The organism is Citrobacter sp. Res13-Sevr-PEB04-36, from assembly GCF_015672735.1.
Classification (GTDB): Bacteria; Pseudomonadota; Gammaproteobacteria; order Enterobacterales; family Enterobacteriaceae; genus Citrobacter.
Window position 1 is genome coordinate 1 of record NZ_JADABY010000015.1, and the last position, 113,669, is coordinate 113,669.

116 protein-coding genes and 1 pseudogene (1 of these 117 running past the window's edge) are annotated in these 113,669 nt (G+C 50.5%); 45 read left to right on the top strand and 72 right to left on the bottom strand.

From position 1 onward, the window contains the following. Positions 1–147: 147 nt before the first annotated feature. The 3 genes from IMQ48_RS23180 (at position 148) to IMQ48_RS04765 (ending at position 1,566) form a co-directional block, all read left to right on the top strand. Positions 148–537 (top strand): hypothetical protein, encoded by a 390-nt coding sequence (locus tag IMQ48_RS23180; RefSeq protein WP_196208203.1) that lies wholly within the window; start codon positions 148–150, stop codon positions 535–537. Positions 538–869: 332 nt separating this feature from the next. Beyond that, on the top strand, positions 870–1,244 hold the full coding sequence (locus IMQ48_RS04760) for a hypothetical protein (protein ID WP_196208087.1): 375 nt from the start codon (positions 870–872) through the stop codon (positions 1,242–1,244). A gap of 82 nt (positions 1,245–1,326) precedes the next feature. Then, complete coding sequence (locus IMQ48_RS04765) at positions 1,327–1,566, top strand: hypothetical protein (protein WP_196208088.1); 240 nt, start codon at positions 1,327–1,329, stop codon at positions 1,564–1,566. 227 nt (positions 1,567–1,793) lie between these two features. On the opposite strand, the gene IMQ48_RS04770 is transcribed toward IMQ48_RS04765, so the two are convergent. The 3 genes from IMQ48_RS04770 to IMQ48_RS04780 form a co-directional block, all read right to left on the bottom strand. Next, positions 1,794–2,033 (bottom strand): DinI family protein, encoded by a 240-nt coding sequence (locus IMQ48_RS04770; protein ID WP_196208089.1) that lies wholly within the window; start codon positions 2,031–2,033, stop codon positions 1,794–1,796. A 447-nt stretch (positions 2,034–2,480) separates the two neighbouring features. After that, complete coding sequence (locus IMQ48_RS04775) at positions 2,481–3,011, bottom strand: DUF523 domain-containing protein (RefSeq protein WP_196208090.1); 531 nt, start codon at positions 3,009–3,011, stop codon at positions 2,481–2,483. A gap of 184 nt (positions 3,012–3,195) precedes the next feature. Further along, positions 3,196–3,504, bottom strand: a complete 309-nt coding sequence (locus IMQ48_RS04780; protein WP_196208091.1) for a monooxygenase — start codon at positions 3,502–3,504, stop codon at positions 3,196–3,198. 143 nt (positions 3,505–3,647) lie between these two features. On the opposite strand from IMQ48_RS04780, the gene IMQ48_RS04785 reads away from it, so the two are divergent. Beyond that, positions 3,648–4,346 (top strand): RluA family pseudouridine synthase, encoded by a 699-nt coding sequence (locus IMQ48_RS04785; protein WP_196208092.1) that lies wholly within the window; start codon positions 3,648–3,650, stop codon positions 4,344–4,346. 45 nt (positions 4,347–4,391) lie between these two features. Here IMQ48_RS04785 and mdtK read toward each other — a convergent pair whose 3' ends face one another. After that, entirely contained in the window at positions 4,392–5,765 is a 1,374-nt protein-coding gene (gene mdtK / locus IMQ48_RS04790; RefSeq protein ID WP_196208093.1) for a multidrug efflux MATE transporter MdtK, read from the bottom strand. Positions 5,766–5,982: 217 nt separating this feature from the next. Between mdtK and IMQ48_RS04795 the strand changes: the two genes are divergently transcribed. Then, the gene (locus IMQ48_RS04795) at positions 5,983–6,624 is read left to right on the top strand and encodes a riboflavin synthase subunit alpha (protein ID WP_196208094.1); all 642 of its coding nucleotides are present in this window, start codon (positions 5,983–5,985) and stop codon (positions 6,622–6,624) included. Between the two features lie 45 nt (positions 6,625–6,669). On the opposite strand, the gene cfa is transcribed toward IMQ48_RS04795, so the two are convergent. Then, positions 6,670–7,818, bottom strand: coding sequence for a cyclopropane fatty acyl phospholipid synthase (gene cfa, locus IMQ48_RS04800; RefSeq protein ID WP_196208095.1), 1,149 nt, complete (start codon positions 7,816–7,818; stop codon positions 6,670–6,672). Between the two features lie 282 nt (positions 7,819–8,100). Then, complete coding sequence (gene punC, locus IMQ48_RS04805; protein WP_196208198.1) at positions 8,101–9,309, bottom strand: purine nucleoside transporter PunC; 1,209 nt, start codon at positions 9,307–9,309, stop codon at positions 8,101–8,103. Between the two features lie 112 nt (positions 9,310–9,421). On the opposite strand from punC, the gene punR reads away from it, so the two are divergent. After that, entirely contained in the window at positions 9,422–10,333 is a 912-nt protein-coding gene (gene punR / locus IMQ48_RS04810; protein WP_196208096.1) for a DNA-binding transcriptional activator PunR, read from the top strand. Positions 10,334–10,350: 17 nt separating this feature from the next. Here the strand turns inward: punR and purR are convergent, their stop codons facing one another. After that, positions 10,351–11,376: an HTH-type transcriptional repressor PurR gene (gene purR / locus IMQ48_RS04815; protein WP_196208097.1), complete on the bottom strand. Its 1,026-nt coding sequence runs from the start codon at positions 11,374–11,376 to the stop codon at positions 10,351–10,353. A gap of 297 nt (positions 11,377–11,673) precedes the next feature. Between purR and cydH the strand changes: the two genes are divergently transcribed. Both cydH and IMQ48_RS04825 read left to right on the top strand, forming a co-directional pair. Beyond that, positions 11,674–11,763: a cytochrome bd-I accessory subunit CydH gene (gene cydH, locus IMQ48_RS04820; protein WP_072036634.1), complete on the top strand. Its 90-nt coding sequence runs from the start codon at positions 11,674–11,676 to the stop codon at positions 11,761–11,763. 179 nt (positions 11,764–11,942) lie between these two features. After that, the gene (locus IMQ48_RS04825; protein ID WP_196208098.1) at positions 11,943–13,112 is read left to right on the top strand and encodes an MFS transporter; all 1,170 of its coding nucleotides are present in this window, start codon (positions 11,943–11,945) and stop codon (positions 13,110–13,112) included. Between the two features lie 40 nt (positions 13,113–13,152). On the opposite strand, the gene sodB is transcribed toward IMQ48_RS04825, so the two are convergent. Together sodB and IMQ48_RS04835 are read right to left on the bottom strand one after the other, a co-directional pair. Continuing rightward, complete coding sequence (gene sodB, locus IMQ48_RS04830; protein WP_196208099.1) at positions 13,153–13,734, bottom strand: superoxide dismutase [Fe]; 582 nt, start codon at positions 13,732–13,734, stop codon at positions 13,153–13,155. Between the two features lie 127 nt (positions 13,735–13,861). Then, the gene (locus tag IMQ48_RS04835; RefSeq protein WP_196208100.1) at positions 13,862–14,692 is read right to left on the bottom strand and encodes a C40 family peptidase; all 831 of its coding nucleotides are present in this window, start codon (positions 14,690–14,692) and stop codon (positions 13,862–13,864) included. 332 nt (positions 14,693–15,024) lie between these two features. On the opposite strand from IMQ48_RS04835, the gene grxD reads away from it, so the two are divergent. Next, positions 15,025–15,372, top strand: a complete 348-nt coding sequence (gene grxD, locus IMQ48_RS04840) for a monothiol glutaredoxin 4 (RefSeq protein ID WP_006809007.1) — start codon at positions 15,025–15,027, stop codon at positions 15,370–15,372. Positions 15,373–15,443: 71 nt separating this feature from the next. Here the strand turns inward: grxD and rnt are convergent, their stop codons facing one another. The 4 genes from rnt to IMQ48_RS04860 form a co-directional block, all read right to left on the bottom strand. Beyond that, entirely contained in the window at positions 15,444–16,091 is a 648-nt protein-coding gene (gene rnt / locus IMQ48_RS04845; protein WP_196208101.1) for a ribonuclease T, read from the bottom strand. 94 nt (positions 16,092–16,185) lie between these two features. Next, positions 16,186–16,593, bottom strand: coding sequence for a lactoylglutathione lyase (gene gloA, locus IMQ48_RS04850; protein ID WP_096757156.1), 408 nt, complete (start codon positions 16,591–16,593; stop codon positions 16,186–16,188). A 97-nt stretch (positions 16,594–16,690) separates the two neighbouring features. Then, entirely contained in the window at positions 16,691–17,788 is a 1,098-nt protein-coding gene (locus tag IMQ48_RS04855; RefSeq protein ID WP_196208102.1) for an alkene reductase, read from the bottom strand. A 57-nt stretch (positions 17,789–17,845) separates the two neighbouring features. Further along, entirely contained in the window at positions 17,846–18,445 is a 600-nt protein-coding gene (locus IMQ48_RS04860; RefSeq protein WP_196208103.1) for a TetR/AcrR family transcriptional regulator, read from the bottom strand. Positions 18,446–18,546: 101 nt separating this feature from the next. Between IMQ48_RS04860 and IMQ48_RS04865 the strand changes: the two genes are divergently transcribed. From IMQ48_RS04865 to sodC, 3 genes are all read left to right on the top strand, one after another. Continuing rightward, positions 18,547–18,786 carry a DUF1289 domain-containing protein gene (locus IMQ48_RS04865; RefSeq protein WP_196208104.1) on the top strand — a complete coding sequence of 80 codons (240 nt, stop codon included), beginning with the start codon at positions 18,547–18,549 and terminating at the stop codon, positions 18,784–18,786. A gap of 49 nt (positions 18,787–18,835) precedes the next feature. After that, positions 18,836–19,732, top strand: coding sequence for an aldo/keto reductase family oxidoreductase (locus IMQ48_RS04870; RefSeq protein WP_196208105.1), 897 nt, complete (start codon positions 18,836–18,838; stop codon positions 19,730–19,732). An 80-nt stretch (positions 19,733–19,812) separates the two neighbouring features. Next, positions 19,813–20,334 carry a superoxide dismutase [Cu-Zn] SodC gene (gene sodC, locus IMQ48_RS04875; RefSeq protein ID WP_196208106.1) on the top strand — a complete coding sequence of 174 codons (522 nt, stop codon included), beginning with the start codon at positions 19,813–19,815 and terminating at the stop codon, positions 20,332–20,334. Here the strand turns inward: sodC and IMQ48_RS04880 are convergent. From IMQ48_RS04880 to IMQ48_RS04890, 3 genes and pseudogenes are all read right to left on the bottom strand, one after another. Next, a pseudogene (locus IMQ48_RS04880) lies at positions 20,310–22,350 on the bottom strand (FUSC family protein). The gene sodC and the pseudogene IMQ48_RS04880 sit on opposite strands and share 25 nt — an antisense overlap. Continuing rightward, positions 22,347–23,210 (bottom strand): HlyD family secretion protein, encoded by an 864-nt coding sequence (locus IMQ48_RS04885; RefSeq protein WP_196208108.1) that lies wholly within the window; start codon positions 23,208–23,210, stop codon positions 22,347–22,349. The pseudogene IMQ48_RS04880 and the gene IMQ48_RS04885 overlap by 4 nt, the downstream one beginning before the upstream one ends. 2 nt (positions 23,211–23,212) lie before the next feature. Then, entirely contained in the window at positions 23,213–23,449 is a 237-nt protein-coding gene (locus tag IMQ48_RS04890) for a DUF1656 domain-containing protein (protein WP_196208109.1), read from the bottom strand. Positions 23,450–23,642: 193 nt separating this feature from the next. Here IMQ48_RS04890 and slyA point away from each other — a divergent pair, with 193 nt between their 5' ends. Continuing rightward, positions 23,643–24,083, top strand: a complete 441-nt coding sequence (slyA, locus tag IMQ48_RS04895) for a transcriptional regulator SlyA (RefSeq protein ID WP_196208110.1) — start codon at positions 23,643–23,645, stop codon at positions 24,081–24,083. A 45-nt stretch (positions 24,084–24,128) separates the two neighbouring features. Here the strand turns inward: slyA and slyB are convergent, their stop codons facing one another. After that, the gene (gene slyB / locus IMQ48_RS04900; protein WP_196208111.1) at positions 24,129–24,596 is read right to left on the bottom strand and encodes an outer membrane lipoprotein SlyB; all 468 of its coding nucleotides are present in this window, start codon (positions 24,594–24,596) and stop codon (positions 24,129–24,131) included. 272 nt (positions 24,597–24,868) lie between these two features. Between slyB and anmK the strand changes: the two genes are divergently transcribed. The 5 genes from anmK to pdxY all read left to right on the top strand — a co-directional run bounded on the left by anmK (position 24,869) and on the right by pdxY (position 29,441). Further along, positions 24,869–25,990, top strand: a complete 1,122-nt coding sequence (gene anmK, locus IMQ48_RS04905) for an anhydro-N-acetylmuramic acid kinase (RefSeq protein ID WP_196208112.1) — start codon at positions 24,869–24,871, stop codon at positions 25,988–25,990. A 93-nt stretch (positions 25,991–26,083) separates the two neighbouring features. Next, a complete protein-coding gene (gene mliC / locus IMQ48_RS04910; protein WP_196208113.1) occupies positions 26,084–26,407 on the top strand; it encodes a C-type lysozyme inhibitor in 324 nt (107 codons plus the stop codon). Positions 26,408–26,467: 60 nt separating this feature from the next. Further along, complete coding sequence (gene pdxH / locus IMQ48_RS04915) at positions 26,468–27,124, top strand: pyridoxamine 5'-phosphate oxidase (protein WP_196208114.1); 657 nt, start codon at positions 26,468–26,470, stop codon at positions 27,122–27,124. Between the two features lie 126 nt (positions 27,125–27,250). Continuing rightward, positions 27,251–28,525, top strand: coding sequence for a tyrosine--tRNA ligase (gene tyrS / locus IMQ48_RS04920; protein ID WP_196208115.1), 1,275 nt, complete (start codon positions 27,251–27,253; stop codon positions 28,523–28,525). A 55-nt stretch (positions 28,526–28,580) separates the two neighbouring features. Continuing rightward, a complete protein-coding gene (pdxY, locus tag IMQ48_RS04925) occupies positions 28,581–29,441 on the top strand; it encodes a pyridoxal kinase PdxY (RefSeq protein WP_196208116.1) in 861 nt (286 codons plus the stop codon). 81 nt (positions 29,442–29,522) lie between these two features. On the opposite strand, the gene gstA is transcribed toward pdxY, so the two are convergent. From gstA to blr, 12 genes are all read right to left on the bottom strand, one after another. Further along, the gene (gene gstA / locus IMQ48_RS04930; protein ID WP_196208117.1) at positions 29,523–30,128 is read right to left on the bottom strand and encodes a glutathione transferase GstA; all 606 of its coding nucleotides are present in this window, start codon (positions 30,126–30,128) and stop codon (positions 29,523–29,525) included. Positions 30,129–30,232: 104 nt separating this feature from the next. Then, positions 30,233–31,738, bottom strand: a complete 1,506-nt coding sequence (gene dtpA / locus IMQ48_RS04935; protein WP_196208118.1) for a dipeptide/tripeptide permease DtpA — start codon at positions 31,736–31,738, stop codon at positions 30,233–30,235. Between the two features lie 614 nt (positions 31,739–32,352). Next, complete coding sequence (gene nth / locus IMQ48_RS04940) at positions 32,353–32,988, bottom strand: endonuclease III (protein ID WP_196208119.1); 636 nt, start codon at positions 32,986–32,988, stop codon at positions 32,353–32,355. Further along, a complete protein-coding gene (locus IMQ48_RS04945) occupies positions 32,985–33,680 on the bottom strand; it encodes an electron transport complex subunit E (protein WP_196208120.1) in 696 nt (231 codons plus the stop codon). The genes nth and IMQ48_RS04945 overlap by 4 nt, the downstream gene beginning before the upstream one ends. Before the next feature lie 3 nt (positions 33,681–33,683). Beyond that, positions 33,684–34,304, bottom strand: coding sequence for an electron transport complex subunit RsxG (gene rsxG / locus IMQ48_RS04950; protein ID WP_196208121.1), 621 nt, complete (start codon positions 34,302–34,304; stop codon positions 33,684–33,686). A gap of 9 nt (positions 34,305–34,313) precedes the next feature. After that, positions 34,314–35,366 carry an electron transport complex subunit RsxD gene (gene rsxD, locus IMQ48_RS04955; RefSeq protein ID WP_196208122.1) on the bottom strand — a complete coding sequence of 351 codons (1,053 nt, stop codon included), beginning with the start codon at positions 35,364–35,366 and terminating at the stop codon, positions 34,314–34,316. Beyond that, positions 35,367–37,301 carry an electron transport complex subunit RsxC gene (gene rsxC, locus IMQ48_RS04960; protein ID WP_196208123.1) on the bottom strand — a complete coding sequence of 645 codons (1,935 nt, stop codon included), beginning with the start codon at positions 37,299–37,301 and terminating at the stop codon, positions 35,367–35,369. After that, positions 37,294–37,872, bottom strand: coding sequence for an electron transport complex subunit RsxB (gene rsxB / locus IMQ48_RS04965; protein WP_196208124.1), 579 nt, complete (start codon positions 37,870–37,872; stop codon positions 37,294–37,296). Before rsxB ends, rsxC begins: the two co-directional genes overlap by 8 nt. Then, on the bottom strand, positions 37,872–38,453 hold the full coding sequence (gene rsxA / locus IMQ48_RS04970) for an electron transport complex subunit RsxA (protein ID WP_196208125.1): 582 nt from the start codon (positions 38,451–38,453) through the stop codon (positions 37,872–37,874). The genes rsxB and rsxA overlap by 1 nt, the downstream gene beginning before the upstream one ends. Before the next feature lie 76 nt (positions 38,454–38,529). Next, positions 38,530–38,970 (bottom strand): DUF2569 domain-containing protein, encoded by a 441-nt coding sequence (locus tag IMQ48_RS04975; RefSeq protein ID WP_196208126.1) that lies wholly within the window; start codon positions 38,968–38,970, stop codon positions 38,530–38,532. A gap of 93 nt (positions 38,971–39,063) precedes the next feature. Then, complete coding sequence (ydgT, locus tag IMQ48_RS04980; RefSeq protein ID WP_181619362.1) at positions 39,064–39,279, bottom strand: transcription modulator YdgT; 216 nt, start codon at positions 39,277–39,279, stop codon at positions 39,064–39,066. A 287-nt stretch (positions 39,280–39,566) separates the two neighbouring features. Continuing rightward, positions 39,567–39,692, bottom strand: a complete 126-nt coding sequence (gene blr, locus IMQ48_RS04985; RefSeq protein ID WP_135324875.1) for a division septum protein Blr — start codon at positions 39,690–39,692, stop codon at positions 39,567–39,569. Positions 39,693–39,933: 241 nt separating this feature from the next. Between blr and IMQ48_RS04990 the strand changes: the two genes are divergently transcribed. Then, positions 39,934–40,980, top strand: a complete 1,047-nt coding sequence (locus IMQ48_RS04990) for an oxidoreductase (protein ID WP_196208127.1) — start codon at positions 39,934–39,936, stop codon at positions 40,978–40,980. A 76-nt stretch (positions 40,981–41,056) separates the two neighbouring features. Here IMQ48_RS04990 and add read toward each other — a convergent pair whose 3' ends face one another. The 4 genes from add to malX form a co-directional block, all read right to left on the bottom strand. Further along, positions 41,057–42,058, bottom strand: a complete 1,002-nt coding sequence (gene add, locus IMQ48_RS04995) for an adenosine deaminase (protein WP_196208128.1) — start codon at positions 42,056–42,058, stop codon at positions 41,057–41,059. Between the two features lie 140 nt (positions 42,059–42,198). Beyond that, complete coding sequence (locus tag IMQ48_RS05000; protein ID WP_196208129.1) at positions 42,199–43,587, bottom strand: GGDEF domain-containing protein; 1,389 nt, start codon at positions 43,585–43,587, stop codon at positions 42,199–42,201. A gap of 136 nt (positions 43,588–43,723) precedes the next feature. Next, complete coding sequence (locus IMQ48_RS05005; protein WP_196208130.1) at positions 43,724–44,896, bottom strand: MalY/PatB family protein; 1,173 nt, start codon at positions 44,894–44,896, stop codon at positions 43,724–43,726. A 10-nt stretch (positions 44,897–44,906) separates the two neighbouring features. Then, positions 44,907–46,499: a maltose/glucose-specific PTS transporter subunit IIBC gene (malX, locus tag IMQ48_RS05010; protein WP_196208131.1), complete on the bottom strand. Its 1,593-nt coding sequence runs from the start codon at positions 46,497–46,499 to the stop codon at positions 44,907–44,909. A gap of 170 nt (positions 46,500–46,669) precedes the next feature. Here malX and IMQ48_RS05015 point away from each other — a divergent pair, with 170 nt between their 5' ends. Continuing rightward, positions 46,670–47,698 carry a Mal regulon transcriptional regulator MalI gene (locus IMQ48_RS05015; RefSeq protein ID WP_196208132.1) on the top strand — a complete coding sequence of 343 codons (1,029 nt, stop codon included), beginning with the start codon at positions 46,670–46,672 and terminating at the stop codon, positions 47,696–47,698. Positions 47,699–47,766: 68 nt separating this feature from the next. Here the strand turns inward: IMQ48_RS05015 and IMQ48_RS05020 are convergent, their stop codons facing one another. Then, positions 47,767–49,275, bottom strand: coding sequence for a YdgA family protein (locus tag IMQ48_RS05020; protein WP_196208199.1), 1,509 nt, complete (start codon positions 49,273–49,275; stop codon positions 47,767–47,769). Between the two features lie 107 nt (positions 49,276–49,382). Next, on the bottom strand, positions 49,383–50,558 hold the full coding sequence (gene manA / locus IMQ48_RS05025; RefSeq protein ID WP_196208133.1) for a mannose-6-phosphate isomerase: 1,176 nt from the start codon (positions 50,556–50,558) through the stop codon (positions 49,383–49,385). Positions 50,559–50,821: 263 nt separating this feature from the next. On the opposite strand from manA, the gene fumB reads away from it, so the two are divergent. Then, the gene (gene fumB, locus IMQ48_RS05030) at positions 50,822–52,468 is read left to right on the top strand and encodes a class I fumarate hydratase (protein WP_196208134.1); all 1,647 of its coding nucleotides are present in this window, start codon (positions 50,822–50,824) and stop codon (positions 52,466–52,468) included. Positions 52,469–52,610: 142 nt separating this feature from the next. Continuing rightward, complete coding sequence (fumC, locus tag IMQ48_RS05035) at positions 52,611–54,014, top strand: class II fumarate hydratase (RefSeq protein WP_196208135.1); 1,404 nt, start codon at positions 52,611–52,613, stop codon at positions 54,012–54,014. On the opposite strand, the gene tus is transcribed toward fumC, so the two are convergent. The 3 genes from tus to IMQ48_RS05050 all read right to left on the bottom strand — a co-directional run bounded on the left by tus (position 54,011) and on the right by IMQ48_RS05050 (position 56,969). Next, positions 54,011–54,940, bottom strand: a complete 930-nt coding sequence (gene tus / locus IMQ48_RS05040; RefSeq protein WP_196208136.1) for a DNA replication terminus site-binding protein — start codon at positions 54,938–54,940, stop codon at positions 54,011–54,013. The genes fumC and tus overlap by 4 nt on opposite strands. A 73-nt stretch (positions 54,941–55,013) precedes the next feature. Continuing rightward, entirely contained in the window at positions 55,014–56,315 is a 1,302-nt protein-coding gene (gene rstB, locus IMQ48_RS05045; protein WP_196208137.1) for a two-component system sensor histidine kinase RstB, read from the bottom strand. Positions 56,316–56,720: 405 nt separating this feature from the next. Continuing rightward, a complete protein-coding gene (locus tag IMQ48_RS05050; protein ID WP_196208138.1) occupies positions 56,721–56,969 on the bottom strand; it encodes a hypothetical protein in 249 nt (82 codons plus the stop codon). A gap of 418 nt (positions 56,970–57,387) precedes the next feature. Here IMQ48_RS05050 and IMQ48_RS05055 point away from each other — a divergent pair, with 418 nt between their 5' ends. Next, a complete protein-coding gene (locus tag IMQ48_RS05055) occupies positions 57,388–58,218 on the top strand; it encodes an aminoglycoside phosphotransferase family protein (protein WP_196208139.1) in 831 nt (276 codons plus the stop codon). Between the two features lie 128 nt (positions 58,219–58,346). Continuing rightward, entirely contained in the window at positions 58,347–59,375 is a 1,029-nt protein-coding gene (locus IMQ48_RS05060) for a HoxN/HupN/NixA family nickel/cobalt transporter (RefSeq protein ID WP_196208140.1), read from the top strand. 50 nt (positions 59,376–59,425) lie between these two features. On the opposite strand, the gene IMQ48_RS05065 is transcribed toward IMQ48_RS05060, so the two are convergent. Together IMQ48_RS05065 and rstA are read right to left on the bottom strand one after the other, a co-directional pair. After that, positions 59,426–60,775, bottom strand: coding sequence for an L-cystine transporter (locus tag IMQ48_RS05065; RefSeq protein ID WP_196208141.1), 1,350 nt, complete (start codon positions 60,773–60,775; stop codon positions 59,426–59,428). Between the two features lie 242 nt (positions 60,776–61,017). Continuing rightward, positions 61,018–61,761: a two-component system response regulator RstA gene (gene rstA / locus IMQ48_RS05070; protein WP_196208142.1), complete on the bottom strand. Its 744-nt coding sequence runs from the start codon at positions 61,759–61,761 to the stop codon at positions 61,018–61,020. Positions 61,762–61,878: 117 nt separating this feature from the next. On the opposite strand from rstA, the gene IMQ48_RS05075 reads away from it, so the two are divergent. Continuing rightward, on the top strand, positions 61,879–62,214 hold the full coding sequence (locus IMQ48_RS05075) for a GlpM family protein (protein ID WP_196208143.1): 336 nt from the start codon (positions 61,879–61,881) through the stop codon (positions 62,212–62,214). Here IMQ48_RS05075 and folM read toward each other — a convergent pair. From folM to ydgH, 3 genes are all read right to left on the bottom strand, one after another. Next, complete coding sequence (gene folM / locus IMQ48_RS05080) at positions 62,211–62,930, bottom strand: dihydromonapterin reductase (protein WP_196208144.1); 720 nt, start codon at positions 62,928–62,930, stop codon at positions 62,211–62,213. The genes IMQ48_RS05075 and folM overlap by 4 nt on opposite strands. A 37-nt stretch (positions 62,931–62,967) precedes the next feature. After that, complete coding sequence (locus IMQ48_RS05085; protein WP_196208145.1) at positions 62,968–64,350, bottom strand: amino acid permease; 1,383 nt, start codon at positions 64,348–64,350, stop codon at positions 62,968–62,970. A 186-nt stretch (positions 64,351–64,536) separates the two neighbouring features. Then, a complete protein-coding gene (gene ydgH / locus IMQ48_RS05090; protein WP_196208146.1) occupies positions 64,537–65,481 on the bottom strand; it encodes a DUF1471 family protein YdgH in 945 nt (314 codons plus the stop codon). Between the two features lie 525 nt (positions 65,482–66,006). Between ydgH and pntA the strand changes: the two genes are divergently transcribed. Together pntA and pntB are read left to right on the top strand one after the other, a co-directional pair. Continuing rightward, on the top strand, positions 66,007–67,536 hold the full coding sequence (gene pntA / locus IMQ48_RS05095) for a Re/Si-specific NAD(P)(+) transhydrogenase subunit alpha (protein ID WP_196208147.1): 1,530 nt from the start codon (positions 66,007–66,009) through the stop codon (positions 67,534–67,536). 10 nt (positions 67,537–67,546) lie between these two features. Then, the gene (gene pntB, locus IMQ48_RS05100) at positions 67,547–68,935 is read left to right on the top strand and encodes a Re/Si-specific NAD(P)(+) transhydrogenase subunit beta (RefSeq protein ID WP_196208148.1); all 1,389 of its coding nucleotides are present in this window, start codon (positions 67,547–67,549) and stop codon (positions 68,933–68,935) included. Between the two features lie 79 nt (positions 68,936–69,014). On the opposite strand, the gene IMQ48_RS05105 is transcribed toward pntB, so the two are convergent. After that, entirely contained in the window at positions 69,015–70,049 is a 1,035-nt protein-coding gene (locus IMQ48_RS05105; RefSeq protein WP_196208149.1) for an AI-2E family transporter, read from the bottom strand. A 413-nt stretch (positions 70,050–70,462) separates the two neighbouring features. On the opposite strand from IMQ48_RS05105, the gene mdtJ reads away from it, so the two are divergent. After that, positions 70,463–70,828: a multidrug/spermidine efflux SMR transporter subunit MdtJ gene (mdtJ, locus tag IMQ48_RS05110; RefSeq protein ID WP_196208200.1), complete on the top strand. Its 366-nt coding sequence runs from the start codon at positions 70,463–70,465 to the stop codon at positions 70,826–70,828. Beyond that, the gene (mdtI, locus tag IMQ48_RS05115) at positions 70,815–71,144 is read left to right on the top strand and encodes a multidrug/spermidine efflux SMR transporter subunit MdtI (RefSeq protein WP_040233868.1); all 330 of its coding nucleotides are present in this window, start codon (positions 70,815–70,817) and stop codon (positions 71,142–71,144) included. The genes mdtJ and mdtI overlap by 14 nt, the downstream gene beginning before the upstream one ends. Positions 71,145–71,178: 34 nt before the next feature. Here the strand turns inward: mdtI and IMQ48_RS05120 are convergent, their stop codons facing one another. Continuing rightward, positions 71,179–72,000 carry a serine protease gene (locus IMQ48_RS05120; RefSeq protein ID WP_196208150.1) on the bottom strand — a complete coding sequence of 274 codons (822 nt, stop codon included), beginning with the start codon at positions 71,998–72,000 and terminating at the stop codon, positions 71,179–71,181. Between the two features lie 115 nt (positions 72,001–72,115). On the opposite strand from IMQ48_RS05120, the gene IMQ48_RS05125 reads away from it, so the two are divergent. Further along, positions 72,116–72,286, top strand: a complete 171-nt coding sequence (locus IMQ48_RS05125) for a hypothetical protein (RefSeq protein WP_196208151.1) — start codon at positions 72,116–72,118, stop codon at positions 72,284–72,286. On the opposite strand, the gene asr is transcribed toward IMQ48_RS05125, so the two are convergent. After that, the gene (asr, locus tag IMQ48_RS05130; RefSeq protein ID WP_196208201.1) at positions 72,271–72,591 is read right to left on the bottom strand and encodes an acid resistance repetitive basic protein Asr; all 321 of its coding nucleotides are present in this window, start codon (positions 72,589–72,591) and stop codon (positions 72,271–72,273) included. The two genes, IMQ48_RS05125 and asr, sit on opposite strands and share 16 nt — an antisense overlap. A gap of 137 nt (positions 72,592–72,728) precedes the next feature. Further along, positions 72,729–74,216, bottom strand: a complete 1,488-nt coding sequence (locus IMQ48_RS05135) for a carboxypeptidase M32 (protein WP_196208152.1) — start codon at positions 74,214–74,216, stop codon at positions 72,729–72,731. Positions 74,217–74,394: 178 nt separating this feature from the next. Here IMQ48_RS05135 and IMQ48_RS05140 point away from each other — a divergent pair, with 178 nt between their 5' ends. Further along, the gene (locus IMQ48_RS05140; protein WP_196208153.1) at positions 74,395–75,084 is read left to right on the top strand and encodes a CPBP family intramembrane glutamic endopeptidase; all 690 of its coding nucleotides are present in this window, start codon (positions 74,395–74,397) and stop codon (positions 75,082–75,084) included. Between the two features lie 45 nt (positions 75,085–75,129). Here the strand turns inward: IMQ48_RS05140 and IMQ48_RS05145 are convergent, their stop codons facing one another. Further along, entirely contained in the window at positions 75,130–76,383 is a 1,254-nt protein-coding gene (locus tag IMQ48_RS05145; protein WP_196208154.1) for an MFS transporter, read from the bottom strand. Between the two features lie 107 nt (positions 76,384–76,490). On the opposite strand from IMQ48_RS05145, the gene IMQ48_RS05150 reads away from it, so the two are divergent. From IMQ48_RS05150 to bioD, 3 genes are all read left to right on the top strand, one after another. Next, positions 76,491–77,390, top strand: coding sequence for a LysR family transcriptional regulator (locus IMQ48_RS05150; protein WP_196208155.1), 900 nt, complete (start codon positions 76,491–76,493; stop codon positions 77,388–77,390). A 128-nt stretch (positions 77,391–77,518) separates the two neighbouring features. Then, positions 77,519–78,739: a sugar metabolism global transcriptional regulator Mlc gene (mlc, locus tag IMQ48_RS05155; RefSeq protein ID WP_196208156.1), complete on the top strand. Its 1,221-nt coding sequence runs from the start codon at positions 77,519–77,521 to the stop codon at positions 78,737–78,739. A gap of 125 nt (positions 78,740–78,864) precedes the next feature. Further along, on the top strand, positions 78,865–79,560 hold the full coding sequence (gene bioD, locus IMQ48_RS05160; protein WP_196208157.1) for a dethiobiotin synthase: 696 nt from the start codon (positions 78,865–78,867) through the stop codon (positions 79,558–79,560). On the opposite strand, the gene clcB is transcribed toward bioD, so the two are convergent. The 6 genes from clcB to IMQ48_RS05190 form a co-directional block, all read right to left on the bottom strand. After that, entirely contained in the window at positions 79,516–80,805 is a 1,290-nt protein-coding gene (gene clcB / locus IMQ48_RS05165; RefSeq protein ID WP_196208158.1) for a voltage-gated ClC-type chloride channel ClcB, read from the bottom strand. The genes bioD and clcB overlap by 45 nt on opposite strands. After that, complete coding sequence (dmsD, locus tag IMQ48_RS05170) at positions 80,805–81,419, bottom strand: Tat proofreading chaperone DmsD (protein WP_196208159.1); 615 nt, start codon at positions 81,417–81,419, stop codon at positions 80,805–80,807. The genes clcB and dmsD overlap by 1 nt, the downstream gene beginning before the upstream one ends. Before the next feature lie 42 nt (positions 81,420–81,461). Further along, the gene (locus IMQ48_RS05175; protein ID WP_196208160.1) at positions 81,462–82,316 is read right to left on the bottom strand and encodes a dimethyl sulfoxide reductase anchor subunit family protein; all 855 of its coding nucleotides are present in this window, start codon (positions 82,314–82,316) and stop codon (positions 81,462–81,464) included. Position 82,317: 1 nt separating this feature from the next. Continuing rightward, positions 82,318–82,935 (bottom strand): DMSO/selenate family reductase complex B subunit, encoded by a 618-nt coding sequence (locus IMQ48_RS05180; protein ID WP_196208161.1) that lies wholly within the window; start codon positions 82,933–82,935, stop codon positions 82,318–82,320. A 10-nt stretch (positions 82,936–82,945) separates the two neighbouring features. After that, positions 82,946–85,384, bottom strand: coding sequence for a selenate/tellurate reductase subunit YnfE (ynfE, locus tag IMQ48_RS05185; protein WP_196208162.1), 2,439 nt, complete (start codon positions 85,382–85,384; stop codon positions 82,946–82,948). Between the two features lie 148 nt (positions 85,385–85,532). Beyond that, positions 85,533–85,838: a DUF1161 domain-containing protein gene (locus IMQ48_RS05190; protein WP_196208202.1), complete on the bottom strand. Its 306-nt coding sequence runs from the start codon at positions 85,836–85,838 to the stop codon at positions 85,533–85,535. A gap of 106 nt (positions 85,839–85,944) precedes the next feature. Between IMQ48_RS05190 and IMQ48_RS05195 the strand changes: the two genes are divergently transcribed. Next, positions 85,945–86,655: a YnfC family lipoprotein gene (locus tag IMQ48_RS05195; RefSeq protein ID WP_370551828.1), complete on the top strand. Its 711-nt coding sequence runs from the start codon at positions 85,945–85,947 to the stop codon at positions 86,653–86,655. 5 nt (positions 86,656–86,660) lie between these two features. On the opposite strand, the gene speG is transcribed toward IMQ48_RS05195, so the two are convergent. Both speG and IMQ48_RS05205 read right to left on the bottom strand, forming a co-directional pair. Beyond that, entirely contained in the window at positions 86,661–87,221 is a 561-nt protein-coding gene (gene speG / locus IMQ48_RS05200) for a spermidine N1-acetyltransferase (RefSeq protein WP_196208164.1), read from the bottom strand. Positions 87,222–87,258: 37 nt separating this feature from the next. Beyond that, entirely contained in the window at positions 87,259–87,600 is a 342-nt protein-coding gene (locus tag IMQ48_RS05205) for a DUF1283 family protein (protein WP_196208165.1), read from the bottom strand. Between the two features lie 153 nt (positions 87,601–87,753). Between IMQ48_RS05205 and IMQ48_RS05210 the strand changes: the two genes are divergently transcribed. The 5 genes from IMQ48_RS05210 to IMQ48_RS05230 all read left to right on the top strand — a co-directional run bounded on the left by IMQ48_RS05210 (position 87,754) and on the right by IMQ48_RS05230 (position 93,503). After that, the gene (locus IMQ48_RS05210; RefSeq protein ID WP_196208166.1) at positions 87,754–88,080 is read left to right on the top strand and encodes a YnfA family protein; all 327 of its coding nucleotides are present in this window, start codon (positions 87,754–87,756) and stop codon (positions 88,078–88,080) included. 107 nt (positions 88,081–88,187) lie between these two features. Continuing rightward, positions 88,188–89,402 carry a starvation-sensing protein RspA gene (gene rspA / locus IMQ48_RS05215; protein ID WP_196208167.1) on the top strand — a complete coding sequence of 405 codons (1,215 nt, stop codon included), beginning with the start codon at positions 88,188–88,190 and terminating at the stop codon, positions 89,400–89,402. Between the two features lie 13 nt (positions 89,403–89,415). After that, positions 89,416–90,435 carry a Zn-dependent oxidoreductase gene (locus IMQ48_RS05220; RefSeq protein ID WP_196208168.1) on the top strand — a complete coding sequence of 340 codons (1,020 nt, stop codon included), beginning with the start codon at positions 89,416–89,418 and terminating at the stop codon, positions 90,433–90,435. Positions 90,436–90,488: 53 nt separating this feature from the next. Continuing rightward, positions 90,489–91,868, top strand: coding sequence for an MFS transporter (locus tag IMQ48_RS05225; RefSeq protein ID WP_196208169.1), 1,380 nt, complete (start codon positions 90,489–90,491; stop codon positions 91,866–91,868). A gap of 168 nt (positions 91,869–92,036) precedes the next feature. Beyond that, positions 92,037–93,503, top strand: coding sequence for a mannitol dehydrogenase family protein (locus IMQ48_RS05230; protein ID WP_196208170.1), 1,467 nt, complete (start codon positions 92,037–92,039; stop codon positions 93,501–93,503). Positions 93,504–93,580: 77 nt separating this feature from the next. Here IMQ48_RS05230 and IMQ48_RS05235 read toward each other — a convergent pair whose 3' ends face one another. From IMQ48_RS05235 to IMQ48_RS05255, 5 genes are all read right to left on the bottom strand, one after another. Continuing rightward, positions 93,581–94,816, bottom strand: coding sequence for a fimbrial protein (locus tag IMQ48_RS05235; RefSeq protein WP_196208171.1), 1,236 nt, complete (start codon positions 94,814–94,816; stop codon positions 93,581–93,583). After that, positions 94,813–96,015, bottom strand: a complete 1,203-nt coding sequence (locus tag IMQ48_RS05240) for a fimbrial protein (protein WP_196208172.1) — start codon at positions 96,013–96,015, stop codon at positions 94,813–94,815. Before IMQ48_RS05240 ends, IMQ48_RS05235 begins: the two co-directional genes overlap by 4 nt. A gap of 8 nt (positions 96,016–96,023) precedes the next feature. Beyond that, positions 96,024–98,540 (bottom strand): fimbria/pilus outer membrane usher protein, encoded by a 2,517-nt coding sequence (locus IMQ48_RS05245; RefSeq protein ID WP_196208173.1) that lies wholly within the window; start codon positions 98,538–98,540, stop codon positions 96,024–96,026. A gap of 78 nt (positions 98,541–98,618) precedes the next feature. Then, positions 98,619–99,341, bottom strand: coding sequence for a fimbria/pilus periplasmic chaperone (locus tag IMQ48_RS05250; protein ID WP_196208174.1), 723 nt, complete (start codon positions 99,339–99,341; stop codon positions 98,619–98,621). Between the two features lie 40 nt (positions 99,342–99,381). Next, entirely contained in the window at positions 99,382–99,912 is a 531-nt protein-coding gene (locus tag IMQ48_RS05255; RefSeq protein WP_196208175.1) for a fimbrial protein, read from the bottom strand. A gap of 400 nt (positions 99,913–100,312) precedes the next feature. Here IMQ48_RS05255 and IMQ48_RS05260 point away from each other — a divergent pair, with 400 nt between their 5' ends. Beyond that, positions 100,313–100,921: a helix-turn-helix domain-containing protein gene (locus IMQ48_RS05260; protein ID WP_196208176.1), complete on the top strand. Its 609-nt coding sequence runs from the start codon at positions 100,313–100,315 to the stop codon at positions 100,919–100,921. A gap of 48 nt (positions 100,922–100,969) precedes the next feature. On the opposite strand, the gene IMQ48_RS05265 is transcribed toward IMQ48_RS05260, so the two are convergent. The 5 genes from IMQ48_RS05265 to ydfG all read right to left on the bottom strand — a co-directional run bounded on the left by IMQ48_RS05265 (position 100,970) and on the right by ydfG (position 104,408). After that, positions 100,970–101,566, bottom strand: a complete 597-nt coding sequence (locus tag IMQ48_RS05265; RefSeq protein WP_196208177.1) for a helix-turn-helix domain-containing protein — start codon at positions 101,564–101,566, stop codon at positions 100,970–100,972. A gap of 15 nt (positions 101,567–101,581) precedes the next feature. Beyond that, the gene (locus IMQ48_RS05270) at positions 101,582–102,178 is read right to left on the bottom strand and encodes a hypothetical protein (protein ID WP_196208178.1); all 597 of its coding nucleotides are present in this window, start codon (positions 102,176–102,178) and stop codon (positions 101,582–101,584) included. A 315-nt stretch (positions 102,179–102,493) separates the two neighbouring features. Next, positions 102,494–102,697 (bottom strand): putative selenium delivery protein YdfZ, encoded by a 204-nt coding sequence (ydfZ, locus tag IMQ48_RS05275; RefSeq protein ID WP_096757090.1) that lies wholly within the window; start codon positions 102,695–102,697, stop codon positions 102,494–102,496. A 191-nt stretch (positions 102,698–102,888) separates the two neighbouring features. Continuing rightward, positions 102,889–103,575 carry a GntR family transcriptional regulator gene (locus IMQ48_RS05280; protein ID WP_196208179.1) on the bottom strand — a complete coding sequence of 229 codons (687 nt, stop codon included), beginning with the start codon at positions 103,573–103,575 and terminating at the stop codon, positions 102,889–102,891. Between the two features lie 86 nt (positions 103,576–103,661). Next, entirely contained in the window at positions 103,662–104,408 is a 747-nt protein-coding gene (ydfG, locus tag IMQ48_RS05285; protein ID WP_096757088.1) for a bifunctional NADP-dependent 3-hydroxy acid dehydrogenase/3-hydroxypropionate dehydrogenase YdfG, read from the bottom strand. Positions 104,409–104,479: 71 nt separating this feature from the next. Here ydfG and dcp point away from each other — a divergent pair, with 71 nt between their 5' ends. Together dcp and IMQ48_RS05295 are read left to right on the top strand one after the other, a co-directional pair. Beyond that, the gene (gene dcp / locus IMQ48_RS05290; RefSeq protein WP_196208180.1) at positions 104,480–106,525 is read left to right on the top strand and encodes a peptidyl-dipeptidase Dcp; all 2,046 of its coding nucleotides are present in this window, start codon (positions 104,480–104,482) and stop codon (positions 106,523–106,525) included. Between the two features lie 151 nt (positions 106,526–106,676). Further along, positions 106,677–107,597, top strand: coding sequence for a diguanylate cyclase (locus IMQ48_RS05295; RefSeq protein ID WP_196208181.1), 921 nt, complete (start codon positions 106,677–106,679; stop codon positions 107,595–107,597). Positions 107,598–107,881: 284 nt separating this feature from the next. Here IMQ48_RS05295 and mgtS read toward each other — a convergent pair whose 3' ends face one another. Further along, positions 107,882–107,977: a protein MgtS gene (mgtS, locus tag IMQ48_RS05300; RefSeq protein WP_181820289.1), complete on the bottom strand. Its 96-nt coding sequence runs from the start codon at positions 107,975–107,977 to the stop codon at positions 107,882–107,884. A gap of 228 nt (positions 107,978–108,205) precedes the next feature. Beyond that, positions 108,206–109,393 carry an efflux MFS transporter YdeE gene (ydeE, locus tag IMQ48_RS05305; protein WP_196208182.1) on the bottom strand — a complete coding sequence of 396 codons (1,188 nt, stop codon included), beginning with the start codon at positions 109,391–109,393 and terminating at the stop codon, positions 108,206–108,208. 197 nt (positions 109,394–109,590) lie between these two features. Between ydeE and eamA the strand changes: the two genes are divergently transcribed. Continuing rightward, the gene (gene eamA, locus IMQ48_RS05310; protein ID WP_196208183.1) at positions 109,591–110,490 is read left to right on the top strand and encodes an O-acetylserine/cysteine exporter; all 900 of its coding nucleotides are present in this window, start codon (positions 109,591–109,593) and stop codon (positions 110,488–110,490) included. 31 nt (positions 110,491–110,521) lie between these two features. On the opposite strand, the gene marB is transcribed toward eamA, so the two are convergent. Genes marB through marR form a run of 3 tightly spaced genes read right to left on the bottom strand, consistent with a single transcriptional unit; the run spans position 110,522 to position 111,607 of the window. After that, positions 110,522–110,740 carry a multiple antibiotic resistance protein MarB gene (gene marB, locus IMQ48_RS05315; protein WP_196208184.1) on the bottom strand — a complete coding sequence of 73 codons (219 nt, stop codon included), beginning with the start codon at positions 110,738–110,740 and terminating at the stop codon, positions 110,522–110,524. 30 nt (positions 110,741–110,770) lie between these two features. Continuing rightward, positions 110,771–111,154: an MDR efflux pump AcrAB transcriptional activator MarA gene (marA, locus tag IMQ48_RS05320; protein ID WP_138140554.1), complete on the bottom strand. Its 384-nt coding sequence runs from the start codon at positions 111,152–111,154 to the stop codon at positions 110,771–110,773. Positions 111,155–111,172: 18 nt separating this feature from the next. Further along, on the bottom strand, positions 111,173–111,607 hold the full coding sequence (gene marR / locus IMQ48_RS05325) for a multiple antibiotic resistance transcriptional regulator MarR (protein ID WP_196208185.1): 435 nt from the start codon (positions 111,605–111,607) through the stop codon (positions 111,173–111,175). Between the two features lie 256 nt (positions 111,608–111,863). On the opposite strand from marR, the gene IMQ48_RS05330 reads away from it, so the two are divergent. Continuing rightward, positions 111,864–112,529 carry a MarC family NAAT transporter gene (locus tag IMQ48_RS05330; RefSeq protein WP_196208186.1) on the top strand — a complete coding sequence of 222 codons (666 nt, stop codon included), beginning with the start codon at positions 111,864–111,866 and terminating at the stop codon, positions 112,527–112,529. 51 nt (positions 112,530–112,580) lie between these two features. Here the strand turns inward: IMQ48_RS05330 and IMQ48_RS05335 are convergent, their stop codons facing one another. Beyond that, positions 112,581–113,669, bottom strand: partial view of a sugar transporter gene (locus IMQ48_RS05335; RefSeq protein ID WP_196208187.1) — the 3' portion only. It continues 102 nt past the right edge of the window; only the last 1,089 of its 1,191 coding nucleotides appear in the window; its start codon lies beyond the right edge, outside the window; the stop codon is at positions 112,581–112,583.

The window sequence follows — 113,669 nt, forward strand, 5'->3', positions numbered from 1 at the left end:
AGTGCTACTTTTAACATTTATAAAACAAGTTGTAAGGTGTTTTCAGCCGTTGACTTGAATTTACCAGACGGTCATATTTCAAGACATGCAATATCACAACCGCCCATGGACGCGGTACAACGGATTTAACGATCTGGAAACCCAAGAATGAAAAAAGCACTCATCGCGGCCCTGACCTTAGCCGCAATTACCACCGCACCAGCGCACGCCATTAGCGCACAGTACCGCGCCCAATTGGAGCGGTCCGGCTGCAACGAGATGAACGCCGGCAAGTGGTGTGACATCCACAAAACAAAGGCAGAGAACGCCAAAAATGCCGTGAAGCAAACGCCTAATCCGGTAAAGGAATCCAACGTGCCGCAGTACGTTAGAGAAGCTGAGAATATTATCAACCTCAAAGGGATCGCCGCAGAAGAATATCTGATAGAGCGTGGTTGGCGTCAGCAGGCAGACGGTGACTGGAAAAAAGGCGCTCACCTAATGCGCGTCATTGAAAACAAAAAAGGATTTGTGGCCAACGCTCAGGTCATCAAATAATAAAGACTTCCCGCCGAAATTGTGGCAATCCATTATGGTGTAGGTGATTACGCAGGAACACTGAGGTGGTGTGTAAACCATTAATTCGGATGATTTTTCCGCTCATATTAATACAACAGGGGGGAGTGAGTTAACTCGTTCCTGACTAATTTATCACTAACTTTCTGTCTTTATGCAACTCGAATTATTTTGGTATATGGAGAATGTGGCTCAGGAGTATGAAGTTTATCGCTATGAGTAAAAAATAGCTTTTTAAAGCTGGGAATACGTAGCGGTATGATTGAGAACGCTGTAAATAAAACTATTAAAGATATACAAAAAGGGTAAATGTAATGAAAGTAAAATTAGTTATGGTGTTGCTTTGTTTGTCTGTGGTTGGTAATGCTAATGCTATTAGTGCCTCATACCGTAGCCAGCTTGAGAAATCAGGGTGCACACAAGTTACTGATAGTAACGGCACATGTGATATTCATAAAAGCAAACGCGAAAATATGAAACGTAAACATGTAGATTTAGTCCCCGCTGAACGCACTATAGATCAGGCTGTAGCTGGTAAAAAACTGAGTGATGTTGTTCCCCTGCTGGTCGCCAATGGCTGGAAACAGGATAATAACGCGCCTTTAGAGTTTGTCTCAACAGAAGGTGTACGCATGATTTTAGACGTCAAACAGTCTAATGATCAGGTAATGGGCGTAATTTTAAAATAATGAATAATCCTACTTTTATAATGTGGGTGGTAGTCTGTTTAGTTGGTTACATAATAACACTTAATTTTTATAGAGTTGAGTAATGAAAACTATTTTTAAAATTCTGATGGTTTCTGCGGTTTGTGGTTCCCTCTATGGCTGTATTGTACCTCCTGAAAATGATGATTATCAGGAGCCAGGTCGCCAACATCATAAGGACTACAATACAGATGCGGGAAATCATAACTATTATGTGACCCATGATGGAATTACCTTACCACCTTGTGATGAAATCCCTGATGCCTCTCAGGCGGATAATGGCAAGCGTTGCTGGTTTGAATAACAAACATTGCTCAACTGACAGGGCTTTCGTGTTAGCACGTTGACTCTTTGTGTTCAATAATTTAAGGGAGGCGCTACGTCTCCCTTTATCAACATTTCACTATCGGTAAGTCACAAAATTAGAATAATAGCTACGGATTGGTTTTGGCATTTTTGGGCGGCATGAAAGGATTTAGGCTTGCGCTCTCTGACACTCTGACTGAGGGTTCACTGCGGCCTTTCAGCTGCTTAATCTGAAACGAGCCACATATCGGCTTCTTCAAACATCTCTTCCAACATGCGATTCAGCTTTTCCCGATCGCTTTTGCTGGCATCGCTGTTCAAGCCGTTCGCCTGCATCGGCTTAACGTTAACCTCTGCGTCCGGGAAGATCCGGTGTACTCGTTTGGTCAATTCGGCCAGGATGATATCTCTGGCACCAGCCAGGCCCTCAACGTTTCGTTTATCGTAAACCAGTTCGACGAACATAAAAGCTCTCCATGACTACTGTTTTAATATACAGTATTTTTACCATAATTATTATTTCTGTCAAGGGTGTCGGATAGACGCTATGAGTGAAGCAGAGTCAAAATCGCATCAGGATGTTCTGCCTGTCGCACCCGCATACGGAAAGCATCAGAGTGTGATGAAAATTAAACCGGAGTCATATAGATAAATAAATTTATACCACTTGATATTTGGATTTTTTTATTTATCTTGCTAAATAAATGTGCGCTACTCAATTATATCAGGATGCGGTTGTGCTATTTAAAGTCGGGCCGCCTACATCCAGAGTTATATTCTTAAAGCACTTTTACGTTAATATATAAGTGGACAACTAATAATATACGTTGAGATAAATCGTCGGGCACAGCGTGCCTTACATATCATGAACGTTGTCTGTTTACTCAGGCACAGAGCAGGTAGAACGCAAGATCAACTGATCGCCTGTGAGCGGGAAGCGGAAGCTGACTCATGATCTTTTTCTTTAATCCAGGCAATAAGCTCTCCGAGCTGCGTATCTGAAAAAACTTTTATACCATGCTCAGAGAGTAGCGCTGCCGCAACTCCCATACCTGATTTACGCTGGCCGTTAAAAGAGCCGTTATAGATAAACTGAACACCACATGTTGGACTGCCGTCAGTTAACAACGCAGCTGTACAACCAGATTCCTGCGCCATACGCAATGACAGCCAGGCTGCAAGTCGATATTGTTCAGTAACATCCCGTCCCGTGTTCTCTAATATACTGGCCTGCCCATGCATAACATCTTTGCCGCAAGCAGAAATAATCTCTGCAGGTGGACGTGGTACAGGTAGCCCGGCAGCCAGTTCGGGGCAATGGATGACCAACCGTTGTTCTTGCTGCCAGCGAGCAAGCTGAGCAATGACCTCTGCTTTCTCACTTCCGTTATAGCGGACTTTAAAGCCCATCAGGCAAGCGCTTACGAGTATTTTATTGACCATCGTCTCTTGAAATTAATGTATTAGGGCATTCTGATTACAACACTTCGGCTGATGCATTAATCTGCTCGCCATAAGCAACACATAATGACAGAAGTTACTTCCGCTTCTGGTACGTGACCGTCCTTTACAGGGCTAAAAGCCGCTCTGTATTTTAGACCGACCACGCCAGTTTTAAGCAACAATGTTACTCAGCCATACCGTGATTAATGCGCGTTAACGGTTCGTTGACATTAAAAATTTTGAAATGCACGTTTTCCACACCCAGTGGTTTCAAACGTGCGGTATGCTTTTTGACATACGCCAGCGCGGTTTCTTCGTCCTGGAACAGGTAGATGCCACCAGCTTCCTGGGTTGCTTCGTTTTCTGTCCAGATTTTCCAGATAAAGCCAGGCTCCTGGTTAATGGACTCTGCCAGGTCGACAAGCTGGCGTGACATGTCTTCGCCAAACGGGCCCTGAAAATCAAAGTGCAGCTGCAATAGTGTATTCGACATAACTCCTCCATGGAGAACGCTGATGCGGGTAAGCTTGTATCTTATTTTTAATTTATCGCACAATAAACCATAAAATCTCGCTAATTCGCCAGTCGACTGAAAATTCGTTATGATCTGTCCCCGCATTTTATTCTGGCAGACTGATGTCTACTCTTTTTGATAGCTTTATTGCTCCACCGTGCCATGACGAGATAGAGATCCTCTATCAGGACGACCATCTACTCCTCATCAATAAGCCTGGCGGACTGCTGAGTTTGTCGGGAAAAAATCCGCAAAACTTTGATTCGGTGCATCACCGGCTGGTACAGGTTTACCCCGGTTGTACGCTGGTACATCGACTTGATTTTGGCACCTCCGGGTTAATGGTCATTGCCCGCAACAAGGCAATCAATGCCGCGTTGTGTCAGCAATTCAGCCAACGCGCCGTCACCAAGGTGTATAGCGCTTTGCTATGCGGGCACCTGGATAATGATGAAGGAGTGATAGATGCCGCTATTGCTAAAGATCCGGCGCTGTTCCCGCTGATGTCGATATGCGCGGTCAAGGGTAAGCCCGCGCGCTCCCGTTATCGGGTTGTCGAGCGCGTGAATCACCTGCTGGAAGATGGGGCGGTACTGCCGTTAACGCGAGTACAGCTTTTCCCTGAAACAGGTCGCACCCATCAATTACGTATTCACTGCCAGCTGTTGGGTCATTCTATCTGGGGTTGCGATCTTTATGGCGGTCGTCTGTTGCCGGGTACTGAGTTAACTCCGCGATTGATGCTGCACGCCAGCGAGCTACATTTTAAGCATCCTGTCAGCGGAGAGTGGGTCCACGCTCAAAATTCCAGCCCGTTCTGAACAAGGTGTTGAGAATAGCCGCCGGATGGCGGCTATTGCGGAGAGTTATCGTGCCGCGCGTTGTAAAATAATCGCGGACGGCTGGCGTTGCAGATAGCGCATGCGCAGCATCATCAGTACGGCAGCAGAAGTCAGGCCGATAATAAAGCCCATCCAGAAGCCTGCGGGCCCCATTCGATCGACCACCAGGTCGGTCAGTGCGAGAACGTATCCGCTCGGCAAACCCAGCACCCAGTATGCCGTCAGGGTGATAAAGAAAATAGAACGCGTATCTTTATAACCACGCAGGATCCCACTGCCAATAACCTGAATCGAGTCCGAAATTTGATACACGGCAGCCAACAACATGAGCTGGGCAGCCAGCGTCACAACTTCAGGGTTATTGTTATAGAGCAGGGCGATGTGCTCACGCAATGTCACGGTGAAGACCGCAGTCATCACCGCCATGCAAACCCCGACGCCTAGCCCGGTTCTTGCTGCGGTTTGTGCGTCAAGCGTTGACCCCTGGCCCAGACGATAACCGACACGAATTGTCACGGCGGCTGCCAGCGACATCGGCAGAACGAACATGAGCGAGCTAAAGTTCAGCGCGATTTGGTGTCCTGCCACGTCAACGATCCCCAATGGGGAGACCAGCAATGCCACCACAGCAAACAGCGTTACTTCAAAGAATAACGCCAACGCAATGGGTAAGCCTAGCTGGATCAAACGCTTCATTACCGCGGTATCTGGCTTCTGGAAACCGCGTACGTTGCGAATGTCACGCATTGAACGCGCATGTTTGACGTAGGAAAGCATGGCGATAAACATCACCCAGTAGACCGCAGCGGTGGCGACGCCGCAGCCTACGCCGCCGAGTTCCGGCATACCAAAATGCCCATAGATGAAAATGTAGTTAACCGGAATATTCACTAACAGGCCGAGAAACCCCATCACCATCGCCGGTTTGGTTTTGGCCAGACCTTCACATTGGTTACGGGCAACCTGGAAGAATAAATAGCCAGGCGCGCCCCACAACAGCGTGCGCAGGTAACCGACGGCTTTATCGGCCAGTGCCGGGTCGATGTTGTGCATGGCGCGGATAATGTATCCCGCGTTCCACAGCACTACCATGATCAGTACGGATACGCTGCCCGCCAGCCAGAACCCCTGGCGTATTTGATGAGCAATGCGATCGCGGCGACCAGAACCATTAAGTTGCGCAATAACCGGCGTTAGCGCCAGCAGGAGCCCATGACCAAATAAGATGGCCGGGAGCCAGATGGAGGTTCCGATAGCGACGGCTGCCATGTCCGTTGCACTGTATCCTCCCGCCATGACGGTATCGACGAACCCCATTGCGGTTTGGGCGATCTGCGCAAGAATCACCGGAATTGCCAGAGCTAATAACTGACGCGCTTCGATTACATACTTTTGCACGTTTACACCATTATATTGTTGTTATTTGAGAGACTAAAAAAGCCGCCTTAGAGGGCAGCAAGAAGAAAATGCAGGGGAAGTTGCAGTCTATTGTAGCGAGGAATACGTAATTCTCCAGTGAAAAAACAGGTGGGGGCGGTGCATTGCTGGCAACCGCAATTTTCACCTGCTATTGTGCACAGCAGAGATGTCTTAATTACGTTCAGGAGTTAGAGGTATGTTTACGGGTATTGTGCAGGGCACCGCGAAACTGGTGTCTATTGATGAGAAACCAAATTTTCGCACGCATGTAGTGGAATTACCTGAATACATGCTGGATGGGCTGGAGACGGGCGCATCGGTGGCACACAATGGTTGTTGTCTGACGGTGACCGATATTAACGGCACTCACATTAGCTTTGACCTGATGAAAGAGACGCTGCGTATCACCAATCTGGGCGATCTCAAGGTGGGAGACCAGGTTAACGTAGAACGTGCGGCAAAATTCAGCGATGAGATCGGCGGGCACTTAATGTCGGGTCATATTATGACCACCGCTGAGGTGTCAAAAATTCTGACTTCTGAAAATAACCGCCAGATCTGGTTTAAAGTTCAGGATGCATCATTGATGAAATACATCCTGTACAAAGGGTTTATCGGTATTGATGGTATTAGTCTGACGGTTGGTGAAGTAACGCCGACGCGCTTTTGTGTGCATTTGATCCCGGAAACGCTGGAACGGACTACGCTTGGCAAGAAAAAGCTGGGAGCCCGGGTTAATATCGAAATCGACCCGCAAACGCAGGCGGTTGTCGATACCGTTGAGCGCGTGCTGGCGGCAAGAGAGAGTGCAATCAGCAACGTCACCGGCGAAGTCTAAGTCGAGGTGTTTACAAGCCCCCGTTGAAGGCGGGGGCGAGAATGACTAACGAGGAACGCGCAGGCCGTGTTCTACACCGCGCGAGAAAACCACCTGCCAGAGTTGAATATCACGAGCGCGAAACGCACCAGCGCAGGCATTCAGGTAGTAGCTGAACATGCGCTTAAAACGCTCGGTGTAGTTATCAGCAATTTCAGGCCAGGTTGCCATGAAACGCTCATACCAGGCCATCAGCGTGGTGTCGTAATCGGCACCAAAGTTGTGCCAGTCTTCCATCACAAAATGTGCTTCACTGGCTTTTGCAATCTGGCGTACGGACGGCAAGCAGCCATTCGGGAAAATATACTTATTGATCCACGGGTCAACGCTAACATCGGTTTTTTTGGAACCGATACTGTGAAGTAAAAACAGACCGTCCTGCTTTAAATTGCGATCGACAACATCAAAATAGGTGTTGTAGTTTTTCGGTCCCACGTGCTCGAACATACCGACGGAGACGATCCGATCAAACCGATCGTTCAGGTCACGGTAATCCTGGAGCAAAATAGTGACGTCCAGCCCTTCACAGCGCGCTTGCGCCAGTTTCTGCTGCTCCGCAGAAATGGTCACGCCCACCACGCTAACACCGTACTGTGAGGCCATAAACTGGGACAAGCCTCCCCAGCCACAGCCAATGTCGAGTACACGCATCCCCGGTTTGAGCTGTAATTTTTCGGCAATCATGTTGAGCTTCGCCTGTTGGGCCGACTCCAGGGTTGTGGCGTCCTTCCAGTAGGCGCAGGAATATTGCATATAGGGGTCAAGCATGCGGGTGAAGAGATCGTTACCTAAATCGTAGTGTTCTTTTCCGACAACCCACGCGCGTTTTTTATTCTGTAAATTGAACAGGCGTGCGGTGGTGATACGCAGCGTATCTTTAAAATGGCGGGGGAGTTGGCTTTCAAGGTCGGCGCGTAAAACCTGGGTAAAAAACATGTCCAGCCGATCGCATTCCCACCAGCCATCCATATAACTTTCACCTAAACCCATCGACCCTTCCTGCAGGATGCGCTTGAAAAAATCAGGGTTCTTAACACGAATATCTGCCGGTGCAGAGCCATTAATGGTAATGCCTGCGCGACTCAATAACTCATTGGTGATTCGGTACCAGTCATTGTCCGGTACGTTGACGTCTTCTATACACGATGAACTCATAGCTTCTCCATCACTGGTCGGCGATCAGAACCTTAAAACAGCGTAGACGCAGTTTTGGGTTTGAGAGAAATCTCACGGAATTATCCCGTGAATCTATTTTTCCGACGTAGAACAGAGGAAGGGAGAAACCCAGCCAAAAATGACATCAGTGATAAACGGGAACATTTCGTTCCCGTTCACACATTAAAATTATCGTTTTTTTAACAACTGAGAATCAGTATAGGCCTCAATTTTAGGTGATTCAACAGAAAACTGTTAGCACGCTAATTAATCATTAAGGCGTTATGAATGTGATTCACCGTGCGTAATCGCAGACACATTATCTGCCAGAGTGTCGCTTTCTTTCTGTGACTGCATCTTGTAACCCAGCGCTGCCAGTAACACCGTTGACAGCATGACGCCGGTGGTGGTGAACAGCGGCGTGCTGATTAGCCACGACACCACCAGGCTTGCCAGGAAGCAGAGACCGAGTTGCAGCGTGTTCTGCAGTGCGGCTGCGCGTCCCGTTGCCTGTGGGAAGGGACGTAAAGCCTGAGCGACGACAATCGGGTAGATAGCACCGTTCGCTATCGCCATCACGCAGAATGGGATCAAAATTTCGGCCAGCGCAACATGGTGAATAAAACCGGTTGCCCAGGTGGCGATGACACTCACGGCATACAGGATGAGCAGCCATGGTAGCAATTGGCGACCCTCCCATTTTTGCAGGGCGGCACGACAGCCATATCCGCCTATCAAAAAGGCGATAGTTTGCGGCACATAGCTCAGGCCAATGACGGCCGGGCTATAGCCCATCTCACTCAGGATAAACGGCGAGCCGGTCAGCCACGCGAAAAAGCTCGCGGAACAGGCGGCATAAATCAGCACGTTGCCGCGGTAGGTTCTGGAACGCAATAGGGTGGCAAAGGTTAGCTTATCCTGGCTATCGTCGCGCGCTTTTGCCGTGGGTTTTAACCGCAGGGCTGGCAGCATCAGGATAAGGGTGATGGCAAACAGGGTGGCAAAGATAGCCTGCCAGGAAAAATGCATCAGGATCCAACTACCTAACAACGGCGCGAGTGCAGGGGATAACCCGACCAGCGGCATAATGGTGGCAAAGATGCGGTTAACTTTGTGTGAGGGATAATAATCAGCAACCAGCGCCTGCCAGATGACCGATGCCGCACAGACGCCCACAGCCTGAATAAAGCGCAGTACCAGCAAACCGGTGGCGTTTTCAACCCATAACATACCTAGACTGCCCAGCGCGAAGATGGAGAGGCCCAGCAGCAAAATGGGCTTACGACCATAATGGTCGGAGAGTGGCCCCCACAGAAGTTGCGCGACGGCAAAACCCGCTAAAAACAGACTAAGGCTGGCGCTGACGGCTGATGCAGGGGTTTGTAAATCGGATTGAATAGCCGCAAATGCTGGCAAATACATATCCGTTGCCAGAAAACCGAGCACGCTAAGACCAGCCAGCCAGACTAAAAACCCTTTTCCAGGTTGCATCATTATTTCTCTTTTTAAGCATTAGAACAGTGCCGCTGAGTGTAGTGAGTGTAATTCTTGCTGTGAAACACTAATATTTGCTTACTGATTTCAAATTTTTTGTAGGCAGACTATGTGGTCGGAATATTCCCTTGAGGTGGTTGATGCGGTTGCGCGAAACGGCAGCTTCAGCTCTGCCGCCCAGGAGTTGCACCGTGTGCCCTCGGCGGTGAGCTATACCGTGCGTCAACTTGAGGAGTGGCTGGCTGTGCCTCTTTTTGAACGTCGCCACCGGGATGTGGAATTAACTCCCGCCGGGGCATGGTTTTTAAAAGAAGGGCGGTCTGTTATCAAAAAAATGCAGATCACTCGCCAACAATGTCAGCAAATTGCCAACGGCTGGCGTGGGCAACTGGCGATTGCGGTCGATAATATTGTCAGACCTGAACGCACCCGGCAGATGATTGTGGATTTCTACCGTCATTTTGATGATGTGGAATTAATTGTTTTTCAGGAAGTGTTTAACGGCGTCTGGGATGCACTTTCGGACGGGCGCGTGGAACTGGCGATTGGTGCGACGCAGGCTATCCCGGTGGGGGGGCGCTACACGTTTCGCGATATGGGGATGTTAAGCTGGAACTGTGTAGTGGCGAGTCATCATCCACTGGCGTCGATGCCGGGGCCGCTCAGTGACGATACGTTGCGCAACTGGCCGTCTTTGGTACGTGAAGATACTTCCCGTACGTTACCGAAACGAATCACCTGGCTGCTGGATAACCAAAAGCGAGTGGTGGTACCTGACTGGGAATCATCCGCGACCTGTTTATCTGCGGGACTATGTGTGGGGATGGTGCCGACGCATTTTTCCAAACCGTGGATCGACAGCGGCAAATGGGTTGCGTTACAGCTCGAAAATCCTTTCCCTGATGCAGCCTGTTGCCTTACCTGGCAGCAGAATGATACGTCGCCTGCGCTGGGCTGGTTGCTGGATTACTTAGGGGACAGCGAAACGCTGAATAAGGAATGGCTGCGGGAGCCAGAATAAGGCTCCCGCCCAACAGATTAACGACGGTAGTCGCGGAACGGGCCGTCGGCAACGGAGCGACGTTCTACCAGGCGAGGATGCACCTCAATTGACTGCGACACTTCACGCTTATTCACTATACGGTCTAACAGCATGTTAAAGGCCGTTTCACCGAGAGAATCTTTCGGCTGGTGAATGGTGGTTAATGCCGGGGTGAAGAAGCGGGCGTTACGTACGTTGTCGTAACCAATCAGCGATACATCTTGCGGAACACGTAATCCCATTTCGTCAGCGGCGCATAGCGCGCCCATCGCCATGATATCACCACCACAGAAGACCGCGGTTGGACGATGTGACTGGGAGAGGATCTGCTGCATGGCGCGATACCCGGATTCAGGCTCAAAATCACCTTGTACAATCCAGTTCTCAGGCACTTTAATCAGCGCTTCTTCCATTGCCTTCATAAAACCGGCCAGACGTCCGGCGCCGGTGTTGCGCTCCATCGGTCCTGGGATCACGCCAATCTCGCGATGACCGCGTTCGACCAGATAACGACCTGCCATATAACCGCCTTCGAAGGCGTTATCGATGACAGTATCGGTAAAGTCGGCTTTGGCCTCGCCCCAATCCATCACTACCATAGGAATATGGCGATACTCTTCGAGCATGGAAAGCAGGGGTTCCGGGTATTCGGAACACATCACCAGCAGACCATCCACGCGCTTCTGTGCCATCATGGAAAGATAAGCCTGCTGTTTTTCCAGGCTGTTCCACGCGTTGCCCAGAATCAGCGTATAGCCCTTCTGGAAACAGTTCTTCTCAACGGCTTCGATAATTTCAGCAAAGTAGGCGGCTTCGCTGCTGGTCGCCAGCAAGCCGATTGATTTGGTGTGATTCACCTTCAGGCTGCGCGCCACCGCGCTTGGAGAATAGTGCAGCTCTTTGATCGCAGCCCAGACAGCATTACGCGTTTCTTCCGCGACAAAGCGCGTTTTGTTAATTACGTGTGATACGGTTGTAGTGGAAACGTTTGCTCGCTTCGCTACATCTTTAATTGTTGCCATTACATCTCACTCCAGACCATATCCTAAGCTCCTGAGAATACTCCAGGTAAACGTTTGCCTTTACACACCCTTCGCGCAACATCAGGGTTGCGGCACGCCAGGAAAACGACACGGAACGTCAGGAAGGGGTCAATGGCCGGTACGCTAATTAAGTAAGCGTGGAATTTTGTCTGATCTTAACGAAAAGGGGAAGAGTTAAAAGCATTTATCAATATAAATCGTGAGAGATTTTTGCGTTCAAGTGTGCAAAAATGCGCAATATCACTTTTTGTGTGGGAATAAAAAGGAGAAAACTTGATGAGCACCGATCTGAAATTTTCGTTAGTCACCACCATTATTGTTCTGGGTCTGATTGTCGCCAGTGGTTTAACCGCCGCGCTGCATTGATTTATCCTCTGAGGGAGAGTCATCTCCCTCGTCTCGCCCGTCTGTCTTGTCGCCTCGATTGTTTGCAAATAAGCAAAAGTCTTTTGCATTTTTGTTAACTTTATTAATTTTGCGATCAATGTCATGCTTTTGACTCTTATTTTGTGTCGCGCCACGGCTCGACGTTACGGAGTCGCTGTATGAAAATAAATTATCCATTACTGGCGCTGGCGATAGGGGCGTTTGGTATCGGCACGACCGAATTTTCGCCGATGGGGTTATTACCCGTCATAGCCAAAGGCGTGGATGTCTCGATTCCTGCGGCAGGGATGTTAATTAGTGCCTATGCGGTGGGAGTGATGGTTGGCGCACCACTTATGACCTTACTGCTTTCTCATCGTGCGCGTCGCAATGCGCTTATTTTTCTGATGGCGATTTTTACGCTCGGCAACGTGCTGTCTGCGTTATCTCCGGATTACACCACTCTGATGCTGTCGCGTATTCTTACCAGTCTTAACCATGGGGCCTTTTTTGGTCTCGGCTCGGTTGTGGCGGCAAGCGTGGTGCCAAAGCACAAACAGGCCAGCGCTGTCGCTACCATGTTTATGGGACTTACCATCGCCAATATTGGCGGCGTTCCTGCGGCGACCTGGCTGGGTGAAACCATCGGCTGGCGCATGTCATTTATGGCAACGGCGGGTCTGGGTGTTATCTCGATGGTCAGCCTGTTCTTCTCGTTGCCGAAAGGCGGGGCAGGAGAGCGCCCGGACGTGCGCAAAGAGCTGGCGGTGCTCATGCGCCCGCAGGTGGTGTCAGCGTTGCTGACTACCGTGCTGGGAGCCGGTGCGATGTTTACGCTCTATACCTATATTTCACCGGTGCTGCACAGCATCACCCATGCCACGCCTGCCTTTGTCACCGGAATGCTGGTGCTGATTGGTGTCGGGTTCTCAATCGGTAACTATCTGGGCGGCAAGCTGGCGGACCGCTCAGTCAATGGCACGCTGAAGGGCTTCTTACTACTACTGATGATAATTATGCTGGCGATCCCGCTACTGGCGCGTAGCGAACTGGGTGCAGCAATTAGCATGGTAGTCTGGGGCGCGGCAACCTTTGCGGTAGTTCCACCGTTACAGATGCGTGTGATGCGCGTTGCCAGCGACGCGCCGGGTTTATCATCCTCGGTTAACATTGGTGCGTTTAATCTGGGGAATGCGCTGGGTGCGGCGGCTGGTGGAGCAGTGATATCGGGTGGTTTAGGTTACAGTTTTGTCCCGGTGATGGGGGCAATTGTGGCTGGGCTTGCGTTGCTACTGGTCTTTGTCTCCGCGAGAAAACAGCCTGAAGAAGCCTGTAGCGTCACGAACTAACGCTAAAACGCAGAAGGGGGTCCCTTCTGCGTTATCATTTTTATGCTGCGAAGTTTTTCGCAACGAACTCCCAGTTCACCAGCGCCCAGAAATGTTCCAGGTAGCCAGGACGCGCGTTGCGATAGTCGATGTAGTAGGCGTGTTCCCACACATCAACAGTCATCAACGGTGTCGCATCTGTGGTCAGTGGCGTACCGGCATTTGACGTGGAAACGATAGCCAGTTTGCCATCGGTACCTTTTACCAGCCAGGTCCAGCCAGCACCGAAGTTCTTGATTGCTGCATCGGTGAATTGTGCTTTGAAATCAGCGACGCTGCCAAAGGATGCGGCAATGGCTTCAGCCAGTTCACCGGTCGGTTCGCCGCCCGCGTTGGGTGCCAGGCAGTTCCAGTAGAAGGTGTGGTTCCAGACCTGGGCCGCGTTGTTAAACACACCGCCTTCAGAGCTACGCACGATCTCTTCCAGTGATTTGCCTTCAAACGCCGTACCTTTGATCAGGTTATTCAGGTTAGTAACGTAAGTCTGGTGATGTTTGCCATAGTGGTATTCCAGCGTTTCAGCAGAAATGTGCGGTGCCAGAGCATCTTTGGCATACGGTAATGCAGGTAATTCGAACGACATTGCTTCTCTCCTTATTATTTATATTGAGTACACACAATAGCCTCATTGTGAGTAAGGATAGGGTAGCAAATTGAAAGGTTATGCAAAAGAAGAACTTACCCCACAGCACATGCTGTAGGGTAAGTTTTTAGCGAATTGTTTTTGGCGTCATCACGCGGCGAGCGCCCACATAGTGGCGCTGCCAGTAATCTTCGCTCAGGGAGGTGATTTGGATTTCCTGACCGCTACGCGGTGACTGAATAAATTTTCCGTTGCCAACATAGACGCCAACGTGATCGGCGGTGCCGCGGCCCTGGGTACGGAAGAAGACCAGATCGCCATTTTTCAGTTCATCACGGTCGATCGGTGCTGCGTCGCGCAGGTGGTACATTTCATTGGCGGTACGCGGAATGCGGAATTTCACCAGATCTTTATAGGCGTAATAGACCAGACCGCTGCAATCAAAACCGGTTCTTGGTGAAGAGCCACCCCAGCGATAGGGTTTACCAATCTGGTTCATCAGGGTAGACATGGCGGTTTTGGTCGCTTTCTGTACTTTAACTTTATGCACATCGGCAATCGCGGTGGGGGCTGTAGTCTTCACTTTTACACAGCGCGGCTTGTGGCCTTTACGCGGTGTGCACTTTTCAGTCCAGGTGACTGCTGCGGTTTGTGCTGTAGTTGTTTTACCGCGACGGTTGGCTGTTTTAGTCGATTTGGCGGGCGTCGCAGTGCGTTTCTTAGAAGAGGATACGGTTTTAGTGCTGGTTTTGCTGGAGGTCTTTTTAGCCGTTTTCTTGGTGGTTTGTGTCACTTTTTTACTGGCTGTCGCGCTTTTCTTTTTATCTACCGTTTTGATGGTATGGGAAACAGTAGGGGTCGCCCTGGTCTGCTTGGAAGCATGGGCCACTGACGTAAAAGGGAGTGTGGTAAAAAGCAAAGCACAGAGCGTGATCGAAATCCGGTTTATCCGCGCCACTGAGCAGTCCTCTGTTAGGGCAGGTCTATCATGCCTGCGTGTGATTTTCAAAACTTGATGATTCTAATCTATAGAAACAGGGAAAGTTAATAGCTTTTTTTGTTTAAAACTCCGTTTCGTAACCGACCGCAAAAAAAAACAGCAATTAAAGCGGAATCTGGCGACGAGATAATCAAATCCCTGGCCGTTAAAGGGATAAGTAAGATTATGAATGCAACTTTTAGCAACTGGCGATAAAATAATAACCGTAATGAAAATGTTATTTTCCGTTGCCAGTCAGACCCGTTACAATGTCAGACTACTGCCGTAAAAGAAGTTAAGGAAGCAAGATAATGAGCACCACTATCGAAAAAATCCAGCGCCAGATCGCTGAAAACCCGATTCTCCTGTACATGAAAGGTTCTCCAAAACTGCCAAGCTGCGGTTTTTCCGCTCAGGCTGTGCAGGCGCTGTCTGCCTGTGGTGAACGCTTTGCTTATGTTGATATTCTGCAAAACCCGGATATTCGCGCCGAGTTACCGAAATACGCAAACTGGCCAACCTTCCCGCAGCTGTGGGTTGATGGTGAACTGGTTGGCGGCTGCGACATTTTAATCGAAATGTACCAGCGTGGTGAGTTGCAGCAACTTATTAAAGAAACAGCGGCGAAGTACAAATCCGAAGAGCCGGACGCTGAGTAATCAGCAGAAACGAAAAAGCGACCAACCGGTCGCTTTTTTTATGTCTGTAATCCATCCTCAGTCGTGACGTGTTACGCCTCTTCAGGCATTGGCAAAGGCCAACCGCCAAGACGCTTCCAGCGGTTCACGATTTCGCAAAACAGCACCGCCGTCCGTTCGGTGTCATACAGGGCAGAGTGCGCCTGATTGCCGTCAAATTCCATTCCTGCTGCCAGACACGCTTTGGACAGTACAGTTTGTCCCAGAGACAGGCCACTAAGTGCAGCGGTGTCAAAGGTTACAAACGGGTGAAACGGATTGCGCTTCAGTGAGGCGCGTTCTGCCGCCGCCATCATGAAGCTATGGTCGAAGGTGGCGTTATGCGCAACCATAATCGCCCGATTGCAGCCGCTGTCTTTGATGCCTTTACGCACCATTTTGAAGATAGCATGCAGGGCGTCGTATTCGCTGACCGCGCCGCGCAGCGGATTATTTGGGTCGATACCATTAAACGCGAGTGCTTCCGGCTGCAGATTCGCCCCTTCAAACGGTTCGACGTGGAAATGCAACGTCATGTCCGGCATCAGCCAGCCTTGTTCATCCATTTTCAGTGTGATGGCTGCAATCTCGAGCAGCGCATCGGTTTTGGCGTTAAATCCTGCCGTTTCAACATCAATGACGACAGGATAAAAACCACGAAAACGGTCACACAGACCGGAAAGTTGAGCGTTATCGGACATCTGGGTCTCTTAATACGGGAAAATTGCAGCGCGTATTATGACAAAATGATGAGTATAAAACTACGGGCACAGACGATCTGCGCCCGAGGGGAGATTAGTCACCCAGGCCGCGGCCTGCGTCTTTCTCTTCGATCAGTTCGATTTTGTAACCGTCCGGATCTTCTACAAATGCGATAACCGTCGTTCCACCTTTGACCGGACCCGCTTCACGCGTGACGTTACCGCCGTTCTGACGAATGCGTTCGCAGGCTTCAGCGGCGTTGTCTACGCTCAGGGCAATGTGGCCGTACGCGGTGCCAAGGTCGTATTTGTCGACGCCCCAGTTCCAGGTCAGCTCAATAACAGCTTCGTCAGTCTCTGGACCGTAACCGACAAAGGCCAGAGAATACTTGTATTCAGGGTTTTCACTGGTACGCAGCAGCTTCATGCCCAACACGTTAGTGTAAAACTCGATGGAACGCTGCAGATCACCTACGCGCAGCATGGTATGAAGTAAACGCATCTTTTTCCCCTTCAAAAATGGCTAGTACATTCAATATGTTGTTTTAGTATAGCGGCGTTGTTGCGCCGCTATCAATGCCAGAACGGAGATTGCGCAATTACAGGGTTGGATAATCAGTGTAACCCTCTGCGCCGCCGCCGTAGAAACTCTCCGCACGCTGCGGGTTTAGTTCTGCTTTGTGCTGCAAACGTGCGACCAGATCCGGGTTGGCAATATAGGCGCGGCCAAAGGCGACGGCGTCGATCAACCCTTTCTCAATCAGTGCTTCTGCTTTTTCTGGCGTGTAGGCGCCGGCACCAATAATCGGACCGTGGAAACGTGCGCGAACTTTCTCGCGGAACGTATCGCTGTACGGCTCACCGCCGGCCCAGTCCGGTTCGGACATATGCAGATAAGCAATACCGCGTTTGCCAAGCTGTTCAATGAGGTACAACGCGTCAGCTTCTTCATTCGGGCCGTTATCAACGTTCTGGAAAGAGCCGATAGGGGATACGCGAATACCAATTCGGTCTGCGCCCCATTCTTTGATTCCGGCATCAACAACTTCCAGCGCCAGACGTGCGCGATTTTCGACACTGCCGCCGTACTGATCGGTACGCTGGTTAGAAGTCGGCGACAGGAACTGGTGCAGCAAATAGCCATGGGCAGAGTGCAATTCAACCATGTCAAAGCCAGCTTCGCGTGCGTTAGCGATCGCCTGACGGAAATCATTAACGATGCCTGGAATTTCTTCTGTTTCCAGGGCGCGCGGCATAGAGGTATCGGCACGCGTTGCCAGGCCGTTTTCATCGCGCAGCGAGGTACGGGTGCCAGCACTGAGAGCGGAAGGGGCAACCGGCGGCTGTCCGTTCGGCTGCAGGCTGACGTGAGAAATACGACCGGTATGCCACAGTTGTACGGCGATATGACCTTGCTCTGCATGGACGGCGGCAGTGATTTTTTTCCATGCTTCAATTTGTGCTGCGCTGTGTAATCCCGGCGCACCGGCGTAACCTTTTGCCTGAGCTGAAATCTGCGTTGCCTCGCTGATGATCAGGCCCGCGCTGGCGCGTTGGCGATAATACTCGGCCATCAGCGGAGTCGGGATGTCGCCAGGTTCGATGCTACGCAGGCGTGTCAATGGGGCCATAAAAACGCGGTTGGCCGCCGTGATGGCACCCACTTTCAGCGGTGAAAACAATTTTTCAGATGACATATTAACTCCAGGTATGAATAGACCGGTCGTCTAGTGTTTGGGTAAATAAAACGCCTGTTAAACGGCAGGCGTTGCAATAATGCTTTTAACGTGTGCCAGCGCATTTTCCAGCGGGGTGGCGCTGCGAGACATCTTGGCCTGCAGGTTGGCCCCCAGCCACAAGGCATACAGCACCTGTGCTTGCTGCAACGGTTCGCCGGTAAACGACAGACAGTGTGTGTCGCGACCTTTTTCCAGCGCCTGCGCCAACAGGGTAATAATGTGCCGCGCGCCGGTATCCATCGCTGTACGCATATCTTCTGAGAGATCGCACACTTCTGCGGAAAGCTTGACGGTTAAGCAGCCACTAATAATGCCGTGCTGGCTAAACTGATTCAGGGTTTCCTGATAGTAGGCGAGAATTCTGTCGCGGTAGTTGCCGGCACCCGACTCAAAATGTGTTGCCAGCCGCAGATGGTAGGCCGCGTAATGGCGCTCAAGCATAGAAACACCGAACGCTTCTTTAGATCGAAAATAGTGGTAAAACGATCCCTTGGGCACCTCGGCAGTTTTCAGCAATTCGCTTAAACCCATACCGGTGAAACCGCGCTGCATGCAAAGCTGCTCGCCGGTTGCCAGAAGATGTTCGCGTGTGTCGTGTTCAGTTGCTTTGTTCATGCTAAGGAGTGTAATAGACCAGTCGGTCTAATGCAATAGCGCTTGCCAGAAATTCAGTTAGCGTCTTCAATAGGTATAACTATCTTATGTCAGGAGGGGATGTGGCCGAACAGCTGGAGTTTTTCCCCGTCCAGAGCCCGTGCCGCGGGATCTGCCAGTCCGATGAACGCGGCTTTTGTCGTGGATGTTTTCGTAGCCGGGATGAGCGCTTTAACTGGCAGAAAATGAGCGATGCCGAAAAGCAGGATGTGCTGCGTCTTTGTCGCCAGCGTCTGATGCGTAAATTACGTGCAAACAAACCCAGCCAGCCGGAAGAACCGCAACAACCCTCACTCTTTTAAAAGCGTAATTGCGTATACTCGATGCACATTCATTTATAAGGAAGCTGCTATGGTTCAGCGTATTACTATTGCGCCGCAAGGTCCGGAATTCTCTCGCTTTGTCATGGGGTACTGGCGGTTGATGGACTGGAATATGTCTGCGCGCCAGCTCGTCAGCTTTATTGAAGAACATCTGGATCTGGGTATCACCACCGTCGATCACGCTGATATTTATGGTGGATACCAGTGCGAAGCGGCGTTTGGTGAGGCGATGAAGTTGGCTCCGCATCTGCGTGAAAAAATGCAGATCGTAACCAAATGCGGTATTGCTACCACCGCGCGTGCGGAAAATACCCTGGGCCACTACATTACCGACAGCGGCCATATTATTGCCAGTGCGGAGCAGTCACTGAAACTGCTGGCGACCGATCATATTGATCTGCTGCTGATCCACCGTCCCGATCCGCTGATGGATGCCGACGAGGTGGCAGAAGCGTTTAAAAAATTGCACCATAGCGGCAAAGTGCGCCACTTTGGTGTGTCTAACTTTACGCCCGCGCAGTTTTCACTGCTGCAATCACGTCTGCCGTTTACTCTGGCAACCAATCAGGTCGAAATCTCACCAGTGCATCAGCCACTGCTGCTGGATGGCACCTTAGATCAGCTGCAACAACTGCGCATCCGGCCAATGGCCTGGTCCTGTCTGGGAGGTGGACGACTGTTCAATGATGATGCTTTCCAGCCGCTACGCAATGAACTTGCCGTGATTGCGCAAGAGTTGAATGCACAGTCTATCGAGCAGGTGGTGTACGCGTGGATCCTCCGTCTGCCGTCGCAGCCGTTGCCGATTATTGGCTCAGGTAAAATTGAGCGTGTTCGTGCTGCTATTGAGGCCGAATCGCTGAATATGTCCCGCCAGCAATGGTTCCGTATCCGCAAAGCCGCGCTGGGTTACGACGTGCCTTAATCGCGTTTTCAGTGTTCCGTCGCTCAAAAATTCGTCACTGGTTTACACTTATCAGTCAGACACATAGTGACGGAGGTCGTATGAAGCGTTTGAGTTTAGCCATAATCACCTTACTGACCTGCGCGGGCGCGCAGGCTGCCAGTGAGAAAGTTGAGATGAATCTGGTGACTTCGCAAGGGGTGGGCCAGTCTATTGGTTCAGTTACCATTTCTGAAACTTCGCAAGGGCTGGAGTTTACACCGGATTTGAAAGCACTGCCGCCGGGAGAACATGGTTTCCATGTGCATGCCAACGGCAGTTGTCAGCCTGCGATTAAAGAAGGCAAAGCCTCCGCTGCTGAATCGGCAGGGGGGCATCTTGACCCGCATCAAACCGGTAAACATGAAGGCCCTGAGGGGGCTGGGCACATGGGTGACCTGCCGTTGCTGGTGGTCAACGCCGAAGGTAACGCTACTACGGCTGTTATCGCCCCGCGCCTGAAATCACTGGATGAGGTCAAAGGTAAGGCGCTGATGGTACACGTGGGCGGAGATAACATGTCCGATCAGCCAAAACCACTTGGCGGTGGCGGGGCGCGTTACGCCTGTGGGGTCATCAAATAATCAGCGGGTCAGTGTTCCTGGTGGCGGAGCCTGTTCAAGCTGAGACAACGAACAGTGTAAACGCCAGATAAGTGCTGCCAGCTCTTGTGCTGCAGGTTGATGATGATGGGCAAGCGTATCGCAGATGCGCAGTAACTCGTTAAGCGTGGCATTCAGTGGACGTTGCTGGACGCCACGCTCGCTCATTACGTCGCGTAGCAGTGAAATGCACACATCCCTGACACGGGCCAATGGATCGGAACGCGCTTCCCAGGCACGCAGCTGCCACACCACATGCGAGCAGTTCAATAACACCACGCCCCAGCGTAATAACCAACGCCGCGCCAGCGCGTCCTGGCTGTTACTGAGCTGGCTGACGTGATGATAGGTTAACGACTCAAATTCATTTTCACTGTGCGACGGATGCCGACTGAGCTGATCGACAAAATCCCGGCGCAGGGCGCGAATATGACGCCGACTCTTTCTGGCGTCCGAGCCTGGTCGCAGTATTGCAAAGGCCAGCCATGACAGCGCCACGCCGGTAATTTTCGCCAGATTGTCATTCAGAAAATCGGCGAAGTCATACACCGGCGGGTTAGTTACGGCAATGAACGATCCCATAAAGACGATCAACTGCCCCCAAAGCCCTGCCAGGGCAGGCATTTGCAGCTTTAATAGCTGCATGGTGGCAAGCAGTGGGAAGAGAAACAGAATGAATTGCCACAGGTCTGTGATTTGCACCATCAGGCCAAATTTCACCACAAAACTGAACAATGAAAGCAGTACCAGCGTGCGCATCAGCAGCGAGAGTGATTTGAACGGGGTGGCAACGGCGGAATACAGCACGCAGCTAATAGCAGCCAGCGTCAGAGCACCCGCGCCGGACTCCCATTGTGCGCCGATGCTCCACGCGCCAATCACCATCAACGTGATGAAGGTACGTAACCCGCTCCAGATGGCTTCCGCGTTGTCCGTATGGCGAGCCAGACCCGGCGTGCGGTTCACGCTGATGCGCTCAGCGGTCACGCCACTTTCCAGCAAATGCAGGTAATGGCTGCTTTGCAGGTAAATTCGGCAGAAATAACGCAACCGTTGCCAGAAGGCGACGTGTCGGTAGTCGTGGGAGTCCCGCGGACGCAGGGGAGCAATAATGCGCGCCACGGTATAGCTGTCGGTATCGGATTTCACCAGCGCACTGAGCAGTTGTTCGATGACTTCCCGGGTCTGTGCGGGAGGATTCGGCCAGTTCAGCAGCATTCTGCGCAGACTGGAGATCACGCTGGTCAGACGAAGCTGCTGATGCAACAGCGAATTGAGCAGGGCATTCTGACGGCGAAAGCGGTAGTGGCTCCAGAATGCCTGAATACGCAGCAGATTCATGGTCAGAATCTGGCCGATCACCCCTTCATGGGCAGAGCGGATCGCATCCGTGGTTTCAGGTTGCCAGAGCAGGCTGGCATGTTCCAGCAAACGTGCATGCATATTTTTCAGCGCCGTCAGCAGCGTGGAACCATCGGAGGTGCTGGGCAGGATCATCATCATCATTCCCCCGCAGAGTATCCCGACTATTACTTCACACACCCGCGCCTGGGCAATATCCCACAGTTGCGTAATCTCAATGGTATTGACCATTGGAAACGCAATGATGGCCGCGGTGTAGCCTGCCAGTTGAAAGGCGTAAGCCACATTATTGGTAAAGTGCGCGCAGGCCCAGGTGCATAAGCCAATCCAGACTGACATGCTGAGCAGAAACAGCCATGGTTCGTTGAGGGTGTGTCCGGCAATAATCAGCGCCGCCGTGGCACCCAACAAGCTGCCTGCCACGCGACCCAGACTTTTGCTGATGACGCCGCCAACGGTGGGGAAACTCACTACTGCAGCGGAAGTCATCGCCCAGTAGGGTTCATCCAGATTCAGGTAGTAGGCAAACGTTAACGCCAGACACATTGCGATGGTATTACGTAATGCGTAACGCCACTGTGCGGCAGTGGCTTTGAACCATGGCAAATTGCCCGGCGTCAGGTGAAGCCTTTTCATTTTTGCTGACCGATGGACACGCTGCAGGTGGTGCCAGACACCAGGGTGACATCGTGTGGCAGCACGTCAAACTCGATACGCACAGGCACCCGTTGCGCCAGTCGTACCCACGGCACGTTCGGTTTGATATCGGGTATCAGGCCGGAATCGCTCTCAACGCTTTGATCGTAAATTGCACGGCCAATGCTGGAAACGTGACCCTGTAACTTTATGTTGCCGCTGTACAACGTTATCAGTGCCGGTGAGCCCTCACGAATATGGCGGAGTTTGGTTTCTTCAAAATATCCCATCACATAAAATGAGTGGCTGTCGACCAGGGCAAACAGGGGCTTACCGGTAGTTGCGTAATCTCCGCGTCGCGTTGAAAGGTTTGTCACCCAACCTGCGACCGGGGCTTTCACATCCGTTTGGGTTAATTGCCATTGCGCTTGCCGTAATTGGGCCTGGGCCGCCTCAACGCTTGCCTGCATCGCTTTCACGTTGAGGTTGGCCGTGTCCAGATCTTCGGCAGAGATATAATTTTGTGAAAGATGTCGGCGGCGATTAGCCTCGTTATTGGCCTTTGCCAGATCGGACTGCGCTTTCGCCAGCTGCGCCTGCGCATTCAGTTCAGCAATGTGAAACGGCGTCTTATCAATTACAAACAGCACGTCGCCAGCATTAACAAACTGATTATCTTTAATATTGAGACGGGTGATGCTACCGGAAACCTGCGGTGTGATGCTGACCTGTTCCGCGCGGATTTTACCGTCGCGCGTCCATGGGGACTGCATATAATAATTCCACATCCACCAACCTGCGAGAACGGCAACAACAGCGACTATAATGGTGGAGAAGTACTTAATGGTTTTGAGCGACATAATCACCACGCAATCAGCATAACAAAGCCCAGGCACACGCAAAGCGCAAAGAGCGACAAATCCATTAACAAAGGATGCCAGATTTCACCGGAGTACATCCAGTCGCGCAGCAAGCGATGAACAATCAGCCAGAGGATAAACCCCGGGATAAACGCTTTGAAAAGTGGAGGGAAGTAGACAGATGCACCGATCATTAAATCTTGTAGGGGCAATCCTGTTGCATTAAACATAAACTTCACGGGCAAAATCCTTGGCGGAAGAGAGCATTGCTTTAGGTTTAGCAAAAAAAGGGACAAACTGTCTCTTTAACACATAATGTTTGAAAAAATGTCATCCGGTAAGCAAATTTGGCAATACATTTGTTTTGGGAATGCAAATGCTGCACACTATTCTAAAATCAGGATAATAACTTAGCAAGCTAATTATAAGGAGATGAAATTGGAATCGCCACTAGGTTCTGATCTGGCACGGTTGGTGCGCATTTGGCGTGCTCTGATTGACCATCGCCTGAAGCCTTTGGAGTTGACGCAGACGCATTGGGTTACGTTGCACAACATTCATCAGTTACCGCCGGATCAATCGCAGATTCAGCTGGCTAAAGCGATTGGTATTGAGCAGCCTTCACTGGTGCGTACGCTTGACCAGCTGGAAGAAAAGGGACTCATTTCACGACAGACTTGCGCCAGCGATCGTCGGGCAAAGAGAATTAAGCTGACGGAGAAAGCTGAGCCGCTGATCGCTGATATGGAAGCGGTAATCAACAAAACGCGCGGAGAGATTCTGGAAGGGATTTCAGCTGAAGAAATTAATCTGCTGATTAAACTGGTAGCCCGACTGGAACACAATATTATTGAGCTGCAGTCTCAGGGCTGATGCGAAAACCTACGTGTGGCCAACCCTGACCACACGTAGATTCGATTAGCGCGGAGAAACGGTAACTTCTTTGCCGTTGCTCGCCATCACAACACGCTGGCCTGCTGCAAATTTGGTCGCGCCTTGTTTCTGCACTACCATGATGGTATTACCGTCATCCTTACGGATTTCCAGTTCCACACCCTGGGTTTTATTGATCGCACCCTGGACGCTTTGACCTGCTACGCCGCCCGCTACCGCACCAGCCGCCGTGGCTAATGAACGACCGGTACCGCCACCAACTGTGTTACCGAGGAATCCACCGAGTACCGCACCGCCGATAGCACCGATGACGTTGGCGTCATCGCCACCCTGAATTTGTACCGGACGAACATGAACGATCGTACCGTAGGTCACGTTCTGAACCTGTTTCGCTTCGGATGCGGTATACACGTCACCTGAAAGACTATCGTTGTTAACACAACCCGCTAAAGATAATCCCATTAATGAAACAATCAGTGCACGTTTAATCATTTATAACTCTCCTTTACACCACGAAACGCTAATAAAACACCCTTCATGGTTAAATTATATGGCATTTGTGAGCCCAAGGTCACATGTTCTACTGGAACAATATGAAAATCTTAACCGAAATCAGGTTAACTGAGTATAAACGAATCATTCATTAAATTGATTGAATAGATGGTGGGGTGTCATGGTTTGCCATCAAAAATCATCAATGAAGCATGGAATTAATCAGCACTTTATGGTTGAGTGTCAAGGCTAACTTGCTAAAAGGATGACGTATGAAATCGGGCCGTTTTATCGGTGTTATGTCTGGAACCAGCCTTGATGGTGTTGATGTTGTGCTGGCGGCAATAGATGAAACGATGGTTGCGCAGCAGGCGAGTCTGACCTGGCCCATCCCCCTCCATTTGAAACAGGCTATTCTCGATGTTTGCCAGGGGCAGCAGCTCACGCTGTCGCAGTATGGGCAACTGGATACGCGATTGGGCCGTCTGTTCGCCGAGGCGGTAAATGCGCTGCTGACGCAGCAAAAATTACAACCGCAGGATATTGTCGCGGTTGGTTGCCACGGGCAAACCGTCTGGCATGAACCGACAGGCAGCGCGCCGCATACCCTGCAAATTGGCGACAACAACCAGATTGTGGCGCATACCGGCATCACCGTAGTCGGCGATTTTCGCCGGCGTGATGTCGCGCTAGGCGGGCAGGGTGCACCACTGGTTCCGGCTTTTCATCAGGCGTTGTTGGCGCACCCAACGGAACGTCGGATGGTATTGAACATCGGCGGTATTGCTAATTTGTCTCTGCTGATCCCTCAGCGCCCCGTACGGGGATACGATACCGGACCTGGCAATATGTTGATGGACGCCTGGATCTGGCGTCAATGTGGCCAACCCTACGACAAAGACGCGCAGTGGGCCTGCGAAGGCACGGTTATCCTGCCGTTGTTGCAAAGTATGCTGAGCGATCCCTATTTTGCCGCGCCGGCACCTAAAAGCACCGGTCGTGAGTACTTCAATTACGGCTGGATCGAGCGTCATCTGGCGCAGTTTCCGGGACTGGCGCCACGTGATGTGCAGGCGACGCTTGCTGAACTGACAGCGGTGACGATATCCGAGCAGGTTTTGCTGAGCGGTGGCTGCGAACGATTAATGGTGTGTGGCGGCGGAAGCCGTAATCCTCTGCTGATGATGCGTCTGGCGGCACTGCTGCCGGGCACGGAAGTGACCTCAACCGACGAGGCCGGCATTAGCGGTGATGATATGGAAGCACTAGCCTTTGCTTGGCTGGCATGGCGAACGCTGGCGGGATTACCAGGTAATTTACCCTCAGTCACGGGGGCGGCAGAGTCCAGCGTTTTAGGCGCTATTTTCCCTGCTAATCCGCGAACTCAGAGTTAACTGAAATTATCCTGGCGACGATGTCGCTAAACTAGGGATGTTAGGGAGGGTGTATTTACCCTCCGGGACCAGGAATGTCTTCAGGATAGGACTATGAAAAAACTGTTATTGGTATGTTTGCCGGTACTGCTTACCGGCTGTAGTGTCTACAACCAGTTTGTCGAGCGTATGCAAACGAATACCCTCGAATACCGTTGTGATGAAAAACCGCTGACCGTGAAATTGAATAACACCCAACAAACGGCGAGCTTTGTTTATGATAATCAGTTAGTGAATCTTAAACAGGGTGTTTCGGCATCGGGCGCGCGCTACACCGATGGCATCTACGTCTTCTGGTCTAAAGGCGACGGCGCGACGGTCTACAAACGCGACAGAGTTGTGTTAAATAACTGTCAGTTACAGAACCCGAAGCGTTGAGATTTTCACCTGGGCGGCGCACAATAGCGTCACCCACTGACAATCCGTAGCCCAAACATCATGTCTGATAACGACGAATTGCAGCAAATCGCACATCTGCGCCGTGAATACACGAAAGGCGGTCTTCGCCGCCACGATCTTCCCGCCGAGCCGCTTGCGCTTTTTGAGCGCTGGCTGAGACAAGCCTGTGAAGCTAAACTCGCCGATCCTACCGCCATGGTCGTTGCCACTGTCGATGAAAATGGGCAGCCGTATCAGCGCATCGTGTTGCTCAAACATTATGATGACAAAGGGTTGGTGTTTTATACCAACATGGGTAGCCGTAAGGCGCACCAGATAGAGCATAATCCTCGCATTAGCCTGCTGTTCCCCTGGCATACGCTGGAACGACAGGTGATGGTAATCGGTAAGGCCGAACGTCTTTCCACACTTGAGGTGGTGAAGTATTTCCACAGCCGCCCTCGCGACAGCCAAATCGGTGCCTGGGTATCAAAACAGTCCAGTCGTATCTCCGCGCGCGGTATTCTTGAAAGCAAATTTCTTGAACTGAAGCAAAAGTTTCAGCAAGGAGAAGTCCCGTTGCCAAGTTTCTGGGGCGGCTTTCGCGTGAGCATTGAGCAAATAGAGTTCTGGCAGGGCGGCGAAAACCGCTTACACGATCGTTTTTTATACCAGCGTGAAGAGAACGCGTGGAAAATCGATCGCCTGGCGCCCTAAAGATGCAAAATTCTTGTTTTAAGCGCTGGTGCTGATGAATCCGGCGCTTTATTCTATGTCTCTTTCGCATCAGGCGAAAAGTCGTGTACCGGCAAAGGTGCAGTCGTTTTATACATGGAGATTTTGATGGCAAGCAGTAACTTGATTAAACAATTGCAAGAGCGGGGGCTGGTGGCCCAGGTGACGGACGAAGAAGCGTTAGCAGAGCGACTGGCGCAAGGCCCGATCGCGCTCTATTGCGGCTTCGATCCTACCGCTGACAGCTTGCATTTGGGGCATCTGGTTCCATTGTTATGCCTGAAACGCTTCCAGCAGGCGGGTCATAAGCCTGTCGCACTGGTAGGTGGTGCAACCGGTCTGATTGGTGACCCGAGCTTTAAAGCTGCCGAGCGTAAACTGAATACCGAAGACACCGTGCAAGAGTGGGTGGATAAAATCCGCAAACAGGTTGCACCGTTCCTCGATTTCGACTGTGGCGACAACTCTGCGATTGCTGCGAACAACTACGACTGGTTTGGCGGTATGAACGTACTGACTTTCCTGCGTGATATCGGCAAGCATTTCTCTGTGAACCAGATGATCAACAAAGAAGCGGTGAAGCAGCGTCTGAACCGTGACGATCAGGGCATCTCCTTTACCGAGTTTTCTTACAACCTGCTGCAAGGGTACGACTTCGCCTGCCTGAACAAACTGCATGGCGTGGCGCTACAAATCGGGGGGTCTGATCAGTGGGGTAATATTACCTCCGGTATCGATCTGACCCGTCGTTTGCACCAGAATCAGGTATTTGGCCTGACGGTTCCGCTGATTACCAAAGCAGACGGGACGAAATTCGGTAAAACAGAAGGTGGCGCAGTCTGGCTCGATCCGAAGAAAACCAGTCCGTACAAGTTCTATCAGTTCTGGATTAACACCGCTGATGCTGACGTCTATCGCTTCCTTAAGTTCTTCACCTTTATGGACATTGAAGAGATCAATGCCCTGGAAGAGGAAGATAAGAACAGCGGTAAAGCACCTCGTGCCCAGTATGTTCTGGCGGAGCAGGTTACGCGTCTGGTTCATGGTGAAGAAGGTCTGGTGGCCGCAAAACGCATCACCGAAAGCCTGTTCAACGGGAACTTGGGCGATCTCAGCGAAGCCGACTTCGAGCAACTGGCGCAGGATGGCGTCCCTATGATCGAAATGGAAAAAGGTGCCGATCTGATGCAGGCGCTGGTGGACTCAGAACTGCAGCCGTCTCGCGGTCAGGCGCGTAAGACCATTGCGTCGAATGCGGTGACCATTAACGGCGAAAAACAGTCGGATCCGGAATACTTCTTCCAGGACAGTGACATTTTGTTCGGGCGCTACACGTTACTGCGCCGCGGCAAAAAGAACTATTGTCTGATTTGCTGGAAATAATGCGTTAAGTAATGGGAGTGAGAAATCACTCCCTTATTTTTGTTCAGGTAAAAAAATGAAGAATATCCTCGCCATCCAGTCCCACGTCGTTTTTGGCCATGCGGGCAATAGTGCAGCAGAATTTCCGATGCGTCGTCTTGGCGCCAACGTCTGGCCTCTTAATACCGTTCAGTTTTCTAACCATACACAATACGGCAAATGGACCGGCTGCGTGATGCCACCCAGCCACCTCACAGAGATAGTCCAGGGTATCGCTGATATCGATAAACTAAAGACCTGTGATGCAGTACTGAGCGGGTATCTCGGTTCAGCAGAACAAGGCGAACATATTCTGGGAATTGTCCGTCAGGTGAAGGCGGCTAATCCACAGGCGAAGTATTTCTGCGATCCTGTTATGGGACATCCGGAAAAAGGCTGTATTGTCGCACCAGGTGTCGCCGAGTTTCACGTGCGTCATGCGTTACCGGCTAGCGATATTATCGCGCCTAATTTGGTTGAGCTGGAGATTCTTTGTGAGCATACGGTAGGCAACGTCAACGAAGCGGTATCAGCGGCGCGGGAGTTGATTGCTCAGGGGCCGGAGGTGGTGCTGGTGAAACATCTTGCTCGCGCAGGGATGAGTTCCGACCGTTTCGAGATGCTGCTGGTCACCGCTGAGCAGGCGTGGCATATCAGCCGTCCGTTGGTGGATTTTGGCACGCGTCAACCTGTAGGCGTCGGTGATGTTACCAGCGGTTTGTTGTTAGTGAAACTGTTACAGGGCGCGACAGTGCAGCAGGCGCTTGAGCATGTGACGGCGGCGGTGTATGAGATTATGATTGCGACCAAAGAGATGCATGAGTATGAACTGCAGGTGGTTGCCGCGCAGGATCGCATCGCAAAACCGGAACACTATTTTAGCGCGACTCAGCTGTAATCAATGCCCGATGGCTCTCACGCTTATCGGGCCTACGTTTGGCTGTAGGCCGGGTAAGCATGCGCCACCCGGCAATAACCATTAATTCAACCCTTCTGCCTTAAGCGCCGCTGCCACTGCCGGACGCTCAGCCATCCGTGTCATATAAGCTTCGATATGGCTTAATCCTTCCACATTCAATTTCACGGCATACGCCCAACGTAGCACGGTGAACAGATAGGCATCTGCAATCGAAAAGCGCTGACCGCAGATCCATGGGTTGCCCTTCAGCGACTCATTCACATACTGCATTTTTTTCTCAAGCAGCGCGCGGACAGTCGGTTTGTACTCATCCGGGGTATCGGGACGGAACAATGGCGTAAAGCCTTTATGCAGTTCTGTCGCAATAAAGTTAAGCCATTCCAGTGTCTTATAGCGCGAGAGGCTGCTGGTAGGGGCGAGAAGTTGGCGGTCTGGCACTGTGTCGGCCAGGTATTGCATGATGGCCACGCCTTCGGTCAGTAGCGTACCGTCATCCAGCACTAGGGCTGGAACTTGTCCTTTTGGGTTTACCGCGAAAAAATCATCGCCGTTTTCAAGACGTTTCTTCATCAGATCAACACCATCCAACGTGAAATCTTTACCGCTCTCACGAAGCGTGATGTGGCAAGCAAGAGAACACGCACCCGGTTTGTAGAACAGTTTCATCGGTAACTCCTTTTGGCTGAGGTATATCGTATGGTAGTGCCACCTCATGCAAAAAAAAAGCCGCTAACGTCAGTTAGCGGCCTGAAAAGATGTTTCCCTGAGAATTACGCTGTCGCGGCCTTAGAGGCTTTCTCGCTGACATCATCGTCCTGAGTCATACGGTTCAGTTTCGGTGCGGTCAGCAGCATCAGAACAGCGATAACTGCCGTTGCAACACCGATCTGCAGGAACACGCGACCATAGACTTCCAGTGACATCAGTGGGTCGGTTACGTTCTCCGGTACGGCCATCATGTTAGCAACATAACCACCGATGAGGTTTGCACCCGCAGTCGTCAGGAACCAGCTACCCATGATGAAGCCCATCAAGCGCTGTGGAACCAGTTGCGCAACCATTGCCAGGCCCAGACCAGAGATCATCAGTTCACCGATACTCTGCAGGCCGTAGCAGATGATCAGCCAGTTAACAGAAACGATACCCGCATCGGTGGCAAATTTTGCACCCAGCGGCAGGATCAGGAATGCGCCGGAACACAGCACCATACCGATAGCGAACTTGGTCGGCATTGGCAGGGTGTCACCCATCTTGTTATAGATAGCGGCAAGGATCGGGCTACCAATGATGATCCAGAAAGGGTTCAGTGCCTGATACTGTTCTGGTTCAAAGGCGATGCCCAGAATAGAGTGTTCAACGTTACGAATTGCAAAGAAGTTCAGTGACGTCGGCATCTGGCTGTACAGCACAAAGAAGATAATCGCTTCGAGCATAAGAATGAAGGCGACGATCATTTTACGACGCGCAGCACCCTTCATGGCGAAGGCTTCTTTACCGAAGACAAACACGATGCCCAGCGCAATCACGCCCAGAACCATACGTGCGATACCCTGGTTGTGCAGCAACCAAGTTGCGATAGCGATCAACACCACTACGCCAACAATGGTCAGCAGCAGATTACGGAAGTTGATTGGCTCGAAGTCAGGTTTAGAACCGTACTGTTTAACCCAACGTTGGCAGAATGCGAAGTTTACGACGGTAATCAACATCCCGACGACGCTCAGTGCGAACGCGGTGCTCCAGCCGTAACGTGCTGCCAGCCATGGTGTTGCAAGCATTGAGAAGAATGAACCGATGTTGACGGACATGTAGTACATGGTAAATGCACCATCAAGACGCGGGTCATCTTTTGCATAACAGGTAGAGAGCAGGGAGGAGGGGTTCGCTTTGAACAGGCCATTACCGACCGCGATGGCCGCCATACCCATATAAACGATACCCGCATCATGACCGGACCATGCAACCAGTGCATAACCGATAGCCAGCACAATGGCACCCAGCATAATGACACGCTTCGTGCCCAGAACTTTATCACCTAACCAGCCGCCAACAGCCACCAGGCCGTAAACCAGGGCGCTAAAGGATGAGAAAAGGGTGATGGAGTCCGCTTCTGACATACCCAGCTGTTTTACCAGGTAGACGGCCATAATCCCTTGCAGGCCGTAGTAGCCAAAACGCTCCCACAACTCAATTGAGAAAATGAGATAGAACGCTTTTGGTTGTTTGAAGGCGTTTAAGCTAACGCTTTCAGTTGGTTTATTGTTTGCAGTAGACACTTTTACCTCTTTTTTTACATCCCATATTTACGGGGGTGTTCTGGTACGTGATGAGTCAAGTTCATCCGTCCGATTGTTATAGTGGGAGGGGAAACGGCAAGTAATGTTCACTATCTTGCCCCTTCAGGCAAGGGGTTTGTAATACTCTGTTACATATATCCATTCTGGTGAAATCGTTGGGGTTGAGAAATGTTATCTAGCGTTAAATTTCTTCAATTGAAAAAAGGCAGATTTTTTCACTGTTAAATGGGGGTTAAAGCCGCAAGGTGGCGATATGTTCTGCTATTTGCCGTTGAATCCAGTGATATAGGCCATTATATGAAAAATAGCCAGTGTAATCTTTTGTATCGAAAGGCAGGTCTAAGGTCATTCGATTGTTATTTTAACTATAAAAATATAAAAATTTAACATTGAGTTATCAATGTGATCCTGTTCACGTATAGATAGAAATTTCTACTACTAAAAAAACGATTAACCTGCTCAGGTGCTAATACACAAGAATATTGCATTAGATATGAGCAGTAGCATGGCATCATTGTCGGGGAATAAACAATTGGGGAGTGCATAACTAATCGTTATGGTAAGAAGGGGCAACTGGCGTTACCCCTGTCGTTTCAAATGTCGACTTTTTCTTTGAATTCGCAGAGATCTTCGATGATACAGGAGCCGCAGCGCGGCTTCCTGGCGATGCAGGTGTAGCGACCGTGAAGAATCAACCAGTGATGGCAATCGACTTTAAATTCACTGGGAACGACTTTCAGTAATTTTTCTTCGACCTGCTCGACGTTTTTTCCGGGCGCGAATTGTGTTCGATTACAGACCCTAAAGATGTGAGTATCGACGGCGATAGTCGGCCAGCCAAAAGCGGTATTAAGCACCACGTTGGCGGTTTTACGCCCGACTCCAGGCAGTGCTTCGAGTGCTGCTCTGTCCTCAGGTACCTCACCGTGGTGTTTTTCAAGCAAAATACGGCAGGTTTTAATCACGTTTTCCGCTTTGCTGTTGAACAATCCGATCGTCTTAATATAAGACTTCACCCCGTCGACACCGAGTTCCAGCATTGCCGCTGGAGTATTGGCTACGGGGTACAGCTTCGCAGTGGCTTTATTGACGCTGACGTCGGTTGCCTGTGCCGAAAGCAGCACGGAAATCAGCAGCTCAAACGGCGATGTAAAATTGAGTTCGGTAGTAGGGTGTGGATTGTTATCGCGTAGTCGCGTCAGTATTTCCAGCCGTTTTGCTTTGTTCATGACACATTCCCTGTCTCACTCGCCGGAGTGTTTGCCACAGCAGACTCTGCGCGACGTTTCTTCATCTTCTCGTCAATAAGGTACTTGCCGGCCAACATCAGCCCAAGCCCGATGAATGCGCCTGGTGGCAGCATAGCTAATAAGAATGGCGTGTCCGTGTGGAATATCTCAACGCGCAGCACTTTTGCCCAGCTCCCCAGCAGGCCGTCTGCACCATCAAACAACGTGCCGTTGCCAATAATCTCGCGCAATGAACCCAGCACAAACATTGCGCCGGTTGCCCCCATCCCAATGGAAAAACCGTCCAGCGCGGAAAGTGCGGGGCCTTTTTTTGCCGCAAAGGCCTCGGCACGACCAACCACAATACAGTTGGTCACAATCAGAGGGATGAAGATCCCCAGAGACTGATACAGACCAAAGGCGTAGGCGTTGATGAGCATCTGTACGGCACTGACCACTGAAGCGATGATCATGACGTAAATCGGAATACGAATCTCAGACGGCGTCCAGCGGCGCAGGGCAGAGATGGTCAGGTTGGTTAGCGTTAAAACCAGCGTGGTAGCAAGCCCCAGTCCGAGAGCATTGGTAGCGGTAGAGGTGACTGCCAGCAGTGGACACATACCGAGTAGCTGTACCAACGCGGAGTTGTTTTTCCACAGCCCCTGAACAATGACGTCTTTAATTTCGCTCATGGTTTATTCTCCACAGGCGGGAAGTTGAGGAAGTTGCGCAGGTAGCGTCTGCGCATACAGGCCTGCGCGTTTCACCGCATTGACGACCGCGCGCGGAGTGATGGTGGCGCCAGTGAACTGGTCGAAGTCACCGCCATCTTTTTTCACTGCCCAATGAGGATCGTTTTCAGCTGAGATTGTTTTACCGGTAAAGTGGGTTATCCAGCCGGACAGCCGTAACTCAATTTTATCACCCAGACCTGGCGTTTCATGATGCTCGGTGACCCGCGTACCCAGTACTGTACCATTAAAATCGACACCTACCAGTAGTTGGATCGCACCGGAATAGCCATCTGGTGCCGTAGCCTCCAGAATCGCTGCGACCGGACGATCGTCCTGACGGGCGATATAAACACGGTGCGTCCCTTTACCTAATGCCGGGGCTGTAACCAGATAGCAGCTGTCGCGCAGGCTGTTATTGTAGCGGTCTGTCGGCAGAACTTGATCAAACAGCGCTTTTTGCTGCAGCGTTGCCTGCTCATCAATCGTGGACTTGGTCAACTGATTGATTGCCGCCGTTAACCCCGTAGAGCCTGCGGCAAAGAGTGCCAGAGTGATACCGTGTTTACGAATCGTTTTCAGCATATGTTGTCCTTAGCGATGTCCGTACACGCGAGGGCGGGTGTAATAATCAATCAGGGGAACCGTGATATTTGCCAACAACACGGCAAAGGCCACGCCATCCGGATACCCACCAAAACTGCGAATCAGCCACACTAACAGACCGGCAAGCGCGCCAAAAATCAGGCGACCACGGTTGGTTGTCGATGCTGTAACGGGATCGGTAAGAATGAAGAATGCGCCGAGCATGGTTGCGCCAGAGAGCAAATGCAATTGCGGTGAAGCCAGCGTCTCCGGCGAGAAAAACCAGCCTAACGTCGCACAGAACGCAAGCGACAGCAGGAAACTCACCGGAATATGCCAGCGAATGGCGTTTTTCCACAATAGCATCACGCCGCCCGCCAGCCAGGCCAGGTTTACCCACTGCCAACCAGCACCTGCGAGCATCCCGCTGTAAATGGGATACTGCATAACTTGTTCAACTGTGCGCCCTGCATGCAACGATGTCTTGAACGTATCAAGCGGCGTCGCCTGGCTAATGCCGTCAATACCCATCCGCAAGGTGTTCATATCAGCGCCGCTAGCGGTATGTCCGGCAAATATGACGTTCAGGGCGTCAATAAAGCCCGGCACCGTGGCCGCAATTTCATGCGGGGGAAGCCAGCTGGTCATCTGCACAGGAAAGGAGATAAGCAGGACCACATAGCCAATCATCGCCGGGTTAAACGGGTTCTGACCGAGGCCGCCATACAACTGTTTAGCAATGATAACGGCAAATACGGTGCCCAAAACCACCATCCACCATGGTGCCAGTGGCGGAATACTGACGGCAAGCAGTAGCCCGGTGAGCAAGGCTGAGTTGTCTTTTAAAATAGCGGCAACTGGCTGCTTACGCAGTTTCAACACGCCAGCTTCGGCAGCGATAGCACTGACAGAAGCGAGGATAATCTGCACCAACGTTCCCCAGCCAAAAAACCAAAGCTGGGCGGCAATCCCCGGTAACGCAGCAATTAACACCAGCAGCATAATACGTGATGTCTGGCGCTGGTTATGGGTATAGGGAGAGCTTGCGATTCTGAATACCATTTATTCCTCGTTAACAACCTGCTGCTGGGCGGCTTTTTTAGCCTGAGCGCGTGCAATAGCGGCCGCAACGGCGGCTTTGCGCGGATCAACTGGTTCGGTGGTCTCGGCGCTAGATTGCTGCTGCTCAAGCTTACGGGCTTTGGCGCGGGCAATGGCCGCTTCTACCGCTGCTTTGCGCGGATCAACTGGTTCGGTGGTCTCGGCGCTAGATTGCTGCTGCTCAAGCTTACGGGCTTTGGCGCGGGCAATGGCCGCTTCTACTGCTACTTTGCGCGGATCGACATCCGCGTTGCTCTCGGCATTTGGAGAACGTTCCGCCTGCTTAGCGCGGGCTTGCGCCTTGCGTGCCTCACGGGCGGCAATGATGGCGCTATTATCAGGTTTCTCTCCTGCCTGGATGACAACCGGCTGCAAAACCTGAGCTTGTTTTTCTTTCACGCGGGCCAGCGCGGCAGCAATCGCATCATGGTCCTTAGCAGCGGGCTGGACGGCGGCGCTTTTATGACGCTCAAGACGCGCGGCTTTTTCTCGCTCCAGGCGCGCCTGCCTGGCTTCAAATCGCGCTTTTGCCTCTGCGGCGCGCTTTTCCTCCCGACTGATGGCGTAAATCTCGGCTTTTTCCTGACGGAAGTACTGCACTAATGGAATATTGCTGGGACAAACCCAGGCACAGGCACCGCATTCAATGCAGTCAGCGATATTATGGCTGGCTGCTTTGTCGTGCTGTTGGCCTTTACTGAACCAGTAAAGCTGTTGAGGAAGAAGATCGGCCGGGCAGGCGTCGGCGCAGGCACTACAGCGGATACAGCCTTTTTCTTCCTGTTGTTCGCCCATTTCACTGGCAGACGGCGCCAGAAGACAGTTAGTGATCTTAACCACGGGAACATCGAGCCAGGGAAGGGTAAAGCCCATCAGCGGGCCGCCCATGATCACTATCTGTTCAGCGGAAGGGCAAAAGCCTGCATCATCAAGCAGGTGGCGAACCGGAGTGCCTAAACGTGCCCAGACGTTACCCGGGCGGCTGACGGCTTCGCCAGTCAGCGTCACAACACGTTCGGTGATCGGCTCCCCGTCAATCACGGCACGTTTGACAGCATAGGCCGTACCGACGTTTTGCATCAGGACGCCGATATCTGAGGAACGTCCACCGTGGGGGACCTGCTTCCCGGTCAGAATTTGGGTCAGTTGCTTCGCTCCGCCGGAAGGATATTTGGTCGGGATAACGCGCAGGCTGATATCATGTGAGTTCGCCAGCACCGCGCGCAGCATAGAGATGGCCTGTGGTTTGTTATCTTCAATCCCCAACAGGATCTCGCGCGGCTGCAGAATGTGGGCCAGAATGCGGATGCCTTCCACCACCTGAGCTGCACAATCCTGCATCAGGCGATCGTCAGCGGTAATGTAGGGCTCACATTCCGCAGCATTGATGATCAGCGTTTCAATTTTATCACCACCGCCCTGTAATTTGACGCCGGTGGGAAAACCTGCGCCGCCCAGTCCAGCCACACCGAACTGATGTATACGGGCAATGAGTTCTTCCCGGCTGCGGGAACGATAATCAGCCCAACCGTCGCGTTCAATCCAGAGATCTTCGCCATCTGCATCAATAATGACGCTGAGCTCGGCTAATGCTGAAGGATGTGCAGTCGAGTGTGGGGCAATGGCCGCAACGGTGCCGGAGGTCGGTGCATGCACCGGCAGCATTTTGCCTCGTCCGCGCGTCAGCGCCTGACCACGCAGGACGTGGTCACCAACGTTCACGCACAGTTCGCCCTCAGCGCCAATATGCTGCTTTAGCGGAATAACCAGTTGAGGCGGCAGCGGAACCTGTCGCAGCGGCGTACCGTTTGACTGGGTTTTCATCTCAGGCGGATGAATGCCGCCTTCGAAGTCCCAAATTTTGTTTTTTCTGAATGCAGAGAATAGCTTAAACATGTTGTTCCACGGGAATGATACGCACGGGGATAGTGTTCAAATCCCACTTCCAACTATCAGGCGTTTCGGCAACCGGACGTAATTCAATACACTGGGTCGGGCAGGGATCGACGCACAGATTACAACCGGTGCAGAGATCGCTCATGACTGTATGCATCGCACGCGTCGCGCCGACGATGGCATCAACCGGGCAGGCCTGAATACACTTTGTACAGCCAATGCAATTATTTTCATCAATGACCGCCAGCATACGCACCGGCGTAATGTCCTGTTCATCGCCATCAATGGGCTGCGGATCAACGTTCAGCAGCGTCGCAATTTTTAGCATTACCGCTTCGCCTCCGGGGGCGCAGCGGTTGATTTTTTCGCCCTGACAGCCGATCGCTTCCGCGTACGGGCGACAGCCAGGATAACCGCACTGGCCGCACTGGCTTTGCGGGAGAATTTCATCAATTTTTTCTACGACAGGGTCGTCCTCAACGGCAAAGCGCCGGGAGGCATAACCTAAAATAGCGCCGAACGCCAAACCCAGCAGACTCACTGCGGCAACGGCAATCCAGATAGCATTCATTACAGCTTCACCAAACCACTAAAGCCCATAAAGGCCAATGACATTAAACCGGCGGTAATCAGCGCAATTGCATTACCGCGAAAAGGTGCGGGAACATCTGCCACGGCGAGACGTTCGCGAATGGCGGCGAACAGTACCATCACCAGCGAGAAGCCGACGGCAGCGGAAAAACCGTACAGCGCCGACTGTAAAAAGTTGTGTCCAAGGTTGATATTCAGCAACGCAACACCCAGTACCGCACAGTTAGTGGTGATCAGCGGTAAGAATATCCCCAACAGGCGATACAGCGCAGGGCTCGTTTTGCGTACGACCATCTCGGTAAATTGCACGACTACGGCGATGACTAAAATAAAGGCCAGCGTGCGCAAATAGACGAGATCGAGCGGGATGAGGATCCAGGTGTCAATCAGCCATGCGCAAATCGATGCCAGCGTCATTACAAAGGTCGTGGCGAGGCCCATGCCCATCGCGGTTTCCAGTTTTTTGGAAACGCCCATAAAGGGGCAGAGGCCCAGAAACTTGACCAGTACAAAGTTATTGACCAGTACAGTTCCGACAAACAGCAGCAGGTAATCAGTCATTTTTCGGCCTGAAATAAAAAAGCCGCCTATTATCTGTCAATCTACAACAGGCGACAACAGGTTAACTGTAGGGTTATTACGGGTTCACAAACGTCGCTTTCACGCGCTGCGAACGCTTGAAATAGGGTACCAGCAGCGCCGCAGCTAACAACGGGAACAGCAGCTGGCGCACAGCAAAGGCATCCGGAACGGGTGAAAACGCAAAAGCTTTAATGGCCAGTAACACAGAGATCAGTAACCATAAAATGTAGTGTTTGGGCACACAGCGTCGGCGTTTGAAAAACGCGATAGTCAGCCACAGCGTGTAGTACCACATAGCGATAGCGGTAATAAAGGAAACGCCCCATAACAGCAAATTTGCGGTGCTTTGTTCGCCAAGCGTCTGAAATGTTTGCGGAGTCGCCAGCGCAGTCACATACAGCAGTATCGCCAGCGAAGCGCTTAACAACGCCACTAACAGCCAGGCTAATGGCCCTAGTAGCCAGCCTCCGATACGTTGTGCCGGTGTCGTCGTCATCTCTTCTCCAGGTTTACGCGTGCGAAAATAAACATGCCATTCATTTTGGGGCGATTATTATAAAGCTTTTAACGATGAGCGCTACTTTCTTATTTATTGCACATAATGCCAGACGGATTTAGGTACCTGGCCGATGTCGAACAAGCGTCCTCCGGAGATAAGCTCCGCCCGGCGGTGATCCGCTGCGCGATACATATTGATAATGTCGCGATCGTCGGTGAGCGTGTAGTTAAGATGGTCGAACAGTTTTTCAAGGCTTTCGAGTGAACTGATTTTGCGGAATTTTAATAAGTAATCCTGAACGGTCATATACGGAGATCCATATTAAGAAAATAACACCAACGGAGTAGTTAATATTAAAAAATAAACAAGGGTTGCACAGGTAAAAGCGCTGGGGTGTGCAAAGAAAAAATTAAGAGTGATCGTACTGACAGAAACGCAGGCACGATGAGCACCCGTTGAAAGGGTAACGCGCTTCGCAATCGCAGGCAATAAGTGCCTGGGTGGAGTGCTGCATAATTCACTTTTTTTGACAGAAATTTCGCTTTTACAGCCTAACCCAGCATGACTGCTGGGTTAAAAAAGGAGGCCGTGGGTTATTTCTTCTGCACCGCAGCCGTCGGTTCCGGTGGCTGGTAGTTATCAATATGCGTGGCAATACCTAAAAGGATGACGGAGACCGCGAGAACAATCCAACCTGTTAACTCAATAAGACGATTCATTACTGACGACATTTGCTTTGATTTATCCTTAAACACAGGAGGCAAATGTTACTTATCAATAAGTAAGACGGCAAGAGCATCGGGAACGATTTCGATGACTTTTTCGCAGCAAGTTAACTCTAAGTAGCATATGTTTGACTTAAGTTAAGTAACGGCCTTTATCGCGTAAAGGTTATTAAACGGTTGTGACGTTGCGATGTATGGTGTGAAATAGGTCAGTCCAGAATAGAGAGGCAATAATATGAGTGACAACATCCGCGTTGGGCTGATTGGCTATGGCTATGGCTATGCCAGCAAAACCTTCCATGCCCCTCTGATAGTGGGCACCCCGGGGCTGGAACTGGTTGCGGTATCCAGTAGTGATGAAGCAAAAGTGAAGGCAGACTGGCCTTCCGTTACAGTGGTCAGTGAGCCTAAACACCTGTTTAACGATCCCAGCATCGACTTGATAGTGATCCCCACGCCGAATGACACGCATTTTCCGCTCGCGAAAGCGGCGCTGGAAGCGGGTAAACACGTGGTTGTCGATAAGCCGTTTACCGTGACACTGTCACAAGCTCGCGAGCTGGATGCGCTGGCGCGTAGCCTGGGTCGTGTGCTCTCAGTTTTCCATAACCGCCGTTGGGATAGTGATTTCCTGACGCTGAAAGCCCTACTGGCAGATGGCGTGCTGGGTGAAGTTGCCTACTTTGAATCCCACTTCGACCGTTTTCGCCCGCAGGTCCGCGACCGCTGGCGTGAACAGGGTGGACCTGGTAGTGGTATCTGGTACGATTTAGCACCGCATCTTCTGGATCAGGCCATTAACCTGTTTGGTTTGCCCGTCAGTTTGACGGTAGACCTGGCGCAGTTGCGCCCCGGTGCGCAATCGACAGATTATTTCCACGCCATTTTGACTTATCCGCAGCGTCGTGTGGTTCTGCACGGTACGATGCTGGCGGCAGCCGAGTCGGCACGCTACATCGTGCACGGTTCGCGTGGGAGTTATGTGAAATACGGCCTTGATCCGCAGGAAGAACGTTTAAAAAATGGTGAACGTTTGCCGCAAGAAGATTGGGGCTACGATATGCGTGATGGCGTGTTGACGCGGGTAGAAGGCGAAGAACGCGTGGAAGAAACCTGGTTGACCGTGCCGGGTAATTATCCAGCTTATTATGCAGGTGTCCGAGATGCGCTGAACGGCAATGGTGAAAATCCGGTTCCGGCGCGGCAGGCCATTCAAATTATGGAACTGATTGAGCTGGGTATTGAATCGGCAAAACATCGTTCTACGCTGTGTCTTGCCTGATTACGGAGATGCCGGATGGCGAGGCTAAAGCCTCTTATCCGGCCTACATTTGAAATCTGTAGGCCGGATAACATCGTTACGCCGCAGAGACTTTCTCACGCAACGCACGTTTCTCTTCAGTACTCAAAAACGCCATTTCCAGACCATTGATTTGCGCCTGACGGATCTGTTCGCGGCTCAACTCAGCTGCCGGAGCAGCAACAGTATATTCGTGAATAATGTCCACTCCCTGAACAGCTGGGTCGTCGGTATTCAGACTGGCTAACACGCCATGTTCAAGGAAGGTTTTCAGCGGATGCGCTGCCAGCGAAGCAACGGTGCTGGTCTGGATGTTAGACGTCAGACAGGATTCAATACCAATACGTTGCTCGGCAAGAAAATCCATTAACGCAGGATCTTCTACGGCTTTGACGCCATGACCAATACGTTCGGCACCCAGTTCTCGGATGGCCTGCCAGATGCTCTCAGGGCCTGCTGCTTCACCGGCATGCACAGTAATATGCCAGCCAGCATCGCGTGCCCGGTTAAAATGAGACAGGAACAGGCTACCCGGAAAGCCCAATTCGTCACCCGCCAGATCCAGTGCGGTAATGTGGTCGCGGTGCGCTAACAGCGCATCCAGTTCTTGCAGGCAAGCGGCTTCGCCGAAGGTACGGCTCATGATGCCAATTAAGCGGGCTTCCACGCCAAAAGCCGTACAGCCTTCGCGCACGCCAGCAACAACCGCTTCAACCACACCCGCGACGGGGAGTTGATGCGCCATCGCCATATAGCCCGGCGAAAAGCGCAGTTCAACATAATGCAGTCCGTTACGGGCGGCATCTTCAATATTCTCAAATGCCACGCGGCGGCAGGCATCCAGCGAAGCCAGCACCTTTACGCCCCAGTCGAGCTTTGACAAAAAACTGACTAAATCTGGCTCTGTCGAGGTGACCTGTACATGGGGAATCAACGTTTCCAGCGTTTGGGCGGGGAGCGTTAAATTAAACTGACGGCCAAGATCGAGAATGGTTTGCGCACGAATGTTGCCATCAAGGTGGCGATGGACGTCGGTTAAGGGGAGGAATTTATCAATCATGGTCGCACTCTTCGTTACAGGTAAAGTGCAGGGCATTATACAACAGATTTAAAATCCGCCAATAAATTAAATAAAAGCACGAAGACCTTTCAAATTCATGGTTATTGGCGGTATTTCATCTGATTATGTTTTGAGTGGATTTATATATCTGTGATTGTCAATGCAGGCGTTGTGATCACATTGGCGCTTGCGTCGGAATGAATGACAACACAGTTACGTCCCTGATTTTTAGCCTTATACAGCGCACGATCGGCTAAATCGGCCAACTGTTCGGCGGCGGCATGATTATCAGCAGAAGATACAATACCCAAGCTAATGGTTATTGTGCGTGGAAAGTCGCCGTTAGTCGTGTCAGGTGTTTGTTGCTCAATGATTATTCTGATGCGTTCAGCAATATTATAGGCAGTATCCGCACTGGTTTCTGGTAGTAATATAGCGAACTCTTCTCCGCCAATGCGTGCGATAACGTCATGACATCGACTCTGTTGTTGAATTATTTCTGCAAGTTTTATAATTACCCGGTCACCCTGTAAATGCCCCCAAGTGTCATTTACCGATTTAAAAAAATCAATATCACAGAAGATAATGCTTAATGGTCTGTTATCATTGACTTTTTTAATCTCAGCGCTCAAGGATGAATAAAAATATCCCCGATTATAAATCCGCGTCATAGGATCTCGGACTGAATTCTGATACGACAATTCATATGCCTGACGCGATGTTTTATATCGTTGGAAGATATCTGACATGAGTGCAATCATCACTGCCATCGCACTAAGACATTCCAGTCCCCGGGCAATGTACCATCCGGCTGAATCCATATAAGCGTATTTCAGCATAATGGCAATGCTCACCAGGTTGCTCAGCGCAACGAGTGACATACTGAGCCAGAACAGGTTTTTAAGTCGGGTAAATATAGCGCCCAGTAAAACAATACTAGCCCACATTAGAATAAAACTATAACTTGCCAGACCACTCAATGGCCTGAGCCAGGCATTACTATTTGGGTTGACTAGCAGGAAGGTATGAGGAAGGATACGGGTTGAATACAGTAACGCCATGACCAGGTGAATAGCACACCATGCAAAAGTAAAGTGGATAGCCGCATTACATAATTTTTGTTCTTTATTTCTTTTTGCGTATAAATAATAGGTGACAAAAAACAACCCTGCAATTAATGTGTTTCTCAGAAAGTAGAGCACTGCAATATCGTTATAAATAACGCCAGAAGGCGCTTTACCATAAAAAAACAAACACAGTGCAATAAACAACAGGATTCCAGAACAATGGAATGCGCATGCTAACGGTACCAGAAACGTTTTTTTGCGATTGCTGATGTAATTCATCGTCATAAAGCAACCGATCTGGATATGCAGAGCACCAGCAAAGGTGGCAATAACTGGGTAAACACTAAGGCTATAGTGTTTAGTGCTGGGGGAAATAAATAAAAAAAGTAATAAGACTGTTACAGAAAAGGCTGAAATAACCAATAGATTTTTTTTGTGAATCTGTTCTTTCGAGGTATTCATTTTTGTTATGTATCTGGGGTGGCGCTATATTTTTAGCATTCTGACCTCTTTGTATTTCGCATTTTTGATTTTTATTGCTGTTTATTTTGGGTGGATGGAAGAATTGCGCAATGAAAGGCTCATTGCGCAAGCAAAATCAACGTAGTGAAGCAATGGCGTTAATCAATCCTTGAACGCCTTTTTCCAGTTTTGCACGCGGACACCCGGCATTCAGACGGACAAAACCGCGGCCTTCTTCACCATAGGTGTATCCCGGCATAATGGCGACTTTTTGCTGATGAATGAGCGCATCCTGCAATGCCTCGTCATCGAGATTGAGCGGACGCAGATCAATCCATGCCAGGTAGGTAGATTGTGGGACCTGCCAGTTTAGCTCGGGGAATGCAGCATTAAGCTCACGCGCGACATACTGCAGGTTAGCGGCCAGATAATCACGTAATGCATCCAGCCATTGCGCACCTTGCTGATAAGCAGCAATATGCGCGGTAAGCGCCAGTACCGCAGGTGAGGAAAGTCCATCACGGCCTTTTAACGTAGCGAGGTAGTCGTTACGGCTATCGACACCTTCAATGATCCCGTAAGCCCCGGTTAATGCAGGAATATTAAAACTCTTGGAGCCGGACGTGAGCAGCGCCCAACTGCCTTTAGCAACTTGGCTCCATGGGATATGGGGGTTTTTGCCCCATACCATATCCATATGAATCTCATCGGAAATGACTTTTACACCGTGGCGTTGACATAAGCCGGCCATGGTCTCCAGTTCATCGCGGGTCCACACTTTGCCGGTCGGATTCTGCGGACTGCAGAGCAGAAGAATTTTGCTCTCAGGTCGTGAAAGTATCTCTTCCAGCTTAGCCATGTCGCAATGCCAGCCGTGTGCATGTTTCTCCAGGGCAACAGGGAGTACCGCGCGTTGGTTGCCCTCAATAGCTTTGTAAAATGCATCGTAAGCCGGAGTATGGATAACTACCGCGTCACCTGTTGACGACCACTGGCGGATCAGTTCCGACACCATATAAATAACGGAGGGGCCATAAACCACCGATTGCGGGTCAATTTGGGTGTTATGCCGGGTCAGGAACCAGTGACTAATCGCCGTCAAAAACTCTTCATTTTTCCAGCGACTATAGCCCAATACACCGTGTGACAGGCGCTGTGTCAGCGCCTCCAAAATGCAAGGTGCAGTGGCAAAATCCATATCTGAGATGGTGAACGGGAGCAGATCGGCCGATCCAAACCGGTCAGCGACGTAGTCCCACTGGGTACACCATGTACCATGTCTGTCAACTTCCTTAGAAAAATCAAACATATCGTTGCCCTTATGCCTGTACGGTATTCATCAGAACCGCCATTTCGTCTTTCACTGACTGGACCTGCGGACCAATCACCACCTGCAGGTTATGCTGGTTGAGTTGAACGACGCCAATCGCACGATTGTCCTTCAGCGCCTGTACGTTCACAAGCGACATATCCTTCACTGACAAACGCAAACGGGTAATACAGTTATCCAGATTAACGATGTTTTCAGCACCGCCCAGTGCCGCCAGAATAGCGGGTACGTTATAGCCCGATTTACCCGGCGTTCCGGCCATGACTTTTTCAATGTTGCTGGCAATTTCGACGTCACGACCTGGCGTTTTCAGATTAAAGCGCGTGATGGCGAAGCGGAAGATGATGTAGTACACCGCGAACCAGATAGCGGCAACAACCGGCACCAGATACCACTTGGTGGACAACCCGTGCAGGATGCCAAACACCACGAAGTCAATCAGGTTGCCATCGGTGTTGCCGATGGTGACGCCAAGTACCGCCATCACGGTAAAGCCGAGCCCAGTTAACAGCGCGTGGATTACATACAGTACCGGCGCCACGAACAGGAATAGGAATTCCAGGGGTTCGGTGGTACCACCGATCACACAGGCAATCAGCCCAGAGATTAATAACCCCTTAATTTTATGACGGTTTTCAGGGCGAGCGCAGTGGTACATCGCTAACGCTGCGCCCGGTAAACCGCCGAGGAACGCTGGCATTTTACCCTGAGACAAGAAGCGCGTGGCGCTTTCAGAGAAGCCCTGGGTGGTCGGACAGCTCAACTGAGCCTGAAAAATAGTCAGCGCGCCGCTCACGCTATGACCACACACGTCCTGCGTACCACCTGCTTCAGTGAAGCGAATTAAGGCTACCAGAATGTGGTGCAAACCAAACGGTAACAGCAGACGTTCACCGGTACCAAATAACATCGGACCAAATTCACCTGCGCTGTTAATGATATGACCTAATCCGGTAATGCCCATGGCGAAAATTGGCCAAATCAGCGGAATGACCAGTCCGACCAGCCCCATGACCACCGACGAGATAATTGGCACAAAGCGGGTACCACCGAAAAAAGCCAGCGCATCCGGGAGGCGAATGTTGTGGAAGCGTTCATGCAGCATCCAGACAATGATCCCGGCGATCACCGCACCCAGGATCCCGGTGTCGATCGACTGGATCCCAAGGATATTTTGCACGTTGTTGGCTTTGAGAATCGCCGCGTCAGTGGTGGGTAAAATACCTTTGGCTGTTAACCAAAAGTTGACGGCAAGGTTCATGACCGCATAGCCGACAAACCCGGCAAAGGCCGCGACACCTTTGTTTTCACGTGCCAAACCGAGGGGAATGGCGATACAAAACATCACTGGCAGAAAACTAAATGCGAAAGAACCGACTTTACTCATCCAGGTAAACAGCGCTTGCAGCATCGGATTCCCCAATGCCGGGATCAACGTAATGACATCATGGCTGCTTAATGAGCTGCCGATCCCTAACATGATCCCACAAAAAGAGAGCAGCGCCACGGGCAACATAAACGTTTTGCCCAACTGCTGGAAAAATTCCCATAACGTGATTTTTGGTGTAGTGCTCGTCGCCATCTAACGACTCCTTGTAAAAAATCGACCAACTAATGATGGCGAGAAGATAAAACGTTTTACCTAATTTTAGTGCGTTACAAATCACATTATCGAATGATAATAGGGCGTATAAATACGGATGATTGGTAAAACGTTTTATCCATCACGTTATCAGGGAGCTTTCTGGTTTTATGGCTATAGCCAAAAAAATAACCATTCATGATGTTGCGCTGGCTGCTGGTGTCTCTGTCAGTACAGTTTCATTGGTTCTAAGCGGCAAAGGGCGAATATCATCAGCCACCGGAGAACGGGTCAATGCTGCCATCGAGCAACTGGGGTTTGTACGTAACCGCCAGGCGTCGGCGCTGCGTGGTGGCCAGAGTGGCGTCATTGGTTTAATTGTTCGCGACCTCTCTACGCCATTTTATGCCGAACTAACGGCAGGGCTAACCGAGGCCTTAGAAGCGCAGGGGAGAATGGTGTTTTTACTCCACGGCGGTAAGGACGGCGAACAGCTGGCCCAGCGTTTCTCGATGTTACTTAATCAGGGCGTGGACGGAGTGGTAATCGCCGGAGCAGCGGGCAGTAGTGATGCGTTACGGCAGTTGGCCGGTGAAAAAGGGATTCCGGTGGTATTTGCTTCACGCGCCAGTTATCTGGATGATGCCGATACCGTCAGACCCGACAACATGCAGGCCGCACAGCTACTGGTCGAGCACCTCGTCGGACATGGTCATCAGCGAATCGCCTGGTTAGGGGGACAGAGCTCCTCTCTGACCCGTGCAGAACGCGTGGGGGGGTATTGCGCCACGCTGCTTAAATTTGGACTGCCTTTTCACAGCGATTGGGTACTGGAGTGCGCCTCGAGCCAGAAGCAGGCCGCAGAAGCCGTTACGGCGCTGCTACGCCATAACCCGACCATCAGTGCGGTGGTATGTTACAACGAAACTATCGCCGTTGGGGCATGGTTTGGTCTGATGAAGGCAGGGCGTCAGAGTGGTGAAATTGGCGTCGACCGCTATTTTGAACAGCAGATCTCGTTGGCTGCCTTTGCCGATGTGGCAGAGAACGCCCTGGATGATTTACCGATTATTTGGGCCAGTACACCCGCGCGAGAAATGGGATACACGCTGGCTGAGCGCGTACTCCAACGAATTAGCAACGATGAGGGGCATTCGCGCAATCTGACGTTATCTGCCCGACTGGTGACACAAAAGTAATATCCCAGGCGTAAAAAAGCCCGATACATTGCGTTATCGGGCTGTGACTAGTCTCACGCAGATGAAGATTATGGCTGCGGGATGGCCGGGGCATCCGGAGCAGACAGTGTTGGCATACCAAACATGCCGACAAATTCATCCAGCGGCATTTTTTGGCCGTTGAGCGTCACCTGACCATTTGCGTATTGCAGGCTGGAGCCGATGGTGTTGTCCTGTACCGTCGTAATGCGGAACATTTGACCCATTGCGGCCAGGCCATTGACCTGCTGCTTCGCCATACCTGCGGCTTCTTCCTGCTGATATCCTTCCAGTTTGGCAATCTGAGTCATGAACTCAATCGCCATATCCATTGGGATCGCCAGCTTGGCGTCCAGCGATTTCACTGAGCGATCCACTTCCTGGGCCAGAGTTTTTGATTCTTCCTGGTTAGCGTTTGGATCTTTCAGGAACAGGGACAGATTAAAGCTTGTCTCACCTTTGGCATTTTTCCAGCTCAGCGGCGCAACGGTGATAACCGGCTCACCCTTCATCAGGATAGGCAGAGCGCTGAAGAACGCCTCGGTCACTTTCTGCTGATACAGCTCCGGGTTCTGCACTACGTCAATCTGCGACATCAATGCTTTGGTTTGGGCACTATACTGCTGGCTGAACTGATGTAATGCTTCGCCATCAATCTGGCCCACTTTCAGCGTCAGCTTACCGCTACCCAAATCCTGCCCCTGCAATTTCAGGCTATTGAGCGAGTAATCCAGCTGGCTGTTGACGGTTTTACCCTCGTTGACCAGATCTGATTTACCGTCGATACCCATGCCTTCCAGCACCGCCAGCTCTTTGCCTTCGACGGAAATAGACAGCTTATCAAGGGACAATTTCTGATCGCCAATACGCTCACCAAAGCTGGCAACCGAGCTTGAACCATCCGTTTTCAGATTATTAAAGGTAACTTGTACCTTCTGGTCATACTCGTTAACTGCATTGACCACGCCGCTTTGCGCTTCACCGGTCAGGGAAACTGCGTTACCGTCTTTGTCGGCGCTGAGTTGGAATTCACCTCCGCTAAAGGCCACTTTCTCATCGCCTTTTTCGTAACTCAGCGGCTTGAGAGATATGTCAGAACGGGTATCGCCACTATAGCCCACGCGGGAATTGATGATGAAAGGAGACTCACCCTTGGCAATGTCAAACAACGGTTTGGTAACGTCATTGTTCACCAGCGTGGTTTTCACTGCGGCCATCGCGGGCATCAGGTTGAATGATTTAAGCTGGGCCAGCGGGAAAGGACCGTGATCGACGGATTCATCCAGAACGATGCTTTGCCCTGGCTTCAGCCAGGCATTTTCCTGACCGGCAACAGGTTTCACCACCAGTTGCAGCTGGCTGCTGAACACACCGCGCTGGTAGTTCTGATAACTCAGCTCAATGCCTGCCTCGGGTGAGAGGCGTTTGAGCTGATCGTTTGCCTGCGTCACCATCTCAGCGAGATGGGTTTCCAGTTTATTCCCCGTGAACCAGGCGCCGCCTGTCCAGACGATTCCCAGTGCAACCACCACACCCGCAGCTACCAGCGTTTTTTTCATTTCGATATCCATAAAATAAATCCAGGCGTTTGAAGACGCCTGGAGGGGTGACATGTCTTTAACTCACTACTAGCTTAGCAAGAGTTGTTAAAAATATCAGTATCTTGCTACAGCTTGTTATAAACCCGCGCTAAACGACCCGTACCGCTGATGTTCACTGGTGACTCATTAGCGCTGATAAATGCCGATTCACCTGCTTTCAGGACCAGACGTTGCTCGCCCTTGCTCAACACGGCTTCGCCTTCAACACAGAACAAAATGGCGGCGCTGAGCTGGCTAATAGTGGCACCACTGGCAGACAGTTCATGCAGGGAGAAGGCGAAATCGTCAACCGGGATCGGGAAGTCCAGCTCCCCACCTGTTTTAATAGGGGTTGTCAGCAGTTCATTCGCCGGTTTAGCGACAAACTGTACGTTGGCAACCAGTTCTGGAATATCGATATATTTCGGCGTCAGCCCGGCGCGCAGTACGTTATCAGAGTTGGCCATAACCTCGAGCGCCACACCTTGCAGGTAGGCGTGCGGGGTTTCGGCAAACAAGAACATTGCCTCGCCTGGGTTCAGCTTAACCACATTGAGCAGCAGCGGAGAGAACAGGCCGCTATCGTCAGGGTAAACATCCGCGACCAGGCGGATGGTTTGCCACGGCTCGCCCTGTTGACTGTTAAGGGCTGATTTCAGCACAGCCAGCGCACGGGATTTCTCTTCGCCCTGCATATTCAATAAGCTGGCGAAAAGGTGGCTCAGACGCTCAGCGTTGGGTTCCTGCAGGAAGTGAGCAATGGCAGGATGTGCGCCAGACACTGGCTGTAGCAGCGCCACAATCTCGGAGAACTCGCGAAACGCATTCATCGCCAGGAAAGGCGTCAGGGCAAACACCAGTTCGGGCTTGTGATTAGGATCTTTGTAATTACGCTCGGCGGCGTCCATTGGGATCCCGGCGGCGTTTTCTTTGGCAAAGCCAACCTCTGAATTATGTTTGTTCGGGTGGACCTGAATCGAAAGAGGTTGCGCGGCGCAGAGAACTTTAAACAGGAATGGCAGTTCACCAAAGCGTTTTGCCACAGCATCACCTAACAGTGCGGACTTATCGTGCTCGATCACGTCACGCAGAGAAACCGTCTGGCCGTCGGCGTTCTGAACCCGAGAACTGCTTTTCGGGTGGGCGCCCATCCACAGCTCCGCCATCGGTTGCTGGGTCGGATTTTCAATGCCATAAAGTTCCGTTAACGCAGTTTTGCTTCCCCAGGCATAGTTCTGCACTGAGTTGATGAGTTTTTGCATTATCAAGCCCTGTTTCAATGTGGAATTATCTCTGACTATTAAACCAAGAAACCCACGGGGAAGTAACCTGCACATGTAAAAAGTCGTACTTGTCTCAGTTTTTGTTAAAAAATTGTGTAGGATATGGTGACTCGCTTTTAATACCCTGAGCAATTCTGGTTGCGCAAAGGCCGTTGCTGGCACAATCGGACCCGCGACAGGGAAGCAGGGCAATGGAACATCTGCCCAGAGAATAACCAGACCGAGCAGTAAGTGAGAGCACAATGTCAAACAAACCCTTTCATTATCAGCATCCTTTCCCCCTCAAAAAGGATGATACCGAATACTATCTGTTGACCAGCGACCATGTTTCTGTTGCCGAATTTGAAGGCCACGAAATCATTAAAGTTGATCCTCAAGCCTTAACCCTCCTTGCACGCCAGGCATTTCATGATGCCTCATTTATGCTGCGTCCGGCGCATCAGCAGCAGGTTGCGGATATTCTTCGCGACCCGGATGCCAGCGAAAACGACAAATATGTGGCCCTGCAATTCCTGCGTAACTCCGACATCGCGGCGAAAGGCGTGTTACCGACCTGCCAGGACACCGGTACGGCGATTATCGTCGGTAAAAAAGGGCAACGTGTCTGGACCGGCGGCGGTGATGAAGCCGCTCTGGCGCGAGGGGTGTATAACACCTATATCGAAGATAACCTGCGCTATTCGCAAAACGCCGCTCTGGATATGTATAACGAGGTGAACACCGGGACCAACCTGCCTGCGCAGATAGACCTGTATACCGTGGACGGTGACGAGTACAAATTCCTCTGCATCGCCAAAGGCGGGGGATCGGCGAATAAAACCTATCTGTATCAGGAAACCAAAGCGCTGCTCACGCCGGGCAAATTGAAAAATTATCTGGTCGAGAAAATGCGTACGCTGGGAACCGCAGCCTGTCCGCCGTATCACATTGCTTTTGTGATTGGTGGAACTTCAGCAGAAGCGACGCTGAAAACCGTTAAACTGGCGTCGGCAAAATATTATGATGAATTGCCGACTGAAGGTAATGAGCATGGTCAGGCGTTCCGCGATGTCGAACTGGAAAAAGAGCTGTTAATTGAAGCACAAAACCTTGGACTGGGCGCACAGTTCGGCGGGAAATACTTTGCCCACGATATTCGCGTGATCCGTCTGCCGCGCCACGGTGCGTCATGCCCGGTCGGTATGGGCGTCTCTTGTTCAGCAGATCGTAATATCAAAGCCAAGATCAATCGCAAAGGGATCTGGATTGAGAAGCTGGAAAACAATCCCGGCAAGTACATCCCGGAAGCGTTGCGCCAGGCCGGTGAAGGTGAAGCTGTGCGCGTCGATCTCAACCGTCCGATGAAAGAGATCCTGGCTCAGCTGTCGCAGTATCCCGTCTCCACACGTCTGTCACTGAATGGCACAATCATCGTCGGACGTGATATTGCGCATGCAAAACTGAAAGAGCGTCTGGATAACGGCGAAAGTTTGCCGCAGTATGTTAAGGATCACCCTATTTATTACGCTGGTCCGGCGAAAACTCCGGAAGGTTATGCCTCGGGCTCGCTTGGCCCAACCACAGCTGGACGCATGGATTCATATGTTGATCAGCTGCAGTCCGCGGGTGGCAGCATGATCATGCTGGCAAAAGGCAACCGTAGCCAGCAGGTTACCGACGCCTGCCATAAACATGGCGGTTTCTATTTAGGCAGTATCGGTGGCCCTGCGGCGGTGTTGGCGCAAGGCAGTATCAAGAGTCTGGAATGTGTGGAATACCCGGAACTGGGGATGGAAGCCATCTGGAAAATTGAAGTGGAAGATTTCCCGGCGTTTATCCTGGTGGATGACAAAGGTAACGATTTCTTCCAGCAGATTCAGACGTCGCAGTGCGCACGCTGCGTTAAGTAACGTCAACCGCCCTTCGGGGCGGTTTTTTTTACCGCACGAACCACCAAACGAAGGTTTTATCCTCGTCAATACTCATAAGACCAATGGCAAGTGGGCAATGTCGAAACATAACCTAATCAATTGTTAATATAAGGAGCAGGTCATGGTAACGGTACGCCGCGAAAATGATTCAATGGGGGCGATTGAGGTTCCGGCCGATAAACTCTGGGGCGCGCAAACCCAACGATCGCTGGAGCATTTTCGTATCTCTACGGAGAAAATGCCGGTCTCGCTGATCCACGCGCTGGCGCTAACTAAACGTGCCGCAGCGAAGGTCAATCAGGACCTTGGGCTGTTAGCAGCAGAAAAAGCGAACGCCATCATGCAGGCGGTAGATGAAGTGCTGGCTGATAAACACGCTGACGAGTTTCCGCTGGCTATCTGGCAGACCGGTTCCGGTACGCAAAGCAACATGAACATGAACGAAGTGCTGGCAAATCGGGCCAGCGAATTGTTGGGCGGCGAGCGGGGAATGGATCGCAAAATACACCCCAACGATGACGTCAATAAAAGCCAAAGTTCAAATGACGTGTTCCCCACGGCAATGCACGTTGCCGCGCTGCTGGCTCTGCGTAAATCACTTATTCCACAATTGAATGTGTTGATTAAAACCCTCAGTGAAAAATCCCACGCCTTTGCAGATATTGTCAAAATTGGCCGAACGCATCTGCAGGATGCCACGCCGTTGACGCTGGGCCAGGAAATTTCTGGCTGGGTGGCGATGTTGGAACATAACCTGAAGCACATTGAAAACAGTCTGCCGCATGTGGCCGAACTGGCTTTGGGAGGAACGGCCGTCGGCACCGGACTGAATACACATCCTGAATATGCTCGCCGCGTTGCGGATGAACTGAGGGTGATCACCTGTGCACCGTTTGTTACCGCGCCGAATAAATTCGAAGCGCTGGCCACCTGTGATGCGCTGGTACACGCCCACGGGGCGTTGAAAGGTCTGGCTGCATCGTTAATGAAAATCGCCAACGATGTGCGTTGGCTGGCATCCGGTCCGCGATGTGGTATTGGCGAGATAGCGATTCCTGAAAACGAGCCCGGCAGCTCCATCATGCCCGGTAAGGTCAACCCCACGCAATGTGAAGCCTTGACCATGCTGTGTTGTCAGGTGATGGGCAATGATGTCGCGATCAACATTGGCGGGGCCTCCGGTAATTTTGAGCTCAACGTCTACCGACCGATGATTATCCATAACTTCCTGCAATCGGTTCGCCTGCTGGCAGACGGTATGGAAAGCTTCAATGCGCACTGCGCGACCGGCATTGAGCCCAATCGCGAGCGCATAGACCAACTGCTCAACGAATCCCTGATGCTGGTGACTGCCCTGAATACCCATATTGGGTACGATAAAGCTGCTGAAATCGCCAAAAAGGCCCACAAAGAGGGGCTGACGTTAAAAGCCTCAGCGCTGGCGCTGGGCTACCTTAGCGAGGCGGAGTTCGACAGTTGGGTGCGCCCGGAACTGATGGTCGGAAGTATGCGACCTGGACGTTAATCCGCCACATACAGGTGCAGTCGGGGAATAATCAGCCTTAACGGCTGCGCCTGAGGTTTAAAACGATGTTGCACGTTGTCGGCATCGTAATTCAGCAACTCACCGATGTCGGGCACGTTCATGCCGTTTTCATTATTAATCAGTGCAATTAGCGGCGTCGGGCAGGCATATTGCACCTGTTTTTGCTGCCCTTTGTACCAGACTCGGGCGATGGGCTGGACTTTCACCGGTCTTTTTATTTTCAGTTTCGCCTGTTGCGGCAGGGCGGCAATGTCCTGATACTCGCGCTCCAACCGGGCCTGCCACTCTTCACGCGTCCAGGGATGTACGCTACGCGGTGAGTTCAGGCTTTTTTCTAACTGTTCCAGCACCTCATCGCGCTTCAGGTTTTTAATGATGTGCTTATTGGCCCAACCGAATCGCAGGGTGGCAGGTTCTCTGACTACCGTCAGCGTACGATAAGCATTGAGCGTGATAAGTCCTGGTAAATGACGATGCACCCATTCGAAGCGCGCGGCGGGCGGCAACCCTGAATCTACCGTCACAATATGCTCAAAGGTTGTTTTCAGCTGGTTGATACGTTGGACTTGTGCTTCCAGCGCCGCCTGCGAAAGGCTATCTACCTGATAGCAGAGTACTCCTGGCAGGCGCACGGCGGCTTTACTACTGCGATTCTCGGACTGCTGCTGAATAAACAGGTGGCGGTAGTGACGCAGTGCCAGACTTTCAGCCTCTTTGCCTAAATGTTGTTTAACATCAATGGTATCCAGCGGGGCGTGCTCCGACTCTTTTGCGATTTCTGGCAAGGAGAACCCGCGGGCAATTAGCAGCGTGTGCTGCTGCAGGTTTTCGGTGAATTGCGCCAGTTCTTGTTCCATCTGGCGAAAAGTGCCGTTCAGACGTTCAACGAGATCGTAACGAGCCATAAGGTTACCATTTTAGTTACAACATACTTTTTTATAGCACACCCAACACTACCTGACCACCGAGCCGTAAGGGTCAGGCAGCGGAAAATTCAGGAATGTTATGCCAGACAGGCCAGCTAAAAGTAAAACGTGCGCCACCCAGCTCGCTTTCGTCACACACCACCGTGCCCCCCATGGCTAGCGCAATCGAGTGGACGATGGCCAGCCCGAGTCCGCAACCGCCGGTGGTCCGGTCCCGACTGGGATCAAGGCGAACAAACGGTTCGAAAACCTGTGCACGGGCGTCGGGCGCAATGCCGGGGCCATCGTCCTCCACGATCAGCATCGCCTGATGACCCTGCAACTGCAGGCTGGCATGTACTGTGGACTGACAATAGCGCAGGGCGTTGTTGAGTAAATTATCCAGTACGCGCTCCATCAGGCGCATATCCAGTGCACCGTAATCACCAGTGGCAAGATGACGCAGGCGTACCGAGCGCTCCGGATTAACGCTTTGCACATCGTCCAGATGGGTAGTTAGCCACACGGGCAGGTTTGGCACAGTGAGGTGTAACTCATTCTGCGGTCGGTCGAGCCGCGCGTAGGTGAGTAATTCTTCAATCAACGCTTCCAACTGACCAATATCGCGATTCAGCGCCTGAGATTCCTGAACGGTGAGGTTATCGCTCATCTCCAGGCGGTAGCGTAAACGCACTAATGGTGTGCGCAGTTCATGAGCGATGCCATCAATTAGCTGTTTTTTGCTGGCGATCAACGCATTGATATTATCCGCCATCTGGTTAAATGCAACACCGAGTCGCTCAAAGCTGGAACCGGTGTCAAAATGCAGGCGTTCGCTCAGATGTCCTTCACCAAAACGTTGTGCTGCTGCTTCCAGCCTTAGCATCTCCTGCCAGTGCGGGCGCATCCAGATAAGTACCGGAAAGGCCAATGAAATAGCAATAAATGCCATCAACGCGACGTCCAACAAGCGCATTTGATGTAGAAAATAGAGATACGGGACCGGGCCGACGGCAAGGACATAATGGCTGCGCGGAATACGCTGAATAAAAGTGTACTGATCGTCGAGTGCCACGATATCACCCTCGCGCAGGCGCTGTTGGGTGGGGGCGTCCAGTCGGTATTTATTCAGCGGCTCTACGCGCAAATCAAACGAGAGGTTTAAATCCATCTCTTTCAGCGTCTTCCCCCAGTCGTGGGGGGGGATCTCGCGAAGCTCACTGCGCATCAAATACAAAGAGCTTTTCATTAAGTCGTCGAGCGACTGCCTGCCTGCGCGCTCGGCGGTAAATTTGTATACCAGTCCGACCAGCAGGGTCATCACCAGAAAGCAGACGAACAGCAACAGGTAAAACTGTACAAACAGCTTCTTCATGAAATATCACCGTAACTTCAATTGGTTAGTTGGTGATCGTTCACCTCTGGGCACCTGGGGGACACTGCTGTATCCATCGATACGCTGGTTCAGGAATGCTATCTGATCACCATCAAGCACGTTTATCCAGGCAGAGTACACTGTATAAACCATTTCTGCATTCTCGTGGCCCATAAGACCCGAGATCAATCCAGGATTGGCACTCGTTATTTTTTGCTTTGAAGAAGAGAATCGGGGTTACCCCTGTTTTTTTGGAATCGCTCTATGCCCTTATAAGCAACGGAAAAGAGCCCGCACGGAGACGCGGGCTAAAAAGTTACATATTGATTTTATAGGTATTCTTTCAGACTGACTGCTGCTTTGTCTTTACCGGGCCTTATGATGTTTTGGGGCATCAGCAGGAGATTACTCGGTCGATGGGCCAAGTTCGGAAAGCGAGTGCTCGGTAAGTTCCCACTCAACATCGCGTCCCTGATATTGCGGCATAACTTCACCCTTTGTTACACCGGTGACAACTTTATACGTTTCACTTTTCCAGACGCCGGATTGTCCACACACCTCGCCCGAGCTGGCAGTTGTCCCTGGCGGTAACGGTTTGATTGAATAATCTGTATTGAAATCGAAGTAACTGCCACTTGTGATCGGAGAAACCATACTTACTCCACTATTTCTATTGATGGTTACAATTTTTAAGCGACACTTGATTTGGAAAACTTAAGTTTTTTAGTCCAAATAAATGCTATTTAATTGTGTTTTTGATCTGGGGTTTATGTTTTTTACTGGTTTAATATTTTGGATTTATCGTTGGGATTAGATTTAAAGTCGTTTTTGATGTGCGGGAGGTGGTCGTTGTTTCGGCTGACAAAGCTTCAATTAAGTGAATGCGCAATGCCCTTAAGCTCTGTTCTTCATGCCACTACGTTTTCCTGGTTGTGGGTCAAATACATGAATGGATCACCGTAAACGGTATCAAATGGCTACGCCAGTGTTGATTGTTTTGCATTGCATTGTCCTGCTGATTAAGCTTGCGCAAGGTGTCTGAATGCGTCGGGCAAATCATTTTGGAAAACATATGTTCAGTATCTGGCTCAGCCGCTGGGGACTCATCCCGGATGGTGTTCCCATTGTGACTCATACATCGCATCTGTTACCCGTGAAGACAATTAGCGATGGCAAGAAAGCAATCCTTAAACTTACGAGTGATGCCACTGAGCGAACCGGCTGTCAGTTGATGGTCTGGTGGAACGGGAAGGGGGCGGCGAAGGTGCTGGCTCATGTGGATGGGGTGTTACTGTTAGAACGGGCCACCGGGACGCAATCACTGGCGGATATGTCCCGGGCAGAGCAGGATGAGCGGGCTTGCCGTATCATATGTCATGCTGCCCGTCAGCTTCATGTTGAGCCAAATGCTTCTGCACCTGCTCTCACGCCGCTTGAACACTGGTTTCGCGATCTTGCGCTTGCAGGGCAGATTTATGGTGGAGTCATGCGACGGTGTGCGCAGGCAGCCAACAAGGTCCTCTCCGTTCCGCAAGATGTCGCGGTGCTACACGGCGATTTGCACCACGGCAATGTACTTGATTTTGCAGAGTCTGGATGGCTGGCCATTGATCCGAAAGGGTTGTTGGGTGAGCGTGGGTTTGATTACGCCAATATTTTCACTAATCCCGATCTTGCTACACCCGGTATCGGCATCGCCGTTGATCCACAGCGATTCATCCAACGTGTCAACATCGTCTCGGAGGCTGCCAGACTTGAACGCGAGCGTCTTCTGTTGTGGATAGCGGCATGGTGTGGGCTCTCTTCAGCCTGGTTTCTGCAAGATGGGGGCAGTGCGACCATAACCCTGCGCGTGGCGGAACTCGCGTTTGCTGAACTGGACTCAGGATCTCTGCAACTTTGATCTACGACACGGGGCAGTAATTTTAAAACGTTATCATTAGGCTGATAAATATTGGATTCACCAATCACTCATCAGTAAATGGCAGGTTACGTAGTGTCTTTTATTACCAAGTTAATAGGCCGAAAACAATGAACGCGTTGTTTTCAGTGTGCAAAAAACGCCCGGATATTATGTTGCTGGTGGCGATTTTGGTCGGTGCAAACATTGTGGCATGGCTATGGGCTTTCACGGTGTTTAGTCATCATACATCGCTTCTGGCGCTGAGCCTGGTCGCCTGGTGTTACGGTTTACGCCACGCTGTGGACGCCGATCATATTGCAGCCATCGACAGTGCAACCCGTAAACTGATGCAGCAAAAAAAGCGCGCATTGACCACCGGGGCGTGGTTTTCTCTCGGACATTCCACCATTGTGGTACTGGCAAGTATTGGCATTGCCCTAACCACCAGCGTGTTTAAACATCATATGGCGTGGTTTCAGAATGTCGGGGGCGTGATTGGCACGTCCGTTTCCGCGGCATTCTTGCTGATTCTGGCGACCATCAATCTGATTATCTTCCGCCAGGTGTGGAAGGCATTCCGTCATTTAAAACGCACGGGTACCTACGTCGGAACCACGGAAGAAGTTACGGTTTCAGGGCCTTTAAATTGGCTCTTCCGCTCGGCCTTCAGGCTGGTGGGGAAAGACTGGCATATGTATTTTGTCGGCTTTTTATTTGGATTGGGTTTTGATACCGCCACGGAAATTTCGCTGTTAGGCATTTCTGCTTCAGGTGCGTCCAGCGGGATGTCCATCTGGTCCATTCTGGTGTTCCCGGCTCTGTTTACCTGTGGGATGGCGCTGATTGATTGCCTCGACAGTATTCTGATGGTCGAGGCCTACGGCTGGGCCTTTAATAAGCCGCAGCGGAAACTGTATTATAATATGACCATCACCGGAACCTCGGTGATTGTAGCGGTATTTATTGGCGGGCTGGAGGCGTTAGGATTGCTGTCCGATGCGTTTTCACTGCAGGGGGGAATTTGGGATACGGTAAGCAATTTGAGTGACCACATGGGCAATGTTGGATTTATGATTATTGCTGTATTTCTCGGTTGTTGGATCCTCTCAGCGCTGAATTATCGCTGGAAAAACTATGACAGATTGACTCTCACCTAACATAAATAAAGCCTTCCCGTAAGCAGGAAGGCTTTTATCTGGCGTCGCTATCAACCGTTATTCAGCTTCGCTGATTGTTGCTGTGCAGATGTTTCTTTTCGCAAGATTCGGTTTGCCAGCACGCCTGAGATCATCGACCCGTTCACGTTTAACGCGGTCCTCGCCATATCGACAATCGGCTCAATGGCAATAAAAATCCCCACCAGCGCGACCGGGAAATTCAGCGTTGAAAGCACGATCAGTGCGGCAAACGTCCCACCGCCGCCGACGCCCGCCACCCCAATCGAACCCAGCGCAATCGCCGGTAGCATAGCGAGCAGAAAATGTACTGACAGCGGGTCAATGCCCATTGTTGGTGCAATCATTGCTACCATAATGGCAGGGTAAATTCCGGCGCAGCCATTCTGGCCCATACTGGAACCAAATGAGGCTGCGATGTTGGCAATAGTATTTTGTACGCCAAATTTTTCCTGCGCGGTAATGGCCAGGGGAATAGAGGCCGCGCTGCTGCGTGATACAAACGCAAAGGTTAAAACCGGCCACACGGTTTTAAAATAGTGAATGGGATTATTTCCGCTCAGCAGCAGGATCAGCGCATGAACGATAAACATCATCAGCACGGCAATGTAGCAAGCGGCTATAAAGCCTAACAAACTGGCAAATTGCTCAAACCGATAGGCGGAAAATACGCCGGCCATTAATGCCATCACGCCATAGGGGGTGAGTGCAATCACGATGCGCACCATTTTCATCACCCAAATCTGGATGGCGTTAATACCCGCGCTTAATTTTTCACCTTCTTGCGGCGCATCCTGTTTTACTTTTAATAATGCCACCCCGGCAAGTAGAGTGAAAATCACAATACCAATAACAGAAACGCTTCTGGCCCCGGTAAGATCGAGGAAGATATTGGTGGGGATCAGCGAGGTGACCAGCTTAGGCAGCGAGACCGCTGCTGTTTTACTCACATCCTCAGCTGTCAGCGTTGACTGCATATGGCCAAACGCGCTGGCGTCCAGGCCTAAAACGTGGGCAGTCAGCAGGCCAACAAATCCGGCAATCATCACCAGACAAAGCATACATCCCACGATGGTGAGCGACATTTTGCCAATTCCGGCGCTGTTTTCGAGCTTATTTATCGCCGAGAGAATAGAGATAAAAATTAGCGGAATGGCGACCAGCTTGAGTAAATTCACATAACCGTTACCGATGACGTTATACCAGTCGATAATCGTTTTGCTGTTGTCGGCCGCAATAAAATGAAGGGATAAGCCAATGACGGCACCGATAAAAATGGCGATGAAGACGCTTTTGGACAGGGAATGACTTTTTTGGTCGATTTTGAATACAGCCCAGGAACAAACCAAAAATAACGCGATATACGCGGGAGTGACGAGCATAATGTAGCCTCTTGCCTCATTCAGCACCTGAAATGCCGGAAAGAGAGTTAATTTATGAAATAAAATGCTGAGCAATAAGAGCTCAGGACCGGGACGGATTATAGGGAGAGGGGCAGTTATCAGCCACACAAAAAATGTGGTTCAGGCCTGGATAAGGTCTGTATGCTTATCCTGTAAACGATGTGCGTGACAGTGTAATGTTTTGCGATTTGTTTGGCTGGTAAAATAACCAGCCGACAGGGTTATTTGCGTGGTTCGTCATCCCAGGCGTGCGGGGCAAAAAGATAGCCTTTATTACGGATGGTCTTGATGCGGTACGGTTCCGTGGCGTTATCCATCAGTTTTTTACGTAGACGGGAAATCGCCACATCAACGCTGCGGTCCATTCCATCGTAGCTCACGCCACGCAGGTTTTTCAGTAACGCATCGCGATCCATAATGTGTCCCGCATGGGTTGCCAGTTCCCACAGCAGTTCGAAATCAGCGGTAGACAGCGAAACGGGTTCACCTGCAAGCTGCACGGAACGATTGGTCGGATCGATGCTCAGCGTGCCAAAGCGCAGCATGGTATGCGGCGTAAGGGTGGCCGCCTGAATACCTTTCGACTGCGTCGAATGTTCGTTCTGGCGTAAATGCAGGCGCAGGCGGGCCAGCAGCACCGCCGGCGGAGTCGTTTTCAGAATGTAGTCACAGGCACCCATTTCGAGCGCCAGTATATGGTTCATATCGCTGTCGAGAGAGGTCAGCAGAACAATCGGACCCTGCCAGCGCCCGCGTAAATCACGGCAGATGCTCATCCCGTCTTTGCCCGGCAGCATAATGTCTAACAACACCAGGTCGGGTTGAACCTGCAGGACCTTCTCTTCGGCCAAATCGCCGCGTGGTTCAAGGATAACCTCGATATCATGGCGGGCCAGGTAGGCGGCAATAAGCGAGCCGACTTCAGGATCATCTTCAACAAATACGATGGTGTTCATATCATTCATTTTGATTATAAAGCGCCAACATACACCGACCCTGTTTTTCCTTCCATTAATCTTTTCTAAACAACAACGCTTCCGTTATGCTAGGGGCTGATGTTATTGATGTGTTAAGGCAAAGTGATGGGGCTCGTAATAAAAGCGGCGCTGGGCGCGCTGGTGGTGGTGTTGATTGGTGTGTTGGCTAAAACAAAGAATTACTATATTGCCGGGTTAATTCCGCTGTTCCCGACATTTGCGCTGATCGCCCATTATATTGTGGCCAGCGAGCGCGGGATCGACGCGTTACGTACCACGATAATCTTCAGCATGTGGTCAATCATTCCCTATTTTATCTACCTTGTTTCACTGTGGTATTTCACCGGTTTTATGCGTTTACCCGTCGCGCTCGGCGGGGCGGTAGTCTGCTGGGGCCTGAGCGCGTGGTTGCTGATTATTTGTTGGGTTAAATTGCACTAACGCAGGTGGCGACCGCCATCCAGGGCAAAACTGCGCCCGGTGACAAAACAACTGGTCAACAGATAATCGATTAAATCAATGACTTCTTTCTCACCGGGCGCGGTTTTCATCAGTGATTTGTTCAGTGCCTGCTGACGATATTCGGCGTCGTCATCTTCGTTAAACAGAATAAGCGACGGGGCAATGGCGTTCACTTTGACTTCTGGCGCCAGTTTACGCGCGAATGACCGGGTCATATTGTCCAACGCGGCCTTGCTGGCGGCATACGCAATATGTTTGTCGCTGCCGCGCTCGACGACGTAATCGGTAAAATGAATGATGTCACTCGCGGCGTGGCCGTGACCGCGGAGCAGGTCTTCCAGCGCGTGGTTGAGCAGGTAGGGTGTGTTGACGTGGATCTGCATCATGCTGGACAGCACGTCAGGTAGTGACGCGCCGGGTTTTTCTGCGACCCAGGCACTGGCATTGTGCACGATGGCGCGTAATCCCGCTGTCCGACTTTTTACGTCGTCGGCAAAGGCCAGTACACCGGCATCGGTCGAAAAATCGGCCTGAATGCACACCGCACCAGCCTCTTGCAGACCATCAATCGATGGATAATGCGTGCGATAACTGATAATTACCGGCTGTTTTTGATTCAGAAAATGCCATGCAATTGCGAGGCCGATGCGACGGCCTGCCCCGGTAATAAGTATTGGCAAGGGCTTTTTACCCATCGTAATCTCCATTAGCAGTAAACGATGGGTATGACGTTTACCCCATCAATATCCAGGTTGCCGGGACGGCGGCGACCAGCAACAGGCCGATCAAAACCAATTCCTGGCGGTTCAGCACGTTATCGTGCGTGTGCGTTTTTCTGGCGTAAAGGAAGACCAGTAACCCAGGCGCATACAGCACCACGGACAGTAACAGGTGCATTGGGCCAGACGCATATAATAACCATAAGCCATAAATACATGCACCGACACCAACAGCCTGATGAATCGGGCGGGTGGCTATTTTCAGTAAAAATGCACCAACCAGGAAATAAGGTACCAGAATCATCTCTGAGGCAATCGTCAGCAGCGTATTGTAGTCGGAGCCAGTGAGCCAGATCAGCACCAAACATACCTGCACGCAGATATTGGTGAGCCACAGCGAAGCCGATGGCGCACCTTGCGCATTTTGGCGTGCAAAAATACGCGGGAAGGCTTTGTGTGTCGATGCCAGGAACGGCACTTCAGCCGCCATAATCGTCCAGCTTAAATAGGCCCCACAAACGGAAACAATCAGGCCTGCCGCAATAATAATTTCACCCCATGGCCCCATCATTTTGACCATCAGTCCGGCCATTGACGGGTTACGGATCTCAGCCAGTTCCGGGCGGGCAACCACGCCAAGCGAAAGCAGGGTAACCAACAGGTAAACGCCCAGTGCGGCCAATACCGCCAGTAACGTGGCACGGCCGACATCGCGTTTATTACGGGCGCGTGCTGAAACCACGACCGCGCCTTCTACCCCGATGAACACCCACAGCGTGATGAGCATGGTGTTTTTAACTTGTTCCCAGACCGGAACACCCAGCGCCATGCCGGTAAAATCCAGGGTAAAGGTATCGAGCTTAAACAGCATAAAGGCCAATACAACAAACAGACCCAGAGGCAACAATTTCGCCAGTGTCGCTACCAGGTTAATGCTGGCGGCTGTTTGTACACCGCGTAATACCAGAAAATGGACCACCCACAGCAGCACTGAGGCCCCGACGATAGACTGCCAGGTATTTCCGTCGCCAAATAAACGCAATTCAGGCGTATCGGTGAAGAAGCTGAGTGCGGAAAAAACGATCACCAGATAAGAAACGTTGGCGATAACGGCGCACAGCCAGTACCCCCACGCCGAGCAAAAGCCGATCAGTTCGCCAAAACCTTCGCGTGCATAGGTAAAAATGCCGCCATCCAGGTCGGGACGGATGCGCGTCAGAATGAGCATGGCAAAGGCCAGAAGGAGAATTCCCGCGCCGGTTATCGCCCAACCAATCAGTAATGCGGCCGGGCTGGCTACCGCTGCCATATTTTGTGGCAGACTGAAAACGCCCGCGCCGAGCATTGAGCTTAAAACCAGCGCGGTCAGTGCGCTCAGACCCAATTTCTTTTCCATTTGTATCCAGTGACAAAAACAAGAGTGAGAGAATAATTATTTTGGCAAACCGCATAAAAATGGTGAAAGCCACTAAGGCGCGGGATTTTACGGAGAGAAGAGAGCGCATGCAATGGGCATAGGGAGATTTGTGACTAAAAATGCGAAAGGCGGCAAAAAGCCGCCTTTTATTGTTACTCGTGTCTGTTATTTATACAGATCGGCACTGATGGTCATGTTGTTACCACGTTCCTGCCACTGGCGGGTAATGTGGTAGTACTTCGCGCCTTTCTTCGCAGCACGTTTAGCAACCTGATAAGAGACTTCAGTCATGTTGCCGTAGTTACCGGTGAATTTGATGCTGTCGAACGGTACCATCATCGCAGCGGTCGCTTTGTTCAGTTCTTCAACCTTCGTGCCGTCCGGTAGCGTGACAGTGTAACGTCCGCCTTTAGTTGACTGGGTTTCAAAGAAACGACCGACTTCTGCGCTTGGAGAGGCAGTGGTAGCTACGCCCGGGATCTCAACTTTCTTCGCGGCTTCGCCACCGGCTGCTAATGCGGCACGACCGGCATCGGAATCCGCAGGGATCGCATCAGGACTTTGCACAACGCGTTTTTTCGCATCTTGTTTATAGATGAATGCGGTAATACGCTGGTTGCCGCCCTGGTTGGCATCAACCTGACGGACGATATAGAAAGAGTAAGCCCCTTTCTCTCTCGCTGCTTTGGTGATGGCGTCGTTGACTTCAGGCTGGCTGCGGTAAAAACCCTGCACCGTGACGGTATCATACGGTTCCAGCAGAACGGCCTGATCTTTCGGTAATTCTACAACGCCGTTGATGACGCGATTCTTGTTGGCTTCCGCTTTTTCAGCGTCGGCTTTATAGACGTCGGCGACAACACGCCAGTTACCGCCGCTGCCAAAATCTGAGGTATCAACAACATAAAAGGAGGCTGCACCGTCTTTATCTGCACGGCGGGATACGGCAGCAACCGCATCACCGATAGCATTAAAACGGCCGGTCACCACAATGCGGTCATAGGGTTTCAGGGCAGCCGCTTGCTCCGGCGTCAATTCTGTCGCTGCATTTACAGAAAAAGCAGTCGCAGAAAGAAGTGCGGACGCCAGGAGAGTGTTCTTAAGCTTCATAAAAATAATCCTTCGCCTTGCGCAAACCAGGTACTGGTATTGTTATTGACTAGAAACGTGGCTGATTATTGCATTTAAATTGTGTCAGTGTCTGCGTCATTTTTCACTCATCGTGCCAGCCGTCGTAACAACATCGATAACATTTAGTGATATGTCTAAAAATTCGGCATTTCAGCGCGAAAACTGATAAACCGGTTGAATTTCATAAGTTAATTTAATGTTAATCAATTGTTCTGCAATGGCGCTTAATCATGTTTTGCCGCTTCGCTTGAGCGAATTATCAGCCTTTGCGGGCTATTTAAAGGGCATTATCCCTGTCTGTAGGTAAATTCATCCCGATTTTGCGAATTTCATAATAAATACTGTTTTTTGGCGCTAGATCACAGGCGCTAATTTCAGTAGGTTATACAGAGTTTGTTACTGTTTTATTTTGTTGAGGTAGCACTGACCTCTTACGTGAGTGTGCGCATGCCGCTTGCGAACATTGATAAACCATCATCAAAAATACAGATGGAAGGGAACATTATGCGAATTGGCATACCAAGAGAACGGTTAACCAATGAAACCCGCGTTGCAGCCACGCCAAAGACGGTTGAGCAGCTGCTGAAGCTGGGTTTTAGCGTCGCGGTTGAAAGCGGCGCGGGTCAACTGGCTAGTTTTGACGACAAGGCGTTTGTGCAAGCGGGCGCGGAAATTGTTGACGGGGATGCGGTCTGGCAGTCAGAGATTATCCTGAAGGTCAATGCGCCAGAAGAATTTGAGATTCCGTTGCTGAATCCGGGGACCACGCTGGTCAGTTTTCTCTGGCCGGCACAAAACCCCGAGCTATTGCAAAAACTCGCCGAGCGCAATGTCACGGTGATGGCAATGGACTCCGTACCGCGTATTTCGCGTGCGCAGTCGCTGGATGCCCTCAGTTCGATGGCCAACATTGCCGGGTATCGCGCCATTGTTGAGGCCGCACATGAATTTGGTCGTTTCTTTACCGGACAGATTACCGCCGCGGGTAAGGTTCCACCGGCTAAAGTGATGGTGATCGGTGCTGGCGTTGCGGGCCTGGCAGCCATTGGTGCGGCAAACAGCCTGGGAGCCATTGTTCGTGCATTCGATACCCGCCCGGAAGTGAAAGAACAAGTACAGAGTATGGGCGCTGAATTCCTCGAGCTGGATTTCAAAGAGGAAGCAGGCAGCGGCGATGGCTACGCCAAAGTGATGTCTGAAGCGTTTATCAAAGCGGAAATGGAACTGTTCGCCGCACAGGCGAAAGACGTTGATATTATCGTCACCACCGCGTTGATTCCGGGCAAACCGGCGCCGAAACTGATCACCCGTGAAATGGTTGATTCCATGAAAGCGGGCAGTGTGATTGTCGATCTCGCTGCGCAAAACGGCGGTAACTGCGAATACACCGTGGCTAATCAGGTGACCACCACCGAGAACGGCGTCAAGGTTATTGGTTATACCGATCTTCCGGGTCGTTTACCGACACAGTCCTCCCAGTTATACGGGACCAACCTTGTTAACCTGCTGAAGCTGCTGTGCAAAGAGAAAGACGGCAATATCACCGTAGATTTCGACGATGTCGTGGTGCGCGGTGTGACGGTGGTGCGCGACGGTGAAATCACCTGGCCTGCGCCGCCGATCCAGGTCTCTGCTCAGCCGCAGTCGGCACCTAAAGCCGCACCTGCACCTGTAGAAGAGAAAAAACCGGTCTCACCGTGGCGTAAATACGCTCTGATGGCGCTGGTGGTTATTCTGTTTGGCTGGTTGGCCGATGTGGCGCCAAAAGAGTTCCTTGGTCACTTCACAGTGTTCGCGCTTTCCTGCGTGGTAGGTTACTACGTGGTCTGGAACGTGTCGCATGCGCTGCATACGCCGCTGATGTCCGTGACCAACGCCATCTCCGGGATCATCGTTGTGGGGGCATTATTGCAGATTGGCCAGGGTGGCTGGGTGAGTTTCCTGAGCTTTATCGCGGTACTTATTGCCAGCATTAATATTTTCGGTGGCTTCACCGTGACTCAGCGCATGCTGAAAATGTTCCGGAAAAACTAAGGGGTAGCACATGTCTGGAGGATTAGTTACAGCTGCATACATTGTTGCCGCGATCCTGTTTATTTTCAGTCTGGCGGGGCTTTCTAAGCATGAAACCTCCCAGCAGGGTAATAACTTCGGTATCGCCGGGATGGCGATTGCGCTGATTGCCACGATTTTTGGTCCGGATACTGGCAACGTAGCGTGGATTCTGGTGGCCATGATTATCGGTGGCGCGATTGGTATTCGCCTGGCGAAGAAAGTCGAGATGACCGAGATGCCGGAGCTGGTGGCGATCCTGCACAGCTTCGTTGGCCTGGCGGCGGTATTGGTTGGCTTTAACAGCTACCTGTACCACGAAGCGGGCCTGGAACCGATTCTGGTGAATATTCACCTGACTGAAGTATTCCTTGGCATCTTTATTGGTGCGGTGACCTTCACAGGTTCTATCGTGGCGTTCGGTAAACTGCGCGGTAAGATCTCCTCTAAGCCGCTGATGTTGCCGAACCGTCACAAACTGAACCTTGCGGCGCTGGTGGTTTCGTTTCTGCTGCTGGTGCTGTTCGTGCGTACCGAAAGCGTGGGTCTGCAGGTTCTGGCGTTGCTGGTGATGACCATTATCGCGCTGGCGTTTGGCTGGCATCTGGTGGCGTCTATCGGCGGGGCAGATATGCCGGTTGTGGTATCGATGCTGAACTCCTATTCAGGATGGGCGGCGGCAGCTGCGGGCTTTATGCTGAGCAACGACCTGCTGATCGTTACCGGTGCGCTGGTGGGTTCTTCGGGTGCGATCCTGTCTTACATTATGTGTAAGGCGATGAACCGCTCCTTTATCAGCGTTATTGCCGGTGGGTTTGGTACCGACGGTTCTTCAACTGGCGACGATCAGGAAGCGGGTGAACATCGCGAGATTACTGCGGAAGAAACGGCGGAAATGCTGAAGGATTCGCACTCGGTGATTATCACCCCAGGCTATGGCATGGCGGTGGCGCAGGCACAGTATCCGGTGGCTGAAATCACTGAGAAGCTTCGCGCACGCGGCATCAAAGTGCGTTTCGGTATTCACCCGGTTGCCGGGCGTCTGCCGGGGCATATGAACGTGCTGCTGGCGGAAGCGAAGGTACCTTACGATATCGTGCTGGAAATGGATGAAATCAACGATGATTTCGCCGACACCGACACTGTGCTGGTTATCGGTGCGAACGATACCGTCAACCCGGCGGCGCTGGACGATCCAAAAAGTCCAATCGCTGGCATGCCAGTACTGGAAGTGTGGAAGGCGCAGAACGTCATTGTGTTTAAACGTTCAATGAATACCGGTTATGCCGGCGTGCAGAACCCACTGTTCTTCAAAGATAACACCCACATGCTGTTTGGCGATGCCAAAGCCAGCGTGGATGCGATTCTGAAAGCACTGTAATTTTTAGTAAAATGTCATGCGGCCTCTTCGGAGGCCGCTTTTTTATTGCATATTCCACTGACTTACGGGAGTGATGGCTTCACGCCTTATTGAGATCGCTTAACAAAATAGCAATGCTTTGGCCGCCCTCTGTTTGTTCAAGTGCAATTTTAACGATGATGGTGAGTGGTACAGAAAGCAGCATGCCAACCGGCCCCAGTAGCCAGCCCCAGAATATTAACGACAGAAACACCACCAACGTTGATAGACCCAGTCCGCGTCCCATGATGCGCGGTTCGAGAATATTACCGAATACCAGGTTAATCGCCAGATAGCCCGCCAGTACTACCAGGGCGTCGTAAAATCCGCTAAACACCAATACCTGAGCAATAGGCGGTATCGCGGCCAGCACGGAGCCGATGTTCGGGATATAATTCAGCGCGAAGGCCAACAGACCCCAAACAAACGCGAAGCGGACGTCCAGCGCAGCAAGCATGCCCCAGGCGACCAGACCAGTGACGATACTGATCGCCGTTTTGAGGACCAGGTAGTGTGACACACTGTCAATAGCGCGTTGAATTGCTGCCATTCCCTCGACTGGTCTGCTCATCATTTGTTTGAGTTTGCCGGGTAACTGTGGGACCTCCAGCAGCATAAACACCACTGTCAGCAGCAGTAAAAAGATTGATGACATGGCGTTAGACAGTTGCGCCAATAAATTGGTCACCAGCGTCATCGCGGCATTAGGGTCGATATACTTCACGAGTTCGTCAACGGAAACGCCAATTCCCGCGCGCTGCAGCCACGGTTCGATATTTTTCAGCGGGATAACCAGCGAAGAACGGTATTGCGGCAGTGTTCTCGCTAATTCATTTAAGGATGTCCCTAAATACGCTAAAAGCAGCACCATTAGCATCACAATAATAACCACCAGCAATGACACGGCTAATACTCGCGGAATGCGAAGTTTAACCATACGCTGGACCACGGGGTTAAGCACTACGGCAATAAATAACGCCAGAATAAAGGGGACGATGATATCGGCCGCGAAGCGGATGCCGGTTAGAATGATCACCAGCATGCCCAACATAATGACTAGTTTTAGACCGCTAAGCGTGATAATCGGTTTCGCCATGTTTATTCCTGAAAGTTTATTCTTAACTGGATAATAGTGTGATCTGCTTCGAATCGTTATAACAAAAATCAAACGAAACAGGTAAAGAAGTGAAAAGATTTTGAGTTCGCATTGAACCTATGATACAAATTGTGTGTGTTTAACTACTGAGGACAATTATCATCCGCGATGACGAGAAGCAACACTGCGGATAATTGTAATATTATGGACAATACGTTCAGGATGTTTTTGCGTTTACCTACACTTCTTCGTACTTCCTCTACTTTCCTGCTTGCAGGTGAGCAACTCTGGCGCAACGCGCTTTAGTCCCTTCTTCTGCCTGAGCTGGCGTTATGCGCTGAGCTATCTGATTTTATTTTTTGGTTTGCTGCATGCAGTAAGCCCAAAGGACTATATTCTCAAGCAGGAGAAGCATCATGTTTTACTGGATTTTATTAGGTCTGGCCATTGCAGCTGAAATTACAGGTACGCTGTCGATGAAATGGGCAAGCGTAGGTAATGGTAATGCGGGCTTTATTTTAATGCTGGTAATGATCGCCTTGTCGTATATTTTTCTCAGTTTTGCCGTTAAAAAAATAGCTCTCGGCGTGGCCTACGCGTTATGGGAAGGGATCGGTATTTTATTTATTACGCTGTTCAGCGTGCTGTTATTTGATGAAACGTTGTCTGCGATGAAGGTGGCCGGATTAGTCTCGCTAGTGTTTGGTATTGTGCTGATTAAATCTGGCACACGAAAGCCAGCAAAAGCGAGGAGGGAGGTGACCCATGCAGCAGTTTGAGTGGGTTCACGGCGCCTGGTTGGGTATGGCCATCGTGCTGGAAATTGTCGCTAACGTCTTTTTGAAATTTTCAGATGGTTTTCGCCGTAAAGCCTATGGCGTGCTGTCATTAGTTGCGGTGCTGGCAGCCTTTAGTGCATTGTCTCAGGCGGTAAAAGGCATCGACCTTTCCGTTGCCTATGCCCTGTGGGGGGGATTCGGGATTGCCGCCACATTGGCCGCCGGCTGGGTGCTTTTTGGCCAGCGTTTGAATAATAAAGGCTGGATCGGCGTGGCATTGCTGCTGGCCGGTATGATAATGATTAAACTCGCCTGATAAAATGCTGCCTGCTTCTGCGGGCAGCATGCTGTTATCCCTTCGCTAATGCGTCCAGTTTATCGCGAAAACCGGTGACGGAAATCGCGCGGTTATCGGCCCGCCAGCGATCTTTAGCTGCCGGGGCGGAGCTTTGCACCCCGATCAATTGCCAGCCCGCATCTGTCTTCAACATCAATGGGGATCCGCTGTCGCCAGGGAGTGTGTCGCATTGATGGGACATGACGGTATTTTGCGCCCAACCGGTCACCACACAATCCTGATGCGTATACAGGTCGTCCAGATGGTCTTCCGGATAGCCTGACTGGGTGACTTTGCGATCGGCGGCTTTCAGCGCTGCGGTTAACGCAGCTTTATCACCTTCATATAAGGGAAGCGGCGTAATTCCGGACGGTGGGTAACGCAACACCACCAGACCAAAATCCCACGGTGCCGCAGAAGGGGGCACAATCCAGCCGTCACCATCCGCTTTTAAACGCTTACCAAGTGAAGGGTCAACCCGCCCCTCAATGCCGTGAATTTCATAGCGCCAGACGCCTTTTTTTGACACAAAGCGCAGCGCGATTGCTTTATCCGGTTTGCCCTTAGGAGGCACTAATAGACAGTGTCCGGCGGTCAGGGCCAGATGTGGAGAAATAAGCGTGGCCGTACACAGATTACCGCTGGCGGTTTCCAGTTGTCCGATGGCGTCCCAGGGGGATTGGGTTGGGTCTGGGATCTGTACGCGATCGTCATGGCCAAAAAAGAGCGTTTTAATGTCTTCAGCTTCAGTGCCGGGCGTTGCTGGCCGATCCGCATGCGCAATGACAGGAGAAAGACAAATGAAACCCAGTAATACCGCAATGGTTTTATGCATATCACACTCTGGTGGGGAATTATGATTATTAAAAGCAAACCCTCAATGAATACTATAGACGGGACGGCGTGAAAGTGGGAGTAAAATCAGGTAACTACACTCAGGAAAGATAAAAATGTGTGGCGATAAGGCCGCAAATAATCAGTGTGATAAGAATGAACTCAAAGCGGTAATGGGACACCCTTTTACCCTCCGAAACACGGCGACAGACCAGGTAGACCTGGCACCGTATACGCTGGCGTGGGGGACGCCAGCGTTGTTACTGACGGATTATGCAGCTGGCTGAGCAGCAGGTTTAGCCGTGGTATGTTTTACGGTTTTTTTGCTCTGCTTTTTAGCTGCCTGCGCTTTTTGCTCTGGTGCTTTTTGTTCTGCAGCAGGTTTAGCGGTGGTTTTTTTGGTGTGTTTTTTAGCAGATTGTGCTTTCTGCGGTGCCGCTTTGTGTTGTTTTTTATGATGCGTGGTTTTTGCCGGGGCGGCTTTGGTGGTAGCAGCAGCGGTCGGAGTAGTGGTAGCCGTTGTTTCAGCAGCAAACGCAGCAGAAGACAGACCCATAGCAGCGGCAACAACCAGAGCTAATACTTTTTTCATTGTCATACCCTCGATTTTGTTTTTCATTCAACCCCACTGCGGGGCCGTTGAAATAACTATATCGCTGTAACATCAGGGCTTCCGTGAGTCATTGGTTTCGGCGTGTAACCGTTTGTACAATGACTCACGGTAAGCGATTACAGATAGCGGGCTTCCAGATGCGCGCGGAAATAGCGGCTGCTGAGCGGTTCACCGGTGGCTTGAGTAATCAGCTGTTCAGTGGTGAAGCGGCTACCGTGCTGCCAGATGTTCTGGCGTAACCAGTCGAACAGTGCGCTGAAATCACCCTGAGCAATGGCCGTTGCTAACCCCGGCAACGCACGGTTCGCCGCACTAAACAACTGTGCTGCATACATGGCGCCAAGGGTATAGGAAGGGAAGTAGCCAAAACCACCGTCAGTCCAGTGGATATCCTGCATACAACCGTTACGGTAATTGCCGATGGTTGACAGCCCCAGCCACGCCTGCATTTTCTCATTCCATAACGCCGGAATATCATCGACCTCAATGTCGCCGTTAATCAGCGCCCGCTCGATTTCGTAGCGCAGGATCACGTGGGCGGGATAGCTCACTTCATCGGCATCAACGCGGATAAAGCCCGGCTTCACCTGCTGGTTCCAGGCGATAAAGTTGCTCTCTTCAAAGGCGGGCTGATCGCCAAAATGCCGCTTCACCGCCGGAATTAACCGCGTCAGGAAGGCGGTGCTCCGCCCCAACTGCATTTCAAAGAACAGGCTTTGGGATTCATGGATGGCGGTTGAGCGTGCCAGGGCGATAGGTTGCCCAGACCAGTTACGCGGCAGGTTCTGCTCATAGCGGGCATGGCCGGTTTCATGGATCACGCCAAACAGTGCGCTCAGCAGTTCGTTTTCATCATATCGCGTGGTGATGCGGACATCTTCCGGTACGCCGCCGCAGAATGGGTGGGCGCTAATGTCCAGCCGTCCGCCCGCAAAGTCGAATCCCAGCTGCGCCATAGTCTCGAGGCCTAATTCGCGCTGCACCGCCGTCGGAAAAGGGCCTACCGGGGCGATTAACGCTTGCCGGGACTGTTTGGCGACCACCGTGTTTAACAGGTTCGGGAGCCAGCTTTTGAGGTCGGCGAATAACACGTCCAGACGGGCGCTGGTCATGTCTGGTTCAAACACATCCAGCAGCGCATCATACGGTGAACAACCTTTGGCCTCGGCACGCAGTCTGGCCTCCTGACGGCTGTACTTCACCACATCCTTCAGGTTCTCAGCGAAACCTTCCCAGTCATTGGCCGGGCGCTGGCTGCGCCAGGCATGTTCGCAGCGGCTGCCCGCCAGGGATTTGGCTTCGACCAGGGATTCCGGCAACAATGATGCCTGATGATGTAGGCGTGACATTTCACGCAGATTGGCCTGTTCAACGTCGTTCAATTCTTCTTGTTGCGCGCCGGCAATCCAGGTGGCGACCTTGGGATCGGTTAACAGTTGATGTTCCAGAACATTCAGCTCTGCCAGCGCTTCACCACGAGCCTGGCTGCCGCCGGGAGGCATCATGGTAAACATATCCCAACTGGCGATAGCCGAGAGGTGGGAGAAGCGAGAGAGCCGCTGGAACGTGCGGGTGAGTTGTTGGTAATTCGTACTGTTACTCATTATTTTCGTTCTTGTTCTGTTGGACCAGACTTGAGAGTCTAACGTGATTTAACATATTTACCCATTCATCGTCAGGGAAGGCGAGATTTTGGTAGCTTGTAAATGATAATGATAATTTTTATCATAAATAAACTTTGATGTTTTAAACCATGATGTGATCTTTTAGCAGGGAACCGGTATGCAACAGGAAATCAGTAGTGACTATCTCGCCAGAACCCGGGCGGTATCCGGCTGTTTTTCGATGTTTTTTCTGATGTTTGGCCTTACGTTTGTCCCCCTTTTTTTTGCCGAAAGTGCGCAGTTACAGGCACAAGGATTACTGTTCCCGCTGCTGTTTGCTGCGGAGTTCGTTGTGCTGGTGCCACTGTATTATTTCTTCTTTAGCAAAAGAGCGGGTCTGGGAAAGGGCGCGTTTAATGCGACGTGGTTTGGTATTTTATTTGTCGCACTTTTGCTGGTGCAGTTTGCCGGGCCCTGGCTGCTGGGAATAAGACAAAATGAAGAATGGGTGACAACCCAGGTATCACTTCGCAGTTACGCGCTGTGGCTGTCGAGTTTGTCGCTGATATTTATTGCCCCAGTTTATGAAGAAATGATTTTCCGTGGTTGCCTGTTCAATGCCTTTCAGTATTGGTTCAAGGATAAAACCTGGCTGACGTCGGCGGTGGTGTCCGCCATTTTTGCGCTGATGCATACGCAGTATGTGGATTTTAGAACGTTATTGCTGCTGTTTATCGTGTCGCTGGTTCTGATTTATGCCCGAATTAAAAGCAACGGTATACTGATGCCAATTATGCTGCATATCTTGATGAACGGTACGGTGGTAAGTCTGCAAATCGCGGCTCAGGCGTTCGCGTCGTCCTCATAATGCGGTGGACGCCCGGCGATATGTGGTTATCTCCGGGCGCTACTATCAGGCGTGTAAACGATGGTGTAAACGGGAACCGACCAACAGCGCGAGGATCAGCATCAACGCAATAAATCCGCCGACACCGTTCCAGCCGTAGTTATGCCAGAATACGCCACCTAGCGTACCCGCAATGCTCGATCCCAGGTAATAGCAGAACAGATACAAAGAAGAAGCCTGGCCTTTGGCGCGTTTAGCTCGCGGACCAATCCAACTGCTGGCCACCGAATGTGCGGCAAAGAAACCGGCAGAAAAGAGCAGCATTCCGGCAAAAATCAGCCACAGCGACGTGAACAGCGTCATCAACAAGCCTATTAGCATCACGCCCGTTGAGAATAACATCACCGGACCACGACCATAGCGAGTGGTCATTGACCCTGCTTTTGGCGAACTCCAGGTGCCGGTAAGGTAAGCTACGGACAACAGGCCGACCACTGCCTGACTGAGTTCCCAGGGCGACAACATCAGGCGGTAGCCGATGTAGTTAAACAGCGTCACAAACGAGCCCATCAATAAGAAACCGACCATAAACAGCAGCGGCAAACCTTGGTCACGCCAATGTATCCGGAAGTTGATAAACAGTGTTTTCGGGCGTAGTGACGTCGGTCTGAAGTGACGGGACTCGGGTAAGATTTTCCAGAACATCAGCGCGGAGGCCAGCGCAAAACAGCCGATCGCCGCCAGCGCAATACGCCAGTTAAAAAAGTCGGTAAATACCCCGCTGATCAAACGTCCGCTCATGCCGCCAATCGAGTTACCGCTGATATACAACCCCATCGAAAAGGCGACAAAGCTGGGGTGGATCTCCTCGCTGAGATAGGTCATACCCACTGCGGCGACGCCGCTTAATGACAGGCCAATCAATGCACGCATGATCAGGATACCGTGCCAGCTGGTCATCATCGTCGAAAGTAGGGTGCAGCAGGAGGCCAGCAAGAGCGCGGTAACCATTACTGGCTTGCGGCCAATGGCGTCGGAAAGCGGGCCGGTAAACAGTAGGCCTATTGCCAGCATCGCGGTTGAGATAGACAGTGAAATACTGCTGTTGGCGGGTGATACACCAAATTCATGTGATAACACCGGCAGGATCGGCTGTACGCAATACAGTAGGGCAAATGTCGCTAACCCGGCGGAAAACAGCGCCAGCGTGACGCGCATAAAAGAAGAGGTTCCGCGTTTTATAAACGCATCCGGCGGGGAGATAATCTGTTCATCAACATCGCTTGTCGGTGCAGTATCGACAGTAGTTGTACGGCTCACTTGAAATCCTTGCTCAATCAATGACGTCTACAGGACGAGCCTTAAGAGTATGAAAATCACAATATTCTGTCTAATATATTAATAATCTCAAATAATATTTTAAAAATATGAATATCGAATTACGTCACCTGCGCTACTTTGTGGCGGTTGCGGAAGAACTGCATTTTGGCCGTGCTGCGGCGCGACTGAATATTTCCCAGCCCCCGTTGAGCCAACAGATCCAAATCCTTGAGCAGCAGGTTGGCGCCCGGCTGTTGGCGCGTACCAACCGCAGCGTGGCGTTGACTGCAGCTGGCAGGCAGTTTCTGGCCGACAGTCGGCAGATCCTCGGACTGGTGAATGAAGCCGCTGCCAGAGCTGAACGTCTGCATTTGGGCGAAGTGGGAGAACTGCGTATCGGCTTTACCTCTTCTGCACCGTTTATCAAGGCGGTATCAGATACGTTGTCTTTTTTCCGCCAGTGTTACCCCGACGTGCATATGCAAACCCGCGAAATGAATACCCGTGAGCAAATTGCCCCGCTGAGTGAAGGAACGCTGGATATGGGGCTGCTGCGTAACACGCCACTTCCGGACACGCTGCATCGGGAAGTTATTCTGCACGAACCGTTAATGGCGATGATCCCTCGCGTACATCCGTTGGCGCAAAAGCCGGTTGTTACGCTGGCGGAACTTGCCCGCGAGCCGTTTGTCTTTTTTGATCCACATGTAGGTACCGGGTTGTATGACGATATTCTCGGCCTGATGCGTCGCTATGACCTGAAGCCGGTTATCACTCAGGAGGTCGGGGAAGCGATGACCATTATCGGTCTGGTGGCGGCGGGGCTGGGGGTATCTATTCTGCCCGCCTCCTTTAAACGAGTTCAGCTGTATGAAATGTGTTGGGTACCGATAGCAGAAGAAGATGCCGTGTCTGAAATGTGGCTGGTGTGGCCTAAACATCGCGAGCAAAGTCATGCTGCGCAACGTTTTTGCCAGCAGCTGTTAGCGGCGGTACAACGTGATTAAATTAGTTTAAAAACCGGTGAAAATGTGCAGTAAATCACACGGCTAAGTAAAAAGTTGACGGAAACCATTGAAGTGCTTCACCATAGCCTACAGATTATTTCGGAGCGCGAAAATAAAGGGAGTAAGTGGTGGTTGCTGATAGTCAGCCTGGACATATCGATCAAATTAAGCAGACCAATGCGGGTGCAGTGTATCGCCTGATTGATCAGCTTGGACCGGTATCGCGTATTGATCTCTCTCGCCTTGCACAATTGGCGCCAGCCAGTATTACCAAAATTGTCCGCGAAATGCTCGAAGCGCACTTGGTGCAAGAACTGGAAATAAAAGAAGCGGGGAGTCGAGGACGTCCGGCCGTTGGCCTGGTTGTCGAAACGGAAGCCTGGCACTACTTATCTATTCGTATCAGCCGTGGCGAGATTTTTCTCGCGCTACGCGATCTCAGCAGCAAACTGGTGGTTGAAGACTGCCTTGAAATGGCGCTGGTCTCCGAGATCCCATTGCTCGATCGCGTTATCGCGCAGGTCGATCAGTTTTTCATCCGCCATCAGCAAAAGCTTGAGCGCTTAACCTCCATCGCCATCACCTTACCCGGAATTATCGATACCGAAAATGGTATCGTACATCGCATGCCGTTTTACGATGATGTAAAGGAGATGCCACTGGGAGACGCTCTGGAGAATCATACCGGTGTTCCGGTATACATTCAGCATGATATCAGCGCCTGGACTATGGCCGAGGCGCTTTTTGGTGCATCGCGCGGTGCCCGCGACGTGATTCAGGTGGTGATTGACCACAACGTGGGCGCGGGGGTGATCACCGACGGTCATTTACTGCATGCGGGTAGCAGTAGTCTGGTCGAGATTGGCCATACGCAGGTGGACCCTTATGGCAAGCGTTGTTACTGCGGGAATCATGGATGTCTGGAAACGATCGCCAGCGTGGACAGTGTTCTCGAACTCGCGAAGGTGCGGCTGAAACAGTCGATGAGCTCCTCACTGCATGGCCAACCGTTGACGGTAGATTCAATATGTCTGGCCGCTATGCAGGGTGATTTACTGGCGAAAGATATTATTAATGGCGTCGGTACGCATGTGGGACGCATCCTGGCCATCATGGTGAATTTATTCAACCCGCAAAAGATTTTGATCGGCTCTCCGCTCAGCAAAGCCGCAGATATTCTGTTTCCGACCATAGCTGACAGCATTCGCCAGCAGGCGTTGCCAGCCTACAGTCAGCACATTGTGGTTGAGAGTACGCAGTTTACTAACCAGGGAACGATGGCGGGGGCCGCGCTCGTGAAGGACGCGATGTATAACGGTTCTTTGTTGATTCGTCTATTACAGGGTTAACATTTTTTAACTGTTGTACAAAAAATTGCGCTATCTCAAGCTGATTCTTGTTCTCTTACCTTAGACTTCCTCCACTGTATTATTTTCCTGACTTATATTTTCAAAGCATAACGGTGGAGTTAGTGATGCTGAAGCGTTTCTTTATTACAGGTACAGACACTTCTGTTGGGAAGACAGTGGTTTCCCGCGCATTACTTCAAGCGTTAGCGTCAGGGGGTAAACGTGTTGCGGGTTACAAACCCGTGGCCAAAGGCAGCAAAGAGACGCCAGAAGGCTTGCGCAACAAAGATGCGCTGGTGCTGCAAAGCGTTTCTTCCCTGGAATTGCCTTATGAGGCGATCAACCCTATCGCGCTGAGCGAAGACGAAAGTAGCGTGGCACATAGCGGCCCGATCAACTACACCTTGTTGTCCAACGGACTCGCCAGCCTGAGCGAAAAGGTTGATCACGTCGTGGTCGAAGGTACCGGCGGCTGGCGTAGCCTGATGAACGATCTGCGTCCGTTGTCGGAGTGGGTGGTTCAGGAACAGCTACCCGTACTGATGGTGGTGGGGATTCAGGAGGGCTGCATTAACCATGCAATCCTCACAGCACAGGCGATTGCCAGCGACGGACTGCCGCTGATTGGTTGGGTAGCCAACCGGATCAACCCAGGGTTGGCGCATTATGCTGAAATCATTGACGTGCTCGGCAAGAAATTACCCGCCCCGCTGATTGGCGAGCTGCCGTACCTGCCGCGCGCAGAGCAACGAGAGCTGTCTCAGTATATCCGTCTGTCAATGCTCGGCAGTGTGCTGTCGGTAGATAGAGTCACGGCGTAACGTTCGCGACAACACGGAAGCCACGACACAAGCTATTAATAAACCGGGGAGTAGACGATACTCCCCGGTCATTTCACAGACCATCAGCGTAGACATAATCGGCGCGTGTGTTGTCGCCGCCAGCAGTGTTGCCATCCCGGTTAATCCCAGTAGCACAGCAATTTCATCTGGACCGGGAAGCCACAATCCCCATAGACGTCCAAACAGCATACCAATCGACAAGCCAACAAACAGGGTCGGCGTGAACACGCCTCCCGGTGCGCCCGAGCCACTGCTGGCCAGTACCGCCAGTAATTTGCAGATAAAAATTCCAGTGATAACCGACAACAACGGCGGGGAGAGTAAAAACGACTGCACCACGCTGTAACCATTTCCCCAGACGGTTGGTGTGAGTAACGACAGCACGCCGACGATCAGTCCTCCCAGCGCCAGTTGCCAGGGTGGTGAGAGTTTCAGGCGTAAAAAACCGGTGTGGCTGGTAGTCATCAGCCACATAAAGAGGGGACCACAGACGCCAACAGCCACACCCGTACTGACGATCATCAGATATTCCAGCGCGTGCAGCTCTCGCGACAAATGCACGGTATAAAGCAGAGCATTGCTGTTATTGAGTAAATGGGTAGTGAGCAAGGCGACAACGGCGGACACAACAACCGGTCCCAGTGATGCCAGAATTAACGTGCCAAACAGCACTTCGGCAATAAACAGACTGCCCGCCAGCGGCGCATGGTATGCGCCGGCCATACCGGCGGCGGCACCGCAGGCTATCCATAATTTCCATTCCGAGCGTGGGGTAAAGCGCTGTGCAAAACAGGATGCAGCCAGCGCCGCCAGTAAGATCATGGCGCCTTCACGTCCAATGGCGCTCCCGCTGACAACCACCAACAATGACGCCAGCGACTTTACCAGGCTGGCGCTAACATCAAACTGCCCGTCAGTTTGTAGCGCTTCCATATAGTCCGTGGGTGCCTGCGGGCGCTGTTGGTTAAATTTCTGCCAGCCCCATAGTAGTAATCCTGCCGCAAGACCGCCCAGGGCGGGGGTCAGCATGCGCCGCAGTGGTGACAGGCTGGACGCCGCATTAACCAGGCTACCGGTGTCGTTGCTCAGGAAAAACCACTCGAGAAGTAGCATGGCGTGGCGAAACCCGGCCACCGCCAGCGCAGCCAGGATGCCAATCAGCGCAGCGAACAGCAGGCGACGAAGCATCGCGCGCAGGTCGGGATAGGCGTGCAAATTATGCATTAGCGAAATAATGGCTTAACGGCGACGGGGATCAGCAACTGCGACTGCCAGTGTGCCAGCGTCAGTCGGGCCAGTTCGCCCAGGGTCTGGTAAAACGGGTGATCGGCTTTTTCGATAAGTACCTCGAGGAAACGGCCCGACCAGGGTAACAGATGCCAGGCCAACAGTTGCTCACACGCGATGTGATGCCCGTTTTCGGCAAGCCAGGCGGTTAACAATAGCAGAGAGCCGAAGTGATCTTCCGGCTCGTTTTGCTGCATGTCGAACTGGATACCGTTGTCGCGCATCCACTGACGCAAGGCCAGCGTGGATTCACCAAACAAGACGTTTTCACGATCCAGCCAGACTGAACCCCATGGCGGAGAAGGCAATGCGTAAGGACCAACAAACAAGCGCTGCCAGGCCTGTGAGAGTGATTCATCAGCTTCAGTCTGAAATTGGCTAGCCAGTCCGGACAACGCATCTTCAGGCAGGGGCCACTGCTCCTGCCAGCCATCGGTTGTTAGTGCTCCGACGAGTGGGGCTGCTTCTGCGCTGTCTGGTGCATAGTAAAACAGTGCGCCCAGCACGCGTGCTGCGGTGGAAAAATTGTCACGTTGAGAAAAAGAAGTCATGCAAACAATCCTGAAAAGTGCGGGTTTCCCCGCACACGTGAGTTAACCAGCAACAGCCATACCGACTGTCATATGCAAACCGTAAAACAATCCGCGGCCAATGATTTCACCGGCAAGGACTAAAATTAAGCCGAGCGCCAGACCTGCAACATGCGGTTCTTTGCGGCGGATCAGGGGACAAATCCAGCAACCCAGACCGGCGGCAAGCAACACAATGCGCCAAACCTGCAAACGACCATAGTCGGGCACCAGCGCCGTCGCGTGTTGTACCGAACTGTGAATTTCACCCAGCGACACCCCCTGCAGGGCAATAACGCCAATGCAAATCAACAGGGACAGAACGCTAATGCTGGCGTATGTCGCGGTGTTAAATGAGACGCGAACGGTACGCAGCAGCAAGGCGGCAAACAGCGGGCCACTCAGTAATACCGTCATAAAAAAGGCCACGGTGGTGTAGCCATTATACCAGGTCGGCACGGTATCTATCTGGTAAACCTGGGTCATCGCCCAGACAAACACGACACCGAGGATCATGCTCACCAACAGCCAGATTTTACCCAGTGCTGCGGGCATTTTACCGAGAAAAGCCACCAGCCACCAGAAGCCACCGACGGCGAAAAACAGCGACCCGCTGGCAATTTCGTTACTCAGCGCCGAGGCACCGACTCGGTTCAGCGAGTTAAGAGCTCGTAGAGGAGATCCCAGGTGCATTACCGAGGCGAGAAACCCGATGCCCATCACTACCCACAGAAAGAACATGCTGCGAACGAGACGCTGTCTTGTCGCATCGTCTTTGGCGGAGAACCAACCCAGCCCGCTCACAATTAGCGCGCCGACGACGCATTGTCCCAGTACCGTAAATAGTACCAGCGGCCATTCATGCCACCCATTGCCCATGTTACACCTCCCTCGGGTTTGCCAGATAACCGGTGGTATCCCCGGTTGGACGGCTGTTGGTGTTAGGTTTAATCACTATATTCGGTTTGGTAAAGTGTGCGCCTGGTAGTGGGGCCACTGCCGCCAACGTCCCGTGTTTTTTGCGCAACTCATCAATCGGACCAAAGTCCAGTGCGCGTAGTGGGCAGGACTCAACACAGATGGGTTTTTTGCCGTCGGCAACGCGGTCGTGGCAGCCGTCACATTTGGTCATGTGTCCTTTGGCAGCATTGTACTGCGGTGCGCCGTAAGGGCAGGCCATATGGCAATAGCGACAGCCGATGCATACGTCCTCATCAACGACGACAAAACCGTCTTCGCGTTTATGCATGGCGCCGCTTGGACACACTTTGGTACATGCTGGATCTTCGCAGTGGTTGCACGAAATTGAGAGATAATAGGCGAAGACGTTTTGCTGCCAGACGCCGTTATCTTCCTGCCAGTCACCACCGGCGTATTCGTAAACGCGACGGAAGCTAACGTCCGGGGTTAAATCTTTATAGTCTTTACAGGCCAGTTCGCAGGTTTTACAACCGGTACAACGGGCGGAGTCGATAAAAAATCCGTACTGCGCATTCATGAGTTATTCCTTAAACCTTCTCAATCTCGACCAGGTTAGTGTGCTGCGGGTTACCTTTGGCCAACGGTGACGGACGCTGGGTGGTCAGCGTGTTGACACAGGCACCATGGTCAATTTTGTCGCCAGACATATCGGCATCGTGCCATGCACCCTGGCCCATCGCGCTAACGCCGGGGAGAATTCGCGGGGTTACTTTTGCGGGGATGTGCACTTCGCCTCGATCGTTAAAAACCCGTACCATATCGCCATTGGCAATGCCGCGTTTTTGCGCATCCAGCGGATTTATCCAGACCTCCTGGCGACAGGAGGCTTTAAGTACGTCAATGTTGCCGTAGCTTGAGTGGGTGCGGGATTTATAGTGGAAACCAAATAGCTGGAGCGGGAAATGACGGCGTTTAGGATCGTCCCAACCTTCAAATGTCGAGGCATAAACAGGCAGGGGGCTAATAACGTCGTCTTTTTGCAGTTCCCAGGTACTGGCAATTTTTGCCAGACGACTGGAGTAGATTTCGATCTTACCTGACGGTGTTTTCAGCGGATTGGCATTGGGATCATCGCGGAACTTTTTGTAGGCGACATAGTGTCCGTTAGGATCTTTACGCTTATAGATCCCCATTTTTTTTAGCTCATCATAAGAAGGCAGAGCAGGGTCTTTAGCCAGCATTTTGGCATACAAATACTGCAGCCATTGCTCCTGCGAACGACCTTCGGTAAAGCGTTGATAGATATCATTACCAAGACGTTTTGCGACTTCGCTCATTATCCAGTAGATGGGTTTTCGCTCGAATTTCGCGGTGGTCGCGGGTTGAATAAAGATCAGATATCCCATATTCCCTGCATAATCGTTCGGGATAATGTCTTCTTGTTCAACGGTCATCAGATCGGGCAGCAGAATATCGGCATATTTGGCTGAGGAGGTCATGAAATTCTCAATGACCACAATCATTTCGCATTTCGAGTCATCCTGTAGAATCTCGTGCGTCTTATTGATATCCGAATGCTGGTTAGTGATGGTATTGCCCGCATAGTTCCAGATAAATTTAATCGGTACATCCAACTTATCTTTTCCGCGCACGCCGTCTCGTGTAGCAGTCATTTCAGTCCCGCGTGCGATAGCGTCAGTCCAGCTAAAACAGGAAATCTGCGTTTTGACCGGATTCTCCGGCAGCGGCATGCGCTCAATCGTAATGGTATAGGTGGATTCACGAGCGCCGCTGTTACCGCCGTTGATGCCAACGTTACCGGTCAGAATGGGTAACATAGCAATAGCTCGGGAAGTTAGTTCACCGTTTGCCTGGCGCTGCGGTCCCCATCCCTGGCAGATGTATGCAGGTTTGGTACTCCCGATCTCTCTGGCTAATTTAATAATGCGCTCTGCCGGGATCCCGGTGATGTGCGATGCCCATTCAGGTGTCTTCGCAACACCATCATCGCCGTCGCCCAAAATATAGGCTTTATAATGTCCGTTTGCGGGGGCGTCTACCGGTAGGGTTTTTTCGTCATAACCAACGCAATACTTGTCGAGGAATGGTTGGTCGACAAGTTTCTCGTTAATCATCACCCAGGCAATTCCTGCTACAAGAGCGGCGTCAGTGCCTGGACGAATCGGGATCCACCCATCTTCACGACCCGCTGCAGTATCGGTATAACGCGGATCGATAACGATCATTCGAGCATTGGATCGTTCCCGGGCTTGTTCCAGGAAGTAGGTAATGCCACCGCCGCTCATGCGGGTTTCGGCCGGGTTATTACCAAACATCACGACCAGTTTGGTGTTTTCGATGTCTGAAGTGCTATTACCGTCATTTGAACCATAGGTATAGGGCATTGCCGCTGCAATTTGAGCTGTACTGTACGTCCCGTAATGACTCAGGAACCCGCCATAGCAGTTCATCAGACGCGCCACTAGCGAGGCGTAAGGGGACGAGCGGGTAATGTTGCCGCCAACAATGCCGGAGGTATAGTTGATGTAGACCGCTTCATTTCCATATTTTTGGACAGTGTTTTTCAGACTGTCGCTGATGGTATCCAGGGCTTCCTGCCAGCTAATGCGCTCAAATTTACCTTCACCACGTTTGCCAACACGCTTCATCGGATAATTAAGTCGGTCAGGGTGATTAATACGTCGGCGGATTGAGCGACCTCGCAGGCAGGCACGAACCTGATGGTTCCCATAGATGTCATCGCCAGTATTGTCAGTTTCTACCCAACATACTTCGTCATCTTTAACATGCAGTCGCAAAGCACAGCGGCTACCGCAATTAACTGAGCATGCGCCCCAGACGATTTTATCTTCAACTGGCCGTATTGATTGCTGCACCGCAGCGGCCGCCGCCCGCATCCCGAAAGGTAGTGACAAGCCTCCTGCGGCAAGCGCCAGCGTACCGATAGCTGAGGACTTAACTAACGTCCTGCGGCTAATGCCTCCATATTGCTCAACTTCAGACATAACCCACTCCATTATAGTTACCGCTATATATTATCTTTAACAACGAAATTAATAGCATGCTAATGATGTGGTGAGTTTACCTATTTTGGGGTAAGGCTTATTAATGCATATCAAACCAGGAGTAACCCTCCGCGAACGGAGGGCAGGATTATTGCGGTTCGGCGGGGTGGCCGTCCTGAGATGGTGTGCTATTGGCGGGGGCGTTACCGCTGCTGGTACGAGCGTAAAGGATTTTATGCGTGTCGTTGGCACAATGCCCCACAACCAGAGAATCAGGCTGATCGGCCTGGTCGTTAGGGACGATACTTAAAGTGAAGCTGGATTCTGCAACCCCATTATTCATAATGCGCTGCTCGATATCGCTCCTGACCCTTTCACACGACTCAGGTGCCGCCAGAACCTGCGGGGAGGCGATTATCAGCAAACTCGCGGCAATTCCTGTAGAGAATTTCATCATCAACTCCTTTCATGACAGACATTCTTTAAGATTAGCATTTCTGGTGTAAATAACTGTATTTGCTAATATGATTGAGAATTATCTCCTTATGCTGGTGAAAAATGTGAAGAAACAGACCCTGTTAGGTTTCCTGTGCGTCGTGTTGGTCGGGTGTGATAACGGCAAAGAGCTTGTTTCCTTTACACCGGAAATGGCCAGTTTCTCCAATGAATTCGATTTTGATCCGCTGCGCGGTCCAGTGAAGGATTTCAGCCAGACGTTGCTGAATGATAAGGGGGAAGTGGCCAAGCGTGTGAGTGGTACGCTCTCTCAGGAGGGCTGCTTTGATACGCTGGAGCTGCATGATATTGAGAGCAATAGCGGAATGGCGTTAGTGCTGGATGCCAACTATTACCTTGACGCCGAAACGCTGGAAAAAAAGATCCGTTTGCAGGGGAAATGCCAACTGGCGGAATTGCCTTCGGCTGGGGTGGTATGGGAAACCGACGATAATGGTTTTATTGTTTCGGCGACGGGTAAAGAAATGAAAGTGCAGTACCGGTACGACGCAGAAGGTTACCCGCTGGGTAAAACCACCATCAGTAAAGATAATACGCTATCTGTTAAAGCGAAACCGTCGGTCGATCCGTTGAAAAAACTGGATTATACGGCAGAGAGTTTGTTGAACGATCGCTCGTTGGGTAACGTCACGCAAACGTGTGAATACGATAACCATGCGAATCCGCTCAACTGCCAGCTTGTTATCGTTGATGAGAGCACGAAGCCGGCAGTTGAACACCATTACACGATTAAAAACACCATTGATTATTATTAACAGTCTTACTGTGCGGTAGGCTGCAACAGGTTAGTACCGGGTGCTTTATGTTCCGCCAGATATTGGTGCTGGAAGATGCACATACGGATGGTGTTTCGGTACTGTCCGTTAATAAAGAACTCATGAATCAGTTCGCCTTCTACCATAAAACCGAGTTTGCGGTAGATATGAATGGCCTTTTCGTTTTCTTTATCGACGATCAGATATAGCTTGTATAAATTGAGCACAGTGAAGCCGTAATCCATCGCCAGCTTTGCCGCTCGCGTGGCGAGACCTTTGCCCTGGAAATCCGGCGAAATAATGATCTGGAATTCGGCCCGGCGGTGCACATGGTTGATCTCCACTAGCTCCACCAGACCCGCTTTTTCACCGTTGCATTCCACGACAAAGCGGCGTTCGCTTTGGTCATGAATATGCTTGTCATACAGGTCCGACAGCTCAACGAACGCTTCGTATGGCTCTTCGAACCAATAACGCATCACGCTGGCGTTGTTATCAAGCTGATGGACAAATCGTAAATCTTCACGCTCCAGCGGGCGCAACTTAACACTGAGGGCGCTTGTCATAACGTATCCTTTCAATTTCCTTTATTGAGCACAAAAATTATGGCGCGACGGTACGACCGGTTCGGCGGTCAAGGCAGCGCAGGGTATTGGGTTCCCAGTAGGCATTAATGTTGGCGCTCTGTTCGCACTTATCGCGACTGTCAAAGGCCACATCGGCTTTATCCCACTCTTTCTCGGTGCGCGTATTCACCTTATGGCGCAAATTACGCGTATCGTTCCACTGTTCCTTTTCCATCGCAGCCTGTTGACGACTTTGGGCGCTGTCCCCGGACTCAATAACCAGTTTACTGGTTTCAGCAAATGCGGAAGAGGTGTATACAACCGCCGCCAGCGTAAGCATGGCCGTCAGGCACAGGCGTTTGCTCAGAGTTTTGTTCATGGCGAATTCCTTTAATGAGAAAGGCAAAAAACGATAAAACAGGGTTAAATTCTACACTATTCCTGTTGCGGGTCATACCCGCCCGGCGGATATGGATAAACTGTCCGCATTCTGTCGTATCATGCTTAAACCTAACGTCACTGAATACTGTCCATGCTTAAAACGACATTGCTTTTTTTCGTCACGGCGCTGTGTGAAATCATCGGCTGCTTTTTACCCTGGCTCTGGTTGAAGCGAGGTGCAACGGCCTGGTTGCTTCTCCCGGCAGGGGTGTCACTGGCCTTGTTTGTGTGGCTACTGACGTTGCATCCGGCTGCGAGCGGGCGCGTGTACGCGGCATATGGCGGCGTTTATGTGGTGACCGCACTGATGTGGCTGCGTATTGTCGATGGCGTAAAACTGAGTCTGTACGACTGGTCCGGGGCGTTGATTGCATTGTGTGGAATGTTGATCATCGTCGCGGGATGGGGGCGCGCATAGCGCCTTTTTTGTGATCGACTAGCGTTTTTATGATCATCATACTTGTATGGTAGTAGCTCAGTTGGGTAAGTTTCCTGCATCAGACACAGAGATGTAAGGAACAGAGTATGAAGATTGTAGGGGCAGACGTTTTTGTTACCTGTCCGGGGCGAAATTTCGTCACATTGAAAATCACCACCGAGGACGGGATCACGGGCTTAGGGGACGCCACGCTGAATGGACGCGAGTTATCTGTTGCGTCCTATCTGAAGGATCATGTGTGTCCGCAGCTTATTGGCCGCGATGCGCACCGCATTGAGGATATCTGGCAATTCTTCTACAAAGGCGCGTACTGGCGTCGTGGCCCGGTTACCATGTCGGCGATATCTGCTGTTGATATGGCGCTGTGGGATATCAAAGCAAAAGCCGCGAATATGCCGCTGTATCAGTTGCTGGGTGGCGCATCCCGCGAAGGTGTAATGGTTTACTGCCACACTACCGGTCGTACCATTGATGATGTGCTGGAAGACTACGCGCGTCATCAGGAGATGGGCTTTAAAGCGATTCGCGTCCAGTGCGGCGTACCGGGTATGAAAACCACCTACGGCATGTCGAAAGGCAAGGGACTGGCCTATGAACCCGCGACCAAAGGGCAGTGGCCGGAAGAACAGCTGTGGTCAACGGAAAAATACCTCGATTTCACTCCTCAGTTGTTTGATGCCGTGCGTAACAAATTTGGTTTCAATGAACACCTGTTGCATGACATGCACCATCGCCTGACGCCAATAGAAGCCGCACGGTTTGGCAAAAGCATTGAACAGTATCGCTTATTCTGGATGGAAGATCCGACCCCCGCCGAAAACCAGGAATGTTTCCGACTGATTCGCCAGCATACGGTGACGCCGATTGCGGTAGGAGAAGTGTTTAACAGTATATGGGATTGCAAACAGCTAATCGAAGAACAGCTTATCGACTACATCCGCACCACTATTACCCATGCGGGCGGCATCACCGGCATGCGCCGTATTGCTGATTTTGCGTCGCTGTACCAGGTGCGTACCGGTTCTCACGGGCCTTCTGATTTGTCTCCAGTTTGCATGGCTGCTGCGCTGCATTTTGACCTGTGGGTGCCGAACTTCGGTGTACAGGAATATATGGGTTATTCCGAGCAAATGCTGGAAGTCTTCCCGCATAACTGGACGTTCGATAACGGCTATATGCACCCTGGTGACAAACCGGGCCTGGGTATTGAATTCGACGAAAAACTCGCGGCGAAATATCCGTACGATCCGGCCTATCTACCCGTCGCGCGCCTTGAAGATGGCACCTTGTGGAACTGGTAAGGAGTGGTTTGCCATGAAAAGTATTGTGATTGAAAAAGCGAATGCACTGGTGATTGAAGAGCGAGCTATTCCGACACCAGGGGCAGGAGAAGTGAGAGTAAAGGTTAAGCTGGCGGGTATTTGTGGCTCTGATAGTCATATTTATCGCGGGCATAATCCATTTGCAAAATATCCGCGGGTTATCGGCCACGAGTTTTTTGGCATTATTGATGCGGTAGGTGAAGGTGTTGATAGCTCACGTTTGGGTGAGCGGGTGTCTGTTGACCCGGTGATCAGCTGCGGGCACTGTTATCCCTGTTCAATTGGTAAACCGAACGTCTGCACATCGTTGGTGGTATTAGGTGTTCATCGCGATGGTGGCTTTAGCGAGTTTGCTGTGGTACCGGCAAAAAATGCATGGCTGATCCCGGATTCAGTGAAAGATGAGCATGCTGTTATGGTTGAACCTTTTACCATTGCGGCGAACGTCACCGGACAAATCAAACCAACAGTAAACGATATCGCGCTTATTTACGGTGCGGGGCCGATGGGGTTGACGACCGTTCAGGCACTTAAACGTGTCTATAACGTGAAAACGGTGGTTATTGCCGACAGGATCGAAGAACGTCTGGCGATGGCCAAACAATGCGGCGCTGACTGGACCATTAATAATGGTCAGCAATCGCTACAGGATTTTCTGACTGAGAAAGGATTAAAACCCACAATCATCGTCGATGCAGCGTGTCATCCATCTATTTTACAGGAGGCTATTACGCTGGCATCGCCAGCCGCCCGGATTGTTTTGATGGGGTTCTCCAGCGATCCTTGTCAGATTGTGCAACAGGGCATTACCGGGAAAGAACTTTCCATTTATTCATCACGGTTAAACGCGAATAAATTCCCGGTGGTTATTGATTGGCTGGTTAAAGGACTTATCGATCCGAATAAACTGATTACCCACACTTTTGACTATCACCACGTTACCAACGCAATCGAATTGTTTGAGAAAGATCAGCAGCACTGCTGCAAAGTTTTACTCACATTCGCTGAATAATATTAATTACTGCGAGTAAGTGGTACGCATCTTACCTCTTAGAGATAGCCAATATGAATCAAGAAAAACACGAAAGATCAACGAAAGATCTGGTGAGAGCCGCCGTTTCAGGATGGTTAGGTACGGCTCTCGAATTTATGGATTTCCAGTTATATTCTTTGGGTGCCGCACTGGTATTCCATGAGATATTTTTCCCGGAACAATCAGCCGCGATGGCGCTCATTTTAGCAATGGGCACATACGGGGCAGGTTATATTGCTCGCATCGTTGGAGCATTTATATTTGGTAAAATGGGTGACAGCATCGGACGTAAAAAGGTGCTGTTTATTACCATCACCATGATGGGGATCTGTACCACCCTAATTGGCGTACTGCCGACCTACGCGCAAATTGGCATCTTTGCGCCAGTGTTGCTGGTGACGCTGCGTATCGTGCAGGGATTGGGCGCCGGAGCTGAAATTTCTGGCGCAGGAACCATGCTTGCAGAGTACGCGCCAAAAGGAAAGCGCGGTATTATTTCCTCCCTTGTCGCGATGGGAACGAACTGCGGTACGCTGAGTGCCACGGCAATCTGGGCCGTGATGTTCTTTGCTCTTGACCGCGAGGAATTGCTGGCCTGGGGGTGGCGTATTCCGTTCCTGGCAAGTGTGGTGGTAATGATTTTTGCCATCTGGTTACGCATGAATCTCAAGGAAAGCCCGGTATTTGAAAAAGTAAATGATGGTGAAAATGCACCGGCATTAAATGACCCATCAGAAAACTCGCTGGGAGCGATGTTCACCAGTAAATCTTTCTGGCTGGCAACCGGGTTACGCTTTGGTCAGGCGGGTAACTCAGGTTTAATTCAGACATTCCTTGCAGGTTATCTGGTACAGACGTTGTTATTTAATAAATCGATACCTACCGATGCGTTAATGATAAGTTCTGTTATTGGATTTATTACCATACCGCTTCTGGGATGGTTGTCTGATAAATATGGTCGTCGTTTGCCTTATATCATCCTGAATATATCAGCCATTATTCTGGCCTACCCAATGCTGTCTATAGTGGTTGATAATTCGTATAGTCCCGGTGTGATCATGACCGCGCTGATTGTTATCCATAACTTTGCGGTGCTGGGATTATTTGCCCTCGAAAATATCACCATGGCTGAAATGTTCGGTGCACGTAATCGATTTACGCGGATGGCGATTTCAAAAGAAGCGGGTGGGTTGGTTGCCGTTGGTTTTGGTCCCGTTCTGGCCGGTATTTTCTGCAACATGACTAATTCCTGGTGGCCTATTTTGGTGATGGTCATCATCTACTCACTGATCGGTTTAGTTTCAGCGATCCTGATGCCTGAAGTTAAAGATCGCGATCTGAGTGTTCTGGAAGACGCTGCCGAAGTGAGCAAAACCAAGAAGGTACGCGGCGGGGTTACTCAGGCAAGCTAATTCGTTAAACGGTATGGTCGGGATGAGACAGTCATGTCTCGGCCATGCTGTCACATAGCTTAAAATGATGTCATACCAATAATAAAAAGCTTAATACAAATCAAAACATACAACCATACAGGCGTTACTCTGAGATGGTCCTGATTTCATTGATAAGTAGGTTATACCATGCAAAGCAAACTCTTAGCAGCCAAGGCTGCACTTCCTGGCTACGATAGAACCAAACTGGTCCCGCGCATTGTTCATCTGGGATTTGGTGCGTTTCACCGTGCGCATCAGGGGGTTTATGCAGATATCCTGGCGGCTGAACACGGTAGTGACTGGGGGTATTGCGAAGTTAACCTGATTGGCGGCGAGCAGCAAATTGCCGACCTGAAACAGCAAGATAATCTGTATACCGTAGCGGAAATGTCAGCCGATGCCTGGACGGCGAGAGTGGTTGGTGTAGTGAAAAGCGCGCTGCATGCACAGGTTGACGGTCTTGAAGCTGTTTTTGCTGCCCTGTGCGAACCGCAGGTGGCTATCGTTTCTCTCACCATTACCGAGAAAGGATATTGCCACTCCCCGGCAACCGGGAAATTGATGCTGGAAAACCCGCTGATTGCCGCCGATCTGCAAAACCCGCAGCAGCCCAAATCAGCACCGGGCGTCATCGTTGAAGCGCTAGCCCGCCGCAAAGCCGCCGGCCTGAGCGCATTTACCGTGATGTCCTGCGATAACATGCCTGAAAACGGTCATGTCATGCGTAACGTGGTCACCGCGTACGCACGTGCAGTAAACGCTGGGCTGGCAGACTGGATTGAACACAATGTGACGTTTCCATCGACCATGGTTGACCGTATTGTCCCTGCCGTAACGCCCGATACGCTGGATAAAATTGAACAGCTCACTGGCGTGCGCGATCCGGCGGGCGTGGCGTGTGAACCGTTCCGCCAGTGGGTTATTGAAGACAACTTTGTTGCTGGTCGCCCGCAATGGGAGAAAGCAGGGGCTGAGCTGGTGGCCGATGTTATCCCGTTTGAAGAGATGAAGCTGCGTATGCTTAACGGCAGCCACTCTTTCCTCGCCTATCTCGGCTATCTGGCGGGATACCAACATATCAACGACTGCATGGGGGACGATAATTACCGTCTCACCGCCCGTGCGTTGATGCTGCAGGAACAAGCCCCGACGCTGAAAGTGAAAGGCGTTGATTTACAGCAGTATGCCGATCGCTTGATTGAACGTTACAGCAATCCGGCACTGCGTCACCGTACCTGGCAAATTGCGATGGACGGCAGCCAAAAACTCCCGCAGCGTATGCTCGATTCCGTACGTTGGCACATTGTGCAAGGCAGTCGTTTTGACCTGTTGGCGCTGGGTGTAGCGGGCTGGATGCGCTACGTGGGCGGAGTGGATGAGCAGGGCAACGCGATCGAGATTAGCGATCCGCTACTGCCGGTTATCCAGACTGCAGTGCAGGGCAGTAAAGAAGGCGAAGAACGTGTTCAGGCGCTGCTGGCAATCGACGCCATCTTTGGCCACGAACTGCCGCAGGTTGAGTTGTTCAGAATCAACGTTACCGAAGCGTATCTTACGTTGCTGGCAGAAGGGGCGAAGACGACGGTGGCGAAGTATGCCGCGAAATTGAAGTAATGGAGTAAAACAGATTCGCCTGGAAAGGGGATATATCCACCGCCAGGCTAATTCCCATGTGGGCCGGCGAATATTGATTATTCGTAGGTCGCAATAACTTCGACTGATGCGTTAGCCGGGCCTGGTGTTATGTCACCACTTGTACGGATATAGCGAGCCGCCATTGAGATCGTGTTGTCACCGCCAGTAAACGCATTGCCATTAATCGGTGTAGGCGTGGCGCGGAAATTAGCGTTTAGTTCACTGACATAAATGGCGTTTCCGCTGCCAAATCTCACTGGTTTGATAGGATCGCCATCACTTTGCGACGAATAATCCCCCCAGGCTAACTGGATGCCATATCCCGTTGCACCGGTTCCGTCCAGTGCGATTATGGCCCTTCCTGCGTCAACGATAGCAGTATAAGGCTCGATAGTTACCCTGACCCGGCCATTTTGATTACTGTTATTCGATGTAATTGAGGCCGAGGGACCAGGACCAAAAGGCGATTCCCCTACGTTATTCATTGCTGATGTACCACCGTAACCGTACGCATCCGGACAAATGAGCCTGAAGCTGGCATCTTTCCACGATGAGTTTTTGCCATTAACTCCGGGATGCTCGCCCATTTGTACGGTTATGCCCCCTCCCTGAATCTCACAGGTGCCGGGCATAAAGATTAACGTCGCGTGTAGCTTGCGGGAGCTGGCGAGGTAGTACCTGTCATCTGAATAAATTCTGCCGGTGTGACCATCAGAACTGACAAAGGTGCTGGGCGTATTATTCAATAACTGGCCAACGGTAGGGCCGTTAACCGATAGCGCGCCAGATGTCATTGGAATAGTACCAGGAATCTTCCATATTTTAACGGTAGTTATCATGGGGTCACCGATATGCGCACCCAGCCACCCATTCATAAGCATATTTGGATAGACAGGAAATGATGTGTTGGCTTCAAGACTATAAATTGAAATACCGATACCGGGAACATCGGTAGGATATATTTTGTCATTCGCAATAGTTTTAACCGGTAACATCCCCTGGTCTACTATCGTTTCATATAAAAATACCGACGAGTCGCATGCTGTCAGGCTTTTCCCCAGGGTGACATTATTTTGCGTATAGAGAACCGTATAATCAGGTATCTTTGAACCCACGGTAATGGTTACACCTGACGGTTTTAATTCAATAGAAGTGTTAACACTCGACCAGGGATCGTCGGGCTGTGTACAGGTTATTGTCTGAGCATATGTCGTGGACATGAAAAAGTATAACGTCAGGCTAATGACATCAGGCTTGAGTTGCCATCTCAACACATGTAAAGAAAGACTCATTGATAGTTGGCAATTACCTGGACCACCGCATTCGCCGGTCCCGGAGCGGTGTCACCCGTGGTACGAATATAGCGGGCTGCCATTTTTATGGTGTTATCTGTACCGGTAAACGCGTTGCCACCAATTGGCGTATCACCCGCCCTGAAGCCAGAATTAAGGGTGTTGGCATCAACATAGCTGTTTAATATCACAGGGTTTGCAGGTTCCACTGCGTTTTGGCTGCTGTAGTCACCCCAGGCTAGTTGAATACCATAACCTTGTGCACCGGTGCCATCCAGCGCAATAATACCCCTGTTGGCGTCAATGACTTCAGTATAGGGGACAATGCTGATTGTGACGCGACCATTTGGTATATTATTGTTCGTTATTTTTGAGGTAGGTGGAAGTTGATATGGATAGTTTCCATTTGCTTGAGCATCTACAGACCCGTGATATCCATATGCTTCAGGACAAATTAGTTTAAAATTGGCATCTTTCCACTCTGAAGAAGCAATTCCATTACCTAGAAAATTGCCCATATTTACTCTAATGTCTCCACCTTCAATATTACATGTCCCGGGTTGAAAAATAAGTGAGGCCTGTAAAATCCTTGATGAATTGATATAATAATCATAGGAATTGCGAATAATTCTATCAGCATGACTGCTTGACATTGAAGACGTACCCGCTGTGCCCACTAACCCAGCCACCTCTGGTCCGGTTACAGAGATTATACCATTGTTCATTGGTATATTTCCTGGTATTTTCCAGTATTTAACGGTCATAATATAAAAAGCGCCTGGATTTATTCCGTCATAACCATAACGTGTAGCGGGGAATCCTGGTATGCCTTTTCCTCTATCATCATAAACTGAAATTCCGATTCCGGGGACATTGGTTTTAAAAATAATATCATTTCCGGATTGTTTAACTGGAACATCGGATGTAAGTAATGTAAATTGGCTATCAATCCAACCATTACAGGTTGAATAAAACTTCCCATAATCGACATTATCCAACTCATAAATTAGTTGCCAATCTGGTAAGTTAACCCCAACAGTTATGGCGACATTCGTAGGTTTTAATTCAATATTAGTATGAATTGATGTCCAGTCAGACGTCTGTCCAGGTGTCGTAGGTGGTTCACAATTCACCGTTGTAGCGCATGTTGAAAAAATATGAAAACAAAAAATTAAAATAACAACTTTAAAAGTAGACATAGGGATACCTATTGGCAATCACGGGCAAAACGCTGGATAGCATTTTTACTGTTTATACTGGGATCGGTCACTTTCAGCGTATAAGGAACCTGGCATTGATGGGTCGCATCGTCACCCCATTTAACGGTTAATATTCCCTTCGCTTTACTGACTTTGACGTAAATAATGCTGCCCTGAGACACCTCACCAATATGGGTACCATCATCATCAAAAATATCGGCACCAAAGGGTAATGGCTTGCCTTTCCAGCTGGAAACGATCAGCAGCGGGGTGCCCGTATGGGTCGTAAATGTTACTTTCACCACAGAGCCTGCCCGAGGAACAACATCCTGTGCGGTGTTTTCAAACTCTACGCCCAGAGCTGAGCCTTCTGGATCAATCGCCACATGGTTTTGCTGGTAGGGCACCAGGGAAGGAGACAAGGCATAGCCCGAAGAATCGACCGCCGTACCTGCATACCCTGATACTTTAGCGCCTTCGGCCCCTTTGGCTTCAATCAGAGCATAGTTATCGCTGTTATACGGCGAGAAGGTTACCCCGCCGGAGTGCGCGACAACCCCTCCAGTCATGCCAAAGGAGGAACTGTTATAACCGCGCCCGGTGCTGTAACTCCCGTTCACCGTCGCTTTGCTGTTTTCCCATGAACCACTCACGCTACCGGAGCTTCCGGCAAAGTTATCATGTGCTCCGCTGACGTTATAGCCGTACTGGCTGTCATTACCAAACGAACCGGAAATAGTGGCCTGTTCGCCGCGACTCCCGCCACTATCCTGGTTATAACGCATGCTGACGTACGGTGTTTTGCCAGCATGCTCCGGCCACAACGGCATGGAAAGGGTGAGATACCAGCTTGTTTGATCCTGACCATTGCCAGATTTGTTCCTGCTGGCATTAATGCTGTAGTTCAGCCATTTATAGCTATTGGAATACCCAACCTGATACTGCGTGTTATAGCCGTTGCCGTTATTCCAGTAGTTTTGCATCGATGAACTGATGTAAATATTACCCAAACCTGCGGGCAAGCCCTGGTTCAGGCTGAGGGAAAACTGGTTCTTTGAGCGCCAGACGGTATCTGGGTCGTCTTCATGCTCAACCGCATCGCGTGTCTGCATGGCAGTTTGTAAATCCATATATCCGGAACTGGAGTAGCGATACGCCGCGATCGATATATTACTGTTCGTTGCATCAATGAGTTTACTGTAACTAAGGCGATAGCTTTGACCCGTTAAATCACCGGTTTTACCGCCAATATGGCTTCGGGATTGTGTCACATCCGCGCTGATTGCCCCGACCGGGGTACCCACAGCCACCCCCGCGAGAGCTGCCTGATAGTTCTGGCTGTACTGCGCGCCAGCGTAAGCCGTCAGGATATTAGTTAACCCCCGCATATAGGTTGTTTCATAGAACAGCGGTTTTTCGGATGCGCCGTAATCGCGAAGCTTGCCTGCCGTGGCGGTGAACTGCTGGGTTCCGGGGCGTAATGATTGCGCCAGCGATGAATAGGGCAGTGAATATTGCTGGATGCTGCCATCCGCTTCTTCAATAGTGACATCCAGATCGCCGCCATAACCCGTGGGTCCGAGATCGTCAATCAGGAACGCGCCGGGTGCGACGGTAGTCTGATAAAGAATATTTCCCGACTGACGGACCGTCACTTTGGCATTTGTTTTCGCGATTCCCCGGATTTCCGGAGCGTAGCCGCGCTGGGATGCTGGCAGCATGCGATCGTCACTGGCCAGCTGTGCGCCGGTATACAACACCGAATTAAACATTTGGCCGGAGGTATAGTATTGCCCAAGGTAAAGATGGCCGCGCACAAATTCGGTGTCTCTTTGCACATAGGTGTTGGTACTTTGATAGCCGCCACCATTGTCCTGATCCCAGTTATAAGAACCACTGTGGCGGAAGTACCATTTGCCAATATTTAACCCGGTATTCAGTGAAGAGTAGAAGGAACGTGACGTCCCTGCATCGCTGTAATGCGAGTCATAGCCATTCATATAATAACCGAGCATTAATGCAGGAACGCCGCTGTCCCACAGGGCGGGGTCAATATTCCCCTGCGCGGTATGCTGCAGATAGATCTGTGGCACCGTAATATTGAGTTGCTGTTTATCCGCATCAAATGTAACCGTGGCATCCGGGATCATATGCACAAGATCGGTACAGGTGGCTAATTGAGTCAGATCTTTGCGTGCATCGAAAGGGACCTTCTCGATATTGAGGTTTATGCCTTTAATAATGTCAGGTGTTAAACAGGGTTCAGCCCCGTGTTTATCACTGTCTTTAAACGTCACCTCCTCATGCGAAACTAATTTCTGATTAACCATGATGTCAATGCGGTACTTGCCGGGCACCACGTTTGAACCATAGGCGAAGCGGCTGACGTCGATTTGGTTCGGCCCCTGCTGGCGTAATAGCTGTGTGTCAAATTCTATTGCAGTATCCTCAGATGAGGCTGGTTTAGCATCTGTGACGTTACTCGTTGTTTCACTGGCACGGACAATGAAGGGGGTAAAAAACACACATGACGCAAAACCATATAAATAGATGCAAGGAAGAAAACCATTCTTTATAGACACAGCTATTACCCTCTGCGGACGTTAGTTTTTTGCTTTATGATTAATAAGCGCTCCATAGTCATTGATGGTGCTAAAGGACAGTCCATCGATATTACCCGAATTTTTCAGGGTAAATTGTTGAGACTCGCCAGGGGCGATCATCTTGCCGTTAATCTCAGAGGAGGTACCATTTCCCTGATACCTAATCGTAAAAATAGTGATATTATATTTCGAGCTATTTTGCGCGGTGATATTCTGACCATTTAAATGCCAGTGCAATTTGTCAGGTGCATCGTTGCTGTTACCTGGTAAACCTTCCGGTCGGTAAAATAATTTAATTCGGGTGCGAAATACGACATTCAATTTTTGTTTATTGTAACCACTGTTTTTGTCTTTTGCCGGAACTTCAAGTACATTGAGCCAGTACACCGACTCCTTGTCAGCAGGCAGTGCAGGAGTACCAGTGTAACTGATTCGTATAGTTTGTCCTTTATTAGGGTCTACACGGTTAATCGGTGGTGTTAAAACAAAGGGTACCGATATTTTTTCCGGTGTTTCACCTTCATTGCCAGTATCGATCCAACTTTGAATCAATACTGGCCTTGCATTTTTATTCGTTAAACCAATAGTAACTTCATTTTTACCGCCCTGGTATATAACTCTGGTTCCATCCATGATAATGCTTGCATGATTTTCCTGACTCATCAGCATGCCGATGCTAAATATGCAATATGCCAATGCTTTTTTTTTGCTACAAAATTTCATATAGAGAATGCCTAAGTTAAAAACAGGGGTAATAAAAACCTTATTGGTACATTAACTCATATTGAACGTCGCTTGATACCGCTCCTGATGTTGCAGAACCCAATGAGGAAAAATACTCAACGAAGTACTGCATTTTGGTATCGTCTGTTGGGGTGCTATTAATATTCGTAAAGGTTGTTGTTGATGATTGCAGAGGATCGTTGACCTTAATAGGCTTACGAGCCGAGTCCAGAAGTCTTAACTGCACATTAGTTGCTGGATTGGTTCCAGCTATGTTATTGAGATTACCTTGGTTATCGTCATGAATGCTTTTAAAATTGGCTGCAATTTTGGATTTTGCCGGCGTACCCAACGTACAATTTGATGCCACGATAAAGAAAGGGACCTGGCCCGCAGATGAACCTACACCAGAGAGAGCTGTTTTGGATACCTCATCGAGGGTAATGCTACCTGTCCCGGCATCACCTACTTTTATGCCTTTGTATTCAAGCGAAACATCACATGTCGCATCCGTTATACTTCCGTTAAACGTAATGGTATTCGTTGCTGAGGCATAAGGCAGGTTAATCATGTTTAGTGCCAGAACTGTGCTAATGCATATCGCCGTTGTTGATCTCATATATAAATCTCCACATTTCGCTTATTTAAATACATCTATCTAATCAATCCGATGGGGGTATAAATAAAAATAATATATCATTAATAACTTAGTGGTTCTTTTAATGACATTGAAAATCATATTTCCTATCAGTTTGATGTGGCCTCATTATATGTCACTCTCTGCATTTGTTATCTTTTTTGTTCTTTTTTGGTCATGTTGTCCAATAATGGACTTTGTTAATTTTCAATCTTAAAAAAACGCGGCTACTCACCACTAATATATGGAAGATGTTACAATTTAATTCGATTTGTGAATGTTGGGATTCGAGCTATACTTGTTCAGTATATTCAAAGGGTAAAAAGGAAATGTCATGGACTCTTTTAGTAATGAAAAACCCATTATGCATATAACTGCTATTATTGATGCTATGCTTCCTCACTCAAAACAGTCAGTGTTTGTGAAAAATAGTAAGATCTACTTTAATGATGGTGATTATTGTTATCTGATGACAGAAGGTGAGGCCGTTATCTGTTCAGTTACCAGTCAAAAGATAATTGCCCGCGTAGATGCTCCTTTTATTTTTGGTTTTGGTTTTTTTCAGGGTAGTTATTTGCAAACTACTACTGAATCTATTTTTAATATAATACCAAGTGTTACTATGTTGTCTGTTATCAGGGAGAGAAATCTATGGGAACATATGTACTACAATTCAAGGCGGAACACATATTTTGCCTATAAGCGTGAGAGGATATTAAATGCTTCATCGGCATATCAAATAATCAGTGCGTTGCTGTGTGCTCTAGATGAGGAACGGGATGATGTTCGTTACACCACTCCAGTGGTTACCTACATTCAGGATAATTCATCGCTTTCTCGAAGTGCTATTTATAACATCATTTCAGAATTAAAAAATGGACAGTATATTGAAGTTAAGCGCGGTATCTTGATAAAGCTTAATAAGCTACCAGAAAAATTCTAGAAACAAGTTTTTGCTGTGGTGCAACTCTCTTTTTGTGTTATTGTTTAGCTATAAGTTGTGCATTGATATTAGTATGCCTCTTCTGATGAAGATAGTCCCCTCACTACTCAACTCTGCTAGTGTGTTGTAAATACAACTTCGGGAAAGGGACGCGTTTTCTTGTACATATTGTAATGCGGTAATTGTGTATCGATATTCAATAGGTTCCAGATAGAGTTTTTTTAATAAATTAATAATTATCATTTTCGATGATTTTTGATTCAGAATATGCACCATGGTATAGCAGCGGTTAGCATGCCAGTTTGCAATGTAATACATGTCTTTCCACAGTTTTTTTGTCTCAATAATGTCAATGGCCCTATTGGTTGAGATAACAAAAAATTCAGCATCGGAAAAGGTGTGAATATAGGAATCAGGGTAGTAGTTAAAGCCAAAAATATATGGAGATTTAATTCTGGTGATCATTTTCCCCGTTCCACTTTTCCTGATGGTTACTTCACCAGATGTTAGAAAATAGCATTCATTGTTTTTATTGTTAAAGTGTATAACTTCATTTTCATTAACGATGATTTTTTTTGACGCGCAGGTACAGGCATCAATTATTTTCTGAATGACTGCTGATGGTTTGTTGTTAGTGATATGCATTGCTAAACTATCTCTCTATTTGAGACTTTCATTCAGATATCTCATATTGGATAGTCTGAGAAGTTGTACATAAGATTTCTTTGTCAAACCAAGTTTTCTAATTGCCGAGCAAACATGGTTTTTAACTGTATTTGTTTTTCTTAGGTGAGTAATGTTGCTTGTTGATTTTATGTGCGCGAAAAATAACTTCTGTTCGCTGTATGTCAGGACACTGCGTTCGGTTAACTCATTTGATGAAGGTGTTTGAGGGAACAGAAAATTCCCCATTTTTGTTATTATGTTCTCAACGGAGTCTTTTTGCAGGATGACGCATCCTATTCTTATTTTAAATAGAAATTGATAATCAATTCCTGCAGCACCGATTATAACGATCCTTTTACTGCCAACAATGTTTTTTAACCACAGCATAAAGTCGATGGAATTAGCAGCGGCACTGCCTGATTCTGGCATGCAGATGAAAAGCATGCTGGCCTCAGTGATTAAATGGCTACGCATAGCTTCTTGATAACCCATAGCCTGGCAACGCGTGTAACCGGGATGCTTGTTTGTGAGTGCATTATAAATGCCTTCGCGTTCGAATCGATTATCCGAAATTATCAGTGTGCGCACCATGTTGCTCCTTTATTAGGTACATGTTCCAGTCCTTGTAGAAATAGTATTTTATATTGCGATGCTTTTTCTGGAATCATACGATAATAGACAAGTTGTCTATTATTGGATTTTTTTTGGAAAACCACACAGTGAGCGAGGTGTAAACTTCAACAAGTTCGAGGTTAAGGGGGGGCTGTTACAGCGAGAGCATGCAAGCCTTTAGATTTTGTATCTGTCAGCGGGTAAGGGGGCGTTCAGGACGTTAGGTGTTCATGAGGTCGCCATCCGGCTCATACTGCAGCCAGATGGCGAATTATATGCTGGTACTCACACCAATCAGTTCATACCCAGACGAATCAATTCGAGAGGGGCGTATTTGCCTTCACAACCCTCGATTTCCACTGTTTTCCCGCGGCGGATTTGCTCTGCTGTCAGGCCATCGGAATCAATAGCCTTGATGCGGCCAGTAATACCAGTGTCACTGATCATGACGCGGCTGCCAGTGGTGATTGCGTTACGGTTACGATCGTATGTTTTCATGGTGGTTTCTCCTCTCCAACTTACCGTCAAAGCCCGCGGGCTTTTAGTCCCACGTAACGGGCGCAATATAAATACGCTTCTCGTTCAAGAAATTTTTTGTTTTCGATCAAAATCACAGCTTTTTTTTGGCGGTTCTGAAAAGGGGGAAGAAAGGACGCATAGGCTCACCCCGGAACGAGGTGAGGGAGTGATTAATCTTCGCTAAACCAGTCGCTATTTTCCTGACGAATCAGCTGAACAGATTCGCCGATTTCCTGCAGATGCAGCATCATCGCGCGCTCAACGGCATCGCTGTCATGCTTCTCCAGCGCGGCAAAAATGTCGTGATGCTGACGCAGGAGCATTTCCGGCGGGGAGACGTGATCGAGGCTCATATAGCGAACGCGGTCAATGGTCGCCTTAATATTCTCAACGGTGTCCCAGGCGAGTTGGCACTCGGCTATTAACGCCAGCTTCTGGTGAAATTCATCGTCAAGCTGAAAAAAGTCGTTGATCTGTTTACGCTCAATGGCGATGCGTTGCTGATGCAGATTCTGTTCAAGCTGATAACACTGGTTGTCAGTGATCATCGACGCGGCGCGACGAGCGACGGCGCATTCAATGGCCTGGCGAACAAAGCAACCATTTTGCACCTGCGACAGCGAAATCTTGTTCACGTAACTGCCACGCTGAGGACGGATCTGAATCAGGCCGTTCTCAGCCAGTTTGATGAATGCTTCGCGTACCGGTTGGCGTGAAACATCAAAGCGTACGGAAACCTCTTTCTCCGAAAGTGGTGTACCGGGCGCAATCAGGCACTGCACGATGTCGCGACGAAGAATACGATAAATTTGCTGATTTACCGGCTGGGTAGGGTTGAGCTGCGTTTCTACGGTCATTCATTCTTACTTTTTAGAGAGTTAACCCGAATACTTTATCACTTATTCGGTGGTATCTATACCCGGCACAAGGCCGGGTATAAAAATTAACCCCGGTGAACGCTTAAGCCTGCAAAAGACTGTGCAACAGGCATCATTTCAAGGGTGTTAATGTTGACATGCGCAGGTAATGACGCCACCCACCACACGGCTTCAGTGACATCTTCCGGCGTCAGCGCGGTGGTGTTTTCGTAGGCTTTGACGGCTTTATCATCGTCGCCTTTGAAACGCACGTTAGAGAACTCCGTACCGCCAACCAGGCCCGGTTCAATATCGGTCACGCGCACGGCTGTGCCGTGCAGGTCGGTACGTAAGTTCAGGCTAAACTGGCGAACAAACGCTTTTGTTGCGCCATACACGTTACCTCCGGCATAGGGCCAGCTACCGGCGGTTGAACCGATATTGATAATATGACCACGATTACGTTCGACCATGCCCGGCAGGACGGCACGGGTCATATAAATCAACCCTTTGTTGTTGGTGTCGATCATGGTTTCCCAGTCGTCAACGTTAGCTTTATGGGCCGGTTCAAGACCCAGCGCCAGACCGGCGTTGTTGACCAGAATATCTATGTTGCGCCATTCGGCAGGTAGGGCGGCCAGCATCTCTTCAATTGCGGCACGGTTACGTACGTCAAGTTGTGCGGTATACAGGTTATCGCCCAGCTCGTCTTTCAGCTCTTGCAGACGCTCATGGCGGCGCCCGGTGGCAATAACTTTATGCCCATTCTCAATAAAACGACGCGTAATGCACTCACCAAAACCTGCGGTTGCTCCGGTTACTAAAACGATCATCTCACTGTTCCTCAACGCTTTTTATGTGCTATTACCATACCACGTCAATAAATCGTTTTCAGGAGTGAAAGATGTCGTTAACGAATCCTTTTTTACGTCAAAGCACTTTGCCTTATCAGGCTCCGCCATTTGATCGCATAGACGTGCATCATTACCGTCCCGCGTTTGACGAAGGTGTTCGGCAAAAGCGTGCCGAAATCGACGCCATTGTGCAAAATTCACAGCCCGCAAATTTTGCTAATACGCTGCTGGCACTTGAGCAGAGTGGGGCACTGTTAACGCGCGTCACCAGCATATTCTTTGCCATGACGGCAGCGCATACCAACGATGAATTACAGCGCCTTGATGAAGAGTTTTCTGCTGAGCTGGCGGCGCTGGCGAATGATATTTATCTTAACGCGGCACTTTTTGCGCGCGTAGAGGCCGTCTGGCAACAGCGTGCCGCGTTGGGGCTGGATGCAGAGTCCTTACGGTTGCTGGAGGTCGTCTATCAGCGTTTTGTGCTGGCCGGCGCCGACTTGAATGAAGAAGATAAAGCGCGCCTCAAATTGCTGAACACCGAATCAGCCACCCTGACAAGCCAGTTCAACCAGCGACTGCTGGCGGCGAGTAAATCAGGAGCCCTGGTGGTGGATGATGTCCGCCAACTGGACGGATTAAGTCCGGAAGAGATCGCCATGGCGGCCGTTGCAGCCGGGGACAAAGGACTTCAGGATCGTTGGGTTATCCCGCTGTTGAACACCACGCAGCAGCCTGCGCTTGCTGCGTTACATGACCGGCAGACTCGCGAGAAACTGTTTACCCGCGCATGGACCCGGACTGAAAATAACGATGCCAACGATACGCGAGCGATCATTCAACGGCTGGTGGAAATCCGAATGCAGCAGGCGAAGCTACTCGGTTTTTCTCATTATGCGGAGTGGAAAATTGCCGACCAAATGGCAAAAACTCCGCAGGCGGCGCTCACTTTTATGCGCGCTATCGTTCCGGCTGCGCGTCAGAGAGTCCATGATGAACTGGCTGAAATCCAAAAAGCTATTGATAAAGAACAGGGGGATTTTAGCGCGCAGGCCTGGGACTGGGCCTATTATGCCGAACAGGTTCGCCGTGAAAAATATGCTCTTGATGAGGCACAGCTTAAACCCTATTTTGCGTTAGATACGGTACTGAACGACGGTGTGTTCTGGACGGCAAACCAGCTCTATGGCATTACATTTATCGAACGTTTCGACATCCCGGTTTACCACCCGGATGTGCGGGTATGGGAAATTTTTGACCACGACGGTACGGGTCTGGCGTTGTTCTACGGTGATTTCTTTGCCCGGGAATCAAAGAGCGGTGGCGCATGGATGGGGAATTTTGTTGAGCAATCGATGCTTAACGAAACCAGGCCGGTTATTTACAACGTCTGTAACTACCAAAAACCTGCCCAGGGAAAGCCCGCCTTGCTGCTGTGGGATGACGTCATTACGCTGTTCCATGAGTTTGGACACACCTTACACGGCCTGTTTGCCAACCAACGTTATGCGACGCTTTCGGGGACGAATACTCCGCGTGATTTCGTTGAATTTCCTTCACAAATTAATGAACACTGGGCGAGTCATCCACAGGTCTTTGCCCGCTACGCTCGCCATGTTGAAACCGGGGAAAGAATGCCTCAATCGCTGCAGGATAAGATGCAGCGGGCCAGTTTGTTTAACAAGGGCTACGATATGACCGAGTTGCTTAGTGCCGCATTACTGGATATGCACTGGCACACGTTGGAAAACGGCGAGAGGACATTGTCAGTAGCAGAATTTGAGCAGTGTGCGCTGACTGCGGAAGGGCTGAATATTTCTGCTGTGCCGCCGCGCTATCGCAGCAGTTATTTTGCTCATATCTTTGGCGGCGGCTATGCGGCAGGTTATTACGCTTATCTGTGGACGCAAATGCTGGCAGACGATGGCTATCAGTGGTTTGTCGAACACGGCGGGTTAACCCGTGAGAACGGCCAGTATTTTCGTGAGACAATCCTCTCACGCGGTAATAGTGCAGATTTGCATGGTCTGTATCCCGCATGGCGTGGGCGTGAACCAGAAATTAATGCAATGCTGCGTAACCGGGGATTAGAACAGTAACCGAGATAATACGGTCAGCTTACTATCTGACCGTATTGCCGGTGGCCGAGACTGTGGCATATTAATTACTATTAATAAATTTACATAAGTTTTCTTTATAGCCGCTAAACTATTGTACATCGGCAATACTCACACAGGGAAAGGATTCGTGATGATGAGAAGAACAGCGGAAATAGATTCAATCTTGATTGAATTGAATAACTCGATTGACGCTCACTATAAATGGTTAGTCAAAATGTTTCACTGCGTGGTGTCATCTGACGTCTCTCAGGCGGATATTTCGGGCAAGCATTCTCATTGTGCCTGTCAATTCGGACAGTGGCTTAACCAGCGCCTGGTACCGGATGACGAAGATTATAGCTATTTGAGTAAGATAAATGCGGCCCATGAAAAAATGCATTTATTTGGTAAGGAGTTGCTATTGGCAATAGTGGGAGAGCGCAGCCAGTCATGGCAATTCGACAGCTTTCAGGATGCGCTACTGGCCTTTACGTCGGCGGTAATGGACTACAAAATATATTTACTGACTATTCGCAGTAATATCGATGCCTTAACCGGCCTGCCAGGCAGAAGAATGTTGGATGAATCGTTCGATCAGCAGTTACTTGACGCTGAACCGCTTAATTTATATTTATTATTGTTAGATATCGATCGGTTTAAACACGTCAATGACACCTACGGTCATCTGGTTGGTGATGTGGTACTACGCAGTCTGGCATCGAATTTATTGTCATGGACACGTTACGATGAGGTCGCGTATCGCTACGGTGGCGAAGAGTTCATTATTCTGCTCAAAACAAAAACAGACGAGCAGGCATGTCTCGCCGGGTTGCGCCTGTGTCATCTTATTGAGCAAAAAAAGATCCCTTACCCGCAGGGGGAGTTAGGCATTACGGTAACGGCTGGTCTCACCAGGGTACATCAGGGGGAAACACTGGATACGGCGCTCGGGCGTGCTGACAGAGCTATGTATGCAGGGAAACAGACCGGCAGAAACCGCTGTATGTTTATGGATAAACACGAGCAGGTCACGCGGGTTGGCGCCAACGATCGAATAACGACACAGGTGTGAACGTGAGTTTTGTTGATGTGATTCCATTTCGTTTAACGTTCATTGGGGTTGCGGATGATATGTTGGCTCACTATCCGTTATCTGTGCAGGGAATTGCCTGATAGCGTATAAAGCAAAACACAAATCTATCCATGCAAGCATTTACCGCTGGTCTATCCGGCGGTTTTTTTTGCCTGTCGTTCAGGCCTTCTTTGTGTTTGGACGCTGTGGGAACATGCAAAAAAATGGCCCCTTGCGCAGTGATGCAGCAAGGGGCCGGTTCGGTTCAGGACTATCGTCGTTCATCAATCATCCCATCTGTGGCTAAAATAGGCGGCCAGAAAGCCAGAAAATAAAATTACTCCCAGAACGGCCATAAAAACGTTCATATTACCCAGCATTATCTATGCTCCTTTATTTGTGAGTTTCCTCTCTTACCTTAATTTCACCTCGTTAAGAACTATAGTAGCAATTTAACCTTAAACAAAGGTTGAACCAGGCAATTATTTCGTCTGAAAGGTAAAGTTATAGCGTTTTTTGGCAACAGGAAATAAATAAGGATGTCAAAATATGCTGACGACATTACTAAGAAAAGCGACAGAACTGTTTATGCTCTGTCGCCAGAATAACTAGCAGACGGCGGGCTGGGTCCACGGTTTAGCCCGCATGCCTTTTAGCATCAGTGCCCAAGCCAGAATGATGGCAATCATCAGTACCACAAACAGCGACCAGGAAGGCAGGGTTGTCAGAATAATGCCGCTGACTAGCGGGTTAAACGCTGCACCGAGCCAACCCAGAGATTGGGCGGAGAAATAGCTCGCTTTCATCCCCGCAGGGGCAATATTGTCGATAAGCATATATTCGCCCGGTGCGTAAATGATTTCGCCAACAGTAAAAAACGCCGCGGAAATACCCCACATCAGCAGGCTGTTTCCGGAAAAAATAAAACCCACCAAACCCAGTACAAAGAATAGCGTTCCGCCAGCCATTAACGGACGAATGTTGGTGCTGGAAAGGCGTCGTCCGATGGCATATTGCAATGTAACCACCATCGCCGCGTTGACGGGCAGGACTACAGCCACTACTTTTTCTGCGAAATCACCGTCAGCAACCACCATCACGTACTGAGAAATGCACGACGCAAATGCGCCGCCGACAAACGAGGCCAGAAACGCTGACAGGGTAAACCAGCATAATGCCTTATCACGCAGCAGTATCGAGGGCGACCAGACGGAGGCATTTAGCCCTTCAGATGGCGTTGCCGAACGCTTTACCCAGGTCTGGATAAACACCAGCGGGAAGGCTGAACAAAGCGCTGCCAGCCAGAACGGCAGATTGATACTTTGCATCACCAGCAGCGTGCCGAGCGGCGGACCCACGGTCCAGCCAATGTTCAATACCGTGTAGTTAAGCGAGAAAATTTTGGTCTTATTGGTGGCGGAGAGATTATCGGCAAACCAGGCCTTCAACACCGTGGCAAAGACAGAGTAGGCGCAGTTGATCAGGGCAAAAAGCAGCACGACCACGATCACGTTATGCACCAGCGGAATTGCAATAAAGCCGGAGGCAAAACCGGTAATCGCCAGCAGCATATAGCGTTTTTTATCGAACTTATCGGCCAGAATACCGAAGCCCAGGCTGAAGATAACGCCAATGGTCAGGGCGACCGTCATGGCATAACCAATCAAATCGACGCTCAGGCCGTACTGACGGTTGAGATAGATGGTCATGAACGGGAGCGTAGCACCCCGGCCGATCGTCAGTAATAGTGAGGAGGCGAGTAACGCGAAAGTGGATTTTCTCAGAGTGGTGTTCATTTTCCTGCCCGACAATGCATGTTGTTATGTTTTTATTAAATTTCAGACAGAAATAGCATGGCAAAAGTGTGATGTATACTCAAAAAGTTGTCATAAAATGCCCAGTTAGCCCTACCTGAATTAATGATCTGTTTCCAGGCGATGATTTCCGTTACTTTAACTTGTTTACAAAAATTTAATAATTGCAGGGGCGGGGAATGTCACGTAAAGACGGTTTGTTAGCACTACTTGTCGTGGTGGTGTGGGGGCTAAATTTTGTCGTCATCAAAGTGGGTCTGCACAATATGCCGCCGTTGATGCTGGCAGGGCTACGCTTTTTGCTGGTGGCGTTTCCGGCTATTTTCTTTGTTGCCCGACCGAAAATCCCTCTTTCACTGCTGCTCGGTTATGGCCTGACCATCAGCTTCGGGCAGTTCGCATTTCTGTTTAGCGCGATTAAATTTGGCATGCCCGCTGGACTGGCGTCGCTGGTATTGCAGGCGCAGGCATTTTTCACCATTATCCTGGGCGCATTCGCTTTCAGTGAGCGTCTACAGGGTAAGCAACTGGTTGGCATCGCGCTGGCGGTGTTCGGCGTGCTGGTGCTGATTGAAGCCAGTCTGAATGGGCAGCATGTGGCGATGCTTGGCTTCATGCTGACGTTGGCCGCAGCGCTGAGCTGGGCCTGCGGTAATATCTTCAACAAGAAAATAATGCAGCATGAATCCCGTCCGGCAGTCATGTCGCTGGTGGTGTGGAGTGCATTAATCCCGATAGCGCCGTTCTTTCTGGCATCGCTAATCCTTGATGGCTCAGAACAAATAGTAAATAGCCTTGTTGCTATCGATATGACCACTATCCTTTCGCTGGTCTATCTGGCATTTGTGGCGACAATAGTGGGGTATGGTATATGGGGAACGCTACTGGGGCGCTATGAGACCTGGCGTGTGGCTCCGCTGTCGTTGTTAGTGCCGGTTGTTGGGCTGGCGAGTGCGGCAGTGTTACTGGATGAAACGCTAAGTGGGCTGCAACTTATCGGCGCGCTGTTGATTATGGCGGGGCTGTACATCAACGTCTTTGGTTTTCGTTTGCGCAGGATTGCACGGGCACGAGGCTAACATAAACCCCGCCGTAACGGGGTATCATGGCTTACAAACTGCGCATATTGTAATAAGGCACGCCCAGCTCGTCAGATTTATCGCTGCCTGCACCCATGTGATTAAAATCAAACGGAGACTGCTCCTGCGCGGGTGGCATAATCATCGCGTCGCGATTATTGGGCACTATGGGCTGCGCGGTTTGTTCCGCCATGCTCTGGCCCGAAACAACAAGCAGCAGGGCCAGCATTGCAGATGACAGAAGTTTCATGATTTCCTCGGTTACGTCTTTATCAGGCGATTAGCAGTTACATTGATTCAGCGGATGCAAATACCGGGATTCGCCGTGCATATTTGTCATACGGTACTTATGGGGGGGCACATCAAAATAGTTTTTGAAGGTCCGGGTCAGCGTTTGCTGAGACTCAAAGCCGTAACGCTCCGCCAGATAGAGGATCGGCTCGTTACTTTCTTTTAATTTCTGCGCTATTTCTGTCATTTTGCGGCTGCGGATATATTGACCTAACGAATGGCCGGTTTCTTTTTTAAACATCCGTTGCAGGTGCCATTTGGAGTAACCTGAACGCTCCGACACTTTTTCCAGTGAGAGCGGCGATTCAAGGTTATTTTCGATCCAGTCCAAAATGCTATGAATGGTGATCGTGTCAGTATTGCGTCTGGACATCGTCATACCTCTTTCTGTTTACGGCAGGATTTTCTTAAGCAAATGCTCAAGCGTTGCCACTTCGTCCGCCGTTAAGTTTTTTGTTAGTTCCTGGTGCAGGTCTTGCCCGACTAATTGATGGCACTGCTCGCAAATTGTCGCGCCATGCTCGGTGAGCTTCACCAGCACGCCACGTTTGTCATGTGGATTAGGAAGTCTTTCCACCCAGCCTTTACAGGCCAGTCTGTCGAGCATTCGCGTCAGGGCACCAAGATCGACAGACAGCACTTTTTTCAATTCGACAGGGGTAATGCACACCGCGCAGCGGATGGAGCAAAGCACCTTAAATTGCGATGCCGTGATATCCAGCGGTGACAGATAGTCGTTTAGCAAACGATCTTTTTTCTGATTAACCATATAGATCAAACGGCCCAGTGGGATGATTTCGTTGAACAGATCACTGGTGTTTTTCACAATGGTTGCCCTGGCAAGTAGTTAGTCACGGCTGATATTATTGCTTAGGCAAATATAAGTCAAATGAATGGGTTGGCAAATGCCACGTTTTGCTAAAACATCAGTACCTGGTTAATCGCACTTTCTTTCAATATTTTGATTACAAAGGCTTATACGTAGAGGCGAAAAATGAATCCTTACATCGCTAAAATGGCTTAAGCGGGTGTTTTCACCGTATACTTGCCGTTGACGATTAATGCACAGGAAAGATGACATTATGATGGATTTGTTTAAGGCCATAGGTCTGGGACTCGTTGTCCTGTTACCGTTGGCGAACCCGTTAACAACAGTGGCGTTGTTCCTCGGCCTTGCTGGCAATATGAACAGCGCAGAGCGTAACCGTCAGTCATTAATGGCGTCTGTCTATGTGTTTGCCATCATGATGGTGGCGTACTATGCCGGACAGGTGGTGATGAACACCTTTGGGATTTCGATTCCCGGATTGCGTATTGCGGGTGGGTTAATCGTTGCGTTTATCGGCTTTCGGATGCTTTTCCCGCAGCAAAAAGCGCATGATTCTCCGGAAGCGAGAAGTAAGACCGAAGAGCTTGCAGACGAACCGACGGCCAATATTGCCTTTGTCCCACTGGCAATGCCAAGCACTGCCGGTCCGGGTACTATTGCGATGATCATCAGTTCGGCGTCAACCGTGCGTCAGGGCTCAGAGTTTCCTGACTGGGTTATCATGGTCGCGCCACCGATTATCTTTGCGGTGATCGGGATTATTCTGTGGGGCTGCCTGCGTAGCTCTGGCGGGATCATGCGTCTGGTCGGTAAAGGGGGGATTGAAGCGATTTCCCGTCTGATGGGTTTTTTGCTGGTGTGTATGGGCGTGCAGTTTATTATTAACGGCGTGTTGGAAATTATTAAAACCTACGCGTAAAACCTGCGTTTTAAAAAGGGCCCGGTATTGTCTCCCGGGCCTTTTTTATGGCTAGTTAGGCTGTTCTTCCAGCGCGACCGGCCATTTGCGAAAGATAATCACGGACCATATCAGCGCAGCCAGCGCCGGCACTGCACCAATGTAACCGATTGTTGACATCGACCAATGCAAACTGACCTGATTTCCCACCAGCGCGCCCGCACCGATACCAATATTAAAGATACCGGAGAACAGCGCCATGGCGACGTCGGTGGCATCTGGCGCTAACGCCAGGACTTTCACCTGCATCCCCAGACCTATCACCATAATGGCAACACCCCAGAAAATACTCAGTACGGCAAGATGCATCTCGCTGTCTGCGGCTGGTAAAAGCAGCACCAGGCACACCGTCAGAAGCGCAATAGCCGCGCTTATCAGCCCTGAAGCGTACTGATTACCCAGCTTGCCAAAGATGATGCTGCCAATGATGCCCGCTGCACCCAGAACCAGTAACAGCACGGTAGCAAAGTTGGCGCTCAGTCCGGCGACAGTCTGAACAAAGGGTTCTATATAGCTGTAAGCTGTGTAGTGCGCGGTCACCACAATCACTGTTAGCAAATAAATACTGGTCAGTGCCGGGCGGCGAAACAACAGCGGCAGGCTTTTTAATGAACCTGAATGTTCGCTGGGTAGTTTTGGCAGCAGTTTAATCAGGCAGAGCAGGGTGACTAACGCGGCAACGCCGATTGCGAAGAAGGTCGTGCGCCAGCCAAAATACTGACCGACGATACGCCCGATAGGCAGTCCTAACACCATGGCCAGCGCGGTCCCGGTGGCAATCAGACTTAACGCCTGTGCGCGTTTACCCGCAGGCGCTAGCCGAATGGCTAACGACGCGGTAATCGACCAGAAAATGGCGTGTGCAAAGGCAATACCAATACGGCTAATGACCAGCACGGTAAAGTTCCATGCCAGGAAAGAGAGCACATGACTGGTGATAAACAATACGAAAAGGCAAATCAGAAGTTTGCGCCGTTCCACCTGGCTGGTAAGCAGCATAAACGGCAGTGACATCAGGGCAACGACCCAGGCATAGATGGTCAGCATGATCCCGACCTGCGCCGTTTGCATACCAAAGCTTTGCGCGATGTCGGAGAGCAA

Coding starts and splice junctions, on each gene's coding strand:
- cydH (WP_072036634.1), top strand. CDS start 11,674: ATGAGCACCGATCTGAAATTTTCGTTAGTCACCACCATTATTGTTCTG.
- IMQ48_RS05125 (WP_196208151.1), top strand. CDS start 72,116: ATGTGTGGCGATAAGGCCGCAAATAATCAGTGTGATAAGAATGAACTC.
- pdxY (WP_196208116.1), top strand. CDS start 28,581: ATGAAGAATATCCTCGCCATCCAGTCCCACGTCGTTTTTGGCCATGCG.
- IMQ48_RS05260 (WP_196208176.1), top strand. CDS start 100,313: ATGGACTCTTTTAGTAATGAAAAACCCATTATGCATATAACTGCTATT.
- IMQ48_RS05180 (WP_196208161.1), bottom strand. CDS start 82,935: ATGAATGCGCAGTACGGATTTTTTATCGACTCCGCCCGTTGTACCGGT.
- clcB (WP_196208158.1), bottom strand. CDS start 80,805: ATGCATAATTTGCACGCCTATCCCGACCTGCGCGCGATGCTTCGTCGC.
- IMQ48_RS05295 (WP_196208181.1), top strand. CDS start 106,677: ATGATGAGAAGAACAGCGGAAATAGATTCAATCTTGATTGAATTGAAT.
- IMQ48_RS05120 (WP_196208150.1), bottom strand. CDS start 72,000: ATGCATAAAACCATTGCGGTATTACTGGGTTTCATTTGTCTTTCTCCT.
- rsxD (WP_196208122.1), bottom strand. CDS start 35,366: ATGGTATTCAGAATCGCAAGCTCTCCCTATACCCATAACCAGCGCCAG.
- IMQ48_RS04765 (WP_196208088.1), top strand. CDS start 1,327: ATGAAAACTATTTTTAAAATTCTGATGGTTTCTGCGGTTTGTGGTTCC.
- cfa (WP_196208095.1), bottom strand. CDS start 7,818: ATGAGTTCATCGTGTATAGAAGACGTCAACGTACCGGACAATGACTGG.
- IMQ48_RS05330 (WP_196208186.1), top strand. CDS start 111,864: ATGATGGATTTGTTTAAGGCCATAGGTCTGGGACTCGTTGTCCTGTTA.
- IMQ48_RS05060 (WP_196208140.1), top strand. CDS start 58,347: ATGAACGCGTTGTTTTCAGTGTGCAAAAAACGCCCGGATATTATGTTG.
- IMQ48_RS05150 (WP_196208155.1), top strand. CDS start 76,491: ATGAATATCGAATTACGTCACCTGCGCTACTTTGTGGCGGTTGCGGAA.
- IMQ48_RS05220 (WP_196208168.1), top strand. CDS start 89,416: ATGAAAAGTATTGTGATTGAAAAAGCGAATGCACTGGTGATTGAAGAG.
- IMQ48_RS05015 (WP_196208132.1), top strand. CDS start 46,670: ATGGCTATAGCCAAAAAAATAACCATTCATGATGTTGCGCTGGCTGCT.
- IMQ48_RS04945 (WP_196208120.1), bottom strand. CDS start 33,680: ATGAGCGAAATTAAAGACGTCATTGTTCAGGGGCTGTGGAAAAACAAC.
- rsxG (WP_196208121.1), bottom strand. CDS start 34,304: ATGCTGAAAACGATTCGTAAACACGGTATCACTCTGGCACTCTTTGCC.
- IMQ48_RS05065 (WP_196208141.1), bottom strand. CDS start 60,775: ATGCTCGTCACTCCCGCGTATATCGCGTTATTTTTGGTTTGTTCCTGG.
- IMQ48_RS04780 (WP_196208091.1), bottom strand. CDS start 3,504: ATGTCGAATACACTATTGCAGCTGCACTTTGATTTTCAGGGCCCGTTT.
- IMQ48_RS05225 (WP_196208169.1), top strand. CDS start 90,489: ATGAATCAAGAAAAACACGAAAGATCAACGAAAGATCTGGTGAGAGCC.
- IMQ48_RS05055 (WP_196208139.1), top strand. CDS start 57,388: ATGTTCAGTATCTGGCTCAGCCGCTGGGGACTCATCCCGGATGGTGTT.
- IMQ48_RS05255 (WP_196208175.1), bottom strand. CDS start 99,912: ATGATTAACCTGCCTTATGCCTCAGCAACGAATACCATTACGTTTAAC.
- asr (WP_196208201.1), bottom strand. CDS start 72,591: ATGAAAAAAGTATTAGCTCTGGTTGTTGCCGCTGCTATGGGTCTGTCT.
- punC (WP_196208198.1), bottom strand. CDS start 9,309: ATGCAACCTGGAAAAGGGTTTTTAGTCTGGCTGGCTGGTCTTAGCGTG.
- IMQ48_RS05005 (WP_196208130.1), bottom strand. CDS start 44,896: ATGTTTGATTTTTCTAAGGAAGTTGACAGACATGGTACATGGTGTACC.
- IMQ48_RS05270 (WP_196208178.1), bottom strand. CDS start 102,178: ATGGTGCGCACACTGATAATTTCGGATAATCGATTCGAACGCGAAGGC.
- dcp (WP_196208180.1), top strand. CDS start 104,480: ATGTCGTTAACGAATCCTTTTTTACGTCAAAGCACTTTGCCTTATCAG.
- IMQ48_RS05020 (WP_196208199.1), bottom strand. CDS start 49,275: ATGAAAAAAACGCTGGTAGCTGCGGGTGTGGTGGTTGCACTGGGAATC.
- ydgH (WP_196208146.1), bottom strand. CDS start 65,481: ATGAAGCTTAAGAACACTCTCCTGGCGTCCGCACTTCTTTCTGCGACT.
- rnt (WP_196208101.1), bottom strand. CDS start 16,091: ATGTCCGATAACGCTCAACTTTCCGGTCTGTGTGACCGTTTTCGTGGT.
- slyA (WP_196208110.1), top strand. CDS start 23,643: ATGAAATTGGAATCGCCACTAGGTTCTGATCTGGCACGGTTGGTGCGC.
- mliC (WP_196208113.1), top strand. CDS start 26,084: ATGAAAAAACTGTTATTGGTATGTTTGCCGGTACTGCTTACCGGCTGT.
- tyrS (WP_196208115.1), top strand. CDS start 27,251: ATGGCAAGCAGTAACTTGATTAAACAATTGCAAGAGCGGGGGCTGGTG.
- IMQ48_RS05205 (WP_196208165.1), bottom strand. CDS start 87,600: ATGAACAAAACTCTGAGCAAACGCCTGTGCCTGACGGCCATGCTTACG.
- rsxA (WP_196208125.1), bottom strand. CDS start 38,453: ATGACTGATTACCTGCTGCTGTTTGTCGGAACTGTACTGGTCAATAAC.
- grxD (WP_006809007.1), top strand. CDS start 15,025: ATGAGCACCACTATCGAAAAAATCCAGCGCCAGATCGCTGAAAACCCG.
- IMQ48_RS05000 (WP_196208129.1), bottom strand. CDS start 43,587: ATGAATACCTCGAAAGAACAGATTCACAAAAAAAATCTATTGGTTATT.
- anmK (WP_196208112.1), top strand. CDS start 24,869: ATGAAATCGGGCCGTTTTATCGGTGTTATGTCTGGAACCAGCCTTGAT.
- nth (WP_196208119.1), bottom strand. CDS start 32,988: ATGAACAAAGCAAAACGGCTGGAAATACTGACGCGACTACGCGATAAC.
- rstA (WP_196208142.1), bottom strand. CDS start 61,761: ATGAATGATATGAACACCATCGTATTTGTTGAAGATGATCCTGAAGTC.
- IMQ48_RS05050 (WP_196208138.1), bottom strand. CDS start 56,969: ATGGTTTCTCCGATCACAAGTGGCAGTTACTTCGATTTCAATACAGAT.
- IMQ48_RS04990 (WP_196208127.1), top strand. CDS start 39,934: ATGAGTGACAACATCCGCGTTGGGCTGATTGGCTATGGCTATGGCTAT.
- IMQ48_RS04760 (WP_196208087.1), top strand. CDS start 870: ATGAAAGTAAAATTAGTTATGGTGTTGCTTTGTTTGTCTGTGGTTGGT.
- IMQ48_RS05190 (WP_196208202.1), bottom strand. CDS start 85,838: ATGAAATTCTCTACAGGAATTGCCGCGAGTTTGCTGATAATCGCCTCC.
- manA (WP_196208133.1), bottom strand. CDS start 50,558: ATGCAAAAACTCATCAACTCAGTGCAGAACTATGCCTGGGGAAGCAAA.
- ydfZ (WP_096757090.1), bottom strand. CDS start 102,697: ATGAAAACATACGATCGTAACCGTAACGCAATCACCACTGGCAGCCGC.
- blr (WP_135324875.1), bottom strand. CDS start 39,692: ATGAATCGTCTTATTGAGTTAACAGGTTGGATTGTTCTCGCGGTCTCC.
- IMQ48_RS04770 (WP_196208089.1), bottom strand. CDS start 2,033: ATGTTCGTCGAACTGGTTTACGATAAACGAAACGTTGAGGGCCTGGCT.
- IMQ48_RS05235 (WP_196208171.1), bottom strand. CDS start 94,816: ATGAGTCTTTCTTTACATGTGTTGAGATGGCAACTCAAGCCTGATGTC.
- gstA (WP_196208117.1), bottom strand. CDS start 30,128: ATGAAACTGTTCTACAAACCGGGTGCGTGTTCTCTTGCTTGCCACATC.
- pdxH (WP_196208114.1), top strand. CDS start 26,468: ATGTCTGATAACGACGAATTGCAGCAAATCGCACATCTGCGCCGTGAA.
- add (WP_196208128.1), bottom strand. CDS start 42,058: ATGATTGATAAATTCCTCCCCTTAACCGACGTCCATCGCCACCTTGAT.
- fumC (WP_196208135.1), top strand. CDS start 52,611: ATGGTAACGGTACGCCGCGAAAATGATTCAATGGGGGCGATTGAGGTT.
- speG (WP_196208164.1), bottom strand. CDS start 87,221: ATGACAAGCGCCCTCAGTGTTAAGTTGCGCCCGCTGGAGCGTGAAGAT.
- IMQ48_RS05135 (WP_196208152.1), bottom strand. CDS start 74,216: ATGAGTAACAGTACGAATTACCAACAACTCACCCGCACGTTCCAGCGG.
- IMQ48_RS04795 (WP_196208094.1), top strand. CDS start 5,983: ATGTTTACGGGTATTGTGCAGGGCACCGCGAAACTGGTGTCTATTGAT.
- bioD (WP_196208157.1), top strand. CDS start 78,865: ATGCTGAAGCGTTTCTTTATTACAGGTACAGACACTTCTGTTGGGAAG.
- rstB (WP_196208137.1), bottom strand. CDS start 56,315: ATGAAGAAGCTGTTTGTACAGTTTTACCTGTTGCTGTTCGTCTGCTTT.
- sodC (WP_196208106.1), top strand. CDS start 19,813: ATGAAGCGTTTGAGTTTAGCCATAATCACCTTACTGACCTGCGCGGGC.
- IMQ48_RS05075 (WP_196208143.1), top strand. CDS start 61,879: ATGGGGCTCGTAATAAAAGCGGCGCTGGGCGCGCTGGTGGTGGTGTTG.
- rsxB (WP_196208124.1), bottom strand. CDS start 37,872: ATGAATGCTATCTGGATTGCCGTTGCCGCAGTGAGTCTGCTGGGTTTG.
- IMQ48_RS05105 (WP_196208149.1), bottom strand. CDS start 70,049: ATGGCGAAACCGATTATCACGCTTAGCGGTCTAAAACTAGTCATTATG.
- IMQ48_RS05230 (WP_196208170.1), top strand. CDS start 92,037: ATGCAAAGCAAACTCTTAGCAGCCAAGGCTGCACTTCCTGGCTACGAT.
- ydeE (WP_196208182.1), bottom strand. CDS start 109,393: ATGAACACCACTCTGAGAAAATCCACTTTCGCGTTACTCGCCTCCTCA.
- IMQ48_RS05140 (WP_196208153.1), top strand. CDS start 74,395: ATGCAACAGGAAATCAGTAGTGACTATCTCGCCAGAACCCGGGCGGTA.
- pntA (WP_196208147.1), top strand. CDS start 66,007: ATGCGAATTGGCATACCAAGAGAACGGTTAACCAATGAAACCCGCGTT.
- marA (WP_138140554.1), bottom strand. CDS start 111,154: ATGTCCAGACGCAATACTGACACGATCACCATTCATAGCATTTTGGAC.
- IMQ48_RS04885 (WP_196208108.1), bottom strand. CDS start 23,210: ATGTCGCTCAAAACCATTAAGTACTTCTCCACCATTATAGTCGCTGTT.
- IMQ48_RS23180 (WP_196208203.1), top strand. CDS start 148: ATGAAAAAAGCACTCATCGCGGCCCTGACCTTAGCCGCAATTACCACC.
- ydgT (WP_181619362.1), bottom strand. CDS start 39,279: ATGACCGTTCAGGATTACTTATTAAAATTCCGCAAAATCAGTTCACTC.
- mdtI (WP_040233868.1), top strand. CDS start 70,815: ATGCAGCAGTTTGAGTGGGTTCACGGCGCCTGGTTGGGTATGGCCATC.
- eamA (WP_196208183.1), top strand. CDS start 109,591: ATGTCACGTAAAGACGGTTTGTTAGCACTACTTGTCGTGGTGGTGTGG.
- IMQ48_RS04860 (WP_196208103.1), bottom strand. CDS start 18,445: ATGAACAAAGCAACTGAACACGACACACGCGAACATCTTCTGGCAACC.
- rspA (WP_196208167.1), top strand. CDS start 88,188: ATGAAGATTGTAGGGGCAGACGTTTTTGTTACCTGTCCGGGGCGAAAT.
- IMQ48_RS05085 (WP_196208145.1), bottom strand. CDS start 64,350: ATGGAAAAGAAATTGGGTCTGAGCGCACTGACCGCGCTGGTTTTAAGC.
- punR (WP_196208096.1), top strand. CDS start 9,422: ATGTGGTCGGAATATTCCCTTGAGGTGGTTGATGCGGTTGCGCGAAAC.
- mgtS (WP_181820289.1), bottom strand. CDS start 107,977: ATGCTGGGTAATATGAACGTTTTTATGGCCGTTCTGGGAGTAATTTTA.
- IMQ48_RS05280 (WP_196208179.1), bottom strand. CDS start 103,575: ATGACCGTAGAAACGCAGCTCAACCCTACCCAGCCGGTAAATCAGCAA.
- pntB (WP_196208148.1), top strand. CDS start 67,547: ATGTCTGGAGGATTAGTTACAGCTGCATACATTGTTGCCGCGATCCTG.
- purR (WP_196208097.1), bottom strand. CDS start 11,376: ATGGCAACAATTAAAGATGTAGCGAAGCGAGCAAACGTTTCCACTACA.
- gloA (WP_096757156.1), bottom strand. CDS start 16,593: ATGCGTTTACTTCATACCATGCTGCGCGTAGGTGATCTGCAGCGTTCC.
- folM (WP_196208144.1), bottom strand. CDS start 62,930: ATGGGTAAAAAGCCCTTGCCAATACTTATTACCGGGGCAGGCCGTCGC.
- malX (WP_196208131.1), bottom strand. CDS start 46,499: ATGGCGACGAGCACTACACCAAAAATCACGTTATGGGAATTTTTCCAG.
- rsxC (WP_196208123.1), bottom strand. CDS start 37,301: ATGTTTAAGCTATTCTCTGCATTCAGAAAAAACAAAATTTGGGACTTC.
- IMQ48_RS04825 (WP_196208098.1), top strand. CDS start 11,943: ATGAAAATAAATTATCCATTACTGGCGCTGGCGATAGGGGCGTTTGGT.
- marB (WP_196208184.1), bottom strand. CDS start 110,740: ATGAAACTTCTGTCATCTGCAATGCTGGCCCTGCTGCTTGTTGTTTCG.
- IMQ48_RS04855 (WP_196208102.1), bottom strand. CDS start 17,788: ATGTCATCTGAAAAATTGTTTTCACCGCTGAAAGTGGGTGCCATCACG.
- IMQ48_RS05175 (WP_196208160.1), bottom strand. CDS start 82,316: ATGGGCAATGGGTGGCATGAATGGCCGCTGGTACTATTTACGGTACTG.
- IMQ48_RS04870 (WP_196208105.1), top strand. CDS start 18,836: ATGGTTCAGCGTATTACTATTGCGCCGCAAGGTCCGGAATTCTCTCGC.
- IMQ48_RS04785 (WP_196208092.1), top strand. CDS start 3,648: ATGTCTACTCTTTTTGATAGCTTTATTGCTCCACCGTGCCATGACGAG.
- ynfE (WP_196208162.1), bottom strand. CDS start 85,384: ATGTCTGAAGTTGAGCAATATGGAGGCATTAGCCGCAGGACGTTAGTT.
- tus (WP_196208136.1), bottom strand. CDS start 54,940: ATGGCTCGTTACGATCTCGTTGAACGTCTGAACGGCACTTTTCGCCAG.
- IMQ48_RS05210 (WP_196208166.1), top strand. CDS start 87,754: ATGCTTAAAACGACATTGCTTTTTTTCGTCACGGCGCTGTGTGAAATC.
- IMQ48_RS05265 (WP_196208177.1), bottom strand. CDS start 101,566: ATGCATATCACTAACAACAAACCATCAGCAGTCATTCAGAAAATAATT.
- slyB (WP_196208111.1), bottom strand. CDS start 24,596: ATGATTAAACGTGCACTGATTGTTTCATTAATGGGATTATCTTTAGCG.
- IMQ48_RS04975 (WP_196208126.1), bottom strand. CDS start 38,970: ATGACGACGACACCGGCACAACGTATCGGAGGCTGGCTACTAGGGCCA.
- IMQ48_RS05240 (WP_196208172.1), bottom strand. CDS start 96,015: ATGTCTACTTTTAAAGTTGTTATTTTAATTTTTTGTTTTCATATTTTT.
- IMQ48_RS05250 (WP_196208174.1), bottom strand. CDS start 99,341: ATGAAATTTTGTAGCAAAAAAAAAGCATTGGCATATTGCATATTTAGC.
- IMQ48_RS04775 (WP_196208090.1), bottom strand. CDS start 3,011: ATGGTCAATAAAATACTCGTAAGCGCTTGCCTGATGGGCTTTAAAGTC.
- dmsD (WP_196208159.1), bottom strand. CDS start 81,419: ATGACTTCTTTTTCTCAACGTGACAATTTTTCCACCGCAGCACGCGTG.
- sodB (WP_196208099.1), bottom strand. CDS start 13,734: ATGTCGTTCGAATTACCTGCATTACCGTATGCCAAAGATGCTCTGGCA.
- ydfG (WP_096757088.1), bottom strand. CDS start 104,408: ATGATCGTTTTAGTAACCGGAGCAACCGCAGGTTTTGGTGAGTGCATT.
- fumB (WP_196208134.1), top strand. CDS start 50,822: ATGTCAAACAAACCCTTTCATTATCAGCATCCTTTCCCCCTCAAAAAG.